Origin of the sequence: Ruminiclostridium papyrosolvens DSM 2782, assembly GCF_029318685.1 — a bacterium.
Classification (GTDB): domain Bacteria; phylum Bacillota; class Clostridia; order Acetivibrionales; family DSM-1351; genus Ruminiclostridium; species Ruminiclostridium papyrosolvens.
Map to the genome: position 1 here is coordinate 4,361,171 of NZ_CP119677.1, position 115,343 is coordinate 4,476,513.

At 38.0% G+C, this 115,343-nt stretch carries 119 protein-coding genes, 5 tRNA genes and 3 pseudogenes (2 of these 127 running past the window's edge); 27 read left to right on the forward strand and 100 right to left on the reverse strand.

The window, feature by feature from the left end:
- The 7 genes from P0092_RS19185 to P0092_RS19215 form a co-directional block, all read right to left on the reverse strand.
- On the reverse strand, window positions 1-1,545 hold the 5' portion of the coding sequence (locus P0092_RS19185) for a recombinase family protein (RefSeq protein ID WP_004622485.1). It extends 33 nt beyond the left edge of the window; the window shows 1,545 of its 1,578 coding nt (coding positions 1-1,545); its start codon is at window positions 1,543-1,545; its stop codon lies beyond the left edge, outside the window.
- Between the two features lie 81 nt (window positions 1,546-1,626).
- Window positions 1,627-1,788 carry an SHOCT domain-containing protein gene (locus tag P0092_RS19190; protein ID WP_004622484.1) on the reverse strand — a complete coding sequence of 54 codons (162 nt, stop codon included), beginning with the start codon at window positions 1,786-1,788 and terminating at the stop codon, window positions 1,627-1,629.
- A 13-nt stretch (window positions 1,789-1,801) separates the two neighbouring features.
- A complete protein-coding gene (locus P0092_RS19195) occupies window positions 1,802-2,173 on the reverse strand; it encodes a recombinase family protein (protein WP_004622483.1) in 372 nt (123 codons plus the stop codon).
- A complete protein-coding gene (locus P0092_RS19200) occupies window positions 2,133-2,324 on the reverse strand; it encodes a hypothetical protein (RefSeq protein WP_276187002.1) in 192 nt (63 codons plus the stop codon). Before P0092_RS19200 ends, P0092_RS19195 begins: the two co-directional genes overlap by 41 nt.
- Before the next feature lie 376 nt (window positions 2,325-2,700).
- Window positions 2,701-3,117 (reverse strand): hypothetical protein, encoded by a 417-nt coding sequence (locus P0092_RS19205; RefSeq protein ID WP_004622482.1) that lies wholly within the window; start codon window positions 3,115-3,117, stop codon window positions 2,701-2,703.
- Between the two features lie 973 nt (window positions 3,118-4,090).
- Window positions 4,091-4,351, reverse strand: a complete 261-nt coding sequence (locus P0092_RS19210; RefSeq protein ID WP_004622481.1) for a helix-turn-helix domain-containing protein — start codon at window positions 4,349-4,351, stop codon at window positions 4,091-4,093.
- 10 nt (window positions 4,352-4,361) lie between these two features.
- Entirely contained in the window at window positions 4,362-6,188 is a 1,827-nt protein-coding gene (locus tag P0092_RS19215; protein ID WP_004622480.1) for a VirD4-like conjugal transfer protein, CD1115 family, read from the reverse strand.
- A gap of 209 nt (window positions 6,189-6,397) precedes the next feature.
- Between P0092_RS19215 and P0092_RS19220 the strand changes: the two genes are divergently transcribed.
- A complete protein-coding gene (locus P0092_RS19220; RefSeq protein ID WP_422785459.1) occupies window positions 6,398-6,565 on the forward strand; it encodes a DUF3781 domain-containing protein in 168 nt (55 codons plus the stop codon).
- Window positions 6,566-6,602: 37 nt separating this feature from the next.
- On the opposite strand, the gene P0092_RS19225 is transcribed toward P0092_RS19220, so the two are convergent.
- The 37 genes and pseudogenes from P0092_RS19225 to P0092_RS19400 all read right to left on the reverse strand — a co-directional run bounded on the left by P0092_RS19225 (window position 6,603) and on the right by P0092_RS19400 (window position 38,347).
- Window positions 6,603-7,535, reverse strand: a complete 933-nt coding sequence (locus tag P0092_RS19225; RefSeq protein WP_004622479.1) for a DUF3991 and toprim domain-containing protein — start codon at window positions 7,533-7,535, stop codon at window positions 6,603-6,605.
- A gap of 153 nt (window positions 7,536-7,688) precedes the next feature.
- Window positions 7,689-8,285 (reverse strand): hypothetical protein, encoded by a 597-nt coding sequence (locus P0092_RS19230; protein WP_004622478.1) that lies wholly within the window; start codon window positions 8,283-8,285, stop codon window positions 7,689-7,691.
- A 119-nt stretch (window positions 8,286-8,404) separates the two neighbouring features.
- Complete coding sequence (gene mobP3 / locus P0092_RS19235) at window positions 8,405-11,284, reverse strand: MobP3 family relaxase (RefSeq protein WP_004622477.1); 2,880 nt, start codon at window positions 11,282-11,284, stop codon at window positions 8,405-8,407.
- A gap of 88 nt (window positions 11,285-11,372) precedes the next feature.
- Window positions 11,373-12,401, reverse strand: a complete 1,029-nt coding sequence (locus P0092_RS19240) for a DUF3800 domain-containing protein (RefSeq protein ID WP_004622476.1) — start codon at window positions 12,399-12,401, stop codon at window positions 11,373-11,375.
- 163 nt (window positions 12,402-12,564) lie between these two features.
- Window positions 12,565-12,978: a hypothetical protein gene (locus P0092_RS19245; RefSeq protein ID WP_004622475.1), complete on the reverse strand. Its 414-nt coding sequence runs from the start codon at window positions 12,976-12,978 to the stop codon at window positions 12,565-12,567.
- A gap of 405 nt (window positions 12,979-13,383) precedes the next feature.
- A complete protein-coding gene (locus tag P0092_RS19250) occupies window positions 13,384-13,629 on the reverse strand; it encodes a DUF6103 family protein (RefSeq protein ID WP_004622474.1) in 246 nt (81 codons plus the stop codon).
- Between the two features lie 58 nt (window positions 13,630-13,687).
- Entirely contained in the window at window positions 13,688-14,050 is a 363-nt protein-coding gene (locus P0092_RS19255) for a DUF6103 family protein (protein WP_004622473.1), read from the reverse strand.
- Window positions 14,051-14,070: 20 nt separating this feature from the next.
- Window positions 14,071-15,183, reverse strand: coding sequence for a C40 family peptidase (locus P0092_RS19260; RefSeq protein ID WP_004622472.1), 1,113 nt, complete (start codon window positions 15,181-15,183; stop codon window positions 14,071-14,073).
- Window positions 15,184-15,187: 4 nt separating this feature from the next.
- Window positions 15,188-15,688: a gamma-glutamylcyclotransferase family protein gene (locus P0092_RS19265; protein WP_004622471.1), complete on the reverse strand. Its 501-nt coding sequence runs from the start codon at window positions 15,686-15,688 to the stop codon at window positions 15,188-15,190.
- Window positions 15,689-15,725: 37 nt separating this feature from the next.
- Complete coding sequence (locus P0092_RS19270; protein ID WP_004622470.1) at window positions 15,726-16,748, reverse strand: amidoligase family protein; 1,023 nt, start codon at window positions 16,746-16,748, stop codon at window positions 15,726-15,728.
- A gap of 63 nt (window positions 16,749-16,811) precedes the next feature.
- Window positions 16,812-18,644, reverse strand: a complete 1,833-nt coding sequence (locus tag P0092_RS19275) for a VirB4 family type IV secretion system protein (RefSeq protein ID WP_004622469.1) — start codon at window positions 18,642-18,644, stop codon at window positions 16,812-16,814.
- Between the two features lie 150 nt (window positions 18,645-18,794).
- Complete coding sequence (locus P0092_RS19280) at window positions 18,795-19,385, reverse strand: hypothetical protein (protein ID WP_004622468.1); 591 nt, start codon at window positions 19,383-19,385, stop codon at window positions 18,795-18,797.
- Window positions 19,386-19,646, reverse strand: a complete 261-nt coding sequence (locus P0092_RS19285; protein WP_004622467.1) for a hypothetical protein — start codon at window positions 19,644-19,646, stop codon at window positions 19,386-19,388.
- Window positions 19,647-19,653: 7 nt separating this feature from the next.
- Window positions 19,654-21,363, reverse strand: a complete 1,710-nt coding sequence (locus P0092_RS19290) for a DNA cytosine methyltransferase (protein ID WP_004622466.1) — start codon at window positions 21,361-21,363, stop codon at window positions 19,654-19,656.
- Complete coding sequence (locus P0092_RS19295; protein WP_004622465.1) at window positions 21,360-21,593, reverse strand: hypothetical protein; 234 nt, start codon at window positions 21,591-21,593, stop codon at window positions 21,360-21,362. The genes P0092_RS19290 and P0092_RS19295 overlap by 4 nt, the downstream gene beginning before the upstream one ends.
- A 68-nt stretch (window positions 21,594-21,661) precedes the next feature.
- Complete coding sequence (locus P0092_RS19300) at window positions 21,662-22,522, reverse strand: conjugal transfer protein TrbL family protein (RefSeq protein ID WP_004622464.1); 861 nt, start codon at window positions 22,520-22,522, stop codon at window positions 21,662-21,664.
- 35 nt (window positions 22,523-22,557) lie between these two features.
- Entirely contained in the window at window positions 22,558-22,893 is a 336-nt protein-coding gene (locus P0092_RS19305) for a DUF3852 domain-containing protein (protein ID WP_004622463.1), read from the reverse strand.
- An 88-nt stretch (window positions 22,894-22,981) separates the two neighbouring features.
- Window positions 22,982-24,706, reverse strand: a complete 1,725-nt coding sequence (locus tag P0092_RS19310) for a DUF8193 domain-containing protein (RefSeq protein WP_004622462.1) — start codon at window positions 24,704-24,706, stop codon at window positions 22,982-22,984.
- A 72-nt stretch (window positions 24,707-24,778) separates the two neighbouring features.
- A complete protein-coding gene (locus tag P0092_RS19315) occupies window positions 24,779-25,339 on the reverse strand; it encodes a DUF6550 family protein (protein ID WP_004622461.1) in 561 nt (186 codons plus the stop codon).
- 98 nt (window positions 25,340-25,437) lie between these two features.
- Window positions 25,438-25,983: a hypothetical protein gene (locus P0092_RS19320; protein WP_004622460.1), complete on the reverse strand. Its 546-nt coding sequence runs from the start codon at window positions 25,981-25,983 to the stop codon at window positions 25,438-25,440.
- Window positions 25,980-26,306, reverse strand: coding sequence for a DUF4320 family protein (locus P0092_RS19325; RefSeq protein ID WP_422784830.1), 327 nt, complete (start codon window positions 26,304-26,306; stop codon window positions 25,980-25,982). The genes P0092_RS19320 and P0092_RS19325 overlap by 4 nt, the downstream gene beginning before the upstream one ends.
- A 144-nt stretch (window positions 26,307-26,450) precedes the next feature.
- Window positions 26,451-27,323: a hypothetical protein gene (locus tag P0092_RS19330; protein ID WP_004622458.1), complete on the reverse strand. Its 873-nt coding sequence runs from the start codon at window positions 27,321-27,323 to the stop codon at window positions 26,451-26,453.
- 5 nt (window positions 27,324-27,328) lie between these two features.
- Window positions 27,329-28,258 (reverse strand): type II secretion system F family protein, encoded by a 930-nt coding sequence (locus P0092_RS19335; protein WP_004622457.1) that lies wholly within the window; start codon window positions 28,256-28,258, stop codon window positions 27,329-27,331.
- Entirely contained in the window at window positions 28,255-29,634 is a 1,380-nt protein-coding gene (locus P0092_RS19340) for a type II/IV secretion system ATPase subunit (protein WP_040759524.1), read from the reverse strand. The genes P0092_RS19335 and P0092_RS19340 overlap by 4 nt, the downstream gene beginning before the upstream one ends.
- Before the next feature lie 128 nt (window positions 29,635-29,762).
- Window positions 29,763-30,578 (reverse strand): AAA family ATPase, encoded by an 816-nt coding sequence (locus P0092_RS19345; protein ID WP_004622455.1) that lies wholly within the window; start codon window positions 30,576-30,578, stop codon window positions 29,763-29,765.
- Window positions 30,578-31,429, reverse strand: a complete 852-nt coding sequence (cpaB, locus tag P0092_RS19350) for a Flp pilus assembly protein CpaB (RefSeq protein ID WP_004622454.1) — start codon at window positions 31,427-31,429, stop codon at window positions 30,578-30,580. Before cpaB ends, P0092_RS19345 begins: the two co-directional genes overlap by 1 nt.
- Complete coding sequence (locus P0092_RS19355) at window positions 31,426-31,887, reverse strand: prepilin peptidase (protein ID WP_004622453.1); 462 nt, start codon at window positions 31,885-31,887, stop codon at window positions 31,426-31,428. Before P0092_RS19355 ends, cpaB begins: the two co-directional genes overlap by 4 nt.
- A complete protein-coding gene (locus tag P0092_RS19360; protein WP_004622452.1) occupies window positions 31,877-32,107 on the reverse strand; it encodes a DUF6133 family protein in 231 nt (76 codons plus the stop codon). Before P0092_RS19360 ends, P0092_RS19355 begins: the two co-directional genes overlap by 11 nt.
- Before the next feature lie 49 nt (window positions 32,108-32,156).
- Window positions 32,157-32,540, reverse strand: coding sequence for a SpoVG family protein (locus P0092_RS19365; protein ID WP_004622450.1), 384 nt, complete (start codon window positions 32,538-32,540; stop codon window positions 32,157-32,159).
- A 54-nt stretch (window positions 32,541-32,594) separates the two neighbouring features.
- Window positions 32,595-33,155: a YodL domain-containing protein gene (locus P0092_RS19370; protein WP_004622448.1), complete on the reverse strand. Its 561-nt coding sequence runs from the start codon at window positions 33,153-33,155 to the stop codon at window positions 32,595-32,597.
- Between the two features lie 30 nt (window positions 33,156-33,185).
- A pseudogene (locus P0092_RS22185) lies at window positions 33,186-34,544 on the reverse strand (S-layer homology domain-containing protein); the annotation flags it as partial.
- Between the two features lie 696 nt (window positions 34,545-35,240).
- Window positions 35,241-35,819, reverse strand: a pseudogene (locus P0092_RS22190) (S-layer homology domain-containing protein); the annotation flags it as partial.
- Between the two features lie 95 nt (window positions 35,820-35,914).
- Window positions 35,915-36,499 (reverse strand): hypothetical protein, encoded by a 585-nt coding sequence (locus P0092_RS19380; RefSeq protein WP_004622445.1) that lies wholly within the window; start codon window positions 36,497-36,499, stop codon window positions 35,915-35,917.
- Window positions 36,496-36,786: a hypothetical protein gene (locus tag P0092_RS19385; RefSeq protein WP_004622443.1), complete on the reverse strand. Its 291-nt coding sequence runs from the start codon at window positions 36,784-36,786 to the stop codon at window positions 36,496-36,498. Before P0092_RS19385 ends, P0092_RS19380 begins: the two co-directional genes overlap by 4 nt.
- The gene (locus tag P0092_RS19390; protein ID WP_004622441.1) at window positions 36,779-37,198 is read right to left on the reverse strand and encodes an AbrB/MazE/SpoVT family DNA-binding domain-containing protein; all 420 of its coding nucleotides are present in this window, start codon (window positions 37,196-37,198) and stop codon (window positions 36,779-36,781) included. Before P0092_RS19390 ends, P0092_RS19385 begins: the two co-directional genes overlap by 8 nt.
- A gap of 28 nt (window positions 37,199-37,226) precedes the next feature.
- Window positions 37,227-38,144: a DNA adenine methylase gene (locus tag P0092_RS19395; protein WP_004622439.1), complete on the reverse strand. Its 918-nt coding sequence runs from the start codon at window positions 38,142-38,144 to the stop codon at window positions 37,227-37,229.
- A gap of 8 nt (window positions 38,145-38,152) precedes the next feature.
- Window positions 38,153-38,347 carry a hypothetical protein gene (locus P0092_RS19400; protein ID WP_004622437.1) on the reverse strand — a complete coding sequence of 65 codons (195 nt, stop codon included), beginning with the start codon at window positions 38,345-38,347 and terminating at the stop codon, window positions 38,153-38,155.
- A 961-nt stretch (window positions 38,348-39,308) separates the two neighbouring features.
- Here P0092_RS19400 and P0092_RS19405 point away from each other — a divergent pair.
- Window positions 39,309-39,710, forward strand: a complete 402-nt coding sequence (locus tag P0092_RS19405) for a helix-turn-helix domain-containing protein (protein WP_004622435.1) — start codon at window positions 39,309-39,311, stop codon at window positions 39,708-39,710.
- A 135-nt stretch (window positions 39,711-39,845) separates the two neighbouring features.
- Here P0092_RS19405 and P0092_RS19410 read toward each other — a convergent pair whose 3' ends face one another.
- Together P0092_RS19410 and P0092_RS19415 are read right to left on the reverse strand one after the other, a co-directional pair.
- Window positions 39,846-39,980: a cyclic lactone autoinducer peptide gene (locus P0092_RS19410; protein WP_004622434.1), complete on the reverse strand. Its 135-nt coding sequence runs from the start codon at window positions 39,978-39,980 to the stop codon at window positions 39,846-39,848.
- A gap of 28 nt (window positions 39,981-40,008) precedes the next feature.
- Entirely contained in the window at window positions 40,009-40,818 is an 810-nt protein-coding gene (locus P0092_RS19415; RefSeq protein ID WP_004622432.1) for a hypothetical protein, read from the reverse strand.
- Between the two features lie 215 nt (window positions 40,819-41,033).
- On the opposite strand from P0092_RS19415, the gene P0092_RS19420 reads away from it, so the two are divergent.
- Window positions 41,034-41,360: a helix-turn-helix domain-containing protein gene (locus P0092_RS19420; protein WP_004622430.1), complete on the forward strand. Its 327-nt coding sequence runs from the start codon at window positions 41,034-41,036 to the stop codon at window positions 41,358-41,360.
- Window positions 41,361-41,638: 278 nt separating this feature from the next.
- Here the strand turns inward: P0092_RS19420 and tnpC are convergent, their stop codons facing one another.
- On the reverse strand, window positions 41,639-43,012 hold the full coding sequence (gene tnpC / locus P0092_RS19425) for an IS66 family transposase (RefSeq protein ID WP_242831809.1): 1,374 nt from the start codon (window positions 43,010-43,012) through the stop codon (window positions 41,639-41,641).
- On the opposite strand from tnpC, the gene P0092_RS19430 reads away from it, so the two are divergent.
- On the forward strand, window positions 42,979-43,113 hold the full coding sequence (locus tag P0092_RS19430) for a hypothetical protein (protein ID WP_276187240.1): 135 nt from the start codon (window positions 42,979-42,981) through the stop codon (window positions 43,111-43,113). The two genes, tnpC and P0092_RS19430, sit on opposite strands and share 34 nt — an antisense overlap.
- Before the next feature lie 207 nt (window positions 43,114-43,320).
- Here the strand turns inward: P0092_RS19430 and P0092_RS22195 are convergent.
- The 14 genes and pseudogenes from P0092_RS22195 to P0092_RS19495 all read right to left on the reverse strand — a co-directional run.
- A pseudogene (locus tag P0092_RS22195) lies at window positions 43,321-43,416 on the reverse strand (hypothetical protein); the annotation flags it as partial.
- A gap of 41 nt (window positions 43,417-43,457) precedes the next feature.
- The gene (gene tnpB, locus P0092_RS19435; RefSeq protein WP_081580301.1) at window positions 43,458-43,667 is read right to left on the reverse strand and encodes an IS66 family insertion sequence element accessory protein TnpB; all 210 of its coding nucleotides are present in this window, start codon (window positions 43,665-43,667) and stop codon (window positions 43,458-43,460) included.
- Window positions 43,660-44,013: an IS66 family insertion sequence element accessory protein TnpA gene (gene tnpA / locus P0092_RS19440; RefSeq protein WP_004622424.1), complete on the reverse strand. Its 354-nt coding sequence runs from the start codon at window positions 44,011-44,013 to the stop codon at window positions 43,660-43,662. The genes tnpB and tnpA overlap by 8 nt, the downstream gene beginning before the upstream one ends.
- Window positions 44,014-44,338: 325 nt before the next feature.
- Window positions 44,339-44,821, reverse strand: coding sequence for a hypothetical protein (locus P0092_RS19445; RefSeq protein WP_004622422.1), 483 nt, complete (start codon window positions 44,819-44,821; stop codon window positions 44,339-44,341).
- 116 nt (window positions 44,822-44,937) lie between these two features.
- On the reverse strand, window positions 44,938-45,180 hold the full coding sequence (locus P0092_RS19450; RefSeq protein ID WP_004622420.1) for a hypothetical protein: 243 nt from the start codon (window positions 45,178-45,180) through the stop codon (window positions 44,938-44,940).
- A 298-nt stretch (window positions 45,181-45,478) separates the two neighbouring features.
- Entirely contained in the window at window positions 45,479-46,000 is a 522-nt protein-coding gene (locus tag P0092_RS19455; RefSeq protein ID WP_004622418.1) for a hypothetical protein, read from the reverse strand.
- 707 nt (window positions 46,001-46,707) lie between these two features.
- Window positions 46,708-47,343, reverse strand: a complete 636-nt coding sequence (locus P0092_RS19460; protein WP_004622417.1) for an accessory gene regulator ArgB-like protein — start codon at window positions 47,341-47,343, stop codon at window positions 46,708-46,710.
- A 141-nt stretch (window positions 47,344-47,484) separates the two neighbouring features.
- The gene (locus tag P0092_RS19465) at window positions 47,485-47,610 is read right to left on the reverse strand and encodes a DUF4829 domain-containing protein (RefSeq protein WP_081580300.1); all 126 of its coding nucleotides are present in this window, start codon (window positions 47,608-47,610) and stop codon (window positions 47,485-47,487) included.
- A gap of 153 nt (window positions 47,611-47,763) precedes the next feature.
- Window positions 47,764-48,735: a DUF4179 domain-containing protein gene (locus P0092_RS19470; RefSeq protein WP_004622415.1), complete on the reverse strand. Its 972-nt coding sequence runs from the start codon at window positions 48,733-48,735 to the stop codon at window positions 47,764-47,766.
- Between the two features lie 20 nt (window positions 48,736-48,755).
- The gene (locus P0092_RS19475) at window positions 48,756-49,295 is read right to left on the reverse strand and encodes a sigma-70 family RNA polymerase sigma factor (protein ID WP_004622413.1); all 540 of its coding nucleotides are present in this window, start codon (window positions 49,293-49,295) and stop codon (window positions 48,756-48,758) included.
- A 208-nt stretch (window positions 49,296-49,503) separates the two neighbouring features.
- Window positions 49,504-50,538: a hypothetical protein gene (locus P0092_RS19480; protein ID WP_004622411.1), complete on the reverse strand. Its 1,035-nt coding sequence runs from the start codon at window positions 50,536-50,538 to the stop codon at window positions 49,504-49,506.
- Between the two features lie 532 nt (window positions 50,539-51,070).
- Window positions 51,071-52,459, reverse strand: a complete 1,389-nt coding sequence (gene rlmD / locus P0092_RS19485) for a 23S rRNA (uracil(1939)-C(5))-methyltransferase RlmD (RefSeq protein WP_004622410.1) — start codon at window positions 52,457-52,459, stop codon at window positions 51,071-51,073.
- A gap of 179 nt (window positions 52,460-52,638) precedes the next feature.
- Window positions 52,639-52,845, reverse strand: coding sequence for a ferritin family protein (locus P0092_RS19490; protein ID WP_004622408.1), 207 nt, complete (start codon window positions 52,843-52,845; stop codon window positions 52,639-52,641).
- A 13-nt stretch (window positions 52,846-52,858) separates the two neighbouring features.
- Window positions 52,859-53,413, reverse strand: coding sequence for a mismatch-specific DNA-glycosylase (locus tag P0092_RS19495; RefSeq protein WP_004622406.1), 555 nt, complete (start codon window positions 53,411-53,413; stop codon window positions 52,859-52,861).
- Window positions 53,414-53,563: 150 nt separating this feature from the next.
- On the opposite strand from P0092_RS19495, the gene P0092_RS19500 reads away from it, so the two are divergent.
- The 3 genes from P0092_RS19500 (at window position 53,564) to P0092_RS19510 (ending at window position 54,980) form a co-directional block, all read left to right on the forward strand.
- Entirely contained in the window at window positions 53,564-54,106 is a 543-nt protein-coding gene (locus P0092_RS19500; RefSeq protein WP_004622404.1) for a hypothetical protein, read from the forward strand.
- Window positions 54,091-54,528, forward strand: a complete 438-nt coding sequence (locus tag P0092_RS19505; RefSeq protein ID WP_004622401.1) for a GerW family sporulation protein — start codon at window positions 54,091-54,093, stop codon at window positions 54,526-54,528. Before P0092_RS19500 ends, P0092_RS19505 begins: the two co-directional genes overlap by 16 nt.
- Window positions 54,529-54,620: 92 nt before the next feature.
- Window positions 54,621-54,980 carry a phage holin family protein gene (locus tag P0092_RS19510; RefSeq protein WP_004622400.1) on the forward strand — a complete coding sequence of 120 codons (360 nt, stop codon included), beginning with the start codon at window positions 54,621-54,623 and terminating at the stop codon, window positions 54,978-54,980.
- A gap of 179 nt (window positions 54,981-55,159) precedes the next feature.
- Here P0092_RS19510 and P0092_RS19515 read toward each other — a convergent pair whose 3' ends face one another.
- The gene (locus P0092_RS19515) at window positions 55,160-57,472 is read right to left on the reverse strand and encodes a methyl-accepting chemotaxis protein (protein ID WP_004622399.1); all 2,313 of its coding nucleotides are present in this window, start codon (window positions 57,470-57,472) and stop codon (window positions 55,160-55,162) included.
- A gap of 228 nt (window positions 57,473-57,700) precedes the next feature.
- Between P0092_RS19515 and P0092_RS19520 the strand changes: the two genes are divergently transcribed.
- Window positions 57,701-58,552: a M23 family metallopeptidase gene (locus tag P0092_RS19520; RefSeq protein ID WP_004622397.1), complete on the forward strand. Its 852-nt coding sequence runs from the start codon at window positions 57,701-57,703 to the stop codon at window positions 58,550-58,552.
- Between the two features lie 235 nt (window positions 58,553-58,787).
- On the forward strand, window positions 58,788-61,361 hold the full coding sequence (locus tag P0092_RS19525) for a transglycosylase domain-containing protein (protein ID WP_004622396.1): 2,574 nt from the start codon (window positions 58,788-58,790) through the stop codon (window positions 61,359-61,361).
- Window positions 61,362-61,442: 81 nt separating this feature from the next.
- On the opposite strand, the gene ltrA is transcribed toward P0092_RS19525, so the two are convergent.
- From ltrA to fusA, 5 genes are all read right to left on the reverse strand, one after another.
- Window positions 61,443-62,861 carry a group II intron reverse transcriptase/maturase gene (ltrA, locus tag P0092_RS19530; RefSeq protein ID WP_004618377.1) on the reverse strand — a complete coding sequence of 473 codons (1,419 nt, stop codon included), beginning with the start codon at window positions 62,859-62,861 and terminating at the stop codon, window positions 61,443-61,445.
- Window positions 62,862-63,325: 464 nt separating this feature from the next.
- Entirely contained in the window at window positions 63,326-64,144 is an 819-nt protein-coding gene (proB, locus tag P0092_RS19535; protein ID WP_004621547.1) for a glutamate 5-kinase, read from the reverse strand.
- Window positions 64,145-64,216: 72 nt separating this feature from the next.
- Window positions 64,217-64,909, reverse strand: a complete 693-nt coding sequence (locus P0092_RS19540) for a phosphatase PAP2 family protein (RefSeq protein WP_004621546.1) — start codon at window positions 64,907-64,909, stop codon at window positions 64,217-64,219.
- 84 nt (window positions 64,910-64,993) lie between these two features.
- Window positions 64,994-65,860 (reverse strand): hypothetical protein, encoded by an 867-nt coding sequence (locus P0092_RS19545; protein WP_004621543.1) that lies wholly within the window; start codon window positions 65,858-65,860, stop codon window positions 64,994-64,996.
- 147 nt (window positions 65,861-66,007) lie between these two features.
- A complete protein-coding gene (fusA, locus tag P0092_RS19550) occupies window positions 66,008-68,092 on the reverse strand; it encodes an elongation factor G (RefSeq protein ID WP_004621539.1) in 2,085 nt (694 codons plus the stop codon).
- A gap of 411 nt (window positions 68,093-68,503) precedes the next feature.
- Between fusA and aroF the strand changes: the two genes are divergently transcribed.
- On the forward strand, window positions 68,504-69,529 hold the full coding sequence (aroF, locus tag P0092_RS19555; RefSeq protein WP_004621536.1) for a 3-deoxy-7-phosphoheptulonate synthase: 1,026 nt from the start codon (window positions 68,504-68,506) through the stop codon (window positions 69,527-69,529).
- Window positions 69,519-70,619: a prephenate dehydrogenase gene (locus P0092_RS19560; protein ID WP_004621535.1), complete on the forward strand. Its 1,101-nt coding sequence runs from the start codon at window positions 69,519-69,521 to the stop codon at window positions 70,617-70,619. The genes aroF and P0092_RS19560 overlap by 11 nt, the downstream gene beginning before the upstream one ends.
- Window positions 70,620-70,669: 50 nt before the next feature.
- On the opposite strand, the gene P0092_RS19565 is transcribed toward P0092_RS19560, so the two are convergent.
- Window positions 70,670-71,308 carry a redox-sensing transcriptional repressor Rex gene (locus tag P0092_RS19565; RefSeq protein WP_004621532.1) on the reverse strand — a complete coding sequence of 213 codons (639 nt, stop codon included), beginning with the start codon at window positions 71,306-71,308 and terminating at the stop codon, window positions 70,670-70,672.
- 239 nt (window positions 71,309-71,547) lie between these two features.
- Here P0092_RS19565 and csaB point away from each other — a divergent pair, with 239 nt between their 5' ends.
- The gene (gene csaB, locus P0092_RS19570; protein WP_004621531.1) at window positions 71,548-73,785 is read left to right on the forward strand and encodes a polysaccharide pyruvyl transferase CsaB; all 2,238 of its coding nucleotides are present in this window, start codon (window positions 71,548-71,550) and stop codon (window positions 73,783-73,785) included.
- 54 nt (window positions 73,786-73,839) lie between these two features.
- Here the strand turns inward: csaB and P0092_RS19575 are convergent, their stop codons facing one another.
- The gene (locus P0092_RS19575; protein WP_004621529.1) at window positions 73,840-75,744 is read right to left on the reverse strand and encodes an ABC-F family ATP-binding cassette domain-containing protein; all 1,905 of its coding nucleotides are present in this window, start codon (window positions 75,742-75,744) and stop codon (window positions 73,840-73,842) included.
- Between the two features lie 158 nt (window positions 75,745-75,902).
- Window positions 75,903-76,901 (reverse strand): 3-oxoacyl-ACP synthase III family protein, encoded by a 999-nt coding sequence (locus P0092_RS19580; protein WP_004621526.1) that lies wholly within the window; start codon window positions 76,899-76,901, stop codon window positions 75,903-75,905.
- Between the two features lie 267 nt (window positions 76,902-77,168).
- Here P0092_RS19580 and P0092_RS19585 point away from each other — a divergent pair, with 267 nt between their 5' ends.
- Entirely contained in the window at window positions 77,169-78,653 is a 1,485-nt protein-coding gene (locus P0092_RS19585) for a methyl-accepting chemotaxis protein (RefSeq protein WP_004621524.1), read from the forward strand.
- Between the two features lie 74 nt (window positions 78,654-78,727).
- Here the strand turns inward: P0092_RS19585 and P0092_RS19590 are convergent, their stop codons facing one another.
- Entirely contained in the window at window positions 78,728-79,726 is a 999-nt protein-coding gene (locus tag P0092_RS19590) for a 3-oxoacyl-[acyl-carrier-protein] synthase III C-terminal domain-containing protein (RefSeq protein WP_004621523.1), read from the reverse strand.
- A 341-nt stretch (window positions 79,727-80,067) separates the two neighbouring features.
- Here P0092_RS19590 and P0092_RS19595 point away from each other — a divergent pair, with 341 nt between their 5' ends.
- Together P0092_RS19595 and P0092_RS19600 are read left to right on the forward strand one after the other, a co-directional pair.
- Complete coding sequence (locus P0092_RS19595) at window positions 80,068-81,555, forward strand: methyl-accepting chemotaxis protein (RefSeq protein ID WP_004621521.1); 1,488 nt, start codon at window positions 80,068-80,070, stop codon at window positions 81,553-81,555.
- A gap of 187 nt (window positions 81,556-81,742) precedes the next feature.
- Window positions 81,743-81,886, forward strand: a complete 144-nt coding sequence (locus tag P0092_RS19600) for a hypothetical protein (protein ID WP_199398958.1) — start codon at window positions 81,743-81,745, stop codon at window positions 81,884-81,886.
- A 6-nt stretch (window positions 81,887-81,892) separates the two neighbouring features.
- Here P0092_RS19600 and P0092_RS19605 read toward each other — a convergent pair whose 3' ends face one another.
- From P0092_RS19605 to P0092_RS19620, 4 genes are all read right to left on the reverse strand, one after another.
- Window positions 81,893-82,681, reverse strand: a complete 789-nt coding sequence (locus P0092_RS19605; RefSeq protein ID WP_004621519.1) for an N-acetylmuramoyl-L-alanine amidase — start codon at window positions 82,679-82,681, stop codon at window positions 81,893-81,895.
- Between the two features lie 141 nt (window positions 82,682-82,822).
- Window positions 82,823-83,686: a hypothetical protein gene (locus P0092_RS19610; RefSeq protein WP_004621517.1), complete on the reverse strand. Its 864-nt coding sequence runs from the start codon at window positions 83,684-83,686 to the stop codon at window positions 82,823-82,825.
- On the reverse strand, window positions 83,687-84,223 hold the full coding sequence (locus P0092_RS19615; RefSeq protein WP_004621515.1) for a hypothetical protein: 537 nt from the start codon (window positions 84,221-84,223) through the stop codon (window positions 83,687-83,689).
- Between the two features lie 76 nt (window positions 84,224-84,299).
- Complete coding sequence (locus P0092_RS19620; protein WP_004621513.1) at window positions 84,300-86,063, reverse strand: leucine-rich repeat domain-containing protein; 1,764 nt, start codon at window positions 86,061-86,063, stop codon at window positions 84,300-84,302.
- 158 nt (window positions 86,064-86,221) lie between these two features.
- Here P0092_RS19620 and P0092_RS19625 point away from each other — a divergent pair, with 158 nt between their 5' ends.
- A complete protein-coding gene (locus P0092_RS19625; RefSeq protein ID WP_040759269.1) occupies window positions 86,222-86,554 on the forward strand; it encodes a YlbF/YmcA family competence regulator in 333 nt (110 codons plus the stop codon).
- A 70-nt stretch (window positions 86,555-86,624) separates the two neighbouring features.
- On the opposite strand, the gene P0092_RS19630 is transcribed toward P0092_RS19625, so the two are convergent.
- The 24 genes from P0092_RS19630 to P0092_RS19745 form a co-directional block, all read right to left on the reverse strand.
- Window positions 86,625-87,038 carry a hypothetical protein gene (locus P0092_RS19630; RefSeq protein WP_004621510.1) on the reverse strand — a complete coding sequence of 138 codons (414 nt, stop codon included), beginning with the start codon at window positions 87,036-87,038 and terminating at the stop codon, window positions 86,625-86,627.
- 177 nt (window positions 87,039-87,215) lie between these two features.
- Window positions 87,216-87,665, reverse strand: a complete 450-nt coding sequence (locus P0092_RS19635) for a hypothetical protein (protein ID WP_004621508.1) — start codon at window positions 87,663-87,665, stop codon at window positions 87,216-87,218.
- A gap of 159 nt (window positions 87,666-87,824) precedes the next feature.
- A complete protein-coding gene (locus tag P0092_RS19640; RefSeq protein WP_004621506.1) occupies window positions 87,825-88,232 on the reverse strand; it encodes a hypothetical protein in 408 nt (135 codons plus the stop codon).
- An 84-nt stretch (window positions 88,233-88,316) separates the two neighbouring features.
- Window positions 88,317-88,682: a hypothetical protein gene (locus P0092_RS19645; RefSeq protein WP_004621504.1), complete on the reverse strand. Its 366-nt coding sequence runs from the start codon at window positions 88,680-88,682 to the stop codon at window positions 88,317-88,319.
- Between the two features lie 137 nt (window positions 88,683-88,819).
- Window positions 88,820-89,227: a hemerythrin domain-containing protein gene (locus tag P0092_RS19650; RefSeq protein ID WP_004621502.1), complete on the reverse strand. Its 408-nt coding sequence runs from the start codon at window positions 89,225-89,227 to the stop codon at window positions 88,820-88,822.
- Between the two features lie 61 nt (window positions 89,228-89,288).
- A complete protein-coding gene (locus tag P0092_RS19655) occupies window positions 89,289-89,846 on the reverse strand; it encodes a DUF2812 domain-containing protein (RefSeq protein ID WP_004621499.1) in 558 nt (185 codons plus the stop codon).
- A complete protein-coding gene (locus tag P0092_RS19660) occupies window positions 89,846-90,172 on the reverse strand; it encodes a PadR family transcriptional regulator (RefSeq protein WP_004621498.1) in 327 nt (108 codons plus the stop codon). The genes P0092_RS19655 and P0092_RS19660 overlap by 1 nt, the downstream gene beginning before the upstream one ends.
- A gap of 148 nt (window positions 90,173-90,320) precedes the next feature.
- Entirely contained in the window at window positions 90,321-90,629 is a 309-nt protein-coding gene (locus P0092_RS19665) for a nitrous oxide-stimulated promoter family protein (RefSeq protein ID WP_004621494.1), read from the reverse strand.
- Between the two features lie 140 nt (window positions 90,630-90,769).
- Window positions 90,770-92,473 (reverse strand): hydroxylamine reductase, encoded by a 1,704-nt coding sequence (gene hcp, locus P0092_RS19670; RefSeq protein WP_004621492.1) that lies wholly within the window; start codon window positions 92,471-92,473, stop codon window positions 90,770-90,772.
- A 266-nt stretch (window positions 92,474-92,739) separates the two neighbouring features.
- Window positions 92,740-92,814 (reverse strand) — tRNA-Cys (locus tag P0092_RS19675).
- A gap of 44 nt (window positions 92,815-92,858) precedes the next feature.
- A tRNA-Gly gene (locus P0092_RS19680) sits at window positions 92,859-92,933 on the reverse strand.
- A gap of 39 nt (window positions 92,934-92,972) precedes the next feature.
- Window positions 92,973-93,048: transfer RNA gene (locus tag P0092_RS19685), tRNA-Phe, on the reverse strand.
- Window positions 93,049-93,052: 4 nt separating this feature from the next.
- A tRNA-Asp gene (locus P0092_RS19690) sits at window positions 93,053-93,129 on the reverse strand.
- Window positions 93,130-93,151: 22 nt separating this feature from the next.
- A tRNA-Val gene (locus P0092_RS19695) sits at window positions 93,152-93,227 on the reverse strand.
- Window positions 93,228-93,372: 145 nt separating this feature from the next.
- A complete protein-coding gene (gene hslO, locus P0092_RS19700; protein WP_004621490.1) occupies window positions 93,373-94,251 on the reverse strand; it encodes an Hsp33 family molecular chaperone HslO in 879 nt (292 codons plus the stop codon).
- Between the two features lie 149 nt (window positions 94,252-94,400).
- Window positions 94,401-94,601 carry a cold-shock protein gene (locus P0092_RS19705; protein WP_004621488.1) on the reverse strand — a complete coding sequence of 67 codons (201 nt, stop codon included), beginning with the start codon at window positions 94,599-94,601 and terminating at the stop codon, window positions 94,401-94,403.
- A gap of 255 nt (window positions 94,602-94,856) precedes the next feature.
- A complete protein-coding gene (locus P0092_RS19710; RefSeq protein ID WP_004621486.1) occupies window positions 94,857-95,603 on the reverse strand; it encodes a class I SAM-dependent DNA methyltransferase in 747 nt (248 codons plus the stop codon).
- A 65-nt stretch (window positions 95,604-95,668) separates the two neighbouring features.
- Entirely contained in the window at window positions 95,669-95,836 is a 168-nt protein-coding gene (locus P0092_RS19715) for an alpha/beta-type small acid-soluble spore protein (protein ID WP_004621484.1), read from the reverse strand.
- A gap of 63 nt (window positions 95,837-95,899) precedes the next feature.
- Entirely contained in the window at window positions 95,900-97,135 is a 1,236-nt protein-coding gene (locus P0092_RS19720; RefSeq protein WP_004621483.1) for a S41 family peptidase, read from the reverse strand.
- A gap of 139 nt (window positions 97,136-97,274) precedes the next feature.
- Window positions 97,275-98,402, reverse strand: a complete 1,128-nt coding sequence (locus tag P0092_RS19725) for a murein hydrolase activator EnvC family protein (protein WP_004621480.1) — start codon at window positions 98,400-98,402, stop codon at window positions 97,275-97,277.
- A 54-nt stretch (window positions 98,403-98,456) separates the two neighbouring features.
- The gene (gene ftsX, locus P0092_RS19730) at window positions 98,457-99,371 is read right to left on the reverse strand and encodes a permease-like cell division protein FtsX (RefSeq protein WP_004621479.1); all 915 of its coding nucleotides are present in this window, start codon (window positions 99,369-99,371) and stop codon (window positions 98,457-98,459) included.
- On the reverse strand, window positions 99,340-100,047 hold the full coding sequence (ftsE, locus tag P0092_RS19735) for a cell division ATP-binding protein FtsE (protein ID WP_004621477.1): 708 nt from the start codon (window positions 100,045-100,047) through the stop codon (window positions 99,340-99,342). The genes ftsX and ftsE overlap by 32 nt, the downstream gene beginning before the upstream one ends.
- A 50-nt stretch (window positions 100,048-100,097) precedes the next feature.
- On the reverse strand, window positions 100,098-101,177 hold the full coding sequence (locus P0092_RS19740; protein WP_004621474.1) for a PucR family transcriptional regulator: 1,080 nt from the start codon (window positions 101,175-101,177) through the stop codon (window positions 100,098-100,100).
- Between the two features lie 134 nt (window positions 101,178-101,311).
- Window positions 101,312-102,559 carry an MFS transporter gene (locus P0092_RS19745; protein ID WP_004621471.1) on the reverse strand — a complete coding sequence of 416 codons (1,248 nt, stop codon included), beginning with the start codon at window positions 102,557-102,559 and terminating at the stop codon, window positions 101,312-101,314.
- A 172-nt stretch (window positions 102,560-102,731) separates the two neighbouring features.
- On the opposite strand from P0092_RS19745, the gene P0092_RS19750 reads away from it, so the two are divergent.
- The 4 genes from P0092_RS19750 (at window position 102,732) to P0092_RS19765 (ending at window position 104,986) form a co-directional block, all read left to right on the forward strand.
- Entirely contained in the window at window positions 102,732-103,208 is a 477-nt protein-coding gene (locus tag P0092_RS19750) for a GyrI-like domain-containing protein (RefSeq protein ID WP_004621469.1), read from the forward strand.
- Window positions 103,209-103,246: 38 nt separating this feature from the next.
- The gene (locus P0092_RS19755) at window positions 103,247-103,747 is read left to right on the forward strand and encodes a DUF2589 domain-containing protein (protein ID WP_004621467.1); all 501 of its coding nucleotides are present in this window, start codon (window positions 103,247-103,249) and stop codon (window positions 103,745-103,747) included.
- 70 nt (window positions 103,748-103,817) lie between these two features.
- On the forward strand, window positions 103,818-104,372 hold the full coding sequence (locus P0092_RS19760) for a DUF2589 domain-containing protein (protein WP_004621465.1): 555 nt from the start codon (window positions 103,818-103,820) through the stop codon (window positions 104,370-104,372).
- 20 nt (window positions 104,373-104,392) lie between these two features.
- Window positions 104,393-104,986 (forward strand): GIY-YIG nuclease family protein, encoded by a 594-nt coding sequence (locus tag P0092_RS19765; RefSeq protein WP_004621462.1) that lies wholly within the window; start codon window positions 104,393-104,395, stop codon window positions 104,984-104,986.
- A gap of 68 nt (window positions 104,987-105,054) precedes the next feature.
- On the opposite strand, the gene P0092_RS19770 is transcribed toward P0092_RS19765, so the two are convergent.
- Window positions 105,055-106,173 (reverse strand): ABC transporter ATP-binding protein, encoded by a 1,119-nt coding sequence (locus P0092_RS19770; RefSeq protein WP_004621461.1) that lies wholly within the window; start codon window positions 106,171-106,173, stop codon window positions 105,055-105,057.
- Window positions 106,174-106,512: 339 nt separating this feature from the next.
- Between P0092_RS19770 and argC the strand changes: the two genes are divergently transcribed.
- The 7 genes from argC to P0092_RS19805 all read left to right on the forward strand — a co-directional run.
- Complete coding sequence (gene argC / locus P0092_RS19775; protein WP_004621458.1) at window positions 106,513-107,454, forward strand: N-acetyl-gamma-glutamyl-phosphate reductase; 942 nt, start codon at window positions 106,513-106,515, stop codon at window positions 107,452-107,454.
- A 22-nt stretch (window positions 107,455-107,476) separates the two neighbouring features.
- Complete coding sequence (argB, locus tag P0092_RS19780) at window positions 107,477-108,388, forward strand: acetylglutamate kinase (protein ID WP_004621456.1); 912 nt, start codon at window positions 107,477-107,479, stop codon at window positions 108,386-108,388.
- 193 nt (window positions 108,389-108,581) lie between these two features.
- Window positions 108,582-109,784, forward strand: a complete 1,203-nt coding sequence (locus P0092_RS19785; RefSeq protein ID WP_004621455.1) for an aspartate aminotransferase family protein — start codon at window positions 108,582-108,584, stop codon at window positions 109,782-109,784.
- Between the two features lie 44 nt (window positions 109,785-109,828).
- Window positions 109,829-110,884 carry a glutamine-hydrolyzing carbamoyl-phosphate synthase small subunit gene (gene carA, locus P0092_RS19790; protein WP_004621453.1) on the forward strand — a complete coding sequence of 352 codons (1,056 nt, stop codon included), beginning with the start codon at window positions 109,829-109,831 and terminating at the stop codon, window positions 110,882-110,884.
- A gap of 60 nt (window positions 110,885-110,944) precedes the next feature.
- Window positions 110,945-114,157: a carbamoyl-phosphate synthase (glutamine-hydrolyzing) large subunit gene (gene carB, locus P0092_RS19795; RefSeq protein WP_004621451.1), complete on the forward strand. Its 3,213-nt coding sequence runs from the start codon at window positions 110,945-110,947 to the stop codon at window positions 114,155-114,157.
- A 27-nt stretch (window positions 114,158-114,184) separates the two neighbouring features.
- The gene (argF, locus tag P0092_RS19800; protein WP_004621449.1) at window positions 114,185-115,102 is read left to right on the forward strand and encodes an ornithine carbamoyltransferase; all 918 of its coding nucleotides are present in this window, start codon (window positions 114,185-114,187) and stop codon (window positions 115,100-115,102) included.
- Between the two features lie 20 nt (window positions 115,103-115,122).
- Window positions 115,123-115,343, forward strand: the 5' portion of a protein-coding gene (locus P0092_RS19805; protein ID WP_004621447.1) for a GNAT family N-acetyltransferase. It continues 256 nt past the right edge of the window; the window shows 221 of its 477 coding nt (coding positions 1-221); the start codon lies at window positions 115,123-115,125; its stop codon lies off the right edge, out of view.

Sequence of the window (115,343 nt, forward strand, 5' to 3'; positions counted from 1 at the left end):
AAGTGTAAATGCAAGCTGTGTTTGAGATTTGATGGTTATCTCTTTTACGGTTTCTTCGAACATGTTCTCATCAAACTCTTCCATAAGCCCTTCATGTGCTTTGATGATGCTTATAAGCTGTTTTGTCTGTTCCATTTCAAGGCTTACATTTGTATTGTCAAGGACTTTATTCCGTTTGCTTCTCAGTTCCTCAAGCTCTGTTTCTATGTTGTTGCTTTTCTGTATAAAAAGAGCAGAGTCGATGTATCCCTTAGACCTTAGTCTGTTTAACACCTGACTCTGCTCTTTTAATTCACTTATTCTGTTATTGTATTGTGCTGTTTCTCCTCTTTCATTATCATCTTTTGATATTTTTTTCAGTCCCTCCAGCAGTGGAGCAAGGATTTTACTACTGTTACATTTTAACTTATTGAACAGCTTTATATATGCCCGTTTTACTTCTTCCTCCCTTACAGCCTTCATGCTGCATTGTTTAATATCCCTTATATGTCTTCCGCAGCTCCACTGTATGTACTGGTAAGGCTTGTTTTTAAATATCATCCTTCTTATAAATACGCCTCCGCATTCTCCGCATATTATCTTACTGCTGAACAGGTATCTATTATTGTATTTTGCGGTTTCAGAGTTTTTTTGCTGTGCTTTCCGATACTGTATAATTTCATTGACCTTCTCATCCTGCTCTCTTGAAATTACAGGTTCATGATTGTCCTCTATGAGATACTTTTGCTTATGACCCTTGTTTCTTTTTCGCAGGAATGGAATAGTATCAGTTGTAAATGTCTTTTGCAGCAACAGATCCCCTGCATACTTTTCGTTCTGCAAAATGTCTCTTACTGTACCCTCAGACCACCAGCTGTTTCCCCGCTTTGTCGGTATCCCGTCCTTAGTCAGCTCTTTTGCTATTGTGTATGCTCCCTTACCGTTTAAATAGTCATTAAATATTCTTTGCACAACCTCTGCCTCTGTTTTTTCTATAACAATGCTTTGGTCTTCCAGCGTATAGCCATAAGGAAGATATGAGGGAACCCACTCTCCATTTTGGAAACGCTTCTGGCAGCTCCATCTATTATTTCTGGATATGGAGATTGACTCCTCCTGTGCTATTGAGCTTAGTATTGTTAGTATAAGCTCGCTTTCAGCAGAAAGAGTATTTACATTCTCCTTTTCGAAGTATATACCTATCCCCAGTAATTTGAGCTTCCGTATTACTTCAATACTATCCGCAGTATTCCTTGCCCATCTGGATATAGACTTCGTAATAACCATATCTATTTTTCCTGCTTCGCAGTCTTTAATCAACCTTTGGAACTCTTCACGTTTGTTACTGCATGTACCGCTGATACCCTCGTCAGCATAGACGCCACAGAACTGCCACTGGAGATTTTTCTGTACCATTGACGTATAGTGTTCTATCTGTGCCGAAAGTGACTGCAGCTGCTCCTTACTGTCTGAGCTGACACGGCAGTAGGCACATACCCGGTACTTCCTTTCATAATTCTTTAACTCTGCATTTTGGATAGGATTAATTACTGTTAACTTGGGCATATGCTCACTCCTTCCTTATGGTGATTTGCTTCTCCATTAGCTACACACAATACCACACAAATGCAGTCGTATCAAGTGTTTTTACGCATATACTTCTGCTAAATCAGGAGAAAAGGAAATACGGTTCATTTCGTCTATTCTCCTGTATTCAGAAAGAGTAAGCATCCCTGCTTCAAGCATAGTATTAAGAACATGCAAAGCTGTTTTATACTTTACTTCATTAAGCATTTGCTCTTGAGACATGCACTTTACCTCCTTATCCCCGAACTACATTGAACGGGTTATGTTCAGCGGTTATTTCCCCCTCAGCCATAGAATATATCTTAATACCCATCTTTTGAAGTATAGTGATAAATCTAGTTGTTTTGTTAATATCTCTGCCAATGCGTGAGATATTTACAACAAGCAATGAGTCTATTCTGCCCATTGTAGCCACTGCACTTATTTCTGCTATACCATTTCTTTCAAAGTTCAAGCCGCTCCCTATATCCCGTGAAACCCCGATTACTTCAAAGCCCATTTGCTCTGCATAGTCCATCAGCTCCTTTTCCTGTCCCTTCAAACTGCCGTGCTTATCCTCTGGTGCATCAATACGGCAGTAAAGCCATGCTCTTTTTTGCTGTGCCATAGTTTATTTCCTCCTGTTCATAAAGCTTTTTAGTTTTATTTGATATTACAAGGATGCTGCAGAGACGAGGCTCTGCAGCATAGTTTCTAATATCAAGGTTTCGCGCTTTTTCTCCATTTTCGTATGTACCTGATACAGTTGCTTCAGGCAAATATAGCTTAAACTATCTGTGGCAAACAGATATCACAGGAATTCCACCTCCCCCTTAACAAGCGGGCTGCACTTTGGGACTTAACCTCAACTATGCAGGAGTATCATTATCCACTGTTCAAATCCTGGCGAAACAGTCTGCCGCAGACTGTTTTATGGCCGGACATTCCCGCTCGCCACCTTTGACAAAGTCGTTTTAAAGGATTTGCAATCCTCAGACGGGTTATGGCGTGTCAGCCAGCGTCGCTTACCGTTCATCACGGCTGAACAGCTATGTATTTAAGCTAATTTGTATATCATTTTCAAAGAGCAATAAGGGTATAAAAAATCCCCTCACTTCTTTAAGGAAAAAATGAGGGGTGTGAGCCAAAATTTTTTTACTTTTCAATAAGTTTTTTAAGTTTTTTTAGAATACGTTTCTTTCTGTTGTTCAAGGTTTTTTGAGGAATATTCTTTTTCTGTGCTAAGGCTCTTTCAGATACCTCATCAAAATATATGGCCTTAATGAGTAGCAGCTCCTCCTTTGAAAGTACCATCAAAGCTGATTTCAAAGTCTTTAGCATCTCATTCCTAATTACAGCATCTTCATGAGACTCTATCCTACTGGCCAATATGTACTCAATCTGAACTCCCTTTTCTTCATATTCCGAAAATGACAAATTGTGTTTAGTAGATAGCTTGTTCAGGTAGGATTCGTGTTCCTTTTGTCGGTAATATTCTTGATATACCTCTCTACTTACAAAGATACGCTCTCGGTTAACAATCGGTGTGTATTCCTTATGATTTATTGACATAGCCTGTCCTCCATTCAAGATTTTTGAAATCGAAAATGAAGCACAGGCGGTGACCTACACCTTTGACTTGATTTATTTCTTAGTATCAAATGTTGGTTCGAGTTATAGTGCTTATGCGAAAAAAGTCGAAAACACTCTTTTATTGTCACAAAAATAAAACCCGCAATTTGTCTTATACAAATCGCGGGTTTTATTAAGAATAAATGAAATTGTATTTTTAAGCATAAAAAGTTTATGTGCATATAAAAGTAGCCCGATTATTGGCTGGTATCCTGTAAAAATATGGTTACATAAATTCCTTTGATATTTATTAGCAGGAGTTTGTATGCACATTAAAGCAGAGAAAATTCCTTTACCTGCTTTTAAATAGCTGACTAAAAGTCAGTAAAATACATGTTTTGCTGAAATAAAAATACAATATTCTGTTTTAAAACATAATCAATGATGTAAGAACCGAATAAAAAGTTTTGAGGCAAATTTCATTATCAGATTGTAAACTTTGTCATCTACTACTTTGACTAATTACATTACGTTAATCTTTATTTCTTTAAGTAATTGAAAGATACCAGAGCGGTCATCATAGAAAAAATCAGGCATTTGAAGAGTACTTCAGGAAGTAGGTGCCTATTTTAAGCAGTGCTGGTAACCTTCCTTAGCAGTCTAATAATTTAGTTAAATGTATACGTATAATTATATACTTTTATGTATACATAATATATAGCAAAACTCACCATATATTTCCTATGCTTTATATTAATCTTTAAGCTTATGCAAGATACTTTACGCATTATTTGTCTCTCTCTGATGATGAGATATATTCTTAGAGTGGGTACTTCACATTGGCAGTTCATAATGAACCAGCCCTTAGTTCACACGAGGGCAGAACTTGCCCTTGACAGAAAGATAGTAATTATTGTTTTAGTTTTGCAACTTTATTTATTTTTGTACTATCCAAAAGTATCACTAAACATTATTATAACGTCTGTATGTAATACATATTGCTGCTTCTCCCCCCATTTTCACGCCACCTTTTTTCTTTTTTCAGACGTCCACTTTTTTCTAGGTCTGCAATAGCACGCTTTACTGTGCTGCGTGACAGCTTTAGCTCTTTGGAAATTGTACCAATTGCAGGATAACATTTTCCATTCTTATCCGCCCGGTCACGTAGATACATATATACTGCAACAGCGCGGTGCGGAAGGTCTGAAGCATAGAGTGATGTGAAATATCCCAATAAACACCTCCTAATCCGTCCTGAGCGGCGGCTTACTCTTTCGCTCCTGCTGTGTGTCCGCCTGCTCAGACTCAATATACTCTTGTTCATTTACATAGCTAATCCAATCGTCTAAGGCAGTATCTGTATCTTTTGGCTCATCCTCATCAATATAATTGCAGGCTGCATGTCTTTTTATTATTTCTTGTTCCAGCTCCATGCGGTCGGCATAAGCCACCTTGCGAGCAGACTTTTCTCTGATTTCAAAGACTTTGTTAAATACAATTCCCCATTTAATAAACAGCTTAAGGATTGTTTTCATTGGATAACAGCCTGTTTTGGCAAGTATAAAATCTCCTTTGGGAAGGGTCTTCAATTCGTCTGGTGTCATTAATGGTCTCTGTATCATTTGAAGGCTTTGAGAAGGATCGTTTCTTCCCCTGCTTATAGAGCCTGACATAACAGTTTTATTACCGAGAGCCTGTGACAGGATTTCTGCAGAATGACTATTTGGAGCAAAGCCTCCGAACAGCACAAGCTGACAGTTGTCAATTATGATGGCAGCACCCTCCTTGCCGTAGTTTTTTTCAAGTTGTGCAAAGGACTGTATAATAGCCACAATTGACATCCTTCGTGAACGGGATGCGGAGAACATCATTTCCGCGGATTCTATTTTAGGTATTGTACCTATTTCATCAAGAAAAAACATTACCCTGTTTTTAAGTCTGCCGCCTGCTTCATCCGCTACTGAAAGTATCTTCCTGTATAACTGCTGAACTATTAGTGATATTAAAAAATACTTAGTGGAATCCTCTTCCGGCATGACCAGAAAGACAGCAGTTTTTTTATTACAGAACTCTTCCGCATCTACCGCTGTATCAAAGCACAATATTTGCTCAAGCTCCGAGTCCAAAAATGCGTTTAATCTTGATAGTGCGGTAGACAGAACCGATTGCATAGCTTGCTCTGCGGTATTAAGTGCTGCACCCGCAAACCATCTTGCCTTATGCTCAGCAGGCAGCTTTTCAATTAGTAGCTGGAACTGGTTTCTCCCCTTTACTCCTGATGGAGCCAACAAATCTTGTATCAGCTTGAATACGGATATTATATGTCGTTTCTCCGGCGGGCAGTATTCTGAAATAAGAAGTATTACAGAGGTCAAAAGCCCCTCTGCTGCTTCATAGAAAAAAGCATTCTGCCCGTACGCCCCTGCCTCCATTCCTCCTGAGTTAACTATTGTTTTCGCAGTAATTTTTGCATACCTTTCGGCTCTTGCCTTAAGGGACAAATTATCCTGGTCTTTAAGATATTCATCCATATATTTGTTCACCAGATGAAGCATATTATTGCCGTCACTTCGTGTAGGATTACGCAGATCAATTACTGATACCTTGTATCCATAGTAGTCTCTTGCAATACTTCCGTAATTTCTGAATAAATCTCCCTTAGTATCTGTTGTCAGGAACGACATTCCGCTTGCACATGCATATTCAAGGTTTGGATAAAGAAAGTTAGCTGTTTTGCCAACTCCTGCGGCCCCTATCATAAGACAGTGGACATCTCCCTCATCCACAAGGGCAGTTACAGTCTTGCCGCTAGTTTTACAGCCAACCACAATCCCCTGCACCTGGGGCAAATTTTCGTTCCTTCGCCATTTTTCCACCTCATAGGGTATATGGCTATAAGTCCTTTTTATTTCATTTCTGGTGGCAAACCGTGCCGTACCGTGCTGTCCGTCGCCTACGGTTTTTGATTTAATTCCGTTTAAGGTATAATAATGGGCCAAAAGAGATAAGCCACCGATAACGAAAAACGCCACGGCAGTTACTGCTATGAGGGTATAAACTTGTGATGGCATATGGGACTCCTTTAGATTTATGTTTTTTTGTAAAATAAATTTATGATAACCAATTGAGATAAAACGCTATGGAAAATTACACAACAGAAGAATTCACGGAGGCGCTCCCATCCACAGAACCGCAAACCCCACTTGATGATTGAACTGCTGCTTTCAAATTTGGATCGCTGCATACCACAGATTTTGATGCTGAATGGATTCTGAAAAACCTGCGTTTAAGCACAGCCGATGTGGTCGGGTGGTGTCGTGGTAGAATCCAAACCTCAAACGCCAGCATCACACGAAAGGGCAAAAACTGGTACATCACCTTGGATAACTGCGAATTTACCATAAATGCTCACAGCTACACCATCATTACCGCACACAAGCGAACTTAAAAAGCATGGCTGCCAATAAAACGGCTGTCATGCTTTTTTATCTCATCATCATAGCTGGTTTCTCCTGCTCCTGTGAGTACGATGCTATCAAATCCTCATTCCAGTCCTTTTGTACCGAAACATCATACACCACATCTTCAAACCCTTGCTGCTGTAAAGTTCTATGAATGCGACTTGCAGCCTTAAGTCCTGCTTCATCATTATCAAGACAGAGTGAAACTCTCTGAAGCTGCGGATACAGCTCCAGCAACTTCAGTATGGGCTGCCCTGACACACCGTTTAACGCCACATAGCTGGAATTTTCCCAATTCAGTGGATGAAGGCTTATGTAGGACAGCAGATCAATGGGTGCTTCAAATACAAACAGGGTATGAGGATAAGGATTCTTAGAGATATAATGGAAACTGTAACCCGGATTACTTCCCTCCACATTGATGCGAAAGCCACTACCGGTCGCCGTGCTTCTTTTATGTGCATGACGGGCAACTCCATTTTCATCCAACCCTACAAACACAGCGTTATGGTATTTGGCATCCTCAAACAAAAGCTTTTCTCTTGCGAAATATACCAGCACATTCCGGTCAATAAACCTTTGCTTTATTAAATAGGCAAAAACACGCCTCATGTCACTGTTTGCTTCTGGGAGAACAAACCTATTTCTCTCCTGCTCATCTACGCTTTTACCAGTTTGTTTGAATTCTATACCCTTTTCGCCGCCAAGTAGTAGTACCACTGCCTCCTGAAAAGGCAAGCCATAGAATTTCTGTACAAAATCAATTGCAAGGCCACCCTTCTCCGTACTGTGGTCAAACCATCGGTTACCTCTTACAGTTATACTGTGGTCGCTTTTAAGCCTCTTCTCTCTTCCTGAGCGTATGAGCTGCTCTCCCCGTCTTTCCAAAAAATCTTCAAGCTCTACAGAATTTGCCCGTTGCTTCTGTTCTTCAGTAAAATGAATGTATCGTGTCACAAGACTTCCCCCTTTTGATTTTTAGGGCAAAATAAAAAAAGATACCCTTTTTGAGTATCCTTTTTCGTATATACGTATTGATTGTTCTGTTGATTTTTAATGCACCTAAGTAACATTACTGAATAAAACTATTTAACCAAATTAATTTATTTACTACAACCGTACTACAATATCCTGACCTAGTTGATTTTCGTTAAATGGTACTTCGTATTCTTTAAAAATCAAATCAATATCAGAAAAATTATCGGGCAATGGTGGTGATACAATGAAGTTATAATGAAAATGCCCGTTCCCACCTGTCCCATCTGCCATTCGGCAATCATACCGCTCGTCAATAAACAATTCAAAATGAGTATGCCGTGACTGGCTATCTGATATTTCTCTGGTATCCCAATCAACATTAAAATTCACAACACTTGAGTTAGAATATTGTCGAATAGAAATCACCGAAAAAAGTCTATTATCCACTTCGGTATACTTTAATACCGGTAAATTCCTTTGAAAGTCATCTGGCTCAATTAAAGGCTTATATGCTTTTTCATTCCACAATGAGCTGAATATCGATCTTAATAGGTCCTCATAAAGATTATTTTTTACTGCCCAATCAGTGATATATTCAAAAGGCGGATACCCCGGATTATTTGTTGAAATTTCTTTACGGTGTTTAATTAACTCACATATTTTCTCATCAACTTGTTTGATTCTTTCATCATAATGAGTAGTTGGCCGCTTAAATGTCATTCGTTTCATTTTATTCCTCCTCAAAGGACTTCCATTACACTTTTGTTTCATTTCTATATTTTTACAATTTCGATTTCTCTTATATTCTATAGGTACATACTATAAAAATCAATAAAAGTAAAATTATTTCAATATCCTTGTTCTGGTGTATGATCGTTATACGCATGTCCCTGTGCCGATTTTTTCTGCATGAGCCTTTTATACTGTTTTCGGTCAATATTAATATATGTATTCTTAGCTGATTTAGCTTGCTCATTATCGAATATACTGCCGAGCCAATGCATCAGTCTTGTTGCTGCCAGCAGTACTGAAGGTTCATGTAATGAGTCGATATGGTCTATCAAAAACTGTGCATATATGTTCCCCTGTGCTGCTGAAGCAGTCAGCCATTTAATGGACTTCTCCCTGTCCTGTGGAAGGTCATGACCCATAAGGTACAGCTTGCCCAGTGCATACTGTGCATATTGATTGTCCTGTTCGGCAGCTTTAGTAAGCCAGCTGACAGCTGCACTAGTATTCTTTGGAACTTCTTCACCCGATAGATAGATTCTACCCAAGCTATACTGTGCAAGCTGATTGTTTTGCAATGCGGATTTTGTAAGTAAGTCCATTGCCTTCTGAATATCCTTTTGAATAGCTTCACCTGTAAGATACAGCTTTGCTAGTGTATACTGTGCAAACTGGTTACCGAGGTCTGATGATAGTGTAAGCCATTTAATAGCCATGGGAACATCCTCAGGAATATCCTCATTGGCAAGGTACATTCTTCCCAGGGCATAGGCTGCATACTGATTCTCCTGTTCCGCCGATTTCGTAAACAGCTCTGCTGCCCTTAGTACATTCTTATCCAAATGATTTCCGTCATGATAGAGCTTTCCCAATGCATACTGTGCAAGGTCATTACCGTTGTCGGCAGCTTTTGCAAGCCATTTCAAAGCCTTTTCTATATCCTCATATTCACTGCCATCTTCCATGTATATCTTGCCAAGCATATATTGTGCATGGACATTACCTAGCTTTGCCGATTTTTCAAAATATATGATTGCTGCTGAAATGTTCTTCTCTGTACCTGTTCCAGTATATAGCATATATCCAAGTCTGTATTGAAGCTTATCATCATGGCTTTCGCCCTCCAAATCAGAAAAACCATCGAACGCTTTTTGAAAATGTACATCTGCTTTTATATTATCCACTACTGTACAGATACCATCCCTTAACATTTTAGCCAACTCATATGAGGCATAAGGATTATTTTGTATGGCAGACTTACGGTATAAATCATATGCGATACTGTAACTCTGATCCACACCATGCCCGTGATAATACATTCCTGCCAGACTGTATTGAGCATATTTATGATTCTTCCCGGAAGCCATTTTGAGCCAGTCCGCTGCCTCTTTATAGTCCTTGGAGGTTCCAAGACCTGCAGCAAACATTTTGCCTATCCGGTATTGCGTATATGGCGTTGATTTTTCAGCTTCCGTCTCAGAAAAAGATATAAGTGCCCTTTCATACCATACCTGTGCAGCATCGGAGTCCATAGCAGCTCCAAGACCATCCATATGCATTCTCCCGATGTCATACATTGCAAGAGCATTTCCTGCTTCAGCCTCCTCCATAAATAAGCTGTAGGCTTTGTCAAAGCTCTGTTCAGCAGTATCACTGCCATATAAAAGCTTACGTGCCTCCTTATACCTTTCATTCCATTCTACATAATAATGAAAATCGTCATACCCAGCATCAGACGTACTATGCTGGGAGGAATCCTTCTTTAATTCGTTATCCAAATCGCCTGCAATTGAAAGCGTTTCCTCTTCTTCTGTAAATATATTATCCTGCTCTGATAGATTGCTATCAATTACTTCATCCTCGCCCTGTTCAAATGTAAAATGGTGATTTACTATATTCAGTGCTTCTGCAATCACCATGTTTTTGATGCTCTTAAATTGCTTCTGTTTTGAAAGAGGCTGTATATCAGAAATCTTTCCTGCATACATATTTAAAATATCCCTCTGAGCTTCATTCCAAAGCCTATATGCTTCTGCAACTCTGTTGTCCTTCTCTAGCTCATCTACTATACAGTCAATTATATTTTTTACATCAGCTTTAAGGTAACCGTATTGCTTTTTACCTGAGGTATTTTTTAGTCGTTCTGATAGCAGTAGTATTTTTTCTTCAATAGCCTTATTCTCACAAGTCCCTGATTGCATATTTGTCAGCAGCTCTCTCATAACAATTTCGGCATTTTCTTTAAGCAAGCTTCGACTCTCATTCTGCCTGTCATATATATTCATAAAATCCTGTCGGAATATGCTGTGAGCCAATTCAGAACGCATTGCTTGAATTCCCTGCTTTGAAAGATAGCCTTCCATTTCATTTTTAGAATAAACGAGAAGGTGAACATGCGGGTGATGACTCTCGTTGTGAAATGCACAATACCATCTGATATTTTCAGAGGGTATCTTCATGTTTTTGCAGAGCATAGCTTTACTGCTGCGAATAAGCTCCTGCCATTGCTTCCCCCTGTCATATCCTAGCCTCTGTGCGTCCTCTCTCCTAAGACTAATTACATGTGTCCACACGTTCCCTTTGTGATTAGCTACCTCTTCTGCAACCTGAGACAAAATGACAGGTGTTCCTGCATCAGTAAACAAACCATGTTCTCCCACACGCTCGACTCTTGGACGGTTGGAAATGTACCCTACATAGTTTTTTCTTTTGCATATAAGCTCCAAATTATTTTCCAAAGCCAATGTGATAAACTCAGATGCATTTTCACGAGTGGGGTTAATCAAAAAATCAGAATATTCGTGCATATTCTTTGCATCTCCAATATCTCCGAGAATTTTACTTATAAGCTGCTTCTGCTTCACAGTGGCAGGAAGTAATGCTCTGCTATCAGCTACCTTTTCGACTCCCTCACGGGTGCCGATGTACTTCACATAATTTGCTAGATGCTCAGGGGGAGCATCTCTAAGATAGTTGCAGCGTAAAATTATTTTTGGCATGGGGGCTCCTTTTTGGAAATAGAGATAAAAAAAGAGGGTCTTTTTTCAACTAGCCCTCCAATACTGAATTTGAATATACTCTTCTTTTTTATTTTTTAAAAGCATCTTCATACCATTCTTTCCAATTTAACACCTCATAATTATTAGGAAATAATTTTAACTGTTCACTAAAGCTACTTACGAAATTTAAATCATACTGGATAATATCATTTATTATCTTATTTTCTGTTTCACCATTTAACAATACTTTTTCTACAGCTTCCCGTATGGTTCCAGCCCAAAAATCAGCAAGCTGCAATAATGCATTCTTTTTTGAGTCTCCAAATTCTATTTCTCTATTTTGTTGTATAGCTGCTTGTTGTAATGCTTCACTTAATTCATTCATTTTGTCGTGAATTACATTTGATAAACTAATCGACTCCGTTTTAGATAATATGTTATTAAAAGAATCAATATGTGGACATACTGCAACCGCAGAATTTCCACTTTTGTAATAGTCTACTAAAGGAAAAAGGTGTCTTAATAATAATCCCCTCTCACTATAGTTATTAATTGAGTCAAGAGTCTCTTCAACATACTCTTTAATATGTGTATTATCGGCTTCATCAATCAGCCTGCAGCAAAGACTCTTAAGTTTATCTAAATCTTTTTTATCACTATCAAACATTTCAACAAAATCGCCAAAAAGATTATCGCTAATTTTATCATATATATAGTTTGCAAAGCTTCTCCGTACTACTCCTGAATCATAAGAATAATACTGTTCTTCATTAAAGTCATAATAAGGAAAAATACAGCAATTAACAATTTGCATTGCAATACAAAATTTTTTGTTGACAACCTCAATTAGTATTTTGCATTCATTTCGGTAAATAATATTCCAAAATTCTTCTGTTAATTCATTAATGTTCTTTTTTACAGTTTCTTTTGTCGATTTGAACTCACCCTGTATTTTATAACGTTTATGTAATTCGTTTATTTTATTTTCAATCGCTTCTACATTTTTTTCTGGAATTAAAATTCCACATAATAAAAAATATGGTTGCTTTGAAAAGTTCCAACTAAAATCATATTTTTGAGTACCAGTTTTACCGCTCTCATCTAAAATAAGAAACACTTTATATCACCTACCTCTGGAAATTAATTATAATAATTATATATCATGGCAAACCATCACTCAATTATGTGGTTTTCTTTAAAAATAGAAGTTAATATTTTTCTGTTTTGAATCGTTTTCGTTAATCTCAACATTATAAATATTTCATAAGTAATTCTAGTTATTACATTTCACGCTTCTGATATTTATGAGCACTTTCAAAATCTACTGTACCATTGATTCGTTTCACCTCATCCAGACATTTTAAATGCAACTTGTACAGAGCCTCATTATCAATATCGTGTGAATATGCAATTACGTGAGCCAACTTAGAAAGCTCCACTGCAACTTTGAAATCCATCCTTGCTATACGGTTTTCTGTATCTCGAACAATACTGGTCAGTACTGAGGATAATGTATGCAGTAGATAATTTTCAGCCTTTTGTGAGTTTAAGTATCCACAATAAAAATTCAGTGCCTCCGTAACGAACTCGTTTCTTGATCTCACATTCGCCAAAGACAGCAGCTCATCACATTTTTCCAAAACTTCTTTATCAATATAAAAGCCTGTTCGTACCTTTTCGGTTTCTTTTGCCATACTTCTTCCTTTCTTCTTAAAATAATAGCCTTAATTATACAGATATTTTGTCCAGAAGCCTTGAAATGCCTAACCTTCATATGAATTTGGCATAAGAATTCTGGTCACTGTCTTAATAGTTATGTCACATCAATATCTCCCGAACGGCTTTGCCGGTCGGTGTTTAGTGGGTTTATGCTGCAAGGCAGCATAAACCCTTTAACCCGCAACGTTTTCGACCCTATATATTCCCATGAAAAAACAAAAGTCCATTTTTGTTACTTCGTTTAAAATTGCCCCAACAAGCTAAAACCCTATAAAAGGGTGCAGCTATTCTATTTGGTAGCGAATGATTGCACACAAGGCAGCACAGCCCCTTACATCCCCATTATGATTGCTCCATTTGACTAATACTTAGTACCCGAATTAATCAATTTTTATACCTGCTTGATCCGTGTGTAATTTTTTGGCTGATGCTTTTGGCTTCTCCTGTTCGCTGGCTTCCCTTGCTTCTATGTATTCGCGAACCGCGACAGGTACAAACTTCTCATAGAGCTTCTGTACAGCGTCCTCTAGCTCCTTTTCAAGCTCGGCCTCCTTCTTGCCCATGTATTGCTTAATTGCTCCCAGCTTTTCAGCGTCAAAGACTATTGAAATAGTTGATTTTTTCATTTAAACAGCTCCTTTTAATTTTTTCTAAATCAATGATATTTTTAGTGTGCTGCCATCACTACATGCTCATGTTTATACCTTGTGTTTCTTCCTCATTGGTCGATGTGTTTTCTCCCTGTGACTGTAATGTATTTGTACTTACCTCTGCTATCTGTCCACGTTGTCGGCGTGTTTGTCTTGTCTGTCGCTCTGTCTGTTGCTCCGGCTGCTGTGATTGTGAAGCTTCCTGCTCTTGAGCAGTATTCTGCTCAAGCCTGCTTTCCACATATTCTCTCACATGTGCTGGAACAATTTTTTCATAGGTTTTATCAAGATAATCCTTCATCTCATTTTCGATAGTCACCTCTTTCTTGCTTATAAAATAACGGAGTGCATCTAGCTTCTCCGCTGGAAACATCAGCTTTATTTCTGTTTCATTCATCCTTTACTTCCTCCTTGTTTCTATTTATTTTTTCGCCCCAATATATGGGGTCTTCCGTACATAACCTGTTTTTCTGCATTATACAAATCACGGTATACCACCTGTCCCTTTTTAGAGGATGCATCTACAACCTTGTCATTTCCTGCATATATACCAACATGGGTTATATGCATAAATCTACCGTTAGGCCTATAGCTCCAGAATATCAAATCCCCCGGCTGCAAGTCATTTTTTGAAACAGTCAGTCCCTTTTCAGCACAGAATTTTGCCTGTTCAGCGGCAGTCCCCGGAATATTTATGCCCACTTTTTTATAGCACCAAATTGTCAGATAGCTGCAGTCAGTATATCTGCCTGTGCCTCTCAACTCTTGAGAATAAGGATCACCAAGACGTGTAAGTGCAAGCTGTACGATTTCTGCTCCAAGCGTACCCTCCGACAATAAGTCCTTTGTATCCTCCATCTTTCCTGGTGACCAGTCCTCCCACCAGTCGAAGCTGTCACCCTCATTTAAAGTACCTTTTCCGTATAAGACACGGCTATATATCTCCGTGGCATTCGCCTGTTCCTCGCTGGTTATCTGTCTTCCAAGAACCTTTTGAAGCCTTTTATATATTTCAGGCATTGATTTTAACGGAACTGCTACAGTATATTCCTCCTTTGATTTACTGTCGTTACCATCTTCAACAGTGCGTGTACGCTTTTCATAATTGACAAAGCAATCTGTATATGCTTTGTATTGGCTGCTATTCAGCTTCGGATTTTCTAAGCCGAAAAACAGAGAATAAAAAACAGCCTTGACTCTTGTACTGTCAAGACTGCCGTCCTCTATTTGCGAAGATATTTGTAAAATTTCCTTATCCAGCCCTAAAAAGCTGCGGCGCATATCCTTTATATAATTTGCATATTCAGCCGGAACAGTGTCGGATATTGCTCCGCCATTAAAGCATAGCTTTACAGCGGCATTGTTATGATCAGCTCCAGCCGAAAGTGTGTTCAGTACTACCAAAATAAACAGTATTACCGGTGTTAGGAGTGCTGCTATAATAACCCCTATGACCTTCCATGTGCGTTTGTCTGTGGCTGCCTGTGCTGCCACCTTTACTGCCAGAGCAATTGTTGCGGGATCGGCCATAGTGTCACCACCGCTTCAGGTCAAATATACTGGTTTGGTCCTGTTCCTCATTTTTTCGGGCTGCAAGCTTGATTGATTTTTCAACTGCCTGTTCCAAAAATTCTGTATCAAAGCCCGCACTTCTATATCCTTCCATAATAATATCAAGGTATTTATCCGAAGGTGAGCCAAAAGGGTGACCTTCATTCATCAGATAGATCATGGCAGAAACGATTTTTCCCTTTAGTTCTACATCAATAAATTCCTTTCGGTATAGATACGGATATCCCTCGTAACGATCAAGTGTCTTTATATCTCTATCTCTTAGTGTCCACAAAAGCACAGGGACATTGCTGTCCTTTAAAGGCTCAACTGTTGCCACTGAGTCTCTGCATCCACCCCTGAACAACAGCTCATAGCCTTTAATTTTACTTACTCCTGTCACCATTGCAGTCGGACATCGGATTGCCATCTGCCTGATATTTAGGTTACTGCCATAGGCAATGTACAAGGTTTTTTTGTTCATATGCGTCATTCCTTTCTGATAAATAATAGATTGGGGATTACATACTCATAGAAAAACCGGTGCCTTCTTCGGCTCCGGTCTGTTCGATACTCTCATCATTTTCTTGAGTCTGTATTGTGTTTGCTACCTGCTCCTTTTCTTTTTTCTGCCGCAGCCGTTCCTTTTGCTTCTCTGCCTGTGCAGGGTCCTTCCATGCAATACAGCCCTCCAGATTTTCAAGCAGATGGAGCCGTGCAGTTTTGAATTCATCACCTATCAGTCCAAGCCGTAGAATCCATGTCCTGAAGGTATATTTTTCATTTGTACTATGGGTTTTTGCACGGCTAGCACAGCGTTGTGTAAGTGCTTGATGGCTGATAGCAAGGCACAGCTGTATATATGCCTTAATTTTTCCGGCGTGGGTTGTGCTGTTAAACAGACGAAATTCTATCGTACCCTTTGAAAAAACGCTGTGAAGGTTAAGGCAGTGATATCTGCTATCGTGATAATGCTCGTTCCTGCCATCCACGCCGTTGTACCAGATACGACTCACTGCATCTAGTGTTTTAGGCTTCCTCCTATTCATTTCCTCAAGAAAATGCTCATCCGCCTTTTTGCAGTATCTGTTCTCTCTCGACACACTCACCTGCAGCGCTTTGTAAATCAGATCCTCCTTGCTTGCCATTATATTTGTAATATTTCGAAGGGTATTAGCGTTATGAGGGGAGGCATCCACATGAACATGTATTCCACAGCTAGAGTTAGCAATGGCTCCTGCACCACGGAGCTTTCGGATAAGCTCCTGTATGATTACTATGTCACTATATTTGCATATGGGGCTGACAAGCTCCACCCGGTATGTGGCATCAGGTCTTCCTACCTTGCATTCCTCCTTGATACTTGAATCACTCATGATCTTCCACTTCCGACACTGGCTGTCCAGTACTGAATATGAGTCATAGTAATCGTCGTTATGTTTGAGTTGAGTACCAAAATATTCTGACAGAACCTTCCCAGCCTCCTTACGTGACAGGCCTGTCAGCTCAATTTCTATTCCGAAGCGCTGTTCCTTCATATCCAATTAACCGCACCTCCTTTTCACTTGCCATTTGCTCAGACAGTGATCATAAATAGTCATTCTTTACTAACGGCCTCCTGCATTTCCAAATAGCTTGGCCTTATGCTCAGGAGCTTGAACTATGAGGTTGTATCGTTCATTACCGCATTTATACAGGCAGACTCCGCGCTGAGGATACCGTATAAGGTTATATTCACTTTCCTCTAATTGCAGAGTATCTATATAAAATTTTGAATCTATTGACCCTGCATTAAATAAAAATTGATGTGTTGGGATAGCAAACAGAGGCTTTGTGTACTCCCTTATACCCTCTATATCAAAGTCCTCCAAATTTTGAGAGCTGAGAATTACAGCGGAATCCTTTTTGCGCACACGCTTCATGAAGTTTCTGATATATTCTACTGCGGTCAGGTTTGTAAGGAATAGATAGAACTCGTCTATGCTGGCAGCAGTATTTCCTCTGGTCAGCAGCTCGTTACTCATATATGAAAGCACATTAAAAAGAAGGGCATTGCGGATATTTCTGCTTGCCTGCAGAAGTCCCTTTACACCAAAGGTTATAAAGTCACTGCTGGTGATATTAGTGTATCCGTTGAAGAATTTTGACTCTGCACCCTTGCACATTGAGTGCAATCCAAGCAGGATTTCCCGGAGTGTATCGGCAGTGTATAGCTGACGGTGGCTCTCATCAAAGGTCTTATATTCCTGCTCAATAAGCTCATAAAGGTCAGATAGAATTGGGTAGTTATCAGCTTTGAGACTGTCAAAATTACTGCTGTCTGTAATTCCCCATTTATCATAAAGCTTGCCCAGCATAATTTCTATCGTGTCTATCTCCCTATCGTCAAAATCCTTGTATGTACGTAAAAAGTCCTTAAGAAAGCTAATATGCTGGCTCAGCCTTGACGAGCATTTAAACGCTCTGGGAGTATTTATATCAGTATAAGCTCCATTTTCATCCCATACCTTTGGCTCCAGAACATTGATAATGTATTCACCGGACATAAGGTCAATAAAGCAGCCGCCGAGGTTATTTGTCAAATCCTCATATTCCATCTCAGCATCAAGAGCTATGATATGCATGCCTGATTCACGCATATTTGTCAGGATAAGCTTCAATAAAAATGATTTGCCCTGTCCGCTGTTTCCGAGAATAAGGATATTGGCATTGGTCTTGTCATCCTCACGCTTGTTGAAATCTACAATAATATTGCTGCCGAATTTATCTCTGCCAAGATAAAACCCGTTTGTATCTGTCTTTCCTGAGTAATTGAAGGGATAGAGATTAGCGGTGGAGGATGCAGGAAGCACACGTTCGAACTGCTCTCCGAATACATTCCATCCACTTGGCATTACACAAACAAAGCCCTGCTGCTGTCGAAGCACGAGCCTGTCAATATTCAGTTTGCTTCGTATAAGCTCAGTCAGCACTTCTGTCTGCAGGAGCTTCAGCCTGTCCAGATCGTAGGCTAAAAGCTCAAGGTATACGGCTACGTGAAGCAGAGGCTCCTTGTTCTTATGCATTGCAGCTACAATATTTGCAACATCCTGAAGATTGCTTTCAGCTGCTACTGTCTGCTGCAGATCATTGGTATTACTTCTTGTCATACGATTTTTGTTAGCAGCATTCGAGATTATTTTCTTTTCCTCAATCGGTGTTACATGGCGGGTATATATATGCAGGGTAATTCCGTCCTTTTCTCCAAGATGGCATAAAATAGCCTGCTCGTCAGTAGCTGTAGGATATTCCCTTAGTGCCCATACACAGCGGTAGGTATTCCCGCAGATAAAATAATCAGTGTTGAATTTAATAACACTAGGAGAAATCATTTCGAGAAATTCCTGTATTCGAGCATCTTTTTGGGAAGTACCTTGTACCTTTAGTAATCCTTTTCCCATATCAGTTCACTTTCCTTTTCTTAGATTTATATTTAAGATTTATCCGCATACTGAAAAAGCTGCCTGCCTAATGGCAAACAGCTTTTTCAGTTGATGACTTTCCAAAAGATGAAAATAATAAGTAAGTATTAGAATAGATCAACAGTAACCTCAATCTCCCGGAATAACCCATCTTTCTCCGTCAAAGTCCTCAAATTTTTCTGTTGTAACATTTTGCTCAAAGTATACGGCAAGGATGCGCTTGACGTCCTCCCTCTCAGCACGCTTTACGGTGAATCCCTGTTCCTTCAGGCTTTTTTCTATACGGTTGAGGTATGGAAACACTTCTCCTGGCTTTTCATTTAAAAGCCGTATAATAATAAGAAATTCCCTTGCTGTTGCCATCTGCACCTGTATTTTGTCAAGATGCTCCAGATCAGCCTCAAGCAAGCTGCAAACAGCTGGGTTGTTTTCATGCTCTATGTGCTTCCGTATATTGGCCTTGTTGTCCTCAAAGCTTTCTCGGGAATTAAGACAGCACATTTCTATTTCAGCTATTCCCTTCAGCACAGTCATTAGCGAATAAACCCTTGCTGAAATACTGGCACCGGACAATACTGATATATTTGAGGGCTTTATAATAAAATATACAAGCTCTCCATGTTCATAGGTTATAAGGCTGTAATCCGTAATTTCCTTTGCTCCGATTATCTGGTGGGTATATTGTTTTTGTCTTGATGAATTTCTTAATTTTCCGTTCATTTAGTTATGCCCCCATTCATAAAATTGCTGCTTTGTCAGGAAAAAAGCACAGGCATGCTTTATAAAGTCAAGAATACTTGTATCCTCAAGCCTGATACTCAGAAAGCCATAAAGAGCAGTTACTGCTGAAGGCAGCACCAGCCCGAGTTGCGAAAGCATGAAAACAGAGACAAGGCATCCTATGCCAACTATACTGATATCCCGAAGCTGCCAAAGCCACAAAACAGGCTTTGCTTTTAAATTCTCAGGGTATATATACAAATTAGCTTCACTCCTCATTTTCCTTATTTTGTTTCAAAAAATATGCAATCCCCCGAAGTACATTTTCTACACAAGGGATTGCTACACTGTTTCCAAGAGCCTTATATCTTGCACTATCAGATGCTCCCGGTATATCCGTCCAATAGTCAGGAAAGCCCATTAGCCGTTCACATTCCAGCGGAGTCAGCCGTCTTATAAGCTTCTTCTGTTCTACAATACATTTGTCCTGATTTACATACTGATTTCCAATTCCTTTCTCATCTCCTCGACATAACGCACCAACAGTTTGCTGATACGTACTGTCAAAGGCGTTACTATGTTTACAAAACACAGCATGGCGGTCGGCAGTATTAAGGGTGTAGCTTATTCCCGACTGGCATCCCATACCGTTTCCTCCGTTATGCTCCTGTCGGTCAATAATGTTGCCGGCAATACAATAGCTTTCCTGTAGAATAGCAATACCTCCCTGATTTTTGCTTGGATCAGGATTAGTTGTATCTATCGTTCTTGCTAGCGCTGTTTCCCTACATCCTGAATATGGATTAGAGGATTTCATGCTGTTGCTTTCAACACTGTCAAGACTGAACGCCAGAGGCTGATTAATCAAAGGAACATTATTACCTCCCGTACCATAGCTGGCAGTTCCGGTTGGTGCTATCCTGTGAGGACCGGTGTATCGGGAGTCAATGCTATAATTCTCGAACAGAGCTGTCTGCTCACTCATCACTAGGGGCGGGTGCCCAGCCATTCCAGCTCGCAGTGTTGCAGTAATATCTTGTGACACATCTATACGGTCACCGCCCTGGTCATTTAGACATAACATTGGTTCCGCGATAAACGTTTGCATCTGCATATTTTGTGTTGCCAATAAGGCTCCCGATATTCCATTTAAATCAATACCTTCGTTTCTTTGATTGATATGAAAGGATTTATATTCTCTTCTCGTTTCAAGCATTGCTTCATTTTCTATGTCTTTATTTCGGCCTGAAGCTCCAAAGCATGCTTGAGAACAGGCGGAAGCTCCTTCCCCCTCTTTTTGGCCCGTCGCAGGATTCCCAAACAGGCTGCCCTGCTTAAATAATATTTCCGGTGCGGTGAGACCTCCAAAATCTGCGACAAGGTAGATACGCCTGCGTCTCTGGGCGAGACCCCAGTATTGAGCGTCGTATACCCTCCAAGCAACGGAGAATTTATATCCCAATATGGTCCCAGCAGACAGCCATACCCCTCCCGGAGGTCTAGGTACAGAAATGGCGTCGTCATTAATTCGGCAGATTTCCTCAAGTACTGCCCTGAAGTCCTCTCCTCTTTCACTTGAAAAGGCTCCAGGGACATTTTCCCACACCATGTACCGAGGTCTAACAGAAGCATTTGTCCTTCCACTTGCTTTGCTATGCTTTCTCATCTCCTTTATTATTCGGATTTGCTCCATAAACAGTCCTGAGCGTTCACCCTTAAGACCGGCACGCTTCCCTGCCACAGATAAGTCCTGACATGGTGATCCCCCGCAAACAACATCCACCTGCGGCAAGGTTTCACCCTTAAGCTTGGTAATATCACCAACATGTAACATCTGAGGAAAACGAAGCTTTGTTACTGCTATAGGGAAGGCTTCAATTTCACTTGCCCAAACAGGTATAAATCCTTGACGTATTCCTGCCATCGGGAAGCCCCCTATTCCATCAAACAGGCTACCTACTGTAATAGCCTTATTCATAAAAATATTTTCATGCCGGAGGACTGTGTCTCGTTTAGCTCCAGCTCCATTTCCTTTGGACGGTAGCTCACATTTGCAGTACCTATTTTTTTCATAAGTGAATCAGCCATTGCCTTAGCTTCCTCATAGGTATCAAAGGTCATCGGTTTTCCATCCGACTTCAGCCATGCTTGTGCTGCTCCGAAAATAGAGGCAGCACTACGTTTTGCCAAAACACCATATTTTTTCAAAATAAATCATCACTCCTATCAAGATTTTTAATTTTTCTGCACAATAAAGAACACAAGGATAAGTCAAATCATTTTGCTACTGTTTGTACAACTGTGCGTGTAATATTAACGGCAGACTGTGCCGCATTAACAGTACTCGTAAGGCTTGCTTTTGTTGAGGTATCAAGTCCGAACTGTCCTGCTATTCTCGGAATCTCTGAGCTTGCAAGCATAAGTCCAAGACCTAAAAGCATATTTGAGTTAAAAACCATCAGCCCGGCTGTAAGGATGATGCTTTGCAGAAATGCTGTAAGACACAGCCCAATAACCTGCTTGCACCATGCTGTAAACCCATCTATGTATCCCCTCGGTACACTGAACATATACAGGCTGCCAACTGCAATCTGTATAAGGAGAATTCCTCCACGTTTGAGGTTGGCGAAAAACACCTTAATAATTGCATAGCCCATTAGAACTAAAATAAAAATCGTTATAATAGTATTCATACCAACCCCACCGACATTGGTGAGGGTGGCTTTTGCCATAGTACTGATGTTGCCGTCCGAACCAGTGATTTTGGTAATGCCTGACGTAAAGCTGCTTTGCAGTGAAACAGATAGCTTGTACAATTCAATAGGTACAGTGGTAAACAGGCTTACAGCCATAAACCCCTTTATAACATTTAATGAGGTATCCTTAATGCTTCCCCTTCCGCTTTGATATTCAATGCCGCATTCAAAAACAGCTACTACCAGCCCGGTTACGTAAAGTGCCCATGCCAGATAGGAAAATAACAGCACAACTGACTTAACCCAGCTCATATCAAAAAGATCAGCCCCCATGCTGCCCATCATTGAAAAAAACTCGCCTAAAAAGCCTACAAGCTGAGAATATATCCAGTCAACGACCTGAACCAGGACAGTCTCAGCAACAAAATCCCATATAAACATATTTTGAATCACCCCTTTCGGCCATTGTTTCTCTGCTACATTCCAAGGATAGTCCAAATATATAGAGGAGCTGTCAGCGTAAACACAAGACAGGCAAACAGAATAGCCGGGGACGCCCATTCAAACTGGCCATGCTTCCTGTAATCAAAATATGCAGTACCAAGCTTGGCAAAAAAGAACACAGCCAGAATTAAGTCAATTGCAGGAAAAACTACCTTGTTAACAACAGTTTTTATCTGCTGGGATGCTGACGTCCATGTCCCTTCAATGGCACCTGCCACATCTCCGCTGCCGGAAGCATAGGCGGTTGCACAAAGCATGACGGACAGTAGCAGCGAAACACACAAGATACATAAGATTTTTTTATTCAAACACTTTTCCACCTTTCATTTTTTAGTCAAAAAAAGACCACATGGCTTTTTTGCCTTGTGATTCCTGTTATTTTCTGATGATATGATTTTAAGGGATTGCAGGTATAACACGCCAATCGTCCCAAAGGCTTCCATCAATGGTTATCGAGTCTGTCAGGTTAACTGAAAGCATTCCGTTTGGTGTCCAGCAGTCAATCAGATATGTATACGGAGTATAGCTTCCGTCAGGCATCCATACAGGTGTAAAATGTGTACGCCTGTTGTATGTTGAATATCTGTTTTCATGGAATTCAAAAGCCGATCTGTATCCTCTGCTTGTCTGCTCCAGAAGCCTCCAATAGGTCTTATACAGAAATTCTGGAAAATATGTCACCGCGGTCTGGGCCTCTGTTACAGCCGAGGACTGGTTAGTACTGACATTAGCCTCTGTCATCTGCTTTATCCCATAGCCTGATTTCATTGTATCTACAAATGCAGTAGGTGCTTTTTCATCAGGAGCAATATTCATTGAAGCGGAAAGGACTGCATGATATGTATCACAGCTGAAGTCCCACCAGCCTATATCGATCCATTCACCATCGTCCTGCCAGTAGCCTCCGCCATCGTTGTCACTATACCAATTCATGTCGCTCTGCCAGACGAGATTTTGATGCCAATGAGGATGCCAAACTCCCCATGAAGCAGAGGTCTTCTGTTCATTACTAGGAATACCTTGAGCGCTGTACGAGTAGTTACGGTCATCGGCAGTAGGGTTGGGCGGATCATTTCCAGACAAATCAACAATTTTTACTGTCATAATGCCAGTGTCAGTTCTGCCGTTATTTGAAACAGACACATTAATTGTCATTGTCTGAGGCTTAGACGGTGTTTTCCATCTTACCCATGCCAGCTGGCTTTTACCCTCTGGATAATATACATTTCCTACGGTATATACAGTACCTCCAATGTTGAATTGAACAGTAACCGGATTATCGGGATCAGACCTTCCCCCGCTGATCGTAACTGATGAAATCACCTCTGTGTTAACCCTGTATGTATAGCTGTTAGGCGAGACCTGTGGCTGCTCAGCTTCTTTAAACTTTACAATGCCAAGACCTAAAGAGGATATTATATCCTCGTCGGATGCTGGGGCTGTAGTCGAACCAGACCACGCAGGATAACCAAGATCAGGAACCTCCAGAAACATGGCAAGCGGTAGGTTTTTATTTGAAAGGGATACCATTCTTTTGCGTAATTCCCCGCCCAACCGCTGGTTGTAGAGTGCCGCTTCAGTGGCTGTCATTGCCATATTAATGCCACTAAAGGTCATATAAGCAATAGGTTCAAGCAAAATTTTATAGTCTCCGTCGGTGAGTGTTTCGTAATTAAACCCAGTAAGGTTTGAAATAGTAGTAACCATATATTCTGAACAAAAAAATTCCTTAATTGCTTTAATATCTGGATTTCTGCTCTTTGTCCTTACAATTTTAGGCATAGCTCTATCAGGTTTTTTACACTCATAAGTGGATGTACTAGGTGTCAATACCCTTCCGGCAGTGTATGTTACCTTACATACCTTACCAAAGTGTGCAATATTAATTGGCTTAGTATTTGTAAAATCTATCGGGACAGTTACTGGCTTTCTATCTCTTAATCTAATAACGGTTACACGTACCCCATCGTCACCAGTCCAATAGTTTTCTTCAGAACTGTTTCCCATCCCTCCGCCGCCATGATCAATATTTCCTTCTCCATCAGCAGCAAATACAGTCTGTGGAAGCATTAATGCAATCAGCAATGTAAGTATTAGCAAAATATTATTTATTAACTTCATATAAATCTCCCTTAAAAGAGAAGAAGCACAGCATTTCTGCTGTGCTTCTTCTCTTTTATTTAATTAAAATACTTAATCCATTGAGCCAACCTGCTTATTAATATCTCCGTCAGATCCGACTATTTCTTGTTTAACACCTCCTCCATTATCCTTAACCCATCCAAAACCGGGAACATATATTTTACCGTCCTTTTTCTCACCGCCCTTGGGTTCTGATTTATTTGACGTGCTATTTTTTGCGGCACCAGGTTGCTTGCTTGCAGGCTTTTTTACTGAATCTGGAGCTTTGGGAGTAACATTCTCCTGTACCTTTGGTTTTGAAATGGTGGGAATCTTTGGCTTAACTGGGTCAGGCTGAATCGTCTGCTTTGTTCCGCTTGAAACCGCAGTATTCGGTGTTTTAGCTGAGGTTCTCTCTGAAGGGTTACTATCATCCTGAATAACTATATTTTTTTCCGTTGTTAAAGCTTCACTTGGTGTCACAACAGTTGGATTTACCTGAACTGATGATGATGATGCAGCAATATCCTTAGTATCTTCCATTTTAAACTTAGTGGCTATCGCTGCAATGAGGATTATACATATAATTCCCAAACCGGTAACTACCAACCATTTCATTGGTTTCTTTTTCATAAGCTCTTGCCTCCTCATATAATACACTCCTGTAAGACTCTTACAAGCCCAACCCTACCACAGGAGTTATATAAAGTCTATTTAATTTGACTAATTCATTAAAACATAGGCATATACCTAGCCTGCACCCTTAGCTTAATTTGCAGCGGCAGTAGCGCCTTGCCTGCAAATGATACGGGTACCTCCAGCTTTATTTCAGCATTGGCAAGAAGGCTATTTGTATTAAATTTTTCATAAGGGGCTATCGGTGGGTTGTTGATGTCTAAAGATAAGCCTGAAAGTATGAATTCTTGTTTTTTTCCGGAGTATTTAACATGAAAGCCATTTTCTGATTTCAATCCCAAAGCTTTATCCAGACGGCTGTATATATCTCCGTAATCTGTGCTGTCAGCCCATTCTGTACCGTTCGGCATATACGCACCCGCATAACCTTCACGGATACAATTATATACATTATCATAATTCTCGTTTATTGTCGAAATAACAGCAGACTGTAGTGCATCCCGAACACCCTGTGATATTATGAGCAGGCGTATGTATTCCGATAAACCGCACATTATTAAAATTACAGTGAGGACAGCAGCAGCAATAAGTGGAAAAGACGAACCTCTCTTATCCCGTATTATATCATTTATTTTTTTCATTTCCAATACCTCTCACCTTTACCTAATGCCTGTGCCTTTAATGTAATTGGAAAGCTGCCAAAGCCTCCAAAAAGACCTATATCCTTTTGAAGCGTAACCGTTACAGCAAATTCCTCATCTAGCTGTATATTACCTGTCTGAGACCATGTAACCTTAGGATCAAGCCCTGTTTTTTCCTTAAGCTTCTGTGTTCTTAAAGCAGTTTCACGCCCTACCCGACCTGCTGTTTCTGCCTCGCGGCACAGTTCAGAGGCAAAGGTATCCAACTGGCTTTTTGCAATATATACGGGAAAGACCTTGACTGCAAGAGCCACTACCAGCATGGTACACAGTACGAGCACCGACACATCTATGTATCCTTCGCCCCTTTTGTTGTTTATTTTTCTCAACACATTTGCACCTCGTTATCCTGTTTAGCTTCATTCAGCCTATGTTTTATATCCATGCCTAACATTAATACCCTCCCACTAAAACATACCTCCAAGTGATTTAAGAATTTCATATGCGATAATTACAAGGTACGTCAACATAAAGCACATCAGCATTATAAATGAAAAAATACGTATTTTCGGCGGTATCTTTTGTGCTTCGCCCTTAAGTCTCTGCAGCTCAAATGCCTTGAAATCATGTTCCAGCATCTGAAAATATACAGCACCGTCATCACCCCTTAAAACTCCGATAAGCCCCCTTACTACATCCGACAGCCTTGATGAATTCATCCTTGCCTCAAATCTCGTAAGTGCTGACTCATATCCGGAGGAACGCATATCTGCGGTTACAATATCCAGCTCCCTTCGAAAGGCTGCCCCTGCGTTTTTCTTATAGTTTTCAAGCATGGTAAGTACATCACGACTGCTTTTAAGTGATTGCGCAATTGTAGCTGCAAACCTGGGCAGCTCGCTTTCAATTTGTTCCCTCTTGACCCTCAGTCTTTCATCTGCCCTTTTAGACTCCTTAAAGTACATAAGTACTGCAACAATTATAAAGGCTGGTGAAAGCATCGGAAATATCAGTATGCATGGAAGCACACCTGTAAGTACTGCACCCGCCTTAACTATCGCATATGCTGTGTAAACCTCTGGTGTCATGCTTATGTCTGCAGCCTTGAGAATGCTTGACATGCGGCTCTTACGATACTTATCCATGTGTATGATTTTTGAAAGCTTGACTGCCCATGACACTAGATATATTTCGATTATTTGGGATGCCCTTTTACTCTTCCTCTCTGTATTCAGCATAGCCTTTGCCGCTTTCACGGTCGGAAGTTTCAATACATATGCAAAAATAAAAAACAGCCCCATTGCAAAAAGGGCTGCAAATAGTATTAATAGTATTGTCATGTCTGCTACCTCCTGTATTCAATAGGCTTTGTCAGCTTAATTACAAAGGACGCAGATATAAAAATTGCTGCTGCACAAACAGCAAGTACAAGCTGTCCTATTGTTGTGTTCATCAAGGTATTAAACCACGACCTATTAAGAAGGTACGTTACAGGGATGTTTCCAATTACTAATAGTGCCATCGTTATAAATTCATTTCGAGGCTCAAGCACAAGGTATTCCAGCTCTGCGTTAACAATCCTCATGTCTGACAGCTTAGTGACTATAGGTGTAAGGGTTGTTTTAAGGCTCCTGTCATACTGACATGAGCTGACAGCATCACACCATTCATGAAAAACATTATTTTCTATTTTGGGACTCATAGCCTTTAATGCTGCATCAATATCGGGGTTAACAAGTCTTATCTGTGTCAAAAAGCTTTCAAATATACTGCGCACAGGAGGATTCAAATAACCTATACTTTCCTCAACGGCAGTAAATATATCTTCATTTCTTAAATAGGCCGTGGTAATAATGGAAAGCGCCGTTTCCAGCTCTGCAGCGATGCTCTTTTTGTAATTGGTTGATGTAAGTCTGACATACCAGAAAGGAATAAACATAAAGCCCACTGCAAGAACAGGGATAAGAAATATATTCTGCAGAATTATGGCAATACCGGCTCCGGCAGCAAACAGCAGCAGTGATATCAGACAAATTGCTGAGAAACGGCTGCTGCGACCTGTTACTGAAAGTATCTCCTGCATTTCTTTGATTTCTCGCTGTAAAAAGGATAACCTTTTGCGTCCTGCTGCTTCATTTATTTCATCCCTGATAGTCACCGAATGTCTTGTTAAGAAGCTAAACAAACCATCAGCGAATTCTATTGGAGAGATTCCGAACAAAATAAAGCAGCCTGCAATAAAGCCGGTACAGGCCGTAAGCTGAATAAATGTCACGCTCTCACTCCCTTCGGTTCAGAATACTGTCCCTTTAATATATTATTGAGCACCTCCTGAGGCATACCATTTTCAAGGAAACGTTTTTGCAAACCTTGAGATATCCGCTGCTCTTTTTTATGCTTTCCGTTTATAAAAAGCTTTCCGTCCTCTATTCTGTTTTCCGTAATGTTGAAGCGGTAAAGTGTGCGGAAGCATCGTGTTCCGTCAGCCCTTATCTCACATTCCATTATTTCCATCATTCTTCTCTGCTTGTTTTCAAGCTGCTTTGTAAACACCACAATAGGGAATGCCTCAGTCACAAGTGACATAAGCGTATCATCATTTATGTCATATTTCCTTTTACAAAGGGTAGCCATTCTTCTCCATGTGGCTTCACAGCTGTTGCTGTGTATCGTAGTGAGTACGGTATGCCCGGTTCTTGCGGATTCCTGTGCTGTATATGCCTCTGATGAGCGCATCTCCCCAACACAGATGATCTCAGGATTAAATCTCAGTGCCATATCCAGCAGCATATTCTGATCAACATTCTGCTTTTCGTTGTCACTGCTCCTTGTAAGTGTATGTATAACACTGTTTACTATCTTACCGTTCTTTTTACGTACAAGTGCCAGCTCACGGGAGCCGTTTTCTATTGTAAAAATCCTTTTGTTGTCCGGTATTGTTGTAAGAAGCCAGCCCGCCACCGTAGTTTTGCCAGATGAGGTTGCACCTGCCACGCATACAGATATGCCGTATCTCAGGCATTCGGACAGAAAGTTCAGCATTTCCTCTGTTGCCGTTCCTCCGTTTACAAAATCCTGCTTTCCCATGCTTTGCGGATTAACAATACGAATAGAGGCTGACACACCCACATCCTCGTCTACAAGCGGTGCTTTCAGTACCGCAATACGAATGTTTTTGCTCAGATGCCCTAAAATCGCAGGGCTTGCGTTATCCAGCACCATGCCTGACACATGAAGCATTCTTCTTATAACATTAACAGCATGCTCTGGAGAGTCAAAGTGCTCCTCCAGCTTAACAGTGCTTCCGTCTGAGTATTGGACTTCTATGTCATTCCAAGCATTTATATCTACTTCCTCAATACCTGTACAGAATATATACTTTGTAAGGAAGCTAAATTCAGCCATTTCTGCATACAGGCTGTCCACCAGCTGTGCCTCGCTCATGCCGTTTACAGCAATACGGTAATCCTGAAGGTATTTTGTAATATACCTTTTTATCTGTGACTTGACCTCATCCTTTCCTCCTTCAATTATGAGTGTGGAATATTTAGATGAAATATATTCCTGTACCTCCTGTAAAACTGCATTGAAATCTCTAGAGCCTTCCTTTGGCACAAAGAAAAGGTTTTTATTATTAGCTATATTTGAAATATATTGGGTTTGTACTCTTTGGTCGGCTTGAGGGGCTGACGATGCTTTACTAGAGATAAATCCGTCCGACAAGCGTGCTGTATTGTTTTTTTCGGAATGGATACAGGAATTCTTTTGCCTTTTATTTTTCACACTCCAAGCACCTCCTTGCTTATTTTTTCTATTTCTCTTCGGAAGCCTCGGCTTTCCTTTAGTACAAGATCCTTAAACAAATCACCTTCCAGAAATTGATTTTCGAGTTCGTTGGAGTGAGGTATTTTAAACGCTGTATTACCCAGTACTCTTTCAATGATTTCACCTGCTTCGCCATTCTTTAAATTACTCGCAGCCTTGTACTGCTTTTCAGTATTCCAGCTGTTGTCCTGCAAAAGAGGAAGCTGTGAGGATAGATAGCTGACCGATTTAAGATCACAGTTTACAAGTCTCAGAACAGAATCAGCTTCCATCAGCGAAACTGCAGACAGTATATCCGTTGCAATTGTACTGCTGCAATCAATTATTATATATGGAACAATATTTTTGAGACGCTCAATCAGATCCTTAGCCAGCTCAGCATTATATGGAGGATACGTAAATACATTTTCACCCTTTAGCATTCCTATAAGTGTCAAATATTTTATTTTTCTGTGTGTTATACAGTTTTGCTTAATAAGGGTATCTGTTATATGTGTAGCTGCCAGAATACTTCCTAGTGATTTTTCACACTCCAGATCTGTGGGTGGACAAATACATGGCAGCATAGGTGCTGTCATATCGCAAAGGAGCAACGCTACATTTTTCCGTTTATCTGCGAGGTATTTTACAAGCTTTACAGCGACAGCAGTTTTTCCGCTTCCCGGACTCCCCCATACTGCCAATACCTGAGAAGGCATTTCAGATTCACTTTTCTCCGATAGCCTTCCTGTATTCCGGGAGAAAATACTCCCCTTTATAAAATTAAGCATTATTCACCCTCACCTTCTTGCATTGCATCTACACCTGTAATTGGCGTTTTATTAGCTTCATTGCTGTCGCCCGAATTGATTTCTGCATTTAACTCGGCCTTTTTTTCTTTTTCGGGGTATAAGTCTTTGATTACCTTGTCCTGATAATCTATAAACTTATCAGCATTTTCCTTGCTACCACGGTACACAAGGGACAGGTGTAGCTTTCCGTCCGACTCCAATCCTGCAAGTATTTCGCTCTGAGTCTGAGAAACCAGAAGGGTTACAGTGCTTGGGAGCTCCTTTTCCTTGTTGTCTGACTTCTTCTCCATATTTTCACTTGTATTGGTGTCATAGCCTGTGCTGGCAGTAACACCTATAACCCTTACATACCGAAGCTCCTCCGGTACAATGGATATACCCTGATTTTTGTAATCCGGTGCAATAACAGAAACTATATCCCCGGGCATCAGCTTCCCTGAAAGCCCGCTTGCGAAGCTTCTGACTGTTACCGATATTGCCTGCTTTTCACCGTTTAAGCTGTGCAAATATGAATTTTCAGCGACAGGAGCAGCTGACAGCTTTGTAATTAATATATAGTCTCCTTCCTTCATGTCTGCTAAGACATATTTGTCAATGACGTCATCCTTGCTTTTAATCACACCTGACGGGAGATTATAGCTGCCCACCTCAACAGTCTGCACCATATTCCCGTTGATTTTATCGCCTGCCTTTATATCCCTTGAAACACGTACAATGCTTGTTCTTTGAGAAAGGCTTGAGTTAAAAAGAGGTGTAACTGCAAAACAGATTACAAGTGACAGCAGTATGCAGCTTACACCGAGAACAGTTCGGTTTTTTAAAATATTCATAGAGTAATGCCTCCTGTACTAATTAAATATGCTGTGATACAGCCTATTGATAAAAAGGGTGCAAGAGGGAACGCCCTCTTCCGTTCCCTCTTACGAAGCCTTTGCGTTATAGCATAAGCAGCATAAAAAAGAAGCATTGCAGTAAGACCGATAATCATTGCTGCTATGCCTCCTCCTATGCCCAGAACTATCCCTGCTGCTGCCGTCAGCTTGATATCTCCGCCTCCAATTTTGCCATTCATAAGTGCGGCAATAAAAAAAGGAATAGCTGAAAAACAGCCAAGAAGTCTAGAAGGCTCAAAAATCATTAAGCCTGTAAGAGCAACACCTATACATACTGTATCTGGAATTATTCGTTTTTTAACATCAAAGACAGATGCTATCAAAAGAAGTGCTACAAAAAGGACTGACTGGAGCATGAACAGCAGACTTCCCTGACCAATGCTATTATCCTGCATAATTGAACATCTCTTTAATGCGCTGTGTAAGTGTCGGCAGGATAGTATTCCCAAATAAAGAATATAGTCCTGCAAGAATCAAGGCTCCTATTACTACTGACATTAATATTTTAATTGCGGTATCCACAAAGCCTTCTCCAGATTGAGATTGAAAAACACTCATTAGCTTTATTACAGTACTGTTGATTTGATTTTTCCTTTTTAATAATGGCTTTCTCATTATTTATTCCCTCCGGTATATTTTACTAATAATTATTATTTGTTTATACCTATCCCATTTGTATACCATGATCCTGCTCCTTCAGCTGTACTTGGGTATGCTCCGCTGATTTCTGTCCCTGTATTAGTGCCTGATGGTAGGCACTTATGACTTCATCGTTCAGCTGCTGTCTAAAAGCGGCTGTTATAGGAAAGCATATGTCCTTGTATTCTCCGTTTCCTGCCTTGTAGCTTGGCATGGCCACAAACATTCCCTTGCTGCTTTCCATCACCTTAACATTCCGTATTGCAAAGCAGTCATTTAGATTAATGGAGGCAGTTGCCCTTATACTGCCCGCTGGTCGAATAGAGCCGATTTTTACATCTATCTTCATTTGAGGAGACTGCACTGTATTTGGGGACATATCTTTTTGAGTGGTTTCTGTTTTCTTCATTCCTTTTTCCTCCTGCTTTTAAATTTTAAAACAGCCCTCAGCTATTAACCTGCCTTATAGCTTCATGGCTTGTCCGTTATTCTGCTCCTGCCCTAGCGGCTTAAAAGCAATTTCCTTGAATCCAAAGCTGTCAACGTAGTGGAATGTGCTGCCGTTACTGCTGTAAAGCTCAATAACATCTGATATTGACAAGCTGTGACCTTTGAATCCATTGGGATGATAAAGGTTGAACTTTTCAAAGATGGCCTCAAGGTCATTGGTTTCCATATGCCCATCATACACAACATTGTAATTTTCAGGCGTTGGCTCTCCAAAGCCTTTTATGAGCTCATTGTAGCTAATGAATTTCATCAATACATTTACATCCGACTTTAGCTGATAAATACGGCAGCTTTTTAAAGCTGGCATGCTTCCGTCAATATTGGGCTTACTGTATGCCAGCTTATCATATACTCCGTTTGTCCACTCTGCCTCTAGTCTTCTTTCCTTTTCGAGGTAATGCTTCAATTCCTCACACTGAAACATTGTATCAACTACCGCTTTTTCTCCTTCTACATATCCTGCAGTGTTTCCATAGAACATTATTCTGTCGTTTTTTATGCTGATTCCCTTCATTCTGCCCCTCCACTCATCATGTCTTAATTTTTATTCAAAATAATATGCTACCGAGTAAGTAATGTTGCTCTTGTTGTACATGCAGTCATGATTCGTATAATAATAGAATTCTAGCTGTAAATATACCCCTGCCGTGAGCTTCCGACTAAAGGTAATACCATTATTCGTATTCTGGTAGTCCAGCTGATCCCAATTACCAGTCAGAGCATTGTAGCCTCTCACACTTCCATAGTCACTTCCTGAATGTCCTGAAACAGGCGGAACAGTAAAGGTATACTCGGTAATCGTTGCACCCTCTATTCCATTTTCGACTATTACGGACTCTGGTCCGTCCAGTGTCATGCCGCCTCCGTTGGCTGAGTCTGCTACAAAAAATACTATTGCTGCCCACGGAGATTCCATACCAGTTGAATCTACAGCCTTAACACGGACAGTATTCTTGCCAAGAGGATATACTAAGGTTTCAGCCGGTCTGCCCTCCCATATATATGTAATAGCATCACCATCTGGATCAGTCGATACTGCAGTTATAGTTACAGGTGCATTTGGTGCAATACTGTTGCCATTTGGTGTTCTTGTAATTACAGGTGTGGCTGGCGCCGTGCTTACAACATTGAAGCTAATTTCTGACCATCTTGAAACAGCACCGAAGGTATCCCTTGCCCTGACCTTAACAGTATGAGTACCAACTGAATAATATCCATCAGCACTATGGTCTGAATATTCATAGGTAACTGCATCTCCGTCAGGGTCAGTTGCAGAGGCTGTAATATTTACAAGGAGCTTTTGCTCCTTGGCTGTTCTTGTTACTGTAGCATGTCCAGCAGGTGCATTTGGAGCTGTATTACTTACAGCTATATTTTCTGAATGGGTATATATTTTCCCCTCGCTGTCCTTAACAGTTGCTGTCAGTGTATAGTCTCCGACAGCATTTATAGCGATACTCCCACCGTTGCTGCTAAGACTGCCTGTATAGCCTGTCGTACTGCCACCCTTAGTAAGGGACCAGGTAATATTGTTACCCTCCAAGCCAGAAACCTCCTTCATAGTGACGCTAAAGCTTTTACCTGCATGTATGGAGGAAGATGCTGTAAAGGAACAGTCTATATTGGGCTTAATAGTTATGGGATTGGATAAAAAGGTAAAGGTACGATTATTTGCATCTGTTATATCAGCAGTGAGCTCTACTGAAATAGTTTTATTGGTGCTTATATAGATTTCACCTCCAGTACTTGAAAGTGTACCGCTTGCATACTGGGTGTACGGCACTAAAGCACCTCCGTCAATTGAAATGCTCCATATGGCATTGAACCCTTCCAACTCGCTACCGACAACAGCTGCCAATATGGAATCTCCGCTATATACCAGTTTAGGTAGGCTTATATCCATTTCAGGTATTGGATATACGGTAATTGCTTTGCTGCAAGTAAATGCTCTGCCTGTGATATCTGTGGCAGTCACAGTAAAGGTGTATTTCCCTTTTTGCTTAAAAGTAATTTTTCCTCCTGCCCCTGTTAGACTCCCGTAAGCAATGCTGTCCAGTGCTTCCTCCCTCCCATCCTTTGTGGCAGTCCATGTAATGTCAAAACCTTCAAGCTCAGAACCAGCTGTAATATCAACAGTTTCATTTGTATAGGTGTATACTGGAAGCTTAAGTTCTGGATTAAGCACCGGATAAACGGTTATACCCTTTGCATATTTTGTTTCTCTGCCATTGTTGCTTAGCCCAATAGCTGTAAGGGTATATTTCCCGCTATCCTTAAATGAAATTTTCCCTCCGCCTTGAGACAGTGAACTGTTTATTGCTTGTGCAATATCAATAGGAGCCTGCACTCCGGCCTCTGTTTCCTTGGTAAGGGACCATTTAAGTATTTGAGTATATTTAACAATAGGTGATATGCTGATTTCTGTATCAGTATGTGCTTTATCCGGCAGTTCAAATTCCACTTGTGCATCTGGATAGCTGTTGGAGCTGTTGCTTGACCCACTTCCATTATTACCTGAGCTGTCTGCAGGCGGTGTTTCGTTACCCTGCTTTTCGTTTTGCTTCATCTGGTTATCAATCAGCTGGAATGCTTCTGCCCTTGTAGCTTCACCCTTTGGTCGAAGAGTATTGTCAGGATATCCGGCTAAAATATTGTTTTGCTTTGCAATTATTACATAGCCCCTGTCTGCACTGCTGATATCAGCATCGTCCCTAAAGCCTGTATTTCCGTTAGTGCTCCTTGCTTCACCATTTTTTCCGCTTGCTCTTACCAGCATCCTTATAATTTCAATACGGGTAATTGGCTTATCAGGCTTGATGCTGCCGTCATAATCCGCCTTTGCAATAATACCTCTTTCAACTAGGGTCTTAATGCAACTCTCTGACCAGTGATGATAGATGTCATTAAAGGGTTGGGGTTCTTCTGTCATTGTTATATCAACTCTCAAGCTTTTTGCCAGCATTGAAGCAAACTGACCTCGCGTGATTATTTCGTCAGGTCTGACCGTTCCGTCAGGATACCCGCTGATTACACCTTTTTGCGATAAATGTGTAACTGCCTTCTTTGACCAATGGTTTATGGCATCGGGAAACTGTTTAGCACTGGCATAAGCATTACCTATCAGTATAAAATAAATGACAAGTGTCATAATACAAACATTTTTACTCTTCCATTTCATAAATTCATTCCTTCCTATGTTTTAAATAAAAAAAGCCATGGTCATTTTTTTGACGCTGGCTCTGTATCCTGTGTTAATTTTTCACCGCTGATTACTTAAAGCTTGATATTCATCCCACTATCCTGCTGTCCCAACAGAAATTCATCTATAACCTCCTGAGACGGATAAATCACTTTTCCCTTTATCATTTCAAATACACAAAAGTCATTCCGGTCGCATAGCATTACCCTGTGCTGGTAGTCCTTCTGCATTTTTATGTACTTCATAGCCTCCTTTTCGTCAGCCAGCCACACGCCTGCGGAATATCTTCCGTCTGGAAGAAAGCTGTAACCGCTGTACTTAGGATCAGCTTCTCTTAGTTCAACTTCATTGCAAGGCCGGATTTGCGACAGGTGCAGCCGAGCCAAATCCGGCAATAGTTTAGGCTTCAGTGTGCCAAGTACATCGCTTCGATTCCACCGCACATGAGTTCCATCAGCAAGAGCTACTGTAAATACCGAACGTCCTATTGGGTTTGGATTGCTTCCGTTACCGCCATTGCAAAAATACAGCTGATGCAATGAATTCTGATATTTCTCTGGCAGTGAGGATTGCTTCAATACAATAACTCTGCCTGCAATAGACATGGCATACCCGGTTTCTAAGCAGTCCTCCTGTGTAAAAGTATTTCTTTCTATCATAGCTGCTCCTTTCTGCGTTCCACAAGCTCCAGAATACTGGCTGCAATATTAATCTGCTTTTCCTCCGACATTTCTTTTATTGCCGCTCTCACATATGCCTCCCTTGCTTCAGGTGTCTGATCTCCTACCTCTATAAGATTCATCTTTTTAGCTATGACTGTTCCCTTATGAAGTCCAAGCTTCACAATATCGCCTGCTTCCATCTCTGCGGCAGTCCGAAGCTCCTTTGGAATGAGGATACGTCCCTTACAGTCAATAATTTTGTATATGTTTTTTCCCTTACTCATGCATTAGTCCTCCATTTCTTAAAACCTCACTCACAGTATCCTTACTTATGCCCAAATCCTCGAACAGCTCACGAAGCTCCTTTGACAGTCTGTCTGTCAAATCTGCCTCCGTAATAACAACAGCACCCTTAGCACATATAACCTCAAGGTCGCTGTTGTACGGAATTTCAGCCTTCTCCAGAATATCAAGCGGCAAGGTCAGCTCTGTCTGGTTATCCTCAAGAATATTTGCAATACCGTCAGGTGTGACAACAAATTCCTTAAAACTATTTTCCATACCATCTTTTGAAGCACTTACAAATGAAAGCTTTACCGTATCTCCTGAAGCAAAGCCCATTTTACGCATAAGCTCCGCTGGTATGGTAACCTCTCCTATTTCATTAACACTGGTTTCAATTTCAATCATTTTCATAGCTTTCTCCTTCTGAATATAAATATTTTCAGCCATCAGATAAATCAATAAGCCCCATCTGAGTAGGCTTAGCCTTGTATAGTGAGGTGTCATAGTTTGTTATTATAACCTCTGAATATTCACAGCCCTTGTCATATCTCTGAGCCAAATTATTCAATCGGCTGACAGACTCAATAAAAAAGTCTTTATACAGCTCACGTATATATTGGCAGTCATTGTATGACACCATCCATTTACCACGGCAGCCAGTGAGTACATCTCTTAAACGTACATGATCCTCCCTTCTGAATTTAACTGCATAGTGATCCTCCGTTTCAAAATATGGCGGATCAATATAAAAAAAGGCATTATCCCTGTCATAATGAAGGATTAATGCCTCAAAATCTTTGTTTTCAATCAAGGTGTTTTTAAGTCGCCGACTGCCTGACCAAATGAGATGAAAGGTTTTTCTTATATCAAAGGGCTGACAGCTAAAGGAGGTGCATCCGCTTCCATAGCTGTATCGTATGAGCTTAAAAAAGGCAGCTGCACGCTTTACATCACACATTGTAGCGTTCTCAATAAGAATTAGCCTTATTTCCTCAAACTGCGGGTCACTTAAATAGTGCTGTGCAAGCTCCAGCTCTTCCTGAAGATATTGACTGGTGAAATCCTCCTTTTCAAGATATTTTTTTAAAGCTGTAAAGTCGTCTCTGCTGTTTAATGGCAAAAAATTAAGCTCTTTTAGCAATGCAAAGGGTCTTTCCTTTATACAGCAGAACAGGTTTACAAGATCTGAATTAAAATCATTGTATACCTCCATGCATTTATCCGGCGTTCTGCCGAATAGCACCCAGCCACCTCCGCCGAAAACCTCTATGTAACGAGCGAAGTCTCTGGGCATTCTCATATAAATTAGCTCTCGTAAAGCTCTTTTGCCTCCAACCCAGCTAATAACGCTATCCAATAAAATTGTCACCTCCTCGCCCCATTGATTTTATTAATCTCTGTTCTCATACAGCTGCCATCCGTTGCCCAGCAAATGAAGCCAACACTCGGATATGGACATCCCCTGCATTGCTTTGTATCCTTTGGCAGCGAAACAGAATAAAGCTGCCTTTTTTGCACATGAACACTATTCGGTTCTTGAATATTCCCCTTTAAATCCACTTTTTTCTCCTTTCCGTCAATAAAAAAGACACCGCAGTTTAAGGCAGTGTCTCATTTTGATTACTATTTATTTTTTAAGCCATACAAAGCTTATGAAAGTCTATTTAGAAGAATTTGCTTCATTATAAATAATTCGGATGAAATCTGACTAAATTCCAACTATACACACTTACACTATAAAAAAATGACACCCAAATTGAGTGTCGTTAGCAGGAGTGTATTATGAAAGCATAAATCGAGAGAATGATATATATAAATTGCCATTGGCTTGAAACAATATATTATATCTGTAGTTTCTATAGTTACTGGCAAAACTTAAAATTTATTGGAATTAATTCTTCTTTAAGTGGGCATATAAAACACATTTTTTTGTACTGTTCGCAAAATTTTACACCCCCCTCCTGCCGGACTTTATGTGGATTTAAAAGTTTTATGCATTCATATTCAGGTTAATTTGTGGTACATTTTGTACCACTTTATTATAATATTATACCCTATAATAGTCAATTAATTTTTACCATTGGTATCATTTATTTACAGTCTTCTGTGGATAATGTCAGATACTAAAATTGAAATAAAACAACTTGAAAGGCTTATTCTTTAGCTTAATAAAGCATACAAAAAATAAATATCTCTATTAAAAAATCGTGTAAGGGGGTGCCGTCAGTCCCCTTACACGATTTTTTGTATTGGCTATTCCTCAATATTTTCTTTATACCAATACCTTAAAAAATAAAAGAAGTGTACCAACCTTAATTTAAAGAAAATCAAGTGCATTTTATGATAGTTTGTCGTTAGTAATTGTTAAAAGTTGGTACACTTCGTACCACTTTTATTATAATACTCCCCCATATATCAGTCAACCTTATTTTGTAATTATTCTAAAATAATTACAATTTTACGATAATAAATTGCACAAAATGGTATATTTATCTATAATTATCTATTGAGGTGATTAAAAATGAATGTTTTGTCAGAGAGAGTAAAAAGTTTACGCAATGTTAAAGGACAATCCCAAAAAGATGTAGCAAAGGCTTTAGGCAAAAGCAGAGAAGCTATTTCAAAATATGAGCGAGGCACTAGGAATCTTGACCCTGATGCTATTATACTATTTGCAAAGTATTTTAATGTTTCCTCTGACTATATGCTCGGAATCACTGATTATATTGAAGAAATGGCTTCTGGGAAAAGAACGCCTTACAGTCCGGAATTATATGCCTTTGAAAAGTACTTGAATAATCAGGCGTTTATCCCTTATCTTGAGCTGGCAGTGAGAATGAAGGATTCAAATATTGAAATAAATCGATTTGAAGTACTTATAAATAAGCTAATCAAGCAGGCAAAAAAAGAAAAACACCTTTAAGAATTCATTTTATTAACGGAATTAACCTTATTATTACAATCTAATTTTCTTAAAAAAGATGGCTAAAAAACAAAACACCCTAATAATACTAAGGTGTTTTTGTCATGGCTCCAAATATTGTTCCGATGAAATTCATTAGTGTTTTTTCAAATGCTTTGGTGCTTTAGGCTGATAATATGACGACATACATGCCGAGCAAACACCTGATAACGCAAGTAGTGTAATTATTATTGACAAAGGTGTAAGCAAAAATTTGATTTTTGACTTCATAATCTTTCCCTCCCCTCTGTTTTAATACTTACTCATTAAGGAATTCAATAAGCTTAACTGCCTCATCCACCTGATTATTTACCAGAAGCGAATGTATTTCATCTAAGGCAAATCCTACATCATCCTCAAAATCAGTATACATTTTGTATGAATTTTCCAGTAAGCTTCCTATTATCATGTGAATTAATTTAAATATCAAAATATTGAGTATCAATACTACCGCAAACATAGATACAGAGAATGTTACTTGATAGACAAGTGGTAACTTATCACAAAAATCAAGGTAAACAAAATAAAGCGATTGTTCTCCAAATGATAACAATAAAAATGATGCCAAAAATAATTTATGGAATCGGTGATTAATACGCGTGGCTAGCAGAACCTCATGCTTCCATAAAAATGCTATTGCTAATACCTGAACAGTTCTTTGAGGCAAAACAAGTATTACATACCAATGATATGCGTTTTGAAAGTTTTCCATTCCCTTAAATATATATGTAATTACATAGGATGTATATAAAACTTCTGTTGTAGTAATTATCATAAAAAAGAATGATGTCCCAAACAAAGCATATATTAGCTTCATTTTATATACAATCATTAATATTAGTGAATATGCAATTACGTGTAGTGTAACACTTGTTATAATATTTGGCGATATAGGGCGAATAACCCACGATGAAGTAAGCATTAAAGCTATAGCAGTAGAGAATTTCAAAATATTCTTACTGTTTATTTTTAAATTTTCTTTTCTGCCTGTAATAAGTAAGGCTATAATTAAATTCAAAAACGCTTCTGGCAATGATACTAATAACAGTATATATAAATTCATTATCATATAATTATTATTTACCTCCCATAAATTCATCAATATTTCTATTTTATGACAAAAAGTATTCAAAGTAAATACAATCAGAGAAAGACCCAGTTATCGAGGATTAGTTGCATATTTCGACATACATTAAAACGCTATTAGCATTAAAATATTCACCCTATTATATGGTTCTTGAATACAAGCTTTCCCTGTAAAGTTATTCTTGGGAGGGAATTCTAATGAACTACAAGGAAATAGGTAAAAGAATACGGGATGAAAGAGAAAGCATAGGTCTGACCCGTGAAAGGTTCGCTGAATTGTTGGAATTATCAATAAATTTTGTTGGGCAGATAGAGCGAGGAGAGAAAAAAATGAGTCTCGAAACCATCACAAATATATCCGACTGCTTACACGTATCCCTTGATTACTTAATAAAAGGTACACCGGATAGTAAAATAAATACAACCAAGCTACAAAAACTTATTAGCAAATGCTCAAAAGAGGAAATTTCCCTTATTACAGATATGCTTAAAAGTATGCTCCCCCATCTGAAAAGGTTAAAATGAAGCCTTACTGTATTACCAAGGCTTTTTCTTTGTGGGAAGTATTATAAAACACATGTCATTGGTGTAATGTTTATATTAGAAAAAATAATAGAGCCAACATATGACTCTATCCCAATATGAACAATGATGATATTATTTTGGTAAATGGTAAACCACTTGTCCGTAGTTAAAAATAGCCGCCCTGAGGGCGACTATTAAATCACTTTTTTAGTTTTTTGCAGCTTTCTGGTAGCTTATTTGACCACGGAACTAAGTCACCGATGTAGTCTTGAGGTTTGTCATCCAGATGCAGCAGCATCTGATCCAAGCAAGATATACTGGAAGTACTCATAGGGTTTTAAGCCGTTTGCTTTTGCTGTTTCTGCAATGCTGTAGAGCATGGCACTTGCTTCGGCTCCCTGCTTGGAATCAATGATCTGCCAGTTCTTTTTACCTACACAGAAGGTTCTGATGCTACGTTCCGCATCGTTATTATCCAGTGGAATTATGGCATTCGTCAGGAAAAGACGTAAATACGGTTCCTGGTTAATGGAATAATTGATTGCTTTTGCGGTTTTGGATGACTGGTCAATCTCAGGACTTCCCTGTAATGTTTTCAGCCACGCAAAATATTCATCCACAAGAGGCTTTACGGAATTCTTACGGTTATCCAATCGTTCCTCTAAGGATGATTCCTTATACATGTTGTCTACATGATAGATGGCGGAAATACGGCGATTTGCTTTATCGGCTATTATTCCATTCGAGGTTTTCGCTCCGACAGATTTCACGATTTCAGTAAACTTATGCTTGGCATGAGCCCAGCATCCTGCGACCTTCAGTTCATCCGGCCGTTCTTCTGCCAGGGTATGATATACCTGATAGCCGTCCGTCATCAGAATCCCTTTGTATCTATCCAGAAAGTTTCTGGGATTTTCGGCTTTTCTGGTCTGCTGGTAATCATAGATGAAGATTGGCGGTGAGTCATATCGTTCACATGTATGGTATACCCACATATATTCTTTGGAATTCGGACCTCGGCCATTATCCGGCATCTTGAATGGTGTCTCATCACAGTGGATTAGCTTGCTTTTCAGCAGTTCTTTGTGGAACTCCCTGCCAAGCGGACGCAGATATCGGTCATAGATTGTAATCATCCATCCGGCCATGTTCTGCCGTGCGATATTGGCATCCTTGCATTTGAAGCTGGCTTCGATGCGGTTGTATGGGCTATGATTCACATACTTTTCTTCGAAGATGCCTGCCGCAAGGGAGGTGGTGAGAATACTATTTTTCAGAAGACGATCCGGTCTGTCTGCACGGACAACACCGGTATCCCCATTTCCGGCATAGACTGCAATGTGATGTTCATGTACGACAAACATTGCCGGTTGGTACTCAAGATCCTTGTAGACTTCATACGGAAGTTGGTGATACCCCCTAGGGAACAGCTCTGTAAGTTGTTCCTCTGGAATGGTAATAGCAGGTTCGACAATAGTCTCTATACCAGCTAGGTCTGCTTCCCGTTTTCCTTTGGTTTTAGCCTTCAGGCGGGTAACCACTGTTTGGATTTCCGGTTCTTCCAAAATTCCGTCATCGGTACGCACTTCCGCTTCATTGACTGCATCAGAGGAATCAAATGCCAGAGATAGCTGTCCTGGCATCTCCGACAGTTTTTCTGTCTTCCGTCCGAAACGCTGCTGTGTCAGTACGGCTATGCTCTCCTGAAGGCTGGACACCTGCTTTATCAGTGTCTCGTTCTGTTGCTGCATAATTGTTAAAGAAGAGTTTAATTGAAGAAACATATCAACCAGAAGATCATGTGGTATTTTATGAAGTTCATCTCTTGAAATTGTTTGTTTTTCCATAACTCAAGTATACCACAAAACCGGCCAAAAAGCCAGTATTTATGGGCACTTCAGCGATAATATGAACAACAAATATCAAGCGATAAAGGTAAAACATATATCGAGGCCGACCATTAAATCATGCTGGGAGTTACCTTTTTGATTGTCTTTTTCTGCTCAATGGCAAGGCCGTCCATCAACCACCGATACTGCTGGGTAGTGATTGCTTTTACCTCGACCTCGTTACGGGGCCATTGGAACCGTCCGTTGGCTAAGCGCTTATACGCACATCTCCCTCATAAACCAATGCTTTCATGCGATCGGTACGCCTGCCGCAGAACAAAAAGATGTTTCCCTGTTCATAGGGATCCATATGGAAGTCATTTTTAATTGTGGCAGCCAGACCATCAATACCACGCCGTAAGTCAGTGTATCCACATGCGATGAAGATTCGCTTGAAGCCTGTTGCATCGTTAAACATAGGAGACAACCTCTAATGCCAGTGCAAGCAGTTCTTTTGTTGTGTTAGAATTGACCCCGATAACAAGGCCATTCTTCTCTATGGTAAGCTGAGGTATGAAAGAATGAATGGCCGTTGGTGCTTGTGGAAAAGCTTCTGTTTCCGGAGCTTTCAATTCAACAAATGTTGTCTGGGTATTTTCCAATGCTGCAATTCTGGCTCTTCGTAGCCAGTAGTAATAGGCATTTCGGGTAATACCATTCTTGTCACAGTATTCATCTACTGTCAATCCAGACTCAGCTTTTGACTTGAAAACAGCTGCCCATTGTTGAATTCGAATATTTGTGGTTGCCAATCTTGTATCCATAGTGTGTCCTCCTTGTGAAAAGTGTGAAAAGTTGGTGCCAACTTTTCACACTTTTCACGATTATCGCACATTTAACTATACATTTGTAGGCACGTGAGGTTTACCATTTACTTATTTTGAGCTCTTGGCAGTGTTATATAACGATTGTATTGAAACGTTACTTGATTTTTCTTACTAATATTTTGAACCCTTCGTCCCACCTTCGTTTTCGCCCATAAAAGAAACATTAAAGGTATTATTACTATTTTCATAAATGAATAAGCTATTTTGAGTTTACCGTATGGCAGCATCAGCTATTAAACCCTTTAAACGTATTCGTTATAAATCAACCCCAATAGCCATCTACAGCTATTGAAACTGATTGGAAATACCAGTATTTCATTTCATCTTCTTGCAATTCCATGGAATAATTTTGAAACCAAATTTCATCTAAATATTCCTTTTTAAACACATTTGGCCGCCAAAGACTTAACCCAATATCTTTAAATACATATTGATATCCAAATTTTGAATCATCATTTTCTCTATCATAATTACCGAATTTTGATATGAATTCTACAAGTTCTTCAGCTTTAGTATTAAATATATCAATGTCTTCAAAAAACACTTTAAATAAATCAGAATAAGGATTAGCAATTTCGATAAAATTCAAAAGACCTTCATCATCATAGCAAACCCGAAGACAACCGAAATATTTTTTTTCAAATAATATACCGCTCTCTATTTCTATTTTTCTTAGCTCATCCTTTGTCATACCTAATTGTATTTTATCAATGCCAGTACGTGGCTTTAAGTCTATTTTAAACATTTTTCATCAGCTTCCTTTATAAATTATTATAAGATGAAGAGAAATATATAAAATCTCTTCATCTTATAATAAAACTTAAATATGTAATTTAAAAGTGTTTCATTAACGGTTATTTATTAATTTATTCCAAAGTATTCTTCCATAATAAAAAGTGCTACCAAAACTTCATCATAATACTTTTGCTGTAAATTGGGATATATACCTTCCGAATCCACTGACCTTTTTAATCCGTCTACTTCTAACTGAAGTAATTGCTGGTAATTGCCTGACTGAATCAGGGTTAACTCTTTTATCCTGAAATTTGATTGTTCTGTACCACTTCCCCAACTTGACGTATTTGCATGGTCTCTCGTAATCATTCTTATGGCGGCAGCAGTATTTGTATTAAATCCTGCTTTAGATAAAGCACTGCTTGATACTAAGTGGTGTCGTTCACCACCATTAGCTGTTATTGAACTATAAGCACCAACAGAGAAGTTATATCTGGTTATATCGTTATCACCAATATTATCATATGACCACGTAACACCGTCTTCGGTAACTGTTATATCATATTCAAACTTTTCTTCAACAAAATTTTTAGCAGTTGTCCAAGAAAAAACATTCCCTGTTCCAACTTGTGTTCTACTAACATTTTTACTTGTATCTAATGCCCAATTATAGCTCTTTTAAATTATATTTTTGAACATAACCATATATGGAATCGAGATGATCTGAACCTACATTTAAAACGTTAATACTAAAATTTGTATCAGTAACAGGGTACTGCAAGAGCCAAACATTACCTATAGCATTAGCTTTCAACAAAGTATTATTAGAATCACCTTTTGTTTTAACTAGCACAATCGTTTTGACAGGTTTTTCTTCTGGCTCAACTAAATTATATTTTTCACTTAGTTTAGCCTTAACATCTTTACTCAATGTAGTACTAGAATTTAATTCGCTATTTATTTTATATTCAGGTAAAGATCTAGAACCCTGGCTAATGAATTTGGCTACTTTCTCAGAATAACCATTCTCTTGCAAATATTTTTGTATTTCAGCATTGTTTTGAGCATCATTTAAACTGTATGATTCAAGTTTAACGTTATTATAATTTGGCAGAACTTCTGCACGTATAGATAAACTTGATAGTAGAATAGTTAGACATGCAATTAAAGCTAATATTTTTTTCTTCATATGCTAGTTACCTCCAATGTTTTATTCCTTTGATTTTTAAGTTTATTATTAACGTGTATACATATTACGGAAATCCTCCTTTCTAGGGCATGTAAAATTCATAAATATGTATTAAATGTAATAATATGTATACTAGTTTCATAATATATCTTTACCTAGATAAAGTCAAATTAATCTAAAAATTTATTACGGGGTCAAGTAAACTGATGAGCTGAGTAAGTCCTATAAGGGCATGATACTTACACGTGACACTCTAACTCTGAAAAAATCGTGGATCAAAAAACTATTTAGTATCCATATAAGGTGGCTGTTTTATTTGCTTTCTTTTACTTGTTTAACCATAAACGAGCCAATATGCTCTCTAAGACTTAATTATTCAGCTATCTTCTTGTAGTTGTTTTTGTATATATTTTGTAATCGCAGTTTTCTTTATTAGTATCTTACCTCCATTTAATTGACACTCCATCTATTGATTGATAACAAGTAAATATTATCATGCAAAAGCTGAATATAATGTAATTTTATGGGGTATATAAAAGATTATTTATATAAGTTTTGAGAATGAAAATTACGTATTAATATAACGCAAAAAACAGTCAATAAAAACAAAATAACGGCTTTTCACTGACTGTTTTTATTCAGGAAAATCTTTTACGTAGATGGAATGATTATTACTAAATAAGTATCTTTGCCATAAAAAGTATGTACTAGAAAGATTTCAGCTTTTGAGACAGCCCATACTTTATTTTGTCAAAAAACTTATGTCCTGTTGGCGTTATTGCAAATAATTCCTGCAAAATACTAAAGCATAGCAAAAGAGTATACATTTTCATTTCAAATACTGTTAATGCTGTAACCACCGCTAACCATATACATATATATGCAATGGATAAGGATTTAAATTTCCTTCTCTCTTTAGGGTCTGTAATTAATCTATTGGGTGTATCCCTTGGTGCGTACCTAATCAATACATACAGGCCTATTGTAAATGTTAAGGTTATCATAATTGCCAGCCATACAATACTCCAATACCGGTAGGTATGCTTTGCAATCAGTGCTGCAATAACAAATAGTGCTATTGATACAAACAAGCATTTACCATATGTATCCATGTGGTAGCCTCCTGCTACTTTTCGAAGCAATGCAAAGGATATCGATATTATAAGTGTAGGAATTAACACTCCTAACATCATGGAAACAGCCACAAGTAAAACAGTTTTAACAATGCCCCCGAGAGCTACTTGAAATCCGAAATAATATTCAGCTTTTTTTTGGTGGTTTTCCTCAAGTATACCCGCTAAACCCTTCGCACAAGAATATGACCACTTATTTATAAATCGCAATATATACACTCCCACAAAAAAGATTATATACTATTTATTGTATATAATCTATAACAGGTATATCACTTATGAACTATAAAATAAAAACCATGCATAAGGTGATTTCCCTCTATACATGGTTTGTTCATCATTTACATTTAATTAATATCCTATTTCATCAATTAGCCAGGGAGATTCCTTTGTCAGTTTAACTACTACAAACCATTTTGTCTTTTCCCCGCTGTTCTCTGTAGCCTTTTTTTCATCTTCATTATTATACTTTATCAACTAACTTATTCACTAACCATTCTCGTTGTCTCTGTTCATTTCCCTGACATCTATTTAGTATTATTATTGCTTGTAATTCATTATAATCTCATTTGATTAATTTTTATTAAAGGTCAATAAAAAACTGTTAATTAATTAAACAGGTTAATGTAATTAAGGTTTACTTGTTACTACCTCAAATTCAGTAGATAAAATAGTTTTTTCTTCAAAAGTATCTATAATATCAAGCCTTAATTTATCAGGAACATTTGTTGCAGGATTAAAAACTGCATGATAAGAATTAGTTTTACTAGTTACACTATGTTCATTATTTTGTTCAGTTCCTGTAAGAGAATTTAATTGAATCTGCTCACCATTTTCAATAAAAAGCTTCAAAGAAAAGTCAGTATCCTCACTTGGTCTTGTGTAATCAAAGTCTACACATACTGCTGCAGGAGTAAATGATATTTTTCTAATAAATACTTTTTTATTACTAGATTTAAAAGACTTCATAATTGAATATTCTTTTGTTTTCACATCTGATCTAGTTCTACTTAATGGGACGTGAAACTCAAACGCTCTTTTTAAGTCCTTTGTTTCCTTAACAATAAGTTTCAGATCAAAAGTATCCGGTAAATCAATTGGAACACTAGTTTTCAACGATATCAAGTAAATTCCTTTAGGTTCATCTTTAATTCCTCCATTAAAGCTACCAGAAATCAACTTATCCTTATTGTATAATAAATACTGTAAAGAATTAGTATATGGATTAACGCCTTTTAATGCCAAGCCGAAACTAATTTCAGATTTATCATAGTAAATCTCATTTAATGCAACAGTTCCATTTTGTTTTGTAACCTCCATACCAGTAAAATTGGTAAATCCCTCTTTACTTACTGTTTTGAGTCCTTCATCTGTAAATTGTAAAAAAACAGAGCCCACAAATGGAACTTTAGAAAAAACTTTTGCAACTGTAGGTGATGCATAGCAGGTTCCAAATAAACCCATTAACAATATAAATGTTGAAATAATAATTGTAAAGCTACGTTTTAATAAAAATGTTGTTTGTCCTCTTTTGATTGCCGAATTCGCTACTTCAACTAATCTTTCCGGCATAGTAATACTATCATACGATTTTTTCTGCATTTTAAACTCCTCCTAGTTTCCTAAATTTTAGACTCTACATCAGTTCGTAAAAGTTTTAGTGCCCTATTGAGGCGAGTTTTTACGGTTCCTATCGGGCAGGATAATACCTCTGAGATTTGAGATACAGTTAAGTCCTGAAAGTACTTTAGAATCACAATTGTTTTTTCGCTAAAAGCTAATCGTTCAATTGATGTCATCAAATCTATCCCTGAAATAATACTATCCTCTGTGTTTTCAGTATTAATATCTTTTATATCCTCATTAAGCATTTTATCTTCATTATCATTAATCTTTTTCTTTCTTTTCAAAGCATTCAATGAACAGTTTATTACAATTCTTGTAAGCCATGTATTAAAAAACTTAGGATTTTTTAATTTTTTAATTGAAATATATGATCTATATATAGTATCGTGCAAAACATCCAAAGCATCATTTTCATTTCTCATATATACGTATGCTATCCTATAAATATCTTCCTTCCTTTCAAGTATTAATTCTGAAGATGCTATTTTATCTCCATTTATAGCTTTCACGGCTTTTTCTAAATCTACCTGATTCATGTGGCAGCTCCTTACAATGTAAACTTTTGCCTCCTATATAATTAGACAACAGTTTAACTAAAATGGTTTTAGTTTTAATAAATATATTATTATCATTCTTTATTAAAGAAAGTTTATAAAATACCACGGCTAACGTAAGATTCTCACTGCAATAAAAAACAGGACATTTTAGTCCTGTCTTTTCAACACATATAAATTATAAATTAGGTTAATAATTTACATGTACACTACAATATGGATTTGGGCTCATAAAGTCAAATTTTTCTGAACTTTGTACACTAAATCCTATTGACAATGGCCACGAAATAGACGGCGAAATTGCCCAAGTTGTTTGCTGATGTGCGTATTTTGCATAAACACTAACATATCTTCTTGAAGTATCATTCACATTTACATAATAACTCATATAGCCACGATAATTTTCACGCCAATAGCCCCCATTAACAGTTGAATCATGAGAGTAAAGTTTATAAGATACTACTGCCCCACCAGAGTCATTCAAAGATTTTTCTGGCGTAGTATTCGTATCTGTACCACTACTAACACTTTGCCAACCATTTTTCCAATCATCTTTGAAGTAGCTATAAATAGGATCGTTAGTTTTAGTCAATCCATCATCATGACCAAGTCCGATAACATCTGTTTGTGTGTAATCTGGAACTGTAAGCCATGTCCATTGAGCAGAAAGTTTGTACTTTGTCCCACTTACGTGTGTAACAAGTAAATTCATTGTTATCCATCCATCAGTATCGGTTTCGTAATCAAGTCCACTATCATAAATACCCATTGTTGTAAAGGTGCCACCCGTTGGCGAATTTGTAACATATTGTGATTGACTATTTTTTTTATTGTATTCCTGTACTTCATAAAGACACTGTTCTTTTGTCAGTTCAGTTACCTTACTAGTCCCTTCATCAATTACTTTACTTGTCTCTTCAACAGAATCATTATTTTCTACATTCTTACTGTGAAAAGTACTTTTTTCTTCACGTTGTCGTGATATTCTGTAATATCTCGTGTCAGCAGATACTATTTCACCATCCTTATATGTAAGCAATTCAGACTCTGGAAGGTCGTTAATTTGTTGAGATGTGAATCCTGCATTTAAAAGTTTACTAATTATTTTCTCTTTGTCACTAGCAACAGCTACAGTATTACTTTCTTGAGCAAAAGTACTACTTGAACTTAGTATAATCGAAGCAGTGAGAATACCTACAAAAAATAACTTTAATGATGCTTTCATAAAAATTGTGTACTCCTTAAAAATAATGTTTGATTTTTACAAATATAGCTGAAGGTAGGCCGACCAAAATTCTACTAATTGTAAACGGAAAATTATAATTTCATGTGGATATTATACAAAAAATATTCCTCAATGTCAAATTTTTCTATTTATGTATTTTTTATATAGTGTGATATGCTAACTTTCTTAATATATATGATATAAGAAACAAAATAGTAAATTAACAGATGCCATCATTTAATTACACACTATCCAGCAATCCAATAAGCAATCTATGATCTTTATAAACCATTTACCTTTTCGACTATTTTAATTATAATTATTACTAAAATTTTAAAGGCTTTACACCTGTTCAAATTTATCCTCCATGGGTTTTGTCATCACCATTTCACTAAAAACTCGCCTCCATCCATAAAAATTCCCCTTGCATCCATAAATCCATCAAAAAAGGGCTCAAAACACAGGTCATTTCCACCCTATTTTTGCCCATTTTTTCACTAAAAACCACTATATATTGTGTTCAAATTATCTGCTATTTGTTTTTATCCACTAGTTGCATCCATATTATGCTCTCTACGTGCCCCGTCCACGGGAACATATCAACCGGCTGTACTTCCTTCGCCTCAAACCCATGCTCCGTCAGGTACTTAAGGTCCCTTGCCAGCGTGGACGGGTTACAGCTTACGTAAACAATCCGCTGTGGCTGCATTTCAACCAAAGTATTAAGCAGCAACTGGTCACAGCCTTTTCTTGGTGGGTCAACAACTACCACATCCGCTTTTACTCCCTGTGCGTACAGCTCAGGAATAACCTTCTCTGCCTCTCCCACCAAGAATTCCACATTTGAGACACCATTGATTTCAGCATTTCTTTTAGCATCACAAATAGCATCAGCAACAACCTCTACGCCTACAACGTGCTTTGCCTTTTGCGAAAGAAAAAGCGAAATAGTTCCGATGCCGCAGTAAAGGTCAAAAACCGTTTCATTCCCGGAAAGGCCTGCATATTCAAGAGCCTTTTCATACAGCACTTCTGTTTGAATCGGATTGACCTGAAAAAATGACAAAGGAGAAATCTCAAACTTGAAGCTTCCAATATAGTCAGTTATGTACTTCTGTCCATAAATACAAATATTCTTATCACCAAGAATAATATTGGTGTTTCTGGTATTCACATTTAAAATAATGCTCTTAATATCAGGAAAATATTCAAGCAGCTTATTAACCAGCTCGTCGGATTTTGCCAGTTTATTTCCGTTAACAACCAGCACCACCATAATTTCTTCGGTTTTAAAGCCCTTCCTGACCATTACGTGGCGAAGAAGCCCTTTTCCGGTTTTCTCATCATAAATAGCTATACCCTCATCCTTACAAAAATCTCTAACAACGTCCCTGATGTTATTACTCTCATCAGGCTGAATATCGCACAAATTGCTGTCAATAATATTATGAGACCTTGTTTCATAGAACCCTATTCTGATATCACCCTTATCAGAGCCAACCGGGTATTGAACCTTATTCCTATACTTAAATGGGTTTTCCATTCCAATAGTGTTATTAACTTTAATATTCTGTAAACCGCCAATTCTTCTGATATTTTGCAGAACAGTATCTTTTTTAAAATCAAGCTGTGCCTGATATGACATGTGCTGAACCGCACAACCTCCACATTTGTCATAAACGGGGCAAAATGGCTTTACTCTGTCAGCTGAAGAATTCTTTATATTAACAAGCCGCCCCACTGCATAGCTCTTGGTTTGTTTAACTATTTTGATGTCAACATTTTCTCCGGGAAGAACTCCGTCAACAAAAACCACAAAACCCTCAATCTTTCCTACACCCTGTCCTTCATGAGTTAACCCGGTTATATCAATATTAAATGTTTTATTCTGTGAAAATATCTTTTGAGAAGGCTGTTTCATTGGTCATCCACCATTTCCTTAATTTATAACCAATATAATACCATATTTGGCCTGATAGATAAATATAGACAGAACCCACAAAAAACAAAAACCTTGGCATGGCAAAAATCAGTACCCGTTAACCATGCCAAAGCTTTTAGATAATTTTATCTATCTTGTTATAACAAATAAACTCATTATTACTGTCTTTTGTAATCCAGCAGGATATTACGAAGCTTACTGGCATGCATTCCCTCGTCTTGGGCAAAATCCTTGAACACCTGCTTAATCTTTTCATCTTCAATCCTTTTTGAGTACATTTCGTAATCCCTTACCAACTCCATGGAGTTTTCCCATGCTCTCAAAAGTCTGTCATACGTGGTAAGTTCAATTTCATTTTCGTTCATAAAATCTCCTCCATTACCCAATAGAATCCAAAAGTTTTTTCAAATCAGCAAAGCACTTGCATTGTTCGGCAAAAGGAACTGTATTGAGCCCGCTTGTACTGTAACAGACAAAATCCAAGGTAGCTTCTTGTAAGCTATCCAATTGAAGCCCGGGAGTAACATTAATTCTGGACGCAGACATCTTCAAAATGCAAGAAGCAAATGCACGGTAAACCCCAATCCCTACATAGCAGGCAACTCTGGGTTTTAAAGTATCCAAAAGCCTGTAGAGGTTTGCCGAACCTTCAATAACTTCATCTGCGCCGATATCATTGGCAGCTTTAGTCTGCCTGTCAACAATATTTGTGGAGCCATATCCCAATTCAAGTATTTTCCTGTCATCCTCCGGCTGAAATCTGACAGGTGTCAGACCTGCTTCAAATAAAAATCTCCAGAATCTGTTGCTTTTATGCGAATAGTGGTGCCTGTTTTTGGCAGAAAGCAAGCCCGGATTATAACCTATAAAAACAACTTTAAGTCCCGGCGCAAGGATGTCTGGCAGCGGCTTTTCAAAACTAAAATTATCCATAGTATTCCTCCAAAAGGTAAAAACTACGGAGTGCTTTTCTTTATATTTAGCATTTTGTAGTTTTTTTATGTAAATATTGATTGAATAAAACTTTTTATCAAGGCAAATCTATAAACTTGTAAACAAACTTTATATGGAGGTCATTTAAAATTGGTATTAATTATCGTCTCTCTTATAGTTTCAGCAATTATTGCAATATTGGCAATTTTAATTATATTACTGTTTATTGTACCGTTAAAGACCGATTTTGTATTGGATACTGATAATTCAATAATACAAGCAACAGCTTTATGGCTTCATCCATTTATAATGGCACGGGTTACATTGGAAAACAGCACTCCGGTATTAAATATCCATGTTTTTGGAAAGCATTTCATAAAGAAAAAGCTAAATAAAAACATTAGTAAAGGCCACAGTCTGGAATATCTTGGAGCTATAGAGCCTGAGGACATACAAGTCAGTACCCGTTATGGGTTTAATAATCCCTTTGACACAGGTATTACTTGCGGAGCTGTAAATATGGTTTCGCAATTAATCAATATAAATACTTTTGAAAACCAACCGGACTTTCTTGCAGATAAAGATTATGTATATTTAAATGCTTCAGCCAAAATATACATGGGTTCGGCAATTATGAGAATATTACAAATACAACGACTTTACAGGAGGGATTTGCAATGGATACAAACATGAATCAGAATGTAACCGCATTATTTTCAAACCTTGAAGACTTTACTCAGAATGAAGGCTTAATAGGAAAGCCTGTTACACATGGGGATAAAACCTTTATTCCTGTAGTTTCAGTAACTCTTGGCTATGGAACAGGTAATACAGCCAGCAAAAACCATGGTACCAGTACAAAAGAGCAAGCAGGCGGAACTACCTCCGGTATGGCAAACAATATGGCTGGAGGAGCCTTGGGACTGGGAGCTAAACTTTGTACAGATGCAGTAATCATAGTAGATAAGGACAACGTTTCAATGCTTCAAGTTGGCCCTACTGCCACAAGCCAGCTTATGGACAAAATGCCGCAGATAATCTCAGGCATAGGTTCCATGGGAAAACAGCAACAGCAACAGGGGCAGCAGTCCCAAAGCGGTCAAAGTCAGCAATAATCAAAGACCAAAATTTTACTGAATATGTACCGAATAAACGTGTAACACTATTATAGCAAGTAATATCTTTTAACATGAAAGGACAATATACCATGGATAAAGTAGAAAACAGACAAGGTTTTGGCCTGGGACATCTTCTATTGCGTATAGTAATCGGGGCTGTCATTTTGGCAATTACAGCATTTATAACACCGGGTTTTTTGATTTCATCATGGTTTTCATTATTGCTTGCAGCAGTAGTATTGGCAGTACTGGACTGGGCAGTAAGCAAGGTAACAGGTGTAAACGCAACTCCTTTCGGCCGTGGAATTTCAGGCTTTATACTGGCAGCCGTTATCATTTATGTTATTAAGTTTATAGTACCGGGATATAATATATCACTCCTAGCTGCTGTTATTGCTGCACTGGTATATGGTGTAGTCGATGCAATTATTCCCGGACGTGGTATGTAGGTACCATGGAGGAATATCTGCAAAACTGACGTTTAGGAGCGGCTTGTTTAACAAGGCCGCTCCTAATAAAAAAAAATCCCTCTTACAAGGGAAAGATAAGATTATTATTGAATCAGTATGCCGTTATATAGATTATTCCATATTATATACAGTTTATACCTTTATTTTCCATACATTTCCTACGCCTTAGCACTTTCAGAAATCTTGAAAAGGTCTGAAGATGCGTCTTGTAATAGCATAGATATCTCATCCAAATCATTAAGAGTTTTTACCTGTATCTGAATAATAGTATCAAAATCCTGATAATCCCTGGAATTTCCAGAAGCTCCCCATGCAATTTTATCTACGGCATCAACAAATTCTCTGGCTGTCTGATAATGAGTATGCGCTTTGTCAGCAGATGCTTTAACAGTATCTGAAACATTGCTGATAGATTGAATTATTTCTCCAATACCTTTCTTGACTTCATTTATTCTGGCTGCACCATCTTCAACTCCCAGCAACCCGGAATTCATTTTGTTAACAGCGGTGTTAATACTTGCCTGTATTTCTTTGATTTGCTCTTTTATTTCAGCTGCCGAATTATTGCTCAGATTAGAAAGCTTTCTTATTTCATCCGCAACAACCGCAAAACCCTTTCCCTGTTCACCCGCCCTATTGGCTTCAATTGCGGCATTCAATGCCAGCAGATTAGTCTGTGAAGCAATTTGAGTAATAGTATTGGTAATCTCCCCAATTCTTCCGGAGGAGGATTCAAGGTTTTCAATAGATGTTGCAATAGAGCGAACAGTTTCATTAACTGAGGATATAAATATTTCGGCCTCTTCAACCGTCTTTTCTTTCAGCTTGGCTGTTTCCACCGCCCTCACACTATCCCCTACTGCCTTTTGCGCCTGTTCGGTTACGGTTTTTACACCTGAGATTATACTTTCAGTATCCAGTACAAACCCTTCCCTGTCAGCAGTCTTTGTTGCTGAAATTTTCTCCATAGTCGTTCTGTTTTGGTCAACGAGAGTCTTAACTCTCTGCTTCAAAGTACTTATTTCACTTCCTGTATCCTTAAACTGTTCAACCATCTTCTGTTGTCCGTCAATAACATTGTTGACCTGCTTACCCAATTTACCTATATCATTAGATGCTGCCATTTCAGCCCTAACGGTCAAGTCTCCCTTTTCAACCTTTGAAAGGATATTTGAAAGATAATGAATAGGCTTAACAATCCTGTTGGATAAAAGTAATGCAATCAACATCCCCACAATTATTGAAAACAGCGTAATAGCAATAAATATCCAGAATATGGCGTGCTTAATTTTTTCAGAAGACTTTATATCATCAGAAAAATAGTTGTTAAAAGAAGCTCTGAGCTTATCAGAATTATCGAGAAAAGCTTTATTAAGCTCAGACATACTCTTATACCCTTCTGAGACACCTCCATTCTCAAGAATTGCAGCTCTTTTAAATATCTCCTGAGCAGTACCGTCTATGGAGTTATTTAAAGCAGTAAGCTTTTTGATTTTTTGTTCAGCAAGACCATTTTTCAAAAGCTCTGCTAATTTTATTTCAATACTAGTTTTATTCTTTTTAAATTCAGCTGTTGAATTTTTATCGCCTGAAGCAGAATACAACAAAATTGCATTGTTTCTGTTTATTAGTATGGCTGTATCCGCAATCTCACTATAGGTATGTAAATCTCTGGCAATTTTTTTCATATTCCAGACCCTGTCAAAGCCTTGAGTTGCTCTGGCATTGCCAAGAATATTCTGGCTGGCTGCAGCGGCTGCTGAAATTCTCTGTTCAAGATCTTCAACCTTTGCACTAAAATTATTATCCTGAAGGATTGATTCATTGCTTCCTGATGTGTTTAAATACGTCAGAATATCAGCCAAAAGCTTTTTTATCTCCGTAAACTGATTATCAATATATCCTGAATCCGAATCAACCAGACCGATTATTCTGTTCAACTCCGTAATATCATCCATAAGCCTTGCCGACCTGTCCTCAATTGGACTTCCCGTTGTGTTTTTAAGTTCATTTATAATGTTTTGCATTTCATTAAAATTATCCTGAACACCCTTTAAAAAAGCATCAATGCCTCTGTTTTCAAAAGTTTTGATATCAGGACTGATTTTATCATTAAATAAACTCTTATATTCTTTGTTGATACTATCCAGTTTCTCAACAGTCTTTTTGTCCTCAGAACTTATTTTAGCCCCCTTTAAATTCTTTAACTCTGAGTCCATCTTGTTTCCTATGTCTGTAAAAGTTTGGCTGTCGTCACTGAATGAATTTACAATATCCGTTAAAACCTGCTGTCTTTGAGCAGACAACCGGTTTAAATCCTGTACTGCATCCTGATTTGACTTATTAGCTTCTATATTATTAACGGAACTAATTACTTTTCTATATCCAAAGAAAGAAATAGCAGATGAGATTAACGAGATTGCAATAACAATGCAAAATGCTCCGATAATTGTGCTTTTAATATTTTTCATATATAACAACCTCCAACTTTCCAGTGAAAATAGCCGAATATAAAAGAGTTCTACATTTTAGCAAAAAAATCCTTCAACTCAACTACCTTTTTCGCCATTTTTTTCTTGACTTAGAAAAAATATTATAGAAAAGCATATCTTTAATCTGTATAAGTAGCAGAAACAGGTTATTTTCGTATCAAAATTGGAAATAATTCTAATACATATATTTATAGAATGGTGGTTCAAATGAAAAATTTTTTTAAACCCGCATGGTGTTTGGTAATTATACTGCTTCTTTTATTATTATCGGTAATTTACTTACTTAATGCCAAATCTGCCCGTTTGGAGAAAACCAACAATGTTTTGGGCGAACAAGTCCAAAATATGTCCAGAACCCTGACGGAGCAAAATAAAGTACAAGAAGCAAACATGGAATTGATAAGGATTCTCCAATCAGACCAGACAAACTGTAAAACAAGATTAAGCGAATTTGCAAAAACGTATACCAAAATATCAGGCAGCTATGTAAAAAAGTCCAGCAGAGGTACATCCGTTAATATTGCAAATCACACAATAGAAGATATTATTAAGCTCAACACCCTTGTAAAAAACATGGATATGGCTTTTAACAACAACAATGACCTTAGATTGGAACTTGAAAAATCAAACAATGAGCTGGAGGAATTTGTTGACGCGCTGCCTACATTTATTCCCGCTAAGGGTAAAATCACTTCCCCTTTCGGGATGAGAAACCATCCCATTACGCACACAAGAAAGGTTCATAAGGGCGTAGATATTGATGCACAAACAGGAGACCCCATAATGGCAGCTGCTTCCGGAAAGGTAATATATGCAGGACTCTCCGGCGGCTATGGGAATCACGTTATAGTAGACCACGGTAACGGTTTTAAAACAGTATACGGTCATTCATCAAAACTCCTTGTCAAAGCCGGTCAAATTGTTAAAAAGGGTCAAAAAATAGCACTGGTGGGGAGTACAGGCAGAAGTACCGGCCCTCATCTGCATTTTGAAATAAGAATAGCCGATACCGCAGTAGACCCGGTTAAATATGTTGAATTTAAACCTCCAACACAGTAATACTTTCAGGCAATACGGGAAATATTGTATTTATCCCTTTAAAATTTACTAATATCCTTATAAAAGGAAAATTTCCATTGAATCAAGGGACGGCTATCTTTATGGGAAAGTTAAGCCATTAGTATAGTTTTGTCCCTTTATTTCGGGCATTTTCGTAACATTTAAATAATATGTACTAAAAAACGTTTTATGATATAATATTGTGAGCAAAATGTATTAATTTAAGGAGGATATTATGAAAGCTAATGAAAAGGCTGCATCAGGGACGGATAAGCAAAAAAAGAAGAAGAAGACCCCTTCGTCTCCAGCTTCTAAATTTACCCTTGCAGTTATAAAAACAGTGTTTGTTATCCTCATATCTTTAGGGTGTGTTGTTGGTGGTGTATTAGGCGGGGCCGTTCTCGGATACATAAAGACTGCATCGCCGATTACGCCGGATCAGCTTGAAATGACGAAAGTAACTTTCATATATGACAAGGATGGCAAGGAGATGACTCAGGTCAAAGGCGGTGAAAACCGAATACTTGCCGAACATTCTGAAATACCCGATAATATGAGACATGCATTTATTGCAATAGAAGATTCCAGATTCAAAAAGCATTCCGGTGTTGACAAAAAGCGTTTTGTAGGTGCTGCACTAAGCTATATTCTTAAATTCGGTAATGCTGACTACGGCGGAAGTACCATTACTCAGCAGTTGGTTAAGAATATAACCGGAAACACTGATTCTACAGTTAAAAGAAAAGTTCAGGAAGCCTGGCAGGCAATTGATTTGGAAAAAAAGATGTCAAAGGATCAGATTCTTGACAATTATATGAACAGAATTAACACCGGGTTGGGCTGCTGGGGTGTACAGGCAGCAGCAAAGAAATTCTTCAATAAAGATATAAAAGATCTTTCTCTTGCTGAATGTGCCAGCATTGCAGGTGTTACAAAATCTCCGGGAACATATGATCCTACATTAAGTGAAAAATCAAAGGCTGCAAACAAAGAACGTCAGAAAATCATCCTTGATGAAATGCTAAGGCAAAAATATATTACTCAGAACGAGCATGATGAAGCAGTAGCCGAGCCATTAAAAGTCTATAAAGGCACAAGTGAAGGTGCCAAAAAGTCTAATAATGTACAGAGCTATTTTGAGGACTATGTACTGACCCAAGTTAAAAATGACTTGATGAAGAAATACAATTTATCCAGCAATAACGCTACCATAAAGTTGTACAACGGCGGTTTGAAGATTTACACAACTCAGGACAGCAACCTTCAGAAAATAATGAACGAGGAGTTTACAAATCCTAAGAACTTCACTGCCAATGAAAAAATTAGCAATCCTGACATGCAGGCACAGGCAGCAATGCTTGTTATGGACCCGACTACAGGACAAATTCGTGGTATGTACGGTGCATATGGCGAGAAAAAAGCTAATTTCACCCTAAACAGGGCTACGGATATGAAGAGACAGCCTGGTTCAAGTTTCAAGCCTATAGCAGTTTACGGACCTGCAATAGACCTTGGTATTATAACACCTGCTACTGTAATAGATGACGTACCTGTATACCTTGATAAAGAACATCCCACTACCCCGTATCCAAGAAATGCGGAAACAGGCGTATATGAGGGACTTCTCACAATCAGGAGAGCTATACAAAAGTCACAGAACGTTGTGGCAGCTCAGGTGTGGATGAATCTGTTGGGAGCTCAAAATTCTATAAACTATCTGAAAAAGGTTAATATAGACAGGTCTAAAGAAGGCTATGTTTCAATGGCCCTCGGTGGCTTGAATGAAGGAGTTAATCCCTTGATTATGGCTTCTGCATATGTTCCCTTTGACAACAAGGGAGTTTATCTGGAACCCATATCCTATACGAAAGTAACAGATGATAAAGGCAATGTGATTTTGGATAAGAAAACAGACCAGAAGAGAAATATAGCTTACAAAGAAACAACTGCATTCCTTATGACAAGCATGATGAGAGACGTTGTAACAAACGGTACTGCTTCTATATCAGGAGGTTTGGGACGTGGAAGCTTGGGAACAGTAAAAAATTCCTCAGGCAAGGTAATACCTACCGCAGGTAAAACAGGTACAACCAACGATACCTACGATAAATGGTTTGTTGGATATTCTCCGTACTATGTGGGTGCTACCTGGTATGGCTACAATTACAATAAGACTCTGAAGGGTCAAGAAGTTTATCAGGCATTGAATCTTTGGAACAAGGTAATGAACAGAGCACATGCAAAACTTGAGCCAAAAGACTTCTCTCAGCCTCAGGGATTGGTAAAGAAAACTATATGCATTTATTCCGGCAAGCTTGTAGGTCCATATTGCAGTGGCGACCCACGTGGTAATGCAATAAAAACAGAGTATTTTGCAAAAGGTACTGAGCCAACTGACACATGTAATGTACACGTACTTGCTAAGGTAGATACAAGTTCAAAGGATATTTACGGACGTCCACTGTTGGCAAATCCCTTCTGTCCGCCAAGCTTGGTAAAGGAAAAGGTATTTATAAAGAGACCTGTTCCATATTTGCCGAAAAGTCCGCTGAAAGGCTCCTTGTCGTTGACTATCAAGGACTGGATATATCAGTTATCGGAAGAAGAATACTGTACAAAACATGGAAAGGGAGCAACTAACGTAATTCCACCGAATAATCCGGCAACTCCTTCTCAGAATACAGGTAATAGCAGTTCCGGTAACACACAAAACGGGAATAACGGCTCACCAAGCAAGCCGACTAACAGCGGAGGTACTCCGTCTGACAGCTCAAATAGCGGCGGTAACCTTGATGATATAATTCCATAAACATCGGATAGGAGGTAGCTGATTATTTCAGCTACCGACCTTCCACACCACCGTACGTACCGTTCGGTATACGGCGGTTCTCTAGTTTACACGTACTTGTTTATAGTAATCCGAAAAGAAGATGTACCCTAATTTCTTTAGAGTATCATTATTAAGAGTTCGGCTAAGTATAGGGCTACAGGAAATCCTCCAGTAGCCTTTTCTTGTATTCGCAAACTCATATGCTTTCTGCTTTTCAATTCCGAAGTGCATGAGCATTTTAATTCTTGTCTTGATTTTCTTCCACTGTTTCCAGTATACCATCCTTATCCTTCTTCTCATCCACTCATCTGTCTGATTCATCAAGCCTTTCATATCGGCTTTTCTGAAATAATTTATCCAGCCTTGAATATACTGTTTTAGTTTATTCGCCCTGAGTTCATTTCCCCAGCCGTTTGAGCGACTTGTGAGTCCTCTTATTTTGTGCTTCATCTTGCTGATTGATTTTGGGTGTATTCTGACTCTGTATTCCCCTTTGCTCCAATAAAAAGCAAATCCTAAAAATTTCACCTCTTTGTAGCGTGCAACCGTTGTCTTATCTCTGTTTACTTTCAGAAAAAGTTTTCCTTCGATAAACGGTATGATGTTATTCAGGGTTCTTTCTGCGCTTTTCCTGCTTTTGCAGAATATCATACTATCATCTGCATAGCGGACAAATTTATGTCCTCTCGCGGTCAGTTCCTTATCCAGTTCATTCAGCATTATGTTACTGAGCAGCGGACTTAGTGGTCCTCCTTGAGGTACGCCGACTTCTGTTTCCTCAAATTTATGCCTTACAACAACTCCTGCCCTCAGATATTTATGAATAAGTGATATTACTCTGCCATCTTTTATGGTTCTTGATAGTACTTCTATCAGCTTGCTTTGGCTCACTGTGTCAAAGAATTTCTCCAAGTCCATATCTACGACATATTTGTACCCCTCGTTCACATTCCTCTGGCATTGGTTTATTGCATCATGCGCACTCCTTTTCGGTCTAAAGCCATAGCTGTACTCTGAAAACTGTGTTTCAAATATCGGTGAAAGTATTTGCGAAATTGCCTGTTGGATTACTCGGTCAACAACAGTGGGTATACCCAACTTTCTCACTTTTCCTTTCTCTTCTTTTGGTATTTCTACCCTTCTTACCGGATTAGGATGGTATTTGCCATCCCTGATTGTTTGAATTAGCTGCTCTCGGTTTTCTCTGAGATACGGCAGAAGTTCATCTACCTCCATTTCATCAATTCCTCCAGCACCTTTATTGGATTTTACTTTCTTGAATGCCGCATTTAAATTGTCTTTGCCCAATATCTTTTTCAATAAATCATCTGTCGACAGGTATGTATTGGTGATGTTGTTTTCAGTTATCCTCTTGTGAGCGGACGCTTCTGCATACTCTTTCTGTTCCGCAGATACCTTTTGCAGATAGCCCTTATTTTGTGGTTGTCTGTCCTTATATTCACTTCTGGTAACATTCATTTACTTTCACCTCCTAAAGTTCAGTCCTTCCCAAATGGCGTCGACTTCATCTGGTACTACGACCTCGGCTGACTTCTCACGATAAATCTTATTTCAATCATGCTTCATACTTTATGTTTCTGCATGTCCGTGAGACCTCCCCAGGTAAGAGCGCAATCTTTCCTTCCATCTACCTGCCACATATACACCATAGGCTCCGAGTAGTTATTGGGCTTCGGCTTGTTATGCAGCCTTACCCGACCTAAATATGCCTGATGTGATTTCTGTTCGTCAGACCAGAAGTTTGCCTCCAGCTTTCTTCAGATTCCTCGTCACCAAGGACACCCTTGCTCTTGGCTATGTGCTTGGCACTACTAGCCCGCACTCGGGACTTTCACCCGTTAGATTGCGCCCATACTGGGCGCACATAGAAAAACGGCTTTTGCAGGAATAATGCAAAAGCCGTTTTTTATTTAACTAAAAGACTATTTTAATCCAATAAACAGTGTACCAACCTGTTCTCCGCTTAATATGTCAAGAATAGTTTCAGGGTGACTACCGTTTGTGAGCACCACATCTACCCCTGCGCCTGTGGCTATCTTTGCAGCACTTAACTTTGTTACCATTCCTCCGGTGCCTCGTTTAGTTCCCGCACCTTCAGCACACTCCTCAATCTCAGTAGTAATCTTATCTATAACGGATAACATCTTGGAATCAGGATTTTTTCTGGGGTCTGAATCATAGAAGCCATCTATGTCCGATAAAATTATGAGTAAATCTGCCTCTATAAGCTTTGCCACAATAGCTGACAGTGTATCGTTTTCGCTAAAGGTATCCTTCTGACCTACTTTAAGCTCAACTGTAGAAACAGAGTCATTCTCATTTACTATAGGTACAATTCCCTTTTCTAAAAGAGTTTCAAATGTATTAACAACATTTTTACGGCATTTATCATCGCTCATAATGTCTCTTGTCAATAGAATTTGACCAACAATGTGTCCATACTCTGAAAAAAATTTGCTGTACATATGCATGAGTTCACATTGACCTACTGCTGCAACTGCCTGCTTTTCCCTAATTGTTCTGGGCCTTTCAGGCAATTTAAGTTTATCAACGCCTACCCCGATAGCTCCTGAAGTTACCAGTACTACCTCTTTACCCTGATTTGATAAATCTGAAATAATTCTTGCCAGCTTATCTATACAAGTAAAATTAATTTTCCCGGTCTCATATGTCAAAGTAGAAGTACCCACTTTAATGACAATCCTTTGTGCATCTTGAAGTTTCTGTCTTTTGAAACACATTTTTATCAATACCCCTTATACCAAAAATCGCAACACCTTAAAGATTATATAATAAATCCGTGAGATTTTCCACTATGCTTCTTCCTGATACGATACACTTTTATTTCTCAATACGAAAGAGCTTAGAATGCTTTCAAGCTTGCCATATACATACTGGTTCTCAAAAATCAAAAACAGTATTGTCCCCAAAACCGTTGATGCAACTGCATCAAGAACACTATGCTGCTTAGTAAACCATGTAGACATGTATATGAGAATGCACATTGCTACTGACGAAAACCTCATAAGCAGCCCCTTGCCGTATTTCAATGTAAACATTGTAAGCAAAATAGTATCAAGCATATGGATGCTCGGGAAACAATTAACCGGCCTGTCCTTGCCGTAAATAATCAGTACTGCCTTTTTTAAAAGGTTGTCCGGTACTACCTCAGGGCGTGGAACCGTTGTCGGGTAGATATAATAAATTGCAAAACAAACAAACATACCAATTAATATACTGAATAATAGTTTGTAATAAATTTTCTCATTACAGTATGCCAAAACCAGCAGAATACCAAAGATATACAAATACCAGAATACATATGGTATTATAAACCATTCATTAAATGGTATCAGACTATCAAGAAAAGTAGTTACATCGTGAGCGCCCTTAGTAGTAACATTCAACAAGAAATACACGCACTGTGCCATTGGTATTAATAGCATAAACAGTACCCTTCGAAAATACACTACCAGATTGTCTCGATTTAAAAAATTATTAGTCATAAAATTTTTCTCCATAAGAATATTCTATATAACAACTAATTATACTCGAATTTTGAAAAATTGTTTACTTTTTTATCAGGAAATTTATAGGAACTCGTATTCCCTTGACCATGCCTGCTTTTCACCCGGCTCAATATGGACATTAACAAAGGCTTCAGGACTTGCAACATGTTTTGAGCCCCATAATGCAAATTTCTGTGGAACAAAATCGTCTGTTTCCTTTACTCCTGCTCCTGACTTACTGTCATATAACTCCCATGAACTGCTTCCGTTGCAATCAAAATCCTTAAACTGACTGTAAAATTCTCCGTTGAAGCTGTCAGGCCATGAAAGTTCTCTATCTTTAACAATAAGCTCTCCGCTGACATTTTCCATCTGTATATCACAAGGAAGTTTTAATGAATAACTGCTTCCTATACTGTTATTATCTATTCCGATAAAATTGTGGCAGTACTCCGTAGTACTTATTATTTTTTCTCCGGTGTTCTCCAATAGATAGGTTATTTTTAACCTGTTTTGACACAAGCTTATACTTTTTCTATATATGTAGCCATAACCATTGTGAATAGACATCACAACCGACAAATCAGCACAAGTATTATCGGTAATTACTTTAAAATCCAAGGGCTTAACCTCATATTTTCTGAAAAAGTCATAAGGCTCCGTATCCGGTCTCTTCAAAAGGCCTACCCCAATCTTTGGAAAATATTCTCCCACAGGAGTTTCATCAAAGCCCACAGGCTCACGTATTCCAAATTCTCCGCAAAGTCCGCAGCCTCCCGACCCTTTTCCCGCTTCATTAGATTCCTTCACACAAAAAGTATGTTTTCCATCCAAAGTAACCTGAGTAATAAATCCACACCAGTCAAATCTTGAGCCGTTATATTCTTTTCCGGGATATGATATATCAACGGAAAGTCTCTCATTACTTAAAACAATATTGTTACTCATAGCATCCTCCTTATAAATTGGTTTTGGCCAACATAATTACCTTATATTACAAGCAGATTGGAGTCAATAGTTTTCAAAGTAAAAGGGCTGATGTTTTGGGACTCCCCTTAACAATCAGCCCTGATAAATTCAGTTACATAAGTTTAATTACTCATCATCTTCAGCAACCATATTCTTTTTGGCCTCTTCAATGACTTTGTTCGCAACGATAGCGGGAGCTTCCTCATATCTTTCAAACCATAGCTTAAAGTAGCCCCTGCCATGAGTCATAGATCTCAAATCCGTAGCATACTTGAACATTTCAGCCTGAGGAACCTCTGCTTCAACCTGCTGCTGTCCGTTATCCATTGGATTCATGCCAAGAATTCTTCCACGTCTTTTATTCAAATCGCCAATTATATCTCCCATATATTTTTCAGGCACATAAATCTCTACATGTACAATAGGCTCCAATAGTACTGGTGAAGCCATGGGCAAACCTTTTTTATAAGCCAGTCTTGCAGCTATCTTAAAGGCCATTTCTGAAGAATCTACATCATGATAAGAACCGTCAACCAATGTGGCTTTAAGATTTACAACAGGATACCCTGCAAGCACGCCGCGCACAATGGCTTCTCTCAACCCCTTCTCTACAGCCGGATGATAAGATTTTGGAACAGAACCTCCGAATATTTTTTCCTGGAAAACAAGGTCTTCCGTATCACCACGCTCAAACTCTATCCATACATGTCCGTACTGACCATGTCCGCCGGACTGTTTCTTATGTTTTCCTTCCACCTTGACTTTTTTCTTTATTGTCTCCCTGTAAGGTATTTTGGGATTAACAAGGTTTACCGATACCCCGAACTTAGCTTTAAGTTTGCTGATAATAACATCCAGGTGCTGTTCTCCTACACCTGAAATAAGGGTTTGATGAGTTTCCGTATTAACTGAGACTTTAAATGTAGGATCTTCGTCCTGAAGCTTATGTAAACCAGAACTGATTTTTTCTTCATCACCTTTGGCTTTTGGCTCCACCGCCATTGAAATAGCCGGGTCAGGAAAAGTTATCTTTTCCAGTATGACTTTATTAGTCTGCTCGCAAAGAGTGTCGTTGGTATTGGTTCCTGCCAGTTTTGCAACTCCACCTATGTCACCTGCTATAAGCTTATCTGTGGGAATTTGCTTTTTACCTCTCATAACGAAAATCTGACCGATTTTTTCCGACCTCTCTGTTGTAGAATTAAAAACAGAAGAGTCTGCCTTCAAAGTTCCTGAATAAACTCTGAACATGGAAATCTTACCTACAAATGGGTCCGCAATAGTCTTGAAGACCAGAGCAGCAAGAGGTGCGGAGGCATCGGCCTTTAACTCAACAGACTCCTCCTTTCCCACTTTCTGGGCTTTTACTTTTATAGCTTCGGGAGACGGCATAAAAGCTACGATTGCATCCATAAGCTCTTTAACTCCCATATTATGGTGAGCTGACCCGCAAAATACAGGAGTTATTATTCCGTCAGCTATACCGGCCTTTATACCTATTTGCATTTCTTCAGCCGTAAACTCTTCTTCACCGAAAAACTTTTCCATAAGCCCTTCGTCAGTTTCAGCAATTAATTCATTAAGTGAGTTTTTTATTTGAGAAATTCTATCTGTTAAATCCGAAGGAATATCTGTATCTGTTACTTTATCCTTCTGGAATTTTTTCGCAGTCATATTGATTATATCTACAAAGCCAACATATTTATCAGCCTCATAGATTGGAAGCTGTAATGGTATTACGCTGTTGCCGAAAGTACTCAGCATTTTATCATAGGCAGCATAGAAATTGGCGTTATCTTCGTCCATTTTATTAATAAAGAACATTCTGGCGGCTCCATACTCTTTGGCGTAAGCCCATGATTTCTCTGTTCCCACGGAAACGCCACTTTTTGCAGAAACTACTATTACCGCGCCTTCTGCCGCACGGATGCCCTGCATTACTTCACCTACAAAGTCAAAATATCCGGGAGTGTCAATTACATTGATTTTATGATCCACCCATTCACAAGGTGCCATAGAAGTACTTATAGATATTTTTCTTTTAATTTCTTCGGGATCATAGTCAGACGTTGTAGTCCCGTCAGCAACTTTCCCAAATCTGTCCAGTACACCTGTATTGAACATCATAGCCTCTGCCAGAGTAGTTTTTCCTCCCCCACCATGTGCCAAGAGGCATATGTTCCGTAGTTTTTGCACGGAATAGTCCTTCATAATCATTCCCCCTTATTTTTTACAATTATTTCACACCTGTATAATAAACCGAGTTTCCCTTGGGAAAAACGTTATCCGGGTCATACATACACGCTTTACAGCTTGTTCTCATTTGTATAGAACCTTAATACAAAAAGTAAAGTGAAACAGAATAAAAGGGTTAATATAAACTATATTTATTATTATCTATTCTATATCAGTACAAAATTACCTTTTTTATATAATAAAAATTTTAAAATCTTGTGGCTTATAGCTGTTTATAATTTTCTAATGATGCTATATAATATAGGTTAATATAACAATCAGTATATATGATTGGTTATACGAAAGGGGCTTAGGGCCCTTGTGATATGGTAGAACGGTGTTTTTTTATTTTATTAACGTAAAACGGTAGAAAGGTGTTGAATTTTAATGATTATTGTAATGAATCCAAAGTCAAATCAAATGCAGATTGATGATGTCATCAACGTTCTGAAAAATTCGGGATTGGGAGTACATGTATCTCAGGGTACTGAGAGAACTATTATCGGTATAATCGGTGATAAGACGGTTCTCCGTGATATTCCTCTTGAAATTATGCCGGGGGTTGAAAAACTGGTTCCAATAGTGGAGTCCTTCAAGCTGGCCGGAAAAACATTTCAGCCTGAACCCAGTGTTGTCAATGTAAATGGTGTGAAAATAGGCGGTAAGGAATTGGTTATCATGGCAGGTCCTTGTGCAGTAGAAAGCCGTGAACAGATACTAGAAGCAGCACAGGCAGTAAAAAGGTCCGGTGCCCAGTTCCTAAGAGGAGGAGCTTTTAAGCCCAGAACCTCTCCATATGCATTTCAGGGTCTTGAAGAAGAAGGTCTGAAGCTTCTCAAAGAAGCAAAGGATGCAACAGGCTTGCAGATAATCACAGAAGTAACCAGCGATAAGGCAGTAGAGGTGTCCATACCATATGTTGATATGTTTCAGGTAGGCGCACGTAATGTACAGAACTTCCAGCTTTTGAAGGAAATAGGTAAATCTATGAAGCCGGTACTTCTGAAAAGAGGCTCTGCAACCACTATTGACGAATGGCTTAATGCTGCCGAATATATAATGAGTGAAGGCAATTACAATGTTGTCCTTTGCGAAAGAGGTATCAGAACCTTTGAAACAGCTACAAGGAACACCCTTGATTTAAGTGCAGTTCCGGTAGTTAAAAACATGAGCCATCTGCCCATAATAGTTGACCCCAGCCATGCTGCCGGAAAGTCAAAATATGTAATTCCTCTGTCAAGAGCCGCTATTGCAGCAGGTGCTGACGGCCTTATAGTTGAAGTACACCCTAACCCAATGTGTGCATTATCTGATGCAGCACAACAGTTAAAGCCAACTGAATTTGATTCACTTTGTGAAGATATAAGTAAGCTTGCACCAATTCTGGAGAGAGAGTTTAAACATGGATGTTAAGAGTATATCTATTATCGGCCTGGGGCTTATTGGCGGTTCATTAGCCAAAGCCTTCAGTCACGAGTTTACGGATTTAAAAATATATGCAGTTGACAATTGTACCGAGTCTATTGGTTTGGCCGAAAAAGAAGGAGTTTTGAACAAGGGTTTTAGTATTTGTTGTGAAGAGATATGGAATTCCGATATCATTTTCATTTGTACTCCTGTCAGTAAAACAATAGAATATGTAAATGAATTATCCTCAAAAATAAAAAAAGGCAGCATTCTGACTGATGTAGCCAGTACCAAAGGAGAATTATTCAATTACATTGATGGCCTTGAAAACCCTCCCCTGTTTGTGGGAGGACACCCTATGGCCGGAACGGAAAAATCAGGCTATGTAAATTCAATAGCTCACATGTTTGAGAATGCCTACTATGTTTTGACACCTACAAAGAGTTCCAGTGAAGATGCCATAAGTACAATGGAAAATCTCCTAAGAAAGATAGGAGCTCTTCCTATAGTAGTTTCCTCCAAGGAACATGATACAGTTACAGGCTGCATAAGCCATGTACCTCATATTATAGCTTCTGCGTTGGTGTCTCTTGCTAAAAACAATGAAAACAGCCATGGCTTGATAAAGCTTCTTGCAGCAGGAGGATTCAAGGATATTACCAGAATTGCATCTTCAAATCCTTCCATGTGGAAGGACGTAGTTATAAGTAACGGACCTGTTGTTGTAAAGCTTTTAGAGGACTTTAAACATATAGTTGACAGTATGATAGACAATATAAAATCAAGTGAAAACAAAGAAATATACAGTTTTTTTGATAATGCGAAAGCCTTCAGGGATGGTTTTTCCAATACTGCCACCGGGCTGCTTCCAAAAAACTTCGAGTTGATTGTAGATGTTACCGATGAGCCGGGAATTATTGGAAAAATAGCAACTCTTCTTGGTAATAGCGGAATAAACATAAAAAATATAAATGTATCCAACAGCCGTGAGTATGAGCAGGGCTGCCTTAAAATCACCCTGTCTGATCAGGCAAATACAGATAAAGCTTATGAAATACTGGAAGCCTCTTCCTACATGGTTTTTAGAAAAGATTAGCCTTTTAAGAACACGCAAAAGCCGGCATGTATAAAATGCCGGCTTTCTTATTATTCTCTTTCAAACTTGTCATTGAGTTTATATCCAAGAACCATAAGGCTGTCACTCAAGTGCACGTTTTCCACTATTACATCATATGGAATTTTTAAATCCATAGGCGAGAAGTTCCACAATCCCTTTACTCCCAATCTGGCAACTCTGTCAGCAACGGTTGCTGTCTCCCTGTAAGGAACACAAAGCATTGCAATGTCAACGGGGTTATGTAGTATAAACTCCTCAAGTAAATCAAGATTCATAACCTCAAAATTTTTGAGTTTTTTCCCTATAACTTCCGGATTGACATCGAAAATTCCGATTACTTTGAAGCCTCTTTTTACAAAGTTTTCATAATTGGATAATGCCTGTCCCATATTTCCTGCACCAATTATAATACAATAAAAGGTCTTGTTAATACCCAGTATATTTCCTATCTCATTATATAAAGACTCTACATTATATCCATATCCCTGCTGTCCGAAACCGCCAAAGCAATTTAAATCTTGTCTTATCTGGGAAGCAGTTATTCCCATACGGCCACTTAGCTCTTTAGAAGACACTCTCTTAATACCAAGTTCAAGTAAATAATTCAAGTATCTATGATAACGGGGAAGTCTTTTTATTACAGCCATTGAAATTTTCTTTGAAGCCATTAAAATCTTCACCTCATAATTATTAGTGTTCGTATTATATCATCTTTGTTATTTTATTGTCAATATCAAGGCTCAACCCTCTGTTACTACATTTCCCCTTATTTATTTTACCATGTTATTCACGCGTTATACTTCGTTACATACCTGTTGATTATCGAAAATAGTTTAGTGTCGCACTGTTAATTGTGATAAAATAGTACTTGTGTCATTTACAAAAGATTTTTAAAGGAGAAATTTTAATGAAGGTTTTGCACTTAATTGGCGGAGGGGATGTTGGAGGCGCTAAAGTACACGTCCTGTCACTCGTAAAGGAACTTACTTCCCATATTGATGTTACTCTTCTTAGTTTAAGACCTGGAGCCTTTGCAGATGAAGCCCGTGCAATGGGAATAAACGTAAAAGTTATAAAGTCCTCTAATATAGTTACAGATATACGCAACGCAATAGATTTTGTAAAAAAGAATAACTTTGATATCATTCATTCACATGGTGCCAAGGCAAATATTTTTGCCTACGCGATTAAAAAAGCCTGCCATATACCGGTAATAACAACAATGCACAGTGACTATAAACTTGATTATCTCCAAAGTCTGCCTAAAAGGCTTTCTATAGGGTTATTCAATTCATGGGTGCTTCACAGTCTGGATTACTATATTGTCGTTACCTCTGCTTTCAGAAAAATGCTTATAGACAGAGGCTTTGACACAAATTCAATATATACAATTCTTAACGGAATAGATTTTGATAAAAAGCTCAATGACTATTCAAGAGAAGAATTTGCTTTAAAATACGGAATCCAATTAGATAAAGACGATATACTAGTAGGAATAGCAGCAAGATTGACCCCTGTTAAGGGCATAAGTACTCTTTTAGAAGCAGCCAAGCTGGTTGTAGAGAAAAATCCTAAGGTAAAATTCCTTATAGGCGGAGACGGTGAAGATTATAAGTCCCTTACCGCCCGCTGCCATCAACTGGGTTTGGAGAATAATGTATTCTTCTTGGGTTGGCTTAATGACCCCTATGAATTAATGAGTATCATTGATATAAGTGTACTCACCTCCATAAGTGAGGGTTTTCCATATTCTATTCTGGAGGGCGCTTGTTTTTCCAAGGCTACTGTCAGCAGCCGGGTTGGAGGAATTCCGGACCTAATAGATTCCTCGGTAAACGGTTATCTTTTTGAACCACTTGATTATAAAACCCTTGCTGAAAATCTTCTGGAGCTGTCAATTGACCATGAAAAACGATTAGAATTCGGAAAAAGGATATATGAAAAGGCATACAAGAACTTCTCTTTGGATGCCATGTGTAAAACTCAGCTTGAAATCTATACTGAGATTCAAAATGATGTTTTAAATAAGTCCAAGGGTAATAAATACGATGTAATCGTGTCAGGTTACTATGGTTTTGGTAATATTGGTGATGATGCAATGCTCAGGTCAATTGTTGATAATTTCAAAGAACAAAGGCCCGGTATATCTATCCTTGCCCTTTCCAAGAATCCTGTAGAAACCGCTCGCAATTATGGGGTAAGCGCCATTAACAGGAAGAATATGTTCAAGGTGTATTCATCAATGAAAAAAGCCAAGCTTTTCGTATACGGCGGAGGCAATATTATTCAGGACAGTACCAGTTCGCGCTCCCTGATGTTCTATCTGGGAACAGCATGGCTTGCAAAAAAACTGAAACTAAAAATAATGTTTTACGCAAATGGGATTGGCCCAATAAATAAAACAGGTAATACGGAACATTCCCGTAAAATATTGAATATGGCTGATGTGATTACCGTAAGAGAAAGATTTTCATTAAACGAACTTAAAAAAATGGGTATTACGGGGCCTAAGATTGCTTTGACAGCCGATGCTGCATTTGCCGTCAATATTAACCCTGAGGACTTAAATGACAGCCATAATTTTTCGGGGTTGTCCCCTGATAAAAAATACGCCGGCTTTTCAGTAAGGAGATGTCCCGGCTTGGAAGAACAACAGCATGTGAAATACGAACAGGCCATTGCAGAAGCAGCTGATTACGTTTTTAAGAAATATGGTCTGGAACCTGTATTCATCCCAATGGAATACAATGTTGACATATTTACGATAAAAAACATAATTGCAAAAATGAAAACAAAAAACTATATTATAAGCAATAATCACACTGTTATTGAAACGTTCTCCGTAATACATAAAATGGACATCATGGTGTCCATGAGACTTCATGCTTTAATTTTTTCGGCTTATTTGAAAGTACCATTTATGGGAATCAGTTATCAGCCAAAGGTTGACGGATTTTTGGAGTATATTAATCAACCCTCTGCCGGAAATGTTAAGGAAATCACTTTTGAACGTTTGCGCTCAAAAATTGATAATGTCATACAGAATCGTGAGCCCATTAAGGCTGTTCTGGAAAACTCCGTAGACATTCTGATATGTAAGGCCCGTGAAAACTCTCTGTATGCAATCGAATTAATTTCTGAATAAAAAGATACTATAAAACACGCAGTTCAAATTGGCTGCGTGTTTTTTTAATGGTTTTTATGTTTCAAGCTGTTCTGTAACCTCAGACCACACTTCGTACAACTCTTCAAGCTTATGCTGTGCCTGCTGCTGTTCCTCATTCAACTCCAAAAGTTTTTCATGGTCTGTGGCAAATCTGACCATCTCCTCTTCTAACTCCTTTAGACGGGTTTCAGTCTTCTCTATAGCCTTTTCAGTGTCAGAGAGCTGTTTCTCCAACTTACGTATCCTGCTGCGTTCTTCTTTTGTAGCCATGTGACTTTGTTTTGCCTCTGAAATTACAGGCTGCTCTTTTAGTACCGAAGCAACATTCTTTTTGTAATGTTCGGTAAAATAGGTATAGTTTCCTAAACAGTCTATTGCAGGATTTGTCCCTATATCAATAATTCTTGTTGCCAGTTTATCTATAAAGTATCTGTCATGGGAAACCACCAAGAGAGTTCCCTCATAGTCACTTAAGGCATCCTCTAAAATTTCCCTTGAATTTATATCCAGATGGTTTGTAGGCTCATCAAGGATTATAAAATTGGAATCCGAGAAAATTAACTTGAGCATTGCAACTCTGCTCTTTTCACCGCCGCTTAAAACAGATATCTTCTTGAAAACATCTTCCCCTGTGAACAGGAATGCACCCAATGCTGTTCTGACTTCTGACTGAATAAGCTTCTGGTCTACACTCCACACTTCATCTAACACAGTATTGTTTTCATCTAGGTCAGACATTTCCTGGTCGTAGTAGCCAAGATTGACCTTTGCCCCATAGCTGTACCTGCCCGAGGATGCCTTTAGCCTTCCTGACAGTATTTTTAAAAGTGTTGATTTTCCACACCCGTTAGGTCCTAACAGAAATACTCTTTCGGCTCTTTTGACCTTAAAGTTGATATTTGTAAAAAGCTCCTTACTGTCAAATGACTTTGAAACACCCTCTACATCCAGAACATCATTACCACTCGTAATTGTCTGTCTGAATTTCATTCTGATAGTAGATGGCAAATCGCTTGGCTTTTCTACCTTTTCCATCCTGTCCAGTGCCTTCTGACGGCTTTCTGCTGCAATTATGTTTCTTTCCCTGTTCCACCTTCTCTGCTGCTCAATATAGGCTTCCTGACGGGCTATTTCCTTTTGCTGCTGTATATAGTGCTTTTCCTGAATTTCACGGTTCACTGCCTTTTGCTTAATGTAGTTTGAGTAATTGCAATTATATACTGTGCTTGTGCAATTCTCCATCTCAATTGTCCGGCTGGTTACGGAATCCAGAAAATAGCGGTCATGAGATATAATAAAAAGGCACTTTTTATAGCTTTTAAGATAATCTTCCAGCCACTCTACTGCTGATATATCCAAATGGTTTGTAGGTTCGTCCAGCATAAGAACATCCGGCTCCTCCAAAAGCACCTTAGCCAAAGCAAGCCTTGTTTTCTGACCCCCACTTAAAATACTTATCTTACAGTCAAACTCATGTTCTTCAAAGCCAAGACCTCGCAGCACACCCCTTATACGGCTGTTGTATTCAAAGCCCCCAAGATATGAAAAACGTTCCGTCAGGCGGCTGTATTCCTTCATAAGTGATTCCAGCTTTTCCTGCTCCTTAGCAGAACTTATTTCTTTTTCAACTCTGTTGATTGACTTTTCCATTTCAACCAACTCTCTAAAAACATCACGAAGTTCATCCCATAATGTATTATCTGAGTTTAAAGCAGAGTTCTGCTTTAAATAGCTTACATTCAAATCTTTTGAAATAAATATTTCTCCGTTTTCCTGCTGCAGTTCACCGATTATAAGCTTAAACAGAGTAGACTTACCGGCACCGTTGACACCAACCAGCCCTACCTTGTCATTTTCCTGCAGACTAAAGGAAACATTATTTAAAATGGTTTCTGTACCATATGAAAAATCAATATTATTACAGTTTAGTACTATCACCGTAGTTCTCCATTTGCTAGTATTTTGTATTACTGAGTTTTATTTATTATAACAAACTATAGCACCATAAGCATAGTCTTTTTAGTTTATCTCTTTACAGCAAAAAAGCCGGGGTATGTTATTAACAACACATTCCCGGCATATATCGGGTAAAATATTTAGAATTTATAAAGAAGCGCACCCATTGTATATCCGGAACCCACCGAACAGAGTATGGCATATGAGCCTTCAACTATTTTGTTGGTCTTTTTTGCTTCGTTAAGAGCAAGTATAGGGCTTGTTGGACCGGTGTAGCCATATTTATTTCCAACATATATTATTCTCTCCTCCATTACATTCAGCTTTTCTATAGTAGCCATAATATCGGCCTTGGAAAACTGAGAGAATAAATAAAGTGACACGTCCTCAGGTGTGAGGCTATTCTTATCCAACAGGTTATATATTAATTTACACCAGTTATCGGACAAGAAACTAAAATCGAACTGATTCCATTCCATCATTTTCATTCTTGTATCCACAGAATTGTCAGTAATTCTTGAGAAGCCGCAAGCCGGATTTTTTATAGTCCAGTTATAGCTGCAATCTGTGTAAAACCCTGAATCAATTACACCGCTTCTATTTTTCTCGGTTATTTTTTGCAGTATGACAGCAGCTGACGCATCGGCTGTTGAAGGATATACAACGATATCGTCCTCCCTTGCACAGGGGGTTATCATACAGCTGGAAACCAATAACACATTATTTATATCTTTATTTTTAATATATGAATCTATTATATCTAATGCTGAAATCATACTTATACAGTTTGAATTCATATCAAATACAATATTTGCTCGTGAATTAAGCTTACTACTTATCATCAGTGCATTTGATGGCGATACATATTCCGGAAAATCGGATGCAAACACTATCATATCAATATCATTAATATCAATTTTTGCATCGGCAATAGCTTTTTTTGACGCTTCTATCGCCATTGTTACTGAATTTTCGTTTCCAAATTTTTTTGCTTTAAATCTCCTTTCCCTACCTAAGTGTTTCAATAAGGGCCTCGGGTCCTTATTCATTTTTTTAAAGTGTTCGACAAAATATTTATTGTCGATTTCATTTTTGGGGTGATAAGTCCCTACACCCATAATTTTAAGATTGAAAAACATCTGAATACCTCCTATTTTTTATATTATTTTATATTATTTTGTATTTTGCGTCATTTATTTACTTAATTATATAATAATAGACATTTTTCCAAAAATCAATACGTTTTAACAAATTTTACAGAAAATGTAACAATTATGTTGAAGTGTGTTACCTTAAAGGATATAATATAAACTGTAATTTTTTTTATTTAGCCTTACCGCATTACCGCACTAAATTTTTCTGCTTTTTGCTTTTCACTACGTAAACATTGGTTTGGGGGTAGATTAATGAACATGCTTAGTCGTTTGGTAGAAGAACAGCTGCATCAAAAAAACAAGATTGTACTGCTGTGTTTGTTCGCTTCAATTTCATTAAGAGTAGCGGTGGATTCCATTTTTAAAATGCCTCTTGATGATATCTTGATTTTAGCTATTGTAGGATATGCCTTATGTGCAATCGGTGCGGTTTTCTCTTTTAAGAAATTGTTTCCGAAAGCAATTATGTATTATTTTACAATTACTATGGGAACCATCAGTTTTATCATGATTAGCAATAATCCAAGTCTTACTACATACCTTACAGTTTATCTAGCCATTGTCATTGTCAGCATTTATAGTGATATAAGACCTGTACTGGTCTGTTCTGCGATAGGTTGTTTTATTACCACTTATTGTTTTTATAATTATAAGCCTGAAATATTTGCCAAAAACACATTTATTGACATGCTATTTTTTAATATGTACATATTTGTGTCAGCTTTTGTTCTGTTCTTCCTGAGTTATCTCACAAAGAAATTATATCTTCAGCTTGAGGCTACTGCCGTAAATGCTATTTCTTCAAAAGAAAAAGCCGAAGGTCTGTATAACGAGATAAAAGCGGCCAGCCAAAGTCTAGCAGTCATAAGCGGGCAAATAAAGGATAGTATAGTTTCCACTCAGGAAATATCTGATGGCATTGGACAGGCTATCACCATCGTGGCAGAAGAAGCCCAGATGGAAGTAACAAGTATCCATAAAATAAAAGAATTATTTGAACACGGTAAAAGCAAAATGGTGGTATCCATGGAAGCATCCAATGACATGGATTCTGCAGTAAAAAGCGCCGTATCCAACATTGTAAGCGGCAGTGATTATGTAGATAATTTATCAAAAGAAATGAAGCAGGCTTTAGACACAATGACCTTGGTAGAAAAGCTTGCTACAGACTTAATAGGGAAAAACAAAATTATTAATAATATATTGACTTCAGTTAATAATATTTCAAAGCAAACAAACCTGCTTTCCCTAAATGCTTCTATAGAGGCAGCCAGAGCAGGCGATGCCGGAAAAGGTTTTTCAATTGTAGCTCAGGATGTCCGGAAACTGGCTGAAGAATCAAATATTCTGACCCATAGAATTGAAAGTATCTTGAAGGAAATGGAAGAAAATGCCCTTAATGTTTCAAAAGAGATTGTTAAAGAAAAAATTTACATTGATAACAGTAACTCCATTACTGAGGCAACAAAAGATATCTTTAACAAAATTAAAGACGAAATCCGCTGTATAGAGGAAAAAACCAATCATATTAAAGTGACCTCATTAAATTTGTACCAATCTTTTGAATCAACTGATGATGAGGTTAATGTAATAAGTGATAATACCGAGAAAAATGCTGCTACGGCAGAAGAAGTTACTGCATGTATCAGCGAACAGAACAGTCGTATGAATATTATTGAGGAAAACTATATCAAGCTCAATTCTCTTATAGATGAACTTAATAATTTTAACGAATAACAAAACCACAATTAATGGAGCTGTAGCAAAACAGAAATTTTTTCTGTTTTATTACAGCTCCACTTTTATGTAATTTAAAATTTATATAGAAGTGCTCCCATGGTATATCCCGAACCCACCGAACACATTACTGCGTATGAACCTTCAACTATTTGGTTATTTTCCTTAGCCTCATTGAGAGCTAGAATTGGGCTGGTTGGCCCGGTATATCCATATTTATTTCCAACAAAAATCACCTTGTCCTCCCTCACATTGAGTTTGTCAATGGTGGACAAAATATCTGCTCTTGAAAATTGTGAGAACAAGTACAAGGATACATCCTCAGGGTTTAAGTTATTGTTTTCCAATAGATTATTTATCAACTTAGTCCAATTTTCTGATAAAAAGCTGAAATCAAATTGGTTCCATTCCATCATTCTCATTTTTGCTTCAACGGAAGTGTCTGTAATCCTGGAAAATCCACAGGCAGGCAGCTTTATAGTCCAATTGTAGCTGGAATCAGTATAGAAATTTGAATCCATAACACCACTTCTGTTTTCATCCTGAATTTTTTGAAGAACTACTGCTGCAGATGCATCTGCCGTGGATGGGTAGACAACTATATCGTCTTCTTTTGCAAATGGGGTTATCATACAACTTGAAGCCAATAGAACATTTTTAATATTTTTGTTTTGAATATATGATTTTATGATGTCCAGAGCTGAAATCATGCTTATACAATTGGAATTCATATCAAAAACAATATTAGCTTTTGATTTTAGCATACTGCTAATCATTAATGCATTTGTTGGCGATACATATTCCGGGAAATCAGATGCATACACTATCATGTCCAAATCCTCGACACAAATACCTGCATCCTCAATGGCTATTTTTGATGCCTCAAAAGCCATTGTCAACGAGTTCTCATTTCCAAATTTTTTTGCTTTAAACCTCTTTTCCCTTCCTAAGTGGTTCATTAGCGGACTTGGGTCCTGATCCATTTTCTTAAAATGATTTACAAAATATCCATTATCAATTTCTTCTTCCGGGTGGTAAGTCCCCACTCCAATTATTTTCAGATTGTCGAACATTAGCAAATACCTCCTCAAATAGTATATAGAGTTACAATTTAACTGGGATGTAATAATTATGCTAATCATATAGTAATAAACAATTTGTCATAAATCAATATAAAAATCTTATAAATTTCGCCACATAATACTATTAATCTTTATTAAATGATATAATTTTACGAAAAATATTGTATATTTTTGTAATGTTTGTGTTGTATTACTAAAGTTGAAAGGATATAATATGAATTGTAAATTTTATATTTTTTTTAAAAATGTTGGATTTACATTTCTTAAAATTCCACTCTTCTTGTACAACTTCATAGTTATTTTATTTTTTTTATTCTAGGGGGTAAGTGCTAATGAATATGTTCAGTCATTTGGTCGAAGAACAGCTTTATCAAAAAAATAAGATTGTGTTACTTTGCTTACTTGCTTCAATTTCTTTACGAGTTGCAGTTGATTCCATTTTTAAGATGCCATTAAAGGGTATTCTCCTTCTGGCATTAATCGGGTATCCTTTGTGCATCATAGGCGGTTTTCTTACATTTAAAAAAATACTCCCCAAAACCACCATGTATTACTTTACCTGTACTATGGGAACTATCAGTTTTATTATGATAACCTGTAATCCAAGTCTCACAACATACCTCACCGTTTTCCTTGCTATAGTTATTGTCAGCATTTACAGTGATATCAGACCTGTTCTCGTTTGTTCATCTATAGGTTGTTTCCTCACAACTTACTCATATTTCAATTTTAAAGCAGAGATTTTTAAAGATAATACAATTATTGATTTGGTATTTTTCAATATGTACATATTTGTATCTGCTTTTGTATTGTTTTTCTTGAGTTATTTAACAAAGAAGCTGTATGTAAAGCTGGAAGATACGGCTATAAATGCAATATCCTCCAAAGAAAAAGTGGAAAATCTATATAAAGAGATAAAAGTAACAAGCCAAAGTCTTTCAACAATAAGTTCTGACATAAAAGTGAGCATAATTTCTACAAAAGAAATCGCAGAAGAACTTGGAAAGGCATTTAATATTGTAGCAGAGGAAGCTGAAAAGGAAGTAGAAAGTATCCATAAAATAAAAGATTTGTTCCAGTCGGGTAAATCGAAGATGGAGTTATCAATAGAAGCATCAAATGCAATGAATTCAGCTGTAGAAAGTGCAGTATTAAATATCGGGACAGGAAGCGATTGTGTAGATAATTTATCCGAAGAGATGATAGACGCCTTCAATACAATCAATTTAGTTGAAAAATTGGCTACTGACTTGATTGGTAAAAATAAAATGATACATAATATTTTATCCTCAGTTAACAATATCTCTACTCAAACCAACCTATTATCGCTGAATGCTTCAATAGAAGCCGCAAGAGCAGGTGAAGCCGGTAAGGGCTTCTCCGTTGTAGCTGAAGAAGTAAGAAAACTGGCTGAAGAGTCAAATAATCTTACTCATCAGATAGAATCCATACTAAAGGAAATGGAAAAAAACGCACTGGATGTGACCAAAGAGATTATAAAAGAGAAGAAATACATAAATAACAGTAAGTCCGTAACCGAAAAAACCAGGGACATCTTTAATCAAATAAAGGGTGAAATTCACACTATAGAAATAAAAAACAATCATATTAAGGATACTTCTTACGATTTGTATAAATCCTTTGAACTTACCGATGATGAGGTACTTCTAATCAGTAATAACACCGAAAAGAACGCCGCCACTGCGGAAGAGGTAACAGCAAGCGTTAACGAACAAAATAACAGAATGGATGTAATTGAAGAAACCTATTTGAAGCTGGATAAGCTTATTGAAGAACTTAACAGCTATAAGGGCTTGTAAATTAGATTCAAGTCAAATAAAATGGGGTTGTAGCAAAATTATTTTTATCTTTCTTAACCTGTATAAATTATATCAATGGAAGCTTGGTTAAAGATATTTGCAGATGTTTATGGTTGAACATGGATGTTTTACCGGAAAACCTACACGATGTAGGTTTTAGCGAAACAATGAATCATGGACGATGAATGTGAGCGACGGTAAAATATCCTATGATGAGCCGATAGAAACTCTTGCAAATATCTTGGAAGCAATCATTGATATAATTTTATACGGGAGTAACAGTGTTAAAACAGAAAAACGTTCTTGTTTTGCAACATCCCCATTTTGTTAATATATTTTAGTCAGAGCTTCCGGCACTGCCCTGCTTCTTCTGAATATCGTTAGCGCCTTTCTTATAATAGCTGTCTATTCCCGTTTTTATTGCAACTGCCAGCTTATTCTGATAATCCTCAGTAGCGAGCCTTTTTTCCTCGTCTGCATTTGAAAGGAAACCACATTCAACAACAACTGTAGTTGTTTTCAGGTTTTTGAGAATTATTATAGGGTCCTTTTTTACAAGAGCAACCCTGTCATTGGCGTTATCTACGTTAAGCCTGATTGCATTTTGAATCTCATCTGCCAACTTTTTGCTTGTATCGGATTTTGGAGGAAAGAAAACCTGAGCGCCATGGTACTGCGCCTGAGGGAATTTATTAAGGTGAACACTTACTGCTAAATCAGCACCGGAATCATCCATTATTCCTTTTCTTCTCGTTAAGTCCTCTCTTCTTTTCTGGATAATGTTATTGCTATCAGTAGTATAAATAAGACGGTCTGAATCCCTTGTGAGGATAACCTTGTAATTGTCCTTTTCCAGCATGCTCTTTAACAGCATAACTATATTAAGGTTTATGTCCTTTTCCTTTAGTCCGGAATAATCGCTTACTGCCCCCGGGTCCTCTCCTCCATGGCCTGCATCCAAAATAACGGTTCTTACGGCAGGTGCACCTTCTCCGGGAGCCTGATTTCCGTCTGCTGTTACGGGTTTTGAGTAATTAACTGTCAATCCGATGCTTAATACTGTTATGGACATAAGTAATAATAGAACAACAAATAATATATTCTTTTTGCTTATTAATACAATCATGGGTATCCTTCCTTCAATCATTTTTGAGTATCTTATTACTATGGATATTCAGCTTAGTCCCACTTATGCATAAAAGCAAAACAAATTGTCCCAACATAAAAAAACAGGAGCACTCGCCCCTGTTTTATCTGAATCTATTTTTTATTTAGTGTAAACCAAATCTTCTATCTCTCCGCCCAGCTTTTTAATTATTGCTCTCATCTGATTAAAGGTAGCAGCATCAAGCTCATGGATATTTTTAAGAACATATCCTCTCAGTAGAGGAATTGCCCTGCCATCCCCGTAATCACCAAGTATTTCTACCATAAGAGTAAGGTTTGAAACTGTACGGAAGGCATTTTTCATGAAAAAGAATATCTCGTCGGCTCTGTACTTGTTTTCATTGCAAATTTCAGCAACACATACCAGAAAATGCTCCTTTTCCATCTGATTTTGTACAGCATCAAAGGCCTTTAGCACGTCGTCCAGAATGCTTACACCATATGCAACAATTGCAGCACAAATTGCTTCTGAAATCATTTCATCCTGTGCGTTTTCAATTAATAAATCAATTAGCTTTTGCTTGTATTCTTCCTCTTGTAGGCAACCTATGGCATACACTGCTTGAGAAACAGCAGGGTAAATATCATCTAGGTTGTTCTGTTTAGCCGAAAGTGATTTATTAGCATAATCAAATAACATATCAGAAGCAGTTTTTCCGCCATAATATTTAAACCTGTCAATTAATATATCAGGAACTCCAACATCCGAAGTACTTGCAATGCTCAAGAAAAATTCTAACAAATCCTCCAGTGAAGAAAGTGAATTGATAAATTCCAACGGTGTCATTCCATTCAGTTCCTGCAAGCCTGTTGCAAGCCATTTTCCTTCTATATCTGCAATTAAGGCCTCTTCATCAATTTTTATTTCGCTGTTTTCAGCAACAGCTCTTTCTTCAAGGTATTGATTAAAGCCCTCTTCTATTGCACTGTTGTAGCTATTTGAAATAATCAAATTTTTGTCCATTTAAAAAAACCTTCTATTCCTTCTTGGTTTTTGCTTCCTTGGCTGTAACCCAAAGAGCTTTCTGGTGTATTCAGTAATATCAAACTTCTTGCAGCCTGCAAAATAACCTAAAAACGAAATCAATATAACTGTAAACCATGCCACTGCATAACCTGCTACAGAATAATTCATGGATTTTTCAATAAACAGCATTGGTGCGGCCAGACCCTTTATAAGGTTAAGCTTCAGCACCGGAAAATCAACTCCCTTAATTGATAAATCAAGAAATGATATTACTACTTGAATTACTGCAAAGGGTATTACAGCAAGAATTCCGTATATTGCTCCGTCATAATACTTTACAGAACCATACCGACGCTTGTCCACTCCTGTTAAGTGATGGAGTTCCGCATAAGTAAAGGCAAGCATTATTACGAATACAAAAACCGAAAACAAGCTCAGTCTCTTATAAAACCCCAGAAAAAATATGTAGAAAATAATCATGGTGAGTAAATAAGATTTTAACACTGCCCAGCTTCCGTATAAATACTTTTTCATAATTCTCCTTTCAAAACCACAAATAAGTAAGCTTCAATATTATATCATTATGACAAAACAATGTAACTATTTCAAGCTAAAAATCACATTCAATCAGGCCTTTTTTTATTGTTTGAAGCTTAGTATAGTTTGTCAATTTATTGCCTTTAAGATACAGAATATTTAAATTTTTCAGCTTTGTAAGGGGTGAATAATCAGTAATGGCATTCTCCCTGATATAAAGCTCAGTAAGATTAGTCATACCTGCTAAAGCACTTATATTAGAAACCTTATTGCTGTTTATCGAAATGACTTCCAGTTTTGTCAGCCCTTTCAGCGGTGAAATATCTTTAATGCTGTTTTTATACAAATATAGAACTCTAAGATTTTTTAATGAAGCCAAAGAAGACACACTAGTAAGCTGTGTATTGCTTAAATCCAGATATTCCAGATTAAAAAGCTGCTTTAAATCGTTTAAGCTCTTGTACCCTGCGGGAATTTTCAGTCTGTACACTTTGGCCAAATCTGACCTGTACACCGTACCGGAAGGTTTGGATATTTTTGCTCTTACTGCTTTTTCAACTACTTTATCAGTAAAGGTTGCTTTTATCTGTGACACCGGTACTGTTTTGTAAAGGGACTTAATAATTGCATCCCATACGTCAAGGCCGTAACCCTTTGCAGTACTGCTGGTATAATCAGGGACATTCGAAAGACTCCACAGGGATATTCCTCCTATGCCATACTGTTTTGACATATCAATCTTGACTGCTACACTTCTGCTGTTTTCGTAAAGACAAATGTTTTGCGTATTATTGCTTGTATTGAAATATTGCATAAAAGAACTTTCAAGTTCATAGTTGTAGCCGTATGTAATAGACTTACCGTTACCGTCCTTATTAATAATTCTGTCATACAGCATTTTATACGTTGGAGGAGGCAGAACTTCCAAGCTCACAGCCTTTTTGCCTATACTTTTCCATGTAGAACCTTTAGGAACCTGAAACCTCCATTGCGCAGCATCAAAGCTTATCTGAAGCATTATCTTTTTCAAATTACTCTTACTGACGTATTTTTTTACGTCCTCCATTACACGCTGAATTTGCTTTATAGGTGCAAGACTGTCTATAGGATTCAGACTGTCATAGCCGGTATACTGCATCACCTGTTCTTTTGTTAGCTTTGTCAAAGGCTCATAGTCATGGGCCATTATTATCATTTTGTCAGCTACCTGAGAAATTGTAGAATAATCGTATCCCGAGTAATAAAGTAAAGGATTAACTGCAACATACAATTTTTTATTTATTTTTGTGAGACTTAATTTAAGTTCTTTAAGAAACTGGTTAAAGAAACCGCTCATTTTCTGCCCGTTTAGTCCTTCGATATCAATAACAACTCCGTCAAAGAAAATATTACTCCCCTTTGATATATCACTTTTCATCAAGTCGGTTATTGCTTGAATAGCTTTATCCCTCTGCTCTTTGTAAGGAAGAATTTTTTCAGCATTTGCACTGTCAGAGAAGATTCCCATTTGAATTGACTTGTTCTTACTTTTTGCGTATTTAAGGACCTCTATATAATCATCGGGATAATAAAAATCAGTATTCCCATTTTTTCCGTATGTAGTATTTATACCTCCTGTCAGGTCACCGTAAAATCTACCCCACAAAAAGCTGACAGAGTCAAGGGAATCTATATATTTTTTTATACTATCGGAAAACGTTGCTCTCGAAGGATAAAAAGCATGCAAATCCAGCTCTTTTACTTCTGCTGCCTGTGCTATAGGTTCTACCGGGAAAACAAAGCCAAAAGCCATTGCCAGTATAAGCATAACACAGATAAGTGTTCTACACATCTTCATATTTTTACAACTCCTACTTCTTTTAGTTATATATTGATTTTACCACATCGAGCTTAGTCCATATGTTAAAAATTAGTTACATAGCAAAGAACAAATACATACCTGTTATCATACAATACACTATGCAATCAAAAGCCGTTTATAAAGGAGTGTTTGCAATGAATATAGGTGATAAGGCAAAAGAGTTTACAAATGCAGTAATGGGTACAAAGGAATACTCAGAGCTTAAACAGGCTAAAACCGTTATTGATAAAAACAAGGATTTACGTTCTAAAATTGAGGATTTCAAGAAAAAAGAGGATGCCTTATACAAAGGTAAGCTTTCCTCCGGTGAAGCTCAGAAAAGAGCAACAGAATTAAACAAAAGCTTTGAAAGTCTGAATAGTATCCCTGAGGTCAGCAGGTTTGTTAATGCAGAAAAAGCTTTTAATGATATGCTTCAAAAAGTTTATAGACAAGTTAACTCTGCCCTTGAAGCATCTTTAAAATAATTTACTTATTTTTTTATTTATATCGCTAAAAAGCCGGATTTTATTCTCCGGCCTTTTTAGCTTTAATTATTTATACTGCATTATGAACAAAAGAAACTATTGATGCTACCGGTATATCAGTAACCGAGCCTACTGTGTAGACAGGCATTGAATCCCAACCGCCTGCCGATGCGGCTCCGTTTATACTTGCCGGTAAAACAGGTCCGGCGCCATAGCCTCCGGATGAACCACATCCGCCGCCCATAACTGCTCCACCGCCGCAACCATACCCCGGATTAAATCCGGTACATGCATTACCTAAAGAACATCCCGGTGGAGGGCCTATTCTAGTTATCAATCTAACAAATACAGAGTTTACAGCTAACAATACTCCGGTAAAACCAGAGCCGGATTGACCACCGCTGCTTGTAAAAATAGTTACGGTCTGACCTATATGACTTGCAAGCAGTGCGTCCCAATTAGCATATCCACATCCTTCTCCCATTTGAATAACTCCTTTCAAAATACATTTATCGAGTAACAACTCTTAGTTCATATTATGTCGACACTATACATAATGTTACTTTTATATAAACTTAAACCTTAAAAGCTTTAAAAATACAGAGACTGGCAAATAACCAGTCTCCTAAGGCATTTAAAGCTATTCATTTTATTCCATTTCTTAAACTGCATTATGGACAAAGGAAACTATTGATTGTACAGGTATATCTGTTACTGAACCCACAGTATATACCGGAATTGAATCCCAGCCTCCCGCAGTTACAGCGCCGTTTACACTTCCGGGAACTATAGGGCCTGACATTCCGGCACCATATCCGCCACAGCCTGAACCGCTGAAACCTCCTCCGTAGCCATCTCCTACTGAAAAGTTCGAGCATGAATTTCCAAGAGAGCATCCCGGGGGTGGGCCTATTCTGGTTAGAAGTCTTACATATACACAATTAACAGTCATCAGTACACCTGTGAAACCTGAGCCTGACTCGCCACCGCTGCTTGTAAAAATGGTTACTGTCTGACCTATATATTTTGCCAGCAAAGCTTCCCAGTTCATTACGGGCGCACACGCTGCTGCCTTTGTCACTCCACGTTCAAATTCAAATTCTTCTGACATTCCACTTCCTCCTTAAATACTTAAATCTAATTCATCTTATGTGAACTTAAGAGCAAATGTGACTGAATTGAAATTAAAAACACCAGCCTGACGCTTCCGTCAGGTTGGTGTTTTTTCCCACTATCTCAGGCTCAATAACTATAGTTATTGCAACCGTAATTAAACTGCATTGTGTACAAAAGAAACAATTGCACAAATAGGTATATCTACTACCGAACCCACTGTATAAACAGGCATATTGCTCCAACCGCCTGCATTAACAGCTCCAACCTGACTTGCAGGTCCAACTCCATAAGCTGAACCGCAGCCTGAGCCATAGCCTCCGCCGTAACCGCCCTGTGAAAATCCACTGCAGGAATTACCCATAGAGCATCCCGGAGGTGGACCAATTCTGGATATTAATCTTACAAAAACATTATTTACTGTTAAAATTACTCCTGTAAAACCTGACCCTGACTGTCCACCGCTACTTGTAAAAACTGTTACTGTCTCTCCTACATAATTTGCAAGCAAGGCACCCCAATTTGCTACAGGGGATATACCTCCACATCCACATCCATCTGACATAATACACTATCTCCTTTCATTTATTTCATATAATAATTTATGTCCACTAATCAACCTGTGTTATTTTTGAGATGACTTTTAATCTTATGTATCCTTGAATATTTCCACTCTGACTTTTTCATAAGGTTCTTCGTCCCTGCCATTTGACTGTGAAAAAACATGGATATCCATACATGCGTTTTGCATACTTTCATATCCGGTGCCATCATTAGATATTACATCATATTTTGTTACGTTATGGAGATTAAATGGTATTACGTTGCCGGTATCATCCACATAATTGATTTCCATTTTTTCAATTTTGGAATCTAAAGGACTGGTCCAATACGGTTTAAAACCAACTCCTATAATTCTACCGCTAACACCATGGGAAGGTATATTCAGCCTGCACCCTTGCCTGGCAAGATTCAAGAGCGCAAACTTTAGATTTTCGATTTGTTTATAATTCATTAGCGTCACTTCCGTAAACCTACCACCAATAATCAGCTACTACATCTTATGTTTACTTGGCAGCTAAGGTTACATAAATTATTTGCCAGATTAGAGAATGTGGGTATTTTACCCTATTTTTGAAAGGAAAGAGCATACTATATCTGTTGGTATAAATTAGAATCTTCTTTTGCTATTCTTTGTTGCAAAAGGGAAAAAATCCTTTTGGATTCACTTACAAACAAGTCAATTTCATTAGTTATTTTTGTTCTGGTATTAAAACGATCTTTATATGCCATGAATTCGGTACTTATCGTTCCCATTTCATCTATATATGCCTGTGCTGTAGTCTGTACTTCAGAATTACTGCTTTTTAGAAGCTGTGGATACATGTACTGGTCTTCTGTATTAAGGTGAACTTTAAGTTTACCGGCAAGATTACTTATCTTTGATGAAATCTCAAGAGCCTCATTGGCAATGTTTTTATGGTTTATATAGGATTTAATATCTGACAGAATCTCAGCAATCTCTTCATGCTGCCTTTTTAAAGTTTCTAAATATAACATTTATCGTCCTCCTGCAATTTTATATTCCTTATATACCCCATGTAATTGCTCTAAAACATTGTTACTCATGAAGTTGCTTTTCTTTTTTCAACTTGCTAATCTTTCTTAGATACCCTATTACTAGCCAAGTAAGAAATACACCGAATATTCCGTTAATGCAAACCAGAGGAGAAATAAAAGCCATATAGTTACTGTTATATCTTAAACTTGAGAATATTCCGTTAATAATATTAATTAAAAATGCAAACAGGTTTAGTAATCCTATAGTACCCATAAAAGTACTTATTCTTCTGTAATGATTAATCTTTGACTCTATATCGGAATATATGTCAAAGGGACCTTCTGAAGATTTCTTTCTAAGAAAAATCCAGCGATAATATGTAGCAACACATTCAATACCACTTTCCTCTAAAAACCTTATATATGCCATACTTTCGGCGTTGGAGGGGACATGTTCCAGAAGTTCCAGTCTGTAAATATACTCGTTATTTGGTGTTTCGGCAAAAACATACCTGCACCATGAATAATCCGTTAATGCCATGCCCTTGGATGACATTTCATTGAGCCATTTTTCCTCTTTTTCAAAATCCCAATATGCTTTCCATACAACATGTTTCATTAAAATTCACCTCCTGTAATCTTCTTGCCATTTTCAACTAACTCATCCAATCTAACTATCTCACCATTAATAATCTCTTTACCCAAATCAGTTATTTCATATTCCTTTTTTCTTGAGTCCTTTTCTACATTAATGGCTTTAATCCAGTTTTTCTCCAGCAATGTATTAATTGCTCCATACAAAGTACCTGCTCCAAGATTAACTCTCTGCTTGCTTAAATCCTTTACATTTTGCATTATCCCATATCCATGCAGCGGTTTATACAGCGAGAGTAGAATATAAAATACAGCTTCAGTTAATGCGCCTCGCTCCTGACTTTCAGGCATTTGAATCACTCCTAACTATGGCAGCTCTATCGGCAACTGTTATATCGTCTTCCGTTATATCTGGTTTAATTATATCGGCTTCCGTTATATATGTCAATAATTTGGCAAAAAAAAGAAGCTCTGAATATAGCAACAAGCCCATCAAATTTTACTTTCTATATACTAAATGCTTAATGGCCATTATGGGATGATATATAATCATTCTTGGGCCGGAATATCGCATTACTATAATTATTTTCTCCCTCATAGTATTTTTGTAGCAATGTATTTTGCAAGCTCCGCAATTTGATTTATTATTGCCAAATTTACACTCATCAAGACGCTTTAAGGTGTATTCATAAAGCTCCAAACATTCAGTGCATAAGTGCTCCTTTGTGTTATGAATTTTATTGCAATACAATTTAATCATAGTTGCTACAGTCTTATTTTCAAAAATAATTCTGTTTCTGCCTCCCATTTTTATTCCCCCAATGTTAATCAAATAAAACATTTACATACAAATATAAAGAAAAAGTATTGACTTTAATAATCAGTCAATACTTTTCTTTACACATATATTATTTTACCTAAATTGGAGTATTTTGAGAACCCCGTATTTTATGCTAAGAACATTTTAATATCTTCATCAACAGTTCCTATTCCTGCAATTCCAAAGTTCTCTACCAATACGTTAGCTACGTTTGGTGATAAGAAAGCAGGAAGTGTCGGACCTAAGTGAATGTTCTTAACTCCAAGGTGTAATAAGGATAATAAAACTATTACAGCCTTTTGCTCATACCATGCAATATTATAGGAAATCGGAAGCTTATTAACATCATCCAAACCAAATACTTCTTGAAGCTTTAATGCAATTACAACTAATGAATATGAATCATTACATTGTCCTGCATCAAGGACTCTTGGAATTCCACCAATATCTCCAAGATTCAATTTATTATATTTATATTTTGCACAACCCGCAGTCAATATAACCGTATCCTTTGGAAGCTTTTCTGCAAATTCAGTATAGTAGTTTCTTGATTTAGCTCTGCCATCACAGCCGGCCATAACAAAGAATCTCTTTATAGCGCCTGTCTTAACAGCATCTACTACCTTGTCAGCCAAAGCTAATACCTGATTGTGAGCAAAGCCTCCTATGATTTCTCCTTTTTCTATTTCAGTTGGCGCCTTACACTTTTTAGCCATAGCAATTAATTCTGAGAAATCCTTATTTCCATTTTCATCTGCAACAATATGTTTACAGCCCGGTATACCTGTTGCTCCCGTTGTAAATAATCTGTTCTTATATGAATCCTTAGGAGGAACTACACAGTTTGTAGTCATTAGAACTACTCCGTTGAATTTTTCAAATTCTTCTCCTTGCTTCCACCAAGCATTTCCGTAGTTTCCTGCAAAGTGTGAATATTTCTTAAAAGCCGGATAATATTGTCCTGCCAGCATTTCACTGTGAGTATAAACATCTACTCCACAGCCTTCTGTTTGCTCCAACAACATTTGAAGGTCTCTTAAATCATGTCCGGAAATTAATATTCCCGGGTTATTTCTGACTCCGATATTAACTTTTGTAATTTCAGGATTTCCGTAAGTTTCTGTGTTTGCTTTATCAAGCAACGCCATTGCAGTAACTCCATATTTTCCTGCTTCTAATGTAAGAGCTACTAAATCCTCAGCAGATAAGGAATTATCTAATGTTGCAGCCAAAGCTTTCGCCATAAATCCATGAACCTCTATATCATTGTAGCCTAAGTTCATAGCATGCTTCATATATGCTGATAAACCCTTCAAGCCGTATATTATAAGCTCTCTTAAGCTTCTTACGTCTTCATTTTCAGTCGCCAATACTCCTACTTTTTCAGCTTTTGCATCAAATTCACTTACATTATTAGCTGACCATACTGCTGCATCCGGAATATCTATTTCATTTGATGCCATTCCTAATAATTTTTTAAAGAAATTGCTTATACCTTTAGCTTCTCCTACTTGTCCGCCGGCCTTTACAACCTTACCTTTCAAGTCTTCTCTTAAATTCAAAGTTTCCTTAACTCTCTCTAAAAGTGCATCTCTGTCAAAATTAGCATTTGTAATTGTTGAAAATAAGTTTTCAGTAATATATTTGTCTACATTATTATCAACTACACCAACTTTTCTACCCTCATTGCTAATTATTGCTAAACCTTTAGTTACAAAAACTAATAAGTCCTGAGTTTTTGCTACATCTGAAGTTTTTCCGCATACACCACTTACTGTACATCCCTTACCACCCGCAGCTTCTTGACATTGATAACAAAACATATTTGACATAACATCCTCCTTATAAAAATGTTCATTAATTCGTAAATATTATAAATAATTTAATTTTTACTGCTTGGCATTTCCATGGGTTAATTATATTAGTTTACAAAGAACAATTCGGTATCTGAGGTTACAAAAAGTAAACCTTTTATAGAAAATGTTTTCCAAACATAAAGATATATTGAGGTAATGGTGAGGGAATAATTGATTTGTATTTGTGAAATAAAATAAAATCCCCAAAAGTCTTGTTATTAAGAATTTTGGGGATTTTATTTTGGAGGCGCCACCCAGATTTGAACTGGGGGATAAAGGTTTTGCAGACCTCTGCCTTACCACTTGGCTATGGCGCCATCAATATTGAGGCAGACCACATAAGCAATCTGCCTCATTTGTTTGGAGCGGGTTAAGAGATTCGAACTCTCGACTTTCACCTTGGCAAGGTGACACTCTACCGCTGAGTTAAACCCGCATGTTAAATTGAAAAGTCTTTGCACTTATCAATTTAATTTGGTGCCCAGAGCCGGAATCGAACCAGCGACACGGGGATTTTCAGTCCCCTGCTCTACCGACTGAGCTATCTGGGCAAATTGGCGACCCGGAACGGGCTCGAACCGTCGACCTCCAGCGTGACAGGCTGGCATTCTAACCAACTGAACTACCGGGCCAATTTGTATCTCTCACGGAAAATGGTGGGAACTATAGGGCTCGAACCTATGACCCTCTGCTTGTAAGGCAGATGCTCTCCCAGCTGAGCTAAGCTCCCAAGGTTATTTCCGTGAGCGACAATTGATAGTATACATTGCTTGCTTATTAAAGTCAACAGGTTTTTTGTCTTTTTTTTAAAAATATTTTAAATACACTTTAAAATGCTCTACAATGCTTAAAATATCAAGCTTTTATTAATTAAATCATTGAGCATTTTCCTTTATAATATCCTCAATGTCCTTATGGGAAAAATTGTATTTTGTATTGCAGAAATGGCATTGCAGCTCTGCACCTTTACCGTCTTCGAGTATTTCAAGCAAATCATTTCTACCGATACTGATTAGATTTCTCTCCATTCTTTCTCTTGAGCAATTACACTTGAAACCACAAGGAACTGTTTCAACTATCTTGGGCTCCATACCCTCTAGAAGCATATTCAATATTTCTTCAGGTGTTGTACCTTCCGATATGAGTTTTGAAATAGGAGGAAAGCCTATAAGACGTTTTTCTAGGGCTGAAACTGTTTCTTCCTCTGCTCCGGGCATCATTTGTATTATAAATCCTCCCGCACTCGTTACGCCGGAAGAATCTATCAGAACGCCTAATGCTACCGTAGAAGGTACTTGTTCAGATGTGGCAAAGTAATATGTCAAGTCGTCGGCTATTTCCCCTGAAACAAGCTGTGAAAGACCAACATATGGCTCCTTGAGACCCATATCCTTTATAACGTTAATATAACCTTCTCCCATTGCAGTTCTTATATCAAGCTTCCCTCGTTCGTTAAGAGGAAGATAAACATTGGGATTATGAACATAGCCTCTTACATTTGCCTTGGAATCAGATGCTACAACAATTCCGCCCAAGGGTCCGTCCCCTTTTATCTGTATGGTAAGCTTATCTTTTTCCCCTTTAAACATTCTGGACATCATGGCTGCAGCGGTCAGTGTCCTCCCTAAAGCAGCTGTTGCTATGGGGGACAGTCCGTGTATCTCTGAAGCCTGTCCAACCATTTCTGTAGTCATAGCTGCAAAAGCTCTCACCGTTCCCTGAGCAGCAGTTACTCTTACAATATAATCACCCATATATCCTCCGTACTCTGTAGCTACCTTCGTTACAGATTCTATAATATTTATTAAATGTGTGAACTTAAATACCCCATATATATTGAAAGCCCCGATATCTATAATATCGGGGCGTTAATGGCTACTTCAGTATATAGTTAAAGCAATAATTATGCTCTCTGAACGTTTGCAGCCTGAGGACCCTTAGCTCCTTCAACAACGTCAAATACTACTTCTGAGCCTTCCTCAAGTGTTTTGTATCCATCCATGTTGATTGCTGAAAAATGAACAAATACGTCATTTCCGCCATCTCTTTCGATAAATCCAAATCCTTTTTCAGCGTTGAACCACTTAACTCTACCTTTTTCCATTAATAAATTCCTCCTGAATATAACTAAACTGAGCGACGAGCAATGTCGCCACTTTTTGATAACATATAGAAGTTTAACACATAAGACTTAAACTGTCAAATTATATTTAACTTATAATATGCCATTTATAAATCTATTCACCCGATGAAATTGATTCAAGCTTATTTTTTCACCATTATCAGCATTTATTCTTCTTCTTATCTGGAATCTCTTTCAAATTGAGAACGGAAATTCCAAACAGTTTATGTATTCCCTTCATTTCCTGCAAACATAAAAATTTCTTTGGCTGGCGGGAGAAGGCTTTCTCAAAGTTAATTCCCCAAAACGGGATACAAACTCCATCCCTGAATTTTTGATAAAATCCATTATTTCACTATCATAATAAGCCTTTTCATAATGGGTCTCATCAAACCTTTCATACAATTCATCCTTCTTTACAAAAAAGGTAAGATCAAATCTTGCTTTTCTTGTCTTTTTATTATAATCATTCTCCCATATATATGTAACCTCATCGTTAATTTCATAAAACAGATTATCGGCTATTGTGTTTTCAAATTTGTACTGGGTATTTACGTCAAAAATGAACAATCCCCCGGGATTGAGGTAATTCTTTACCAACTTGAACATTTTATTTATTTGTGACGAATTAGTAAGATAATTGAAGCTGTCCAAAAGGCATACAATTGCATCTACTGTTCCGTATAGCTCAAAGCTGCACATATTCTGATTTAAGAAAAGTATATCTAAATCCTCTTTTTTAGCCTTTTCTGCTGCACAATCCAACATGTCCGAGGATAAGTCAAGGCATATCATATCGTAACCTCTGCGGGCCATTTCTACTCCGAAGCTGCCTGTACCACAACCAAGCTCAAGTACCATAGAAGCACTAAGATTATTCCTTTTGAATATACTTTCTACATAATCCGCCCATCTTTTATAATCTATATCAAGTGTTAATTTATCATAAACATATGCAAAATTATTATAAATAATTAAACACACCCTTCTTATTTATATTACTGAAATAGTAACATATTATCCGCAACATATACAAGAAAGCCAGCAAATTATATCTGCTGACTTTCCTGAACCTGCATCTTTTTTCTTTTTGTAACCAATCCTCCAATGCGCCCTGTTTCTTTTGGAGTAAGGCTTTTCCATCCATTTTTCATAACCTTTTCTATCAAACCCAGTTCCCGCGCAATTTCATACTTCAATTTTTCATTATTATCCACTTTATCAGCACCTCCTATTGGTATTATGTGGATAATAACAGATATTTATACCTTATATCGGTATTATTTTTGATTAATGACCTCAATTGCTTTCTGAAGCTGTAAGTCATCTTCTTTTGGAATAGTTGCCACATCAGTATCTTTATACTTGTCAGGTAAATTTATTTCAATGTCCGGCTTTATACCCTGTCCTTGTATACAAACACCGGAAGGTGTATAGTATCTCGCTATTGTTACCTTTAAGCCAGTGCCGTCCTTGAAGGAATAAGTCGTTTGAACCAACCCTTTCCCAAAGGTTTTCGTTCCTATCAGTGTTCCTTTTTTAAAGTCCTTAATGGCTCCGGCAAGGATTTCAGAAGCACTTGCACTGTTGCCGTTTGTAAGTACTGCTATTGGCATATTTAATTCTGTTGCATCTGATGGCTGCACATTTTTTTTACCGTTTTTGTCCTTTGTAAACACTATAGTTCCCTCAGGCAATAGCCGGTCTGCCAACGACACTACTTCATCGTATAATCCTCCCGGATTATCTCTAACATCTATTATTAGACCTTTAGCCCCCTGTTTTACCAAGGTGTTTAACTGACTTATAAAGTTCTTGCTTATATTTTTATCAAACATTTTTAGCTTGATATACGCAATATTGCCATCAAGCATTTCACTTCGGATGTTTACCAGAGCTTTAATCTTTTTTCGCATAACAGGGATATCCTTGGTACTACTTTCTGATTCTCTTAGTATTGTAAGAATCGTTTCAGTGTTTTCAGGGCCCTTTATCATGCTTGCTATTAGTGTTTCATCCTTGATACCCGTAATGTCTTTACCGTCAATTTTAAGTATCTTGTCACCCTGTTTTATTCCTGCGGCTTTTGCAGGAGAATTATCATAAGGCTCCAACACGGTTACTACCCCATTTTTATCAAGCATTATCGGCAATCCGACACCTACATACTCATTCTCTGTATTATTCTGAAGCCCGGTAAACCATTTCATTTGCTTCTTATTGTAATATACTGTATATGGGTCGTTCAGTGAATCTGTCATCCCGCTTATTGCACCTTCCACAAGCTTGTTAGTATCTACATTTTCATAGTAGGCCTTCTGCAGTATGCTCCTTGCTTCGTTAAATTTTTGTATGGTGCTCCTGTCTACACTTTTTTTGTTAAAAGTGAGGGAGTAACTTCCGTTAAAGTACATTAAACCGCCGTACACAAGAATAGATATTGTAAAACATACTACCGCTGTCATTGTTATGACTGAAAACAAACGCTTTGTTTCTTGGTCTTTCATATTCAGCATTAAGAACACCTCTTGTTTGATTTTTTCTTAGTAATATTCTTCCTTATTTTCCGACTTTTAAGTATATATTAATAGATATGTATAAAAATATAATATTAAACCCGCATTTATAATATGCGGGTTTGTCTGAATATATATTTTATTTATAGTAATCAAGCGGGTTTGTGGTGTTTCCGCTTTTTCTTACCTCGAAATGAAGATGCGGCCCCGTAGATAAACCCGTAGTTCCAACTTTTCCTACGGTATCACCTTTTTTAAGGTAATCTCCCTCTTGTACCATTATTTTGCTCTGATGGGCATAAAGCGTTGCCAGTCCGCCTCCATGGTCGATTATGACACAATTGCCGTAACCACCGTTCCAGCCTGCCATAATTACCTTGCCACTGTTGGCAGCAACAATTGTAGCACCTGACGGAGCATCTATATCTACACCCGTATGAAACTTTCTGACTTTATATATAGGGTGTATTCTGTATCCAAACGGAGATGATATTCTGGTATATCCCGGTGTTGGCCAAGCCAGTACTCCTCCTGCATATTTTGCTGTAGTACTGCTAAGCTGGGTTATCTTTTTAGCCAGTTCCTTGGACAAAGCTATCATTTCATCTTCTTTTTTTTCAAGGTCCTGCAGTTTTGATTTTGATTCCTCTATTTCGGATTGAACCTTTTTACTTGAGCTTTTTATATCTGAAACTTTATTAGTCAAGGTCTTTAACTGTTCGTTTTTCTCCTGAAGTTCTCTCAGCTTATCCTGCTTTTGAAGTTCAGTACTTTCTCTTCCCGTTATAATTTCCTGTATAAGCTTACTGTCATTTTCCTTTACCAGAGAAATTATCTCCAATCGGGAAAAGAATTCGCTCAGGCTCTTTGATTCTACAAAAACTTCAAAGGGAGATTGATTCATATTCTGATACATAATTCTCATTCTTGTCTTAAAAAGCTCTGTTTTAGCCTTATAATCCTTATCAATCTGCTCAATCTCTTTTGTAATACGTTTAATATCCGACTTTACATCAGAAATCTCCACTGACTTTTTGTTCACATTGCCCTGGACCTTCTGAGCCTGAGAATCGAGATTTTCCTTGTTTTCTTTACCCTGCTCAATCTGACTGGACAAGGCCTTTTTTTGACCTGCTATCTGGCTAAGCTCACCTTTTACATTTTTCTGCTGCTGTTTTGCTTTATCCAAATTGGACGCACTGGCAGGTATAACTACACATGAAAATATGTACAACATAACCATTAACAAAGTTAACCGTTTTTTCATTTTACCCCCCCTATTTATCATACGTATAAAAATTACTTGAAATATATATTCATATTATACATGGAGGTGTTTACGGATTGACATTACACTTCCGGATGCACCTATTAAAGCACTAACCCCCAGATAGAATAAAACAAGTGTACTCCATACGTACTTGTAATCCATTATTTCAAAACCATTACCTAATGTAGCAAGGTTACTGGTTACTCTTGGCTGAGCAAACCCATAAAGATATGAAATAATTGCAAAGGCGAATAAAGCCCCCGTTATTCCTATGAGTATTCCCTCAAATATAAACGGCCATCTAATAAACCAATCGGTAGCACCTATGTATTTCATGATATTTATTTCTTTACGTCTTGCAAAGACCGTAAGTTTTATTGTGTTTGAAATTATAAACAGCGAAACAATTAGTAATACTCCAATAAGAACAAGGCTAACTATTCTCACCCATCTTGAAATAGTAGCAATCAGGTCTATAGTTTGTTGAGAATATTTCACATTTTCCATCCCAGCCAAAGCACGGAGCTGGTTTGCCACAACCTTGCTATTCAGAGGATCTTTCACCTTTATTATAAATGATACATTCATGGAGTTTTCGTCGTAACCTTCAAGTATATTTGCTCCGCCCTCGTTTGATTTATCATCGGCAAGGAATTTTTTAAATTGCTCAAAGGCCTCTTTTTTTGTTACTATTGAATAGCTTTTAATATATTTGTTATTCTTTATCTCAGTCTCTATTCCAGAAATCTGCTGGTCTGTCAATGTAGGCAAACAATATGCCTGCATCTGAGGCTGAGCGTACAATATATCAAGATTGTGATTCAGATTGACAAGTATCAGATAAAATCCACCAAAAAGAATCAAAGCCGCACTTATTATACTGATTGAAGCCAGTGACATAAGTTTGTTTCTATATGCATTTTTAAAACTCTCTTTAAGAATATATTTTAAACTCCGTATCTTCATCCACGTAAAGCCCTTTCTGCTGATCCCTTATTATCTTGCCTTTCTCAATGGCTATTACCCTTTTCTTCATTGCATCGACTATACTTCTTTCATGAGTAGCTACTACAACAGTAGTACCCCTCTGGTTTACTTCTGTCAGAAGTTTTACAATCTCCCATGAATTTTCAGGGTCAAGATTTCCTGTAGGCTCGTCTGCAATAAGCAACGCAGGATTATTTACCAAAGATCTTGCAATAGCCACTCGTTGTTGTTCTCCACCGGACAACTGGTGAGGGTATGCATTGGCCTTTCGGCTCAAGCCAACGAGTGCAAGGGACATAGGCACCTGTCTGCGTATTTCGCGTGGGAGACATTCTGTTATTTCCATTGCAAATGCAATATTTTCATATACAGTTTTATTGGGCAGAAGTCTGAAATCCTGAAATACCATACCTATACTGCGACGTAAATACGGCACCTGACGAGTATGGAGTTTTGATAGCTGGTACCCGTTTACAATGACATCGCCCTGAGTTACGGATTCTTCCTTCATTAAAAGTTTAAGTAAAGTAGACTTACCAGAACCACTGGAGCCTATAATAAAAGCAAAATCCCCCTTATTTATTTTAAGGTTAATTCCCTTTAATGCTACAGTACCGTTCGGGTATTTTTTATACACGTCAATAAATTCTACCACCTGCAATTAACTCCCTTGTTTGGATTTTGTGAAGTACCTTACAGCTTTTTTTAACCGTTAATGTTAGCCAGATACTTTTTGACAAGTATTGCAACTTTAAATATTACTGCATCATCAAAGCTGGTGAGTTCCAGTCCTGTGAGTCTCTTAATTTTTTCAAGTCTGTACACAAGAGTATTTCTATGAATATAGAGCTGTCTTGCAGTTTCACTGACATTTAAATTATTCTCAAAGAATTTTTGAATTGTCAGCATTGTCTCATTGTCCAGAGAATCTGCAGAGTTGTCCTTGAAAACCTCATCAAGGAAAAGCTGGCACAAGGTGGTTGGAATATGATATATCAGACGCCCCATACCCAAATTATTATAATCAAATATATTTTTATCTCCGCTAAATATATTTCCGATTATCATAGACATCTGAGCTTCTTTATAGGATTTTGTAATATCTTTAAGGTTATCTATAATAGTACCTATTCCTATATAAGCTTTTACCATAAGTTCCGAATTAAGTGTATCTACAATAACTCTGGCGAGTTTATATACTTCCTTGTAGTCATCCTTATTCTTGACTTCTTTTACAAGAACCACATTGTCATCATCAATAACCACAACAAAGTCCCTCCCTTTGTTCGGGAAAAGGCTTTCTATAATTTCGTGGACATGAATATCCTTGTCACTGGTGGCATTTATCAGATATACAACTCTCATTGCATTATAATCAATATGAAGCTCTTTTGACTTTACAAGAATGTCTCCGGGTAATATATTTTCAACTACAATATTTTTGACAAAAGTATTTTTATCGTACTTTTCATCATAATAGCTTTTTAGGTTAAGTATATTTAAAGTAAATAACTCAAGAAATTTTGAGTCCTGCAAATCTTCTGCCTGTATAAAAGTAATAAACTCTATTTTATTCTTCAATATAACCTTATTATACAATTTTCCGTCTATAAGCGCTTGTTGTGCCTTTTCCAGTGCAAAAGAAGCAGCTTGCTGGTCTTGTCGTCCTATCATCTGAAAGTTTGAATGGGCTATAACAATACCGCTATCATCTGTTACTCCAACCTCTTTACTGAGTACTTCGCTATATTTGTCAGACAGCGTCTGAAATAATTTTACAGACATTATAAACCTCCTGCTTAAAATGAGCATAGTAAATTGCCGTAAATGTACTACAATTAATTAGAATTATACACTATATCATTTTTTTTTACTACAACGCATATTGTAAATTTATTTTTACTGACCTTCAAATATCACTATCTGTTGATAATTGCAGGCTTATTCTTATTCTTAAACAAGCTTAGTGCGACAATCATTAAAAGCGGAAATACGGTTGCGGCGAATATCCCCGTTTTTAGACCTACCTGTTGAGAATCCAAACCATAAACGGCCCCAAGCTCAACAAGTTTAGCTGATTTTTGAGAATAGTCAGATATAAGTCCGGCAAGCCATGGTCCAACCGAGCAGCCCAAATCCCCAAAGATTGCAAGCAGACCAAACATCGCCGTACCCCCTCCCGGGTATTTTTCAGAAGTAAGGCTGAAAATCCCCGGCCACATAAGACTCACGGACAAACCGCACAAGGCACAACTAAGTAAAGAAATAATTGGTATCTGTACAAAAACAGCAGTGATATAGCAGATTACGCACAATATGCTGCTTGAGAGCAGAGCCTTTCTAAGATTAATCTTATGCCCGTATATACCGAAGAACACCCTCGTCAAACCCATTAATACTGCAAACAGACACGGCCCTAGCAAATCTCCCATAATTTTTGACACCTTGAGTCCTTTTTGAGCAAACAACGATGACCATTGTGACATTGCCAATTCGGAAGCACCTGCGCAAACCATAAGTATCATGGCGATTATAAAGAGTTTTGATTTCAGCAGCCGTTTTACGGGAACCCTTTCGTGTTCGGGTATGGCAGGAACCATTGGTACGCCCATAAACTTGTAAAAGTTGTATGCAGGAACGGCTGCCCAGATTATGGGCAATATATACCACAAGCCTTCTCCGGCTATTTTAATAAACAATGTGGATATTAATACTACAGCAACCTGTCCCCAACAGTAAAATGAGTGAAGAAGGCTCATAGCAGAAGCTTTTGCATCACCCGGAATGGAATCTACTATTGGACTAACCAGTACTTCAATCAAGCCCCCGCCTATTGCATACAGCACTACAGCCATAACTAACCCCATATATGGAGTTGAAAATAACGCTGGCAAAGTACCCAGACCTATAAGTCCCACGGCACAAAAGAAATGGGCGGTAACAACTGATATTCTATAACCTATTTTATCTACAAATCTCACTGCCAAAGCATCTACAACAAGTTGAGTCCCAAAATTTATTAAAATTAATCTTCCTATCATCTCGAATGAAATATTATATTGACTCTGGAAGATTATAAAAAGCAACGGCGCAAGATTATTTACAATTGCTTGTGAAATGTACCCCAGATAGCACGCGTGCAGAGTATTTTTATATGTCTTGGTCATTTATGCTCCCCTTAATTTATATTTCCGTTATTCATATTTAGTTTCAAACTGATTATAGCATCTTAATTAGTAATATCGTACATTTTCAAGAATATATTTATTTAATAGACCTATATTTATTCTATAGTCAGCCCAGATGACAAATATTACAAATGGAAAAGGAGAGAATATTATGGTACAGATTGAAAATGAAAAAAGCTTTAAGGCGGAGAACGTTTTATCTTTGCGCAAAAAAATAACCAAGTCTCAAGCAAATGATGAAATGAATAAAATAGCCAGGTATTTAGGCGAAAATAATTTAAAGCAAACCGGCCCTATTATCACTGCCACATTTGCGATTGATCCTGGTCTTAGTGAACCCTTGATGGATATGGAAATTCTGGTACCAATAGACAGAAAAATAAGCTCTTCAACAGTATACAAATTTAAAGATAAATTTCACCTTCAACATGCTATCCATGCAAAGCACATAGGTACTCCTGCCACATTACATAAAACCTATAATGCTCTTTTTTCTTATATAAAAGAAAATAATCTCCAACAGATTACAACCGCTTACAACGTCTATATTAAGAACATTGAGTCAAAGCTGCCTGAAGATAATTTAAATATAGATGTATATATTGGAGTCAATCCGTCTGTTTTATAGCCATCATTATATAGATTTTTACAAGGGAGGAAAATATCATGATATTTGATAAAAACAAAGACAAGAATGTACAAACTACTCTTTCGGACATAGTGAGAGGAATGCTGCATTCTGTGAATTGTAGTCAGGAAATTCTGGATCAGCATTACAATAAGATTATTGAGAGATTTTTCTATCCTGACGGAACTCCTATAACTAAGTCATTTAATGTAGATTCAGAAAGATGCGTGGAAATACCGTTAATTACACTAATAAATCCCGCTGCACTGGCACTAAAGGAAATAGATTTGGAAATGTCTCTTCATATTGACCAGGTCAATGCTAAAAAAGACATGTACTCCAACTTGGCTGATACTCCTGTCAGAGGAAGCTTTAACGTTTCTGTAGTTCCATCAACTAAGTCCAACGACAGACAATCGGATATGATGGACATTTCAATGAAATTCAGAGCAATAGAAACTCCAGAGGGAGTATCCAGGTTTTTGGACGAATTCATCAAAAATATTGGTCCTAAACATTGTGAGCCAAAAAAAGACTAAATATCCTGTTTTCAAATTTTCTACTACGGTAGAAGATAAAAATATATAAAAAAATAGGAGGTATTTTTCTATGGCTATAGGAGATAATTTCAAAGATCTGCCAATGGCGGAATTGATAGGTGCTCCTCTTCAGGCAGTTTGTCAGTCACAAGTTCAGCTTGCATCGGCGTCCTGGCAGTTTATGCAGACCATAGCCTTTCAAGATGACGGTACACCGCGGTTGTTAAAATTTGATTTGGAGCGTCCTGTCGAAAGTGAAGCCGGAATTGTGGTAAATAAAGTGAGTGTGCAGGCACCTTTTATCGGTCTTGTACCAATTCCGTCACTTCTAATCGATAACGTTACAATCGATTTTCAAATGGAAGTTACCGATGTAGTATCCAGTAAGGACACATCCCAGAGCGAAGGTAGTATAGATGCCAGCTATAAGAGTTTCTGGGGGCTTTCCGTACAAATACACGGCAAAGTATCCTCCAGCAGAGAGAATACCAGAAGTACCAATCAAACCGCAAAATATCAAGTTCATGTTGGAGCAAGCCAGCAACCTCCAACAGAAGGTTTAAGCAAGCTTATGGATATTATGGCAAGCTGTACGGCACCGCTTTCCGTTACAAAGGGCTCATAAGTCCCGGATAAGGAGGACAAATGGGGTACATATTTTACGCACTTAACAATTCCGCCAACTGTACCGGAATGTCACCGCCTGCCCTTCCGGGAGGCGGATTTGGGGTTGCGGCACTTCCTCCTGCCATGCATATGGCAGGCACATACATAATTGTTAATACTATAACAAACAACAGATATATAGGTATAGCGGCAAATATTCATAACCGATTTCAAACACGACTTGCTACTGTTACGGAAATGGGGTTTGGTCCTGCTGTGTTAGCTAATATCGGAGTAACCTGGGGGGTCGCACATTGTCGGAATACCCTTCCTGCACCTCTTGTGGTACCTGCTGCTGCACCTGTAGCCGGAAGTATTCCGGTGGCCCCCGTTGCCGGGGCCCCATATACAGCAGTTATTGACGGTGCAGTTATAAATCTGGAGCATTTGCTGATTCGATTCATAATGACACAGCTGGGTGCCGGAGGTACCACATCAAATAACCTAATGGTAGGCCCCTATGTTAACCCCACGCTAAACCCCATTACAGTTTCATTACAATGGGGAGCCATGGGAGGACTTTTTGCAGCAAATACCATGCAAGCTGTTTGGGGGGCCGGTGCTGCTTGGTAATAACAAACAAGCCTGACACCCATTAAAAGGTGTCAGGCCGTTATTTTTTATAACTATATTAATTTATATTAGTTAATAATTGTACGCTCAGTTTCTTTATCAAATATATGAACCTTGTTAGCGTCTATAGCAACCTTTATAACGTCACCAGTCTGAGTCTTTGTTCTAGCATTAACTCTTGCAGTAACAGTTCCGGTTGCACCTTCAATTATCATATACAGGTAAGTTTCAGCACCCAGCATTTCAACCAAGTCAACTTTAGCTTCTACTATACTGTCTGGCATTGATTCAAGGAACATTGCTTCGTCATGAATATGTTCTGGTCTAACACCAACAACAACTTCCTTACCGATGTAATCAGTTCCTTCCAATTTCTTTGCCTTACCTTCAGGTATCTTAACGTCGTTCTTTCCGAATACGAGATGCAAGTCATTTCCTCTTTTAGTAAGAACAGCATTCATAAAGTTCATTTGAGGGCTTCCTATGAATCCTCCAACGAATATGTTACATGGTCTGTCATACAGAGCTGTTGGTGAATCAACCTGTTGGATGTATCCATCCTTCATAACAACGATTCTTGTACCCATTGTCATAGCTTCTGTCTGGTCATGTGTTACATATATAAAGGTTGTGTTAAGTCTGTTGTGAAGTCTTCCTATCTCAGTTCTCATCTGAACTCTGAGCTTAGCGTCCAAGTTTGAAAGAGGTTCGTCCATTAAGAATACTTTAGGTTCACGAACGATAGCACGACCTAACGCAACTCTCTGTCTCTGACCACCTGATAAAGCCTTTGGCTTTCTGTCAAGCAAATGTTCGATATCAAGAATCTTTGCAGCTTCCTGAACACGCTTCTTTATTTCTTCCTTTGGAGTCTTTCTCAATTTCAAACCAAATGCCATGTTATCAAATACTGTCATGTGAGGATACAATGCATAGTTCTGGAAAACCATCGCTATATCTCTATCCTTTGGAGCAACATCATTTACTAATTTATCTCCAATGTACAATTCACCTTCTGAAATTTCTTCCAAACCGGCTATCATTCTAAGTGTAGTAGTCTTACCACATCCTGAAGGACCAACCAGAACAAGGAATTCGTTATGTTCGATATCAAGATTAAAATCATTAACAGCAGTAACCCCACCTGCATATCTTTTGTAAATATTTTTCAGCTTTAAGCTAGCCATTTTTTTATACCTCCCTGAAACATCCTTATGAATTTAAGTTAGCAACGTATCACAATTTATATATATTATGATACACTGCTGACCTTTTACAAACCATATTGTTTTTTAACAAAATTAATTTTTGGCTTTTAGTACTTTTGTATAGTATTAAAAGCATATTTCTTATATTGCATAAATTTTGCATAAATAAAATAAAAATCCTCTGTTATATTGAATTTTTATGCATCACATTGTATAATTATAAAATAATATTCATTTTATGCATAAATTTTCATTGTCCGAAATTTTATTGTGAATATATCTATCTGTTATCTATTATATAGAAAGGATTGAATTTTTATGAAATATAAAATTTATGTAGACGGAAGCGAAGGTACTACCGGATTAAAGATAAACGAGAGACTGGAAAAAAGAGATGATATTGAAATACTTAAAATAGACCCCGAAAAACGTAAAGATATTAATGAAAGAAAAAAATACATAAACAATGCAGATATAGTTTTTCTTTGTCTGCCGGATTCCGCTGCTAAGGAGGCCGTATCCCTTACAGAAAATCCTTCTACTAAAATTATTGATGCAAGTACTGCTCACAGGACTAATTCTGACTGGGCTTACGGTTTACCTGAATTAAGCAAGGGACACCGTGAGAAGATTCAAATTTCCAAAAGAGTTGCTGTTCCTGGCTGTTATGCGACAGGATTTATCAGTATAGTTTACCCTCTTATTGCAGGCAACCTTCTTCCAAAGGATTACCCTGTTACCAGCCATGCTCTTTCCGGGTACAGCGGCGGAGGAAAAAAACTCATAGCACAGTTCGAAGCTCCCGAAGGACACAGCTTTGAGAGTCCGCAGCTCTATGCGCTGGGTCTGTCCCACAAACACATTCCTGAAATGACTGTTATCAGCGGACTTGAACAAGCTCCTATTTTTTCTCCCATAGTATGTTCTTATTTCAAGGGTATGTCTGTATGTGTTCCTTTATATAGAAAGCTTCTTTCAGGAACTCCTTCAGTTGAAAAGATTCACGCATTTATTGCTGATTATTATAGTAATGAAAAGTTTGTAAAGGTTATGCCATTGGGAACGGAAAAGGAGTTTCCCAACAGTTTTATTGGTGCTACCCGTGTCAATGATACAAACAACCTTGAAATCTACGTTACAGGAAATGAAGAGCAAATTATGCTAGTATCTGTTCTTGATAATTTGGGAAAAGGTTCTTCCGGTGCCGCTATTCAAAATATGAATATAATGTTGGGCTTTGACGAAAATACCGGACTTTAATAATTTAACGGAGGTCAATTTTATGAATTATGATAATTTGATTAAAAAAGCAGAAATATTAATTGAAGCACTTCCTTACATACAGAGACTTTATGGTAAAACCGTTGTAATAAAATACGGCGGCAATGCAATGATTAATGATGAGCTTAAAAATTCTGTAATGGAAGATATTACTCTTTTAAAATATATAGGAATGAACCCTGTTTTGGTACATGGTGGCGGGCCTGATATAAACAAGGCACTTCAGAACTACAACGTAAAGAGTGAGTTTGTAAACGGTTTAAGAGTCACAGACGCACAGACTATAGAAGTTGCTCAGATGGTGCTTGTTGGAAAAACCAACAAGCAGATTGTATCAATGCTAAACCACAAAGGCGGAAAAGCCATAGGCTTGTGCGGTATCGACGGAAAGCTCATTGAATGTGAGCAGTATAAAACTGAAATCGACGGAGAACTAAGGGACATAGGCTATGTAGGAACAATCACAAAAATTAATTCCAAGGTGCTTGAGCTTATTTCAAAAGACGAATATATACCCGTTGTAGCTCCTATAGGCGTTGGCCCTGACGGTGAGAGCTATAACATAAACGCAGATACCGTAGCAGGTGAAATTGCTGCTGCATTGAAAGCGGAGAAGCTCATGCTGCTCACAGATGTAGAAGGTGTTAAACCCTCAAAAGACAGCGAAGCAATAATTCCTGCCCTCACCATTGACGAAGTTTACGACCTTATTGATAAAAAGATTATTGCAGGAGGTATGATACCAAAGGTTTTAGGTTGTGTTGAAGCACTTGAAAAGGGCGTTGGCAGAACACATATAATTGACGGACGTATTCCCCATTGTATTCTTCTGGAAATCTTTACTTACAAGGGAATCGGAACAATGATTATGAAAGATAAGAACCTGTACCACGAAAACGAGGCCTTGTATTAATATTAATTATACAAAACCGCTTTATAGTTTTTTTATATTGCATTTGACACTTCCTGTACTGTCTTTACATAGGAAGTGTTTTAATTTATAAAGAAATTCTCATACATAAATTGGTTGCATTTTTATGCATATTAATGTATAATTATAAATTATAAATATCGCATTAATATATCGGTATGAAGGAGTGATTGTAATGAATTTAGAAAAGATACAGGAATATGATGATAAATATTACATGAATACTTTTGGTAAAAGGATACCTGTTGCCTTTAAAAAAGGTAAGGGGATACACCTATGGAGTACGGAAGATGAAAAGTACACAGACTTTTTTGCAGGAATTGCAGTTAATTCCATAGGTTACGGCCATCCGATTTTTACTGAAATGGTCAGTGAGCAATTGAATAATCTTGTGCACTGTTCAAATCTTTATTACATAGAGCCACAGGCTCAGCTTGCTAAAGAGCTGGTAGAAAACTCCTGTGCAGATAAGATATTTTTTTCCAACAGCGGTGCTGAAGCCAACGAAGGAGCAATCAAGCTTGCCAGAATTTACTTTAAAAAACAAGGTATGCCTGAAAAGTACGAAATTATAACCCTACACAAGTCCTTTCACGGAAGAACCATAACAACTCTCAGTGCTACAGGTCAGGAAAAGTATGCAAAGCCATTTGAGCCTCTTACAAAAGGTTTTAAAAAAGTTCCTCAAAACGACATAGCTGCTTTGGAAGCTGCCATTACCGAAAATACATGCGCAATTATGCTGGAGCCAGTTCAAGGTGAAAGCGGAGTATATCCATGTGACCCTGAATATATGAAAAAAGTAAGAGAATTGTGCAATGACAAAAACCTGTTGCTTATCTTTGATGAAGTTCAGACCGGCGTAGGCAGAACCGGTAAGCTGTTTGGATATCAAAACTTTGACATAGAGCCGGATATATTTACTCTGGCAAAGGCTTTGGGAGGTGGAATTCCTATAGCAGCAGTATGTGCCAAAGAATCCGTTGCAAAGGCATTTACTCCCGGCGACCACGGTTCAACCTTTGGCGGGAATCCATTAGCCTGTACGGCAGGTCTTGCAGTTATGAAAATAATGAAGGACGAAAAGCTTCCCGAAAATGCAGAGAAAATCGGCAGTTATATTAAGAATGAACTGGAAAAAATGGCTTCCGGCTCCTACTCCATAATTTCCGAAATACGGTCGGCAGGCCTTATGGTTGGCATAGAGCTTAACAAGGCCATTGCCCCGGATATCAAAAACAAAATGTTTGAAAAGAAATACCTTATTGCCAATATAGGCCAGAATATTTTGAGAATACTTCCGCCTCTAATTATTACGCAGAAGGACGCAGATGATTTTATTACAGCATTAAAAGAATCACTGGAAGAATTAAATTAATCAAATTAGCGAGTCGCTGTCAGGCTCACGGAGGTTTATATATAATGAAAGCAGTTCTATTACTTGAAGATGGTACATATTTCTCAGGAGAAGGCTTTGGAAAAAGCGGAGAAACGGCCGGAGAAATTGTTTTTAATACTTGTATGACAGGGTATCAGGAAATAACGACTGACCCTTCCTATAATGGACAAATTGTAACAATGACCTATCCGTTAATCGGTAACTATGGCTTCAATTCCATAGACAATGAATCTTACAAGCCTCATGTTCAGGGCTTTATAGTTAAGGAACTCTGCTCTACTCCCAGCAACTGGAGAAATGATATGGATGCGGATCAATATTTTGCAAAGCACAATATTGTAGGTATAAAAAGTATTGATACCAGAGCGTTGACTCAGCATATACGTAAGCACGGGAGCATGTACGGGATTATATCCACAGAATGTGGTAATCTGGATACTCTTCACAAAAACCTTGAAAACTATAAAAGTGTCCCAAGAAACCTGGTAATGGAAGTTACTTCAAAAACTCCCACCCATATTTCCGGTTCGGGTAAAAAAGTTGTCCTTCTGGATTTCGGTGTAAAAAGCAACATAATACGTTCTCTTGAAAGCAGAGACTGCGATATACACATTCTCCCAGCTTTCAGTACCTTTGATGAAATTATGGAATTTAATCCCGACGGTATTCTTCTTTCCAACGGCCCCGGCGACCCGAGGGATTTAACTGTGGCTAAAAAAACCGTTCAAAAGCTTCTGGGCTTAAAGCCAATCATGGGAATTTGCCTTGGACATCAACTTTTGGGACTCTCCTTGGGCTGCAATGTCAAAAAGCTCAAATTCGGACACCACGGCGGGAATCATCCTGTTAAGGATTACATCACCGGAAGATGCTATATAACTTCTCAGAATCACAATTACGCAATAGACAGCAGTTCCAACGAGGATATTGTGATAACACACAGAAACGTAAACGATGATACAATCGAGGGCTTCAGGCACAAAACCCTTCCTTTGATAAGTGTACAGTACCATCCTGAAGCAGCACCGGGTCCGCAGGATTCCGCATATATTTTTGATGACTTTGTAAAAATGCTGTAGTTTTTAAATTTGCAGTTAATACATTATATTACCGCATTGCGGCTCATGGAGGCGAATGGTATGCCAAGGAATATAAATATAAAAAAGGTTTTGGTAATAGGTTCAGGGCCTATCGTAATAGGTCAGGCGGCGGAGTTTGACTATTCCGGTACTCAAGCCTGCAAGTCCTTACGGGAAGAAGGTATTGAAGTTGTTCTGATTAACAGTAATCCGGCAACAATTATGACAGATACCCAATCAGCTGATAAGGTATATATTGAACCCATTACTCTGGAATTTGTTAAGAAAATCATATACAAGGAAAAGCCTGATGGAATTCTTGCTTCACTTGGCGGTCAAACAGGACTTAACATGGCTGTTGAACTGGCTGAAGACGGAATTATTGATGAGCTTAACATAGAACTTCTGGGAACTTCCCTCTCCTCTATAAAAAAGGCTGAGGACAGAGAGCTTTTCAAAGAGACAATGCAAGAAATTGACGAAAAGGTTGCCCCAAGTAAAATTGTAACAACCATGCAGGATGCTATTGATTTTGCAGAAGAAATCGGCTTCCCTATTATTATAAGGCCCGCGTATACACTGGGAGGCTCCGGTGGCGGAATTGCAAATACTATGGAGGAATTCAAATATATTTGCGGTAAAGGCCTCAAACTCAGTATGATTAGTCAGGTTCTCCTTGAACAGAGCGTTGCAGGCTGGAAGGAAATTGAATACGAGGTAATGCGTGACAGCAACGATAACTGTATTATTATATGTAATATGGAAAACTTTGATCCTGTTGGAGTACATACAGGAGACAGTATTGTTGTCGCTCCCAGCCAGACCCTGTCTGACGTTGAATATCAGATGCTGAGAACAGCTTCCATAAAGATAATAAGAGCTTTGGATATAAAGGGAGGCTGCAACATACAGTTTGCTTTAAATCCGGACAGCTTTGAGTATGTTGTTATAGAGGTAAATCCAAGAGTAAGCCGTTCAAGTGCATTGGCATCAAAGGCTACCGGATATCCAATTGCCAGAGTTACTGCAAAAATAGCTATCGGAATGACACTGGACGAAATAAAGAACTCCGTTACAAAAACCACCAGTGCGTGCTTTGAGCCGTCTTTGGACTATGTTGTAACTAAAGTCCCCCGCTGGCCTTTTGATAAGTTCGCCAATGCCGACAGAAGCCTTGGAACACAGATGAAGGCTACCGGAGAGGTTATGGCCATCGGACGTACCTTTGAGGAATCCCTGCTTAAAGCAATCGACTCTCTTGATATAAAGTTTAATTATCAGTTGGGGCTCAGCCTGTTTGACAGCATGAGCCGAGAAGACCTTGTTGAATATATAAAGCACCCCAGTGACCAGAGAATGTTTGCGATTTGCAAAGCCATACAAAAGGGCGTTTCAGCAGGTGAAATAGTCAGAATTACAAAAATTGACGACTTCTTTATAAGAAAGCTAAAAAAGATTGTAAGACTGGGAGAAGAAATAACAAATGCAGGTATTGCATGGCTTGATTATGATTTATATGCTAAGGCAAAGAAAATAGGTTTTGGTGATTCCTATATAGCCAATCTTGCCAACGTACCTCTTGAAAAAATACTTGAATTAAGACAAAAGTACCCTATCAACCCTGTTTACAAAATTGTTGATACCTGTGCAGGTGAGTTTGAAGCCGCTACTCCTTACTATTACTCAACCTATGAGGATAGAGACGATGTTGAGGTTACTACAGGTGATAAGGTTCTGGTTATAGGCTCAGGCCCAATAAGAATTGGTCAGGGTATAGAATTCGACTATTGCAGCGTACATTCCGTTGAAACCCTTAAACAAATGGGAATTGAATCAATTATTATTAATAATAATCCCGAAACTGTAAGCACGGACTTTGATACCTCCGACAAGCTGTATTTTGAACCCCTTACCAAGGAATGTGTTCTGGATATTATTGAAAAGGAAAAACCCCTTGGTGTTATTGTTCAATTCGGAGGTCAGACTGCAATAAATCTGGCCGAAACACTGCATCAGGAAGGTGTTAATATTCTCGGAACCTCAGTTCACAGTATTGATGTTGCCGAAGACAGGGATAAATTTTTAAAGCTTCTGGAATCTTTGGATATTCCTATTCCAGAAGGTAATACAGCTTTTTCCTTTCAACACTCAAAGGAGATTGCCAATAAAATAGGTTATCCCGTTCTGGTAAGGCCATCCTACGTACTTGGAGGCCGTGCCATGGAAATTGTATATAATGACAAAACTCTTGAAGAGTATATCACTATGGCTTCGGAAATTTCCTCTGAACATCCTATTCTAATTGACAAATATGTAGTTGGTAAAGAAATGGAAGTTGATGGGATATGTGACGAAAATGAAGTTCTTATTCCCGGAATCATGGAGCATATAGAACGTGCAGGAGTTCACTCAGGAGACAGTATTGCTGTTTATCCTCCGAGAAATCTTTCCCAAAAGGTAAAAGATACTATCGAGGACTATACCATTCGACTTGCCAAGGCTATGAAAGTAAAAGGTTTGTTTAATATACAATTCGTTATGGACAGCAATGAAAAAGTGTATGTAATTGAGGTTAATCCCCGTGCCAGCAGAACTGTACCTATAATGAGCAAGATAACGGGTATTCCTATGGTAGGTGTAGCCACCAAGTTAATTATGGGCAAGACACTAAAAGAATTGGGTTATAAAAACGGCCTTGCTAAAGAAACCGATTTTTATGCAGTAAAAGCACCTGTATTTTCATTTGCAAAGCTGACTACAGTTGATACGTTCCTAGGGCCGGAAATGAAGTCTACGGGTGAGGTTATGGGTGTTGACAAGGATTACTACAATGCATTGTACAAGGCTGTAGCTGCTTCAGGTACTAAAATACCCTCCGGCGGAAATGTACTCTTGTCTGTTGCGGACAGGGATAAAACCGAGTGCCGTGATATAGCCAATAAGTTGCTTGAGCTTGGATTTAAACTGTCAGCTACCAAAGGAACTTACGAGGCATTGAAGCATGCAAACCTTCCTGTTGAACTTATTGAAGAAGAAAAAGTTCTGGATTTGATTAAGGAAGATAAAATAACACTGGTAATTAATACTCCTACAAGAGGTAAAATGCCTGAAAGAAAAGGGTTTGTCTTAAGAAGAACCGCAATGGAATACAATATTCCGTGCATAACTTCTCTTGATACGACCAATGCAGTTTTAAGCATTCTGGAGCGTCTTATAGCAGACAACAAGGCAGACGTTTATGCCCTTGATGAATATTCGATATATAGAGGATAAAATCTATTTTATGGAGGTAATATTGTTATGAAACATTTATTAAGTCTTAATGATTTAAGCACTGATGAAATACATGATTTACTAAAACTATCCGAAAAGCTTAAAAGACAGACAAAGGAAGGGGTACAGCACCACCTTCTAAAGGGCAAGACCCTTGGAATGATTTTCACAAAGTCATCCACCAGAACCAGAGTTTCTTTTGAAGTAGGTATGTATCAACTGGGTGGGTACTCCCTCTTTTTAAGCTCAAATGATATACAGCTTGGCAGGGGTGAATCAATTTTTGATACTGCTAATGTTCTGTCCCGTTATATAGACGGAATTATGATAAGAACCTTCAAGCAAAGCGACGTTGAAGACCTTGCAAAGTATGGAACTATCCCGGTAATAAACGGTCTGACTGACGAAATGCATCCATGTCAGATACTTGCAGACTTGCTGACTGTTTATGAGCACAAAGGGAAACTTGAAGGTCTGAAGCTTGCATATATAGGTGACGGAAATAATGTTGCCCATTCCCTTTTGCATGGCTGTGCAAAAACCGGAATGGACATTGCAATAGCTTCTCCTAAAGGCTACGAATGTGACAGCAGATACGTGGATGAAGCAAAAGAAGCTGCAAAGGCCAGTGGTTCCAAGATAGTACTAACTCAAGACCCTGTTGAGGCAATTGCCAATGCAGACGTTGTCTATGCTGATACCTGGATAAGCATGGGTCAGGAAGAGCAAAAGGAAGAAAAACTTAATATATTCATGCCTTATCAGATTAATTCACAGTTGTTTGCTAAAGCAAAGGAAGACGCTATATTCCTTCACTGCCTGCCGGCATACAGAGGCTACGAAGTGACTGAGGACGTCATAGATGGTGCTCAATCTGTTATTTTCGATGAAGCAGAAAATCGTCTCCACGCTCAAAAGGCAGTAATGGCAACCCTGATGGGTTAAAATCAGAATGAGGGAGCAACATGAATTATTCATTTATTATCAGAAAAGCTACTATAGAAGATGCTCCTGCTATTGCAACTATTATACAGGAATCCTTTAAAAAATATATGCAGGATACAGGTTTATCTGTAATGATGGATGCTTTAACAGAAAGTATAGATACTATAGAAGCGGACATTGCTGAAAAAGAAGTTTATATAGCCCTTATTGACAATAATCCGGTAGGCACTATAAGGATTAA

Bases quoted from the DNA above. Each gene is read 5' to 3' on its own strand.
- carB (WP_004621451.1), top strand. From the start codon at position 110,945: ATGCCAAGGAATATAAATATAAAAAAGGTTTTGGTAATAGGTTCAGGG.
- P0092_RS19300 (WP_004622464.1), bottom strand. From the start codon at position 22,522: ATGTTTATATGGGATTTTGTTGCTGAGACTGTCCTGGTTCAGGTCGTT.
- P0092_RS19630 (WP_004621510.1), bottom strand. From the start codon at position 87,038: ATGGGAGAAGGATGTGGATATGCTAATTGGGACGCACTGCTTGCAAGT.
- P0092_RS19760 (WP_004621465.1), top strand. From the start codon at position 103,818: ATGGCTATAGGAGATAATTTCAAAGATCTGCCAATGGCGGAATTGATA.
- argB (WP_004621456.1), top strand. From the start codon at position 107,477: ATGAATTATGATAATTTGATTAAAAAAGCAGAAATATTAATTGAAGCA.
- P0092_RS19265 (WP_004622471.1), bottom strand. From the start codon at position 15,688: ATGAACAAAAAAACCTTGTACATTGCCTATGGCAGTAACCTAAATATC.
- csaB (WP_004621531.1), top strand. From the start codon at position 71,548: ATGAAGGTTTTGCACTTAATTGGCGGAGGGGATGTTGGAGGCGCTAAA.
- P0092_RS19245 (WP_004622475.1), bottom strand. From the start codon at position 12,978: ATGGCAAAAGAAACCGAAAAGGTACGAACAGGCTTTTATATTGATAAA.
- P0092_RS19745 (WP_004621471.1), bottom strand. From the start codon at position 102,559: ATGACCAAGACATATAAAAATACTCTGCACGCGTGCTATCTGGGGTAC.
- P0092_RS19705 (WP_004621488.1), bottom strand. From the start codon at position 94,601: ATGGAAAAAGGTAGAGTTAAGTGGTTCAACGCTGAAAAAGGATTTGGA.
- P0092_RS19655 (WP_004621499.1), bottom strand. From the start codon at position 89,846: ATGAAACATGTTGTATGGAAAGCATATTGGGATTTTGAAAAAGAGGAA.
- P0092_RS19560 (WP_004621535.1), top strand. From the start codon at position 69,519: ATGGATGTTAAGAGTATATCTATTATCGGCCTGGGGCTTATTGGCGGT.
- fusA (WP_004621539.1), bottom strand. From the start codon at position 68,092: ATGAAGGACTATTCCGTGCAAAAACTACGGAACATATGCCTCTTGGCA.
- P0092_RS19490 (WP_004622408.1), bottom strand. From the start codon at position 52,845: ATGAACGAAAATGAAATTGAACTTACCACGTATGACAGACTTTTGAGA.
- P0092_RS19520 (WP_004622397.1), top strand. From the start codon at position 57,701: ATGAAAAATTTTTTTAAACCCGCATGGTGTTTGGTAATTATACTGCTT.
- P0092_RS19215 (WP_004622480.1), bottom strand. From the start codon at position 6,188: ATGCCATCACAAGTTTATACCCTCATAGCAGTAACTGCCGTGGCGTTT.
- P0092_RS19755 (WP_004621467.1), top strand. From the start codon at position 103,247: ATGATATTTGATAAAAACAAAGACAAGAATGTACAAACTACTCTTTCG.
- P0092_RS19360 (WP_004622452.1), bottom strand. From the start codon at position 32,107: ATGAGAAAGCCATTATTAAAAAGGAAAAATCAAATCAACAGTACTGTA.
- P0092_RS19475 (WP_004622413.1), bottom strand. From the start codon at position 49,295: ATGAATCAGGTAGATTTAGAAAAAGCCGTGAAAGCTATAAATGGAGAT.
- P0092_RS19410 (WP_004622434.1), bottom strand. From the start codon at position 39,980: ATGAAGTCAAAAATCAAATTTTTGCTTACACCTTTGTCAATAATAATT.
- P0092_RS19445 (WP_004622422.1), bottom strand. From the start codon at position 44,821: ATGTTTAAAATAGACTTAAAGCCACGTACTGGCATTGATAAAATACAA.
- P0092_RS19615 (WP_004621515.1), bottom strand. From the start codon at position 84,223: ATGAAAAAGTATTTATACGGAAGCTGGGCAGTGTTAAAATCTTATTTA.
- P0092_RS19610 (WP_004621517.1), bottom strand. From the start codon at position 83,686: ATGGACAAAAATTTGATTATTTCAAATAGCTACAACAGTGCAATAGAA.
- argF (WP_004621449.1), top strand. From the start codon at position 114,185: ATGAAACATTTATTAAGTCTTAATGATTTAAGCACTGATGAAATACAT.
- P0092_RS19510 (WP_004622400.1), top strand. From the start codon at position 54,621: ATGGATAAAGTAGAAAACAGACAAGGTTTTGGCCTGGGACATCTTCTA.
- P0092_RS19515 (WP_004622399.1), bottom strand. From the start codon at position 57,472: ATGAAAAATATTAAAAGCACAATTATCGGAGCATTTTGCATTGTTATT.
- P0092_RS19455 (WP_004622418.1), bottom strand. From the start codon at position 46,000: ATGAAGAAAAAAATATTAGCTTTAATTGCATGTCTAACTATTCTACTA.
- P0092_RS19720 (WP_004621483.1), bottom strand. From the start codon at position 97,135: ATGCTGAATATGAAAGACCAAGAAACAAAGCGTTTGTTTTCAGTCATA.
- P0092_RS19255 (WP_004622473.1), bottom strand. From the start codon at position 14,050: ATGAATGAAACAGAAATAAAGCTGATGTTTCCAGCGGAGAAGCTAGAT.
- P0092_RS19325 (WP_422784830.1), bottom strand. From the start codon at position 26,306: ATGCTGGTAGTGGCTCTTGCAGTCAAGGTCTTTCCCGTATATATTGCA.
- P0092_RS19260 (WP_004622472.1), bottom strand. From the start codon at position 15,183: ATGGCCGATCCCGCAACAATTGCTCTGGCAGTAAAGGTGGCAGCACAG.
- P0092_RS19390 (WP_004622441.1), bottom strand. From the start codon at position 37,198: ATGAAAATGATTGAAATTGAAACCAGTGTTAATGAAATAGGAGAGGTT.
- P0092_RS19310 (WP_004622462.1), bottom strand. From the start codon at position 24,706: ATGAAGTTAATAAATAATATTTTGCTAATACTTACATTGCTGATTGCA.
- P0092_RS19280 (WP_004622468.1), bottom strand. From the start codon at position 19,385: ATGAACGGAAAATTAAGAAATTCATCAAGACAAAAACAATATACCCAC.
- P0092_RS19740 (WP_004621474.1), bottom strand. From the start codon at position 101,177: ATGTCTGTAAAATTATTTCAGACGCTGTCTGACAAATATAGCGAAGTA.
- P0092_RS19665 (WP_004621494.1), bottom strand. From the start codon at position 90,629: ATGGGAGGCAGAAACAGAATTATTTTTGAAAATAAGACTGTAGCAACT.
- hcp (WP_004621492.1), bottom strand. From the start codon at position 92,473: ATGTCAAATATGTTTTGTTATCAATGTCAAGAAGCTGCGGGTGGTAAG.
- P0092_RS19750 (WP_004621469.1), top strand. From the start codon at position 102,732: ATGGTACAGATTGAAAATGAAAAAAGCTTTAAGGCGGAGAACGTTTTA.
- P0092_RS19330 (WP_004622458.1), bottom strand. From the start codon at position 27,323: ATGACAATACTATTAATACTATTTGCAGCCCTTTTTGCAATGGGGCTG.
- hslO (WP_004621490.1), bottom strand. From the start codon at position 94,251: ATGGGTGATTATATTGTAAGAGTAACTGCTGCTCAGGGAACGGTGAGA.
- P0092_RS19315 (WP_004622461.1), bottom strand. From the start codon at position 25,339: ATGAAAAAGAAACCAATGAAATGGTTGGTAGTTACCGGTTTGGGAATT.
- P0092_RS19345 (WP_004622455.1), bottom strand. From the start codon at position 30,578: ATGCTTAATTTTATAAAGGGGAGTATTTTCTCCCGGAATACAGGAAGG.
- P0092_RS19505 (WP_004622401.1), top strand. From the start codon at position 54,091: ATGGATACAAACATGAATCAGAATGTAACCGCATTATTTTCAAACCTT.
- P0092_RS19480 (WP_004622411.1), bottom strand. From the start codon at position 50,538: ATGAAAGCATCATTAAAGTTATTTTTTGTAGGTATTCTCACTGCTTCG.
- P0092_RS19290 (WP_004622466.1), bottom strand. From the start codon at position 21,363: ATGAATAAGGCTATTACAGTAGGTAGCCTGTTTGATGGAATAGGGGGC.
- P0092_RS19590 (WP_004621523.1), bottom strand. From the start codon at position 79,726: ATGTTCGACAATCTGAAAATAATTGGAGTGGGGACTTACCACCCGGAA.
- argC (WP_004621458.1), top strand. From the start codon at position 106,513: ATGAAATATAAAATTTATGTAGACGGAAGCGAAGGTACTACCGGATTA.
- P0092_RS19405 (WP_004622435.1), top strand. From the start codon at position 39,309: ATGAATGTTTTGTCAGAGAGAGTAAAAAGTTTACGCAATGTTAAAGGA.
- P0092_RS19365 (WP_004622450.1), bottom strand. From the start codon at position 32,540: ATGAAGAAAACAGAAACCACTCAAAAAGATATGTCCCCAAATACAGTG.
- cpaB (WP_004622454.1), bottom strand. From the start codon at position 31,429: ATGAATATTTTAAAAAACCGAACTGTTCTCGGTGTAAGCTGCATACTG.
- P0092_RS19430 (WP_276187240.1), top strand. From the start codon at position 42,979: ATGCCAGAGATAGCTGTCCTGGCATCTCCGACAGTTTTTCTGTCTTCC.
- P0092_RS19725 (WP_004621480.1), bottom strand. From the start codon at position 98,402: ATGAAAAAACGGTTAACTTTGTTAATGGTTATGTTGTACATATTTTCA.
- ftsX (WP_004621479.1), bottom strand. From the start codon at position 99,371: ATGAAGATACGGAGTTTAAAATATATTCTTAAAGAGAGTTTTAAAAAT.
- P0092_RS19495 (WP_004622406.1), bottom strand. From the start codon at position 53,413: ATGGATAATTTTAGTTTTGAAAAGCCGCTGCCAGACATCCTTGCGCCG.
- P0092_RS19450 (WP_004622420.1), bottom strand. From the start codon at position 45,180: ATGATTACGAGAGACCATGCAAATACGTCAAGTTGGGGAAGTGGTACA.
- P0092_RS19580 (WP_004621526.1), bottom strand. From the start codon at position 76,901: ATGTTTTTCAATCTTAAAATTATGGGTGTAGGGACTTATCACCCCAAA.
- P0092_RS19605 (WP_004621519.1), bottom strand. From the start codon at position 82,681: ATGATTGTATTAATAAGCAAAAAGAATATATTATTTGTTGTTCTATTA.
- P0092_RS19205 (WP_004622482.1), bottom strand. From the start codon at position 3,117: ATGTCAATAAATCATAAGGAATACACACCGATTGTTAACCGAGAGCGT.
- P0092_RS19540 (WP_004621546.1), bottom strand. From the start codon at position 64,909: ATGACTAATAATTTTTTAAATCGAGACAATCTGGTAGTGTATTTTCGA.
- P0092_RS19320 (WP_004622460.1), bottom strand. From the start codon at position 25,983: ATGAAAAAAATAAATGATATAATACGGGATAAGAGAGGTTCGTCTTTT.
- proB (WP_004621547.1), bottom strand. From the start codon at position 64,144: ATGTGTTTCAAAAGACAGAAACTTCAAGATGCACAAAGGATTGTCATT.
- P0092_RS19770 (WP_004621461.1), bottom strand. From the start codon at position 106,173: ATGGCTAGCTTAAAGCTGAAAAATATTTACAAAAGATATGCAGGTGGG.
- P0092_RS19625 (WP_040759269.1), top strand. From the start codon at position 86,222: ATGAATATAGGTGATAAGGCAAAAGAGTTTACAAATGCAGTAATGGGT.
- tnpB (WP_081580301.1), bottom strand. From the start codon at position 43,667: ATGTTTAACGATGCAACAGGCTTCAAGCGAATCTTCATCGCATGTGGA.
- P0092_RS19620 (WP_004621513.1), bottom strand. From the start codon at position 86,063: ATGAAGATGTGTAGAACACTTATCTGTGTTATGCTTATACTGGCAATG.
- P0092_RS19565 (WP_004621532.1), bottom strand. From the start codon at position 71,308: ATGGCTTCAAAGAAAATTTCAATGGCTGTAATAAAAAGACTTCCCCGT.
- P0092_RS19415 (WP_004622432.1), bottom strand. From the start codon at position 40,818: ATGATAATGAATTTATATATACTGTTATTAGTATCATTGCCAGAAGCG.
- P0092_RS19785 (WP_004621455.1), top strand. From the start codon at position 108,582: ATGAATTTAGAAAAGATACAGGAATATGATGATAAATATTACATGAAT.
- ltrA (WP_004618377.1), bottom strand. From the start codon at position 62,861: ATGAATGTTACCAGAAGTGAATATAAGGACAGACAACCACAAAATAAG.
- aroF (WP_004621536.1), top strand. From the start codon at position 68,504: ATGATTATTGTAATGAATCCAAAGTCAAATCAAATGCAGATTGATGAT.
- P0092_RS19355 (WP_004622453.1), bottom strand. From the start codon at position 31,887: ATGCAGGATAATAGCATTGGTCAGGGAAGTCTGCTGTTCATGCTCCAG.
- P0092_RS19640 (WP_004621506.1), bottom strand. From the start codon at position 88,232: ATGTCAGATGGATGTGGATGTGGAGGTATATCCCCTGTAGCAAATTGG.
- P0092_RS19595 (WP_004621521.1), top strand. From the start codon at position 80,068: ATGAATATGTTCAGTCATTTGGTCGAAGAACAGCTTTATCAAAAAAAT.
- P0092_RS19470 (WP_004622415.1), bottom strand. From the start codon at position 48,735: ATGCAGAAAAAATCGTATGATAGTATTACTATGCCGGAAAGATTAGTT.
- P0092_RS19250 (WP_004622474.1), bottom strand. From the start codon at position 13,629: ATGAAAAAATCAACTATTTCAATAGTCTTTGACGCTGAAAAGCTGGGA.
- mobP3 (WP_004622477.1), bottom strand. From the start codon at position 11,284: ATGCCAAAAATAATTTTACGCTGCAACTATCTTAGAGATGCTCCCCCT.
- P0092_RS19525 (WP_004622396.1), top strand. From the start codon at position 58,788: ATGAAAGCTAATGAAAAGGCTGCATCAGGGACGGATAAGCAAAAAAAG.
- P0092_RS19380 (WP_004622445.1), bottom strand. From the start codon at position 36,499: ATGATAGAAAGAAATACTTTTACACAGGAGGACTGCTTAGAAACCGGG.
- rlmD (WP_004622410.1), bottom strand. From the start codon at position 52,459: ATGAAACAGCCTTCTCAAAAGATATTTTCACAGAATAAAACATTTAAT.
- P0092_RS19275 (WP_004622469.1), bottom strand. From the start codon at position 18,644: ATGGGAAAAGGATTACTAAAGGTACAAGGTACTTCCCAAAAAGATGCT.
- P0092_RS19635 (WP_004621508.1), bottom strand. From the start codon at position 87,665: ATGTCAGAAGAATTTGAATTTGAACGTGGAGTGACAAAGGCAGCAGCG.
- P0092_RS19230 (WP_004622478.1), bottom strand. From the start codon at position 8,285: ATGAAACGAATGACATTTAAGCGGCCAACTACTCATTATGATGAAAGA.
- P0092_RS19660 (WP_004621498.1), bottom strand. From the start codon at position 90,172: ATGCCTGAAAGTCAGGAGCGAGGCGCATTAACTGAAGCTGTATTTTAT.
- tnpA (WP_004622424.1), bottom strand. From the start codon at position 44,013: ATGGATACAAGATTGGCAACCACAAATATTCGAATTCAACAATGGGCA.
- P0092_RS19650 (WP_004621502.1), bottom strand. From the start codon at position 89,227: ATGTTATATTTAGAAACTTTAAAAAGGCAGCATGAAGAGATTGCTGAG.
- P0092_RS19765 (WP_004621462.1), top strand. From the start codon at position 104,393: ATGGGGTACATATTTTACGCACTTAACAATTCCGCCAACTGTACCGGA.
- P0092_RS19645 (WP_004621504.1), bottom strand. From the start codon at position 88,682: ATGAATTATAAACAAATCGAAAATCTAAAGTTTGCGCTCTTGAATCTT.
- P0092_RS19195 (WP_004622483.1), bottom strand. From the start codon at position 2,173: ATGGCACAGCAAAAAAGAGCATGGCTTTACTGCCGTATTGATGCACCA.
- P0092_RS19190 (WP_004622484.1), bottom strand. From the start codon at position 1,788: ATGTCTCAAGAGCAAATGCTTAATGAAGTAAAGTATAAAACAGCTTTG.
- P0092_RS19385 (WP_004622443.1), bottom strand. From the start codon at position 36,786: ATGAGTAAGGGAAAAAACATATACAAAATTATTGACTGTAAGGGACGT.
- P0092_RS19585 (WP_004621524.1), top strand. From the start codon at position 77,169: ATGAACATGCTTAGTCGTTTGGTAGAAGAACAGCTGCATCAAAAAAAC.
- carA (WP_004621453.1), top strand. From the start codon at position 109,829: ATGAAAGCAGTTCTATTACTTGAAGATGGTACATATTTCTCAGGAGAA.
- P0092_RS19420 (WP_004622430.1), top strand. From the start codon at position 41,034: ATGAACTACAAGGAAATAGGTAAAAGAATACGGGATGAAAGAGAAAGC.
- P0092_RS19545 (WP_004621543.1), bottom strand. From the start codon at position 65,860: ATGAGTAACAATATTGTTTTAAGTAATGAGAGACTTTCCGTTGATATA.
- P0092_RS19370 (WP_004622448.1), bottom strand. From the start codon at position 33,155: ATGAAGGGAATCAGCATAAAAAACGACAGAATAATGTTCTATGGAAAC.